This is a genomic window from Rhodoferax aquaticus, assembly GCF_006974105.1.
Lineage (GTDB): Bacteria > Pseudomonadota > Gammaproteobacteria > Burkholderiales > Burkholderiaceae_C > Allorhodoferax > Allorhodoferax aquaticus_A.
This window is the reverse complement of record NZ_CP036282.1, coordinates 735,766-850,378: the sequence shown is the minus strand read 5'-3', so window position 1 is coordinate 850,378 and position 114,613 is coordinate 735,766. Positions and strand designations below refer to the sequence as shown.

The window sequence follows — 114,613 nt, the reverse complement described above, 5'->3', positions numbered from 1 at the left end:
GCCAGTGCGCGGCCCAGATCCACCCGCTTTTGCAGGCCGTAGGGCAGCTGACCCACGGGGGTCTTGCGGTAAGCCTGAATTTCCAGGAAATCAATGATGCGTTCCACCGCCTCCCGGTGCTGAATTTCCTCGCGCTCGGCGGGGCCCCAGCGCAGGGCCTGCTTCAAGATGCCGCTCTTAATCTTCAGGTTGCGACCGGACATGATGTTGTCCAACACGCTCATGCCTTTGAAGAGCGCCAAGTTTTGGAAGGTGCGCGCCACACCCATCACCGCCACTTGGTGGCTGTTCATGTGCTTAAACGTTTGGCCGCGAAAGGTGATGGACCCGTCTTGCGGCGCATACACACCGTTGATGCAGTTCAGCATGGAGCTTTTACCCGCGCCGTTGGGCCCGATGATGGCGCGAATTTCGTGCTCGCGCACATCGAAGCTGATGTCGGTCAGCGCCTTCACGCCGCCGAACCGCAGGGAGATGTTTTTAACGTCAAGAATGACGTCGCCTATTTTCTTTTCGCTCATTAGATGACCTCCGTGCTCTGCACTGCGGCGCGAGCTTGCTTGGGGCGGCTCTGCGCGGCGCTCATGCTGCAGCCTTCACAGGGGCAAAGGTTTGGGTGTCTGCTATGCGCAGCGTGGCGCTGACGCTGCCGGTGCGTCCGTCTTCAAACTTCACCACGGTCTCGATGAACTGGCTGGTCTTGCCCTCGTACAGCGCGTCCACCAGCACCTGGTATTTGTCGGCAATAAAGCCGCGGCGGACTTTGTTGGTGCGGGTCAATTCACCGTCGTCGGCGTCCAGTTCTTTGTGCAACACCAAGAAGCGGCTGATCTGGCTGCCGGCCAGCAGGGCATCGGCGCTCAGGTCGGCGTTGACCTTCTCCACGCATTCCTTGATCAGCTCATACACCTGGGGCTTCTGGGCCAGATCGGTGTAGCCGGCATAAGGCAGATTGCGGCGCTCGGCCCAGTTGCCCACGGCATCAAAGTCGATGTTGATCAGCACACACACCTTCTCGCGGCCATCGCCATACGCCACGACTTCCTTGATGTGCTGGAAGAACTTGAGTTTGTTCTCCACGTACTTGGGAGCAAACATGGCGTCGTTGAACGCACCGCCTTTGAGGCGGCCCACGTCTTTGACGCGGTCGATGATCTTCAGGTGGCCGTGCGCATCTATAAAGCCTGCATCACTGGTGTGGTACCAGCCGTCAGCCGTTAGCACCTCGGCAGTGGCGGCGGGGTTTTTGTAGTACTCCTTGAGCAAGCCGGGCGACTTCACCAAAATTTCGCCGTTGTCCGCCACCTTGATCTCCACACCGGCGCATGGCACGCCCACGGTGTCGGCGCGGGCTTGGTTGTCGGGTTGCAAGCACACAAACACGGCGGTCTCGGTAGAGCCGTAGAGCTGCTTGAGGTTGATGCCAATGGAGCGGTAAAAGCTAAACAAATCCGGGCCAATGGCCTCACCGGCGGTATAGGCTACGCGCACCCGACTCAAGCCCAGCGTATTGCGCAGCGGACCGTAGACCAGCACATTGCCTAGGCCGTACAGCACGCGATCCCCCAAGGAGACAGGCAAGCCGTCTTGTAAGGCAGGCCCCACGCGTTGGGCCACGGCCATAAAGGCGTGGAACATCTTGCGTTTGAGCGCACCGGCATCTTCCATGCGAATCATCACGCTGGTGAGCAGGCCTTCGAACACGCGCGGCGGCGCAAAGTAATAGGTGGGGCCTATCTCTTTCAAATCGATGGTGACGGTGGAAGCGGATTCAGGGCAATTCACCACGTAACCGCAAGCCAGCCACTGCGCGTAGCTGAAAATATTTTGCCCAATCCATGCGGGTGGCAGGTAAGCCAACACCTCTTCCGCGTGGGTCAACTTGTCAAACTCAGCACCGGCCAGCGCCCGGTTCAGCAAAGAAAAGTGGGTGTGCACAACACCCTTGGGGTTGCCCGTGGTGCCTGACGTGAAGAACATAGCCCCTACGTCATTGGGGCGACCTACCGCGACCTCATCTTTCACCAAATCAGGGTGAATCTGGACACAGGCCTTGCCCGCAGCCAAGAGCTCATCCAATGCAGCCAAGCCGGGTACGTCGTAATTGCGCAAGCCCCTTGGATCGTCAAAATAAATGTGGGCAAGCTGTGGGCATTGCGCCCTAACTTCCAGCAACTTGTCCACTTGCTCTTGGTCTTCGGCAAAGGCAAAGCAGACGCCTGCGTTGTTGATAGGAAACACGCACTCCGGTGCTGCAGCATCTTGGTACAAAGGAATCGGCACCGCACCCAGGCTTTGCACTGCCAACATAGTGGCGTACAGACGTGGGCGATTGGCTCCCACCACCACCATATGGTCGTTGCGGCGCAAGCCTGCTTGGTGCAAACCTGCCGCCAATTGCTCCACCATCAGGGCCAGGTCAGCCCATGTCAAAGCTTGCCAAATGCCATACTCTTTCTCACGCATTGCAGTGGCCGTGGGCCTGGTGCGAGCGTGGTGCGCCAGCCATTGCGGAAAAGTCTTTTGCATTCCTATTCCTTGTCACCTGTCTCGTTGTAGGGCCCCTCTGCATGCAGCTGGGCCTTGGTATGGCTGCCATTATTAGCCCGGCATTTGACGTCGATCTGTCGTTTGGACGACAATTCAGGCCTTTCTTGTTAGGTGTTTTCCCTCCGCCCCTATCTATGACCACCGACTCCAGCCTGCACCAAAGGCGCCGCCCGCTGACCGACGGCGAGCTCAACGCGATTCCGTGGATTCACTTGCTACAAAGCCATGAACGAGAGCGCGCGGTGGACGATCTGCGCATTGCGCAAGCGGTGCCGGGGGAGTATTTGTGCCGCATGGGGCGGCCCGTGACTTACTGGTTTGGGGTGGTGGACGGCCTCTTGAAGATGAGCTCAGACAATGCAGAAGGCCAAACCATGACATTCACCGGCGTGCCACCGGGCGGCTGGTTTGGGGAGGGCACCGCCCTTAAGCGGGAGACCTACCGCTACAACATCCAGGCCCTGCGCAACAGCATGGTCGCCGGCTTGCATGTGGATACGTTTCACTGGCTGCTAGACCATTCGATTGGATTCAACCGCTTTGTGATGAACCAGCTCAATGAGCGGCTGGGCCAGTTCATCGCGGCCCGAGAAATAGACCGCCTCAACAACCCCGACATCCGCGTGGCCCGCAGCCTCGCGGCACTGTTCAACCCGGTGCTTTACCCAGGCGTTGGTGAAGTGCTGCGCATCACGCAGCAAGAGTTGGCGTACCTGGTGGGCTTGTCCCGGCAGCGGGTGAACGAGGCGCTCACTTCATTGGCTGCGCAGGGGGTAATTCGGGTGGAGTACGGCGGCCTGCGGGTTTTGGACATTGCCGCACTGCGCAACGAAGTCTTCAAGGCCAAATAAGCCTCTACCGCTCATTTAACAAGCACATTGCGCTATAAAAAATAGAGCACTCCTAGCTCAGCCAGCGGTCAGTCTTTGCTCCAGTAGGCGATCGCTTGGTCCACCGGGAGCACTTGACAGCCCGCCTGTAAAGCGGCGCGTACCGCCAAGTCCAGCAACTCTGGCGTACACCCCCATGGGCCGGGTTGCGCCTCCACCTCATGGGTGTAAAAAATGAGCCAGCCGCGCTCTTGGGCTGTGGTGCGCACCAAGTCTTGCAGCCGCTCGGTGCGCATGGTGTGGGCATACAGCTTCTCAGCCCACAGGCCATTCAAATCCGCCTGCCCCACTTGAACGCCGCCTCGGGTGATGCGCGAGGATTGAAACGTTAGCGATGCCAGGTGCTTGGAACCGAGGTCATAGGCCCCTAGTGGAAAAGAAAAATGGTCTGTTGCCCGGGGAAGGCCCAGGTCGTTGAAGTACTGTGCATTGCGTGCCAATACCTGCGCCATCTGGGAGCGGCTGAGCTGGTCGCACGGTTGGTGGGTAAAGGTATGGCACGCGATATGGTGGCCGCCGCGCGCTAGGCTTTGCACGTCGATGGCTGAGTGGCATAGACGCCCCATCTCCAGCTGGTCCGTCAAGCCCCCGGCAATGTACCAAGTGCCGGCACAGCCATGGCGCTCCAAAATCTCGCGCCCCTTTACACAGGCAGTGTGGGGCGCGTCATCAAAACTAAAACTAACCACCCCTGCGTGCTTATGCAAGGGGAGCATGCGGCGCATGGTGGCATCGGCCACCCACCTTTGACCTTGTCGCCAGCGTTTCAACACCAAGGCAGGAACCATCAGCGCCGCCCCCCCAAACCCACTCGCTGAGCGAGGTCCGGTAAGTTCTCAAAGGTGTACTCCACCCCCACCCGCAGTGTGTTCTGCAAAATGTCAGCCAACGCAGCACCACGTTCGGTGCGATCCGTGGAGCCATCCACGTACACACGCACATCCGGTGTCGCCGCATAGACCACGCCTAGGCCAAAGCGGTAACGTTTGAACTCTGGGCTGGCAGCCGCACTCGCTAGGGCGGTTTGGTTGTTTTGGCGCTCTTGGCTCAAGGACATCACCACCTGTGTTTTGGCGCTGGGCCTCCACTGCGCACCCCATTGCAGGCGGTTCACCCGGGTATACAGGGCCGCCGTGTCCGTGGTGTCGGTAGGTTGGTCTGACCAATCAAGGGTCCAATTCGTGAGCGGCGAAGGGGTGTAGCGCAGCTGGGCCTGTGTGGCCAACTCGGTGAAATTCTTGCCTACCAATCCATCGTAACGGCGCTCTATGGGGGCCATCCGCACGCTCACGCGGGTCAAGGGACTGTATTGCCACAAGGCGTCCAGATAGACCTCTTGTGCTCGGTACCCGGTGCCGCCATTGACGGCCTGTGTATCCGTGCGCTCAGGAAAACGTACCTCGGTCGACTGCACTCCAACGCCCACACTGCTTCCGGTGCCGGTGTCCATGCGTGCGCCCATGAGCCATGCATTGGACCGCGTGTTGGACCCGGTGTTGGCTGGGGTGTCGTAGCCCAGTTGCCCCGACCGCAGCTCCATAGGAAAACTAATCCAGGGTGTGATCTGCAGTGTGAGGCTGGCACTCGCATCTGTTTGGGTGAACACATCGCGGCGCGTACGACTGGCGTCCACCACATCGTAGGGTTGGCGCTTGTAGCTTTGGGACACGGCGCCGCGCCACGCGTCGGTCCAGCGCCATTCAAAGGCCCCGTTGTAAGCTTGTGGCGAACTGTTCAGGCCATCGAAGTGGCCATATCGGTTGTCCCCCGCCTGCGCATTCAATAACAAGCGGGTACCCGGTGAGTCCAAGGCCTGCACAATGGCCAAGCGCAACTCGGTCGCAGCCAAGTTATCTGAAGCATCGTCAGTCCCCACGCGCTCAGGGTTGGAGTCGTGGCTCCAAGAGGTGTCCATTTGCAGCACCAACTCGGTCATCCCCCATGCCCCACCTGGGATTGCGGCCAGCAAGGCGGCTATCGCAACCGTTGGCAACGGGGGCAACATCGATCGAACACAGGGGGTCACACGGGGTACCTCCAAGCAGCGCGACGCCCAGCGCGCACGCGCTGGCGACGAGGCTTAGCATCAGTCCCTGGCCGCGTACCACCATCCGCAGGTTTCGCCATAGCCATGCGTTGGCGCAAAAGGGTGGATGTCACGGTCACACTGGAGAGAACGAACAACAAAAACGGAAACTCCACACTGCGAAACAGAGAACTTTCTGAAAGGTTGGACACCAAGGTCGTCACCATAAGCGCCGAGAAAAGCGCTGCTGCGGGTCTGTCGTAGGCCATGAGCTTTGCCAAGCTGACGCTGTGGGACACCACCACCCCCGCAAACAGTACGAGACCGATGGCGCCAAGCTCGTTGAACATGTCTAGGTATCCGTTATGGGCCTGGTACGGAACCCAGGGCAAGGTGTCGAGCACCGGTTGCGATGCGCTGCCTGGACCCAGCCAGAACGCCCCATACCCCACCCCTTGCACCCAATGGCGATCGATCTCCAACATCAGGGGCGCCCAGATGTCGCTACGGCCTGTCAAGTCTGCACTTTTGCCAAACAAACTGGCAAATGGTGCCAGCAGTTCCGTGCGGCTTGGGTAGTGCCCTTCGACCACAAAAAAACCGTGGAGTAGCGCGACAAGCACCATCACCATGAGCACCACCACGCGCAACAACCACAGGCTGGAACCGACGTGCTGGCGGCGTAAGACAAAGAAAACGGTGGGACCTAGGACCGCAATCGTGAGACTCGTAGAGCTGGTCGACAGCAACACGCAAGCCGCGCTCAGAAACAAGCCGGCCCAGCGCACCCAGGGTGGTAGGGATTTGACGTGCCAGACAGACACCCACAACAGCACGGCCAAGGCCGCAATAGCACCAAATGTGTTCTTGTTAGACACCACGCCACGCCACGCATAGCCAAAATAAGCGTCAATACCGATGGACGGGAACGCAACCGCGGCAACGGCCGACGCAAGCTGTATGCCCGTGATAGCCGCCAGAGCCACCAATACGGTGTGGGTCCACGGTTTACCGTTTAACTGAACTGCCAAGCCCAACATTACCAACCCTAAAAGCTGAATCGTCTTCTTTAAGGTCACGGTGGGTGCCGGTGACCACAGCATGGTCATCGCGCAGTACAGCGCCATGGCCCACAAAAAAGGATTCACATGGCGCACATGTGCCCACGCCATGACGGGCGCGCGGGCTAACAGCAGCGCAGACAGAGCAAACACGCTACCCCATTGGAGTTGAAAACCCAAGGACCCGGTGTTGATATCGGTACTGTCAATATCGTAATTCCAGTTAAAACCGGACGGCAATAGACCAAACAGCACGGCGCACACGATGAGCAGCACAATGGCGTGCTGCTCCCACTGCATGCGGGGCACACCGACATACCGAGCAGGACTAGCTTGCATACTCTTGGAACTGCAAACGGCTCATGCCAGTCAGTTTGCCGAGCTGAGCCGCTGCGATGCGTAGCCATGCAAAAGACCGGGTCCGAGACACGGGGACAAAAACCAAAGCCAAGCCCGCGCTAAGCACCAACTGGGCCAAGGCGCGCCCCCCCAACTTGGCTCCGTGCATCCAAGCTTGCCCTCTAGGCAAACGGTACAGTTCAGCGCGTATCCAGGTCTGCCCAATGCGAAATGAACGGCGCAGAAGCCACTGCGCGTTGGCCCGCTCCACCGGAACCACTTCATGTACAGGTGCCTCATCGCACCACACAAACTTAGCGCCACGTGCCAAGAGGTCGCGAAACAACATGCTGTCTTCGCCTCCGGTGCGGCCAAACGCCGCGTCGAAAGGCCCGTGTACCTGGGAGAGGCTGCTGGCACGCACCAAGGCATTGCCCGTGCGCGCGTCTTGTTCGGTGATGCGGGTTCCAGTGGGCAAACGCCGACGCTCAAAGTAGCGCCCCTGCACAATCCACGGGGCGACCTCGGGCGGGTACACCGGCAAGACGGGCCCAAACACAGCGTCTGCTTGGTGGGCTTGGGCACATGCTAGCAACAAGCGCAACCAATGCTGTACAGGGACCTCGTCGTCATCCACAAATGCAATCCATTCCCCGGTTGCGGCTGCCACTGCTGCATTGCGAGCCAGAGCAATGTTTGGCACAGGCACGTGCCTAGCCAGCAGGCTGAAGCCTTGCGGCACCGTCCACGCGGCCACAACTTGGGCAGCTGTGTTGTGCGGGTCGTTGTCGACCACCACCACTTCAATCGCGGCAATCCCTTGACCCAACCCTTGCTGCCCCAACTGTGTCAACAATGCAGACAGCAACAGGGGCCTGCGGAAACTGCAGATGCATACACTGATTTTCATGCTGCGCTACCGACTTCAGCGGCAAGGTGACTGCGCTTGACCCTAGGGATTAGAAGCAGGTGGTTGGTGAGTAGCTCTAGCAATTCCACAGCAACCATGGCGGCCAGTGCCCCCCATACGCCATAGCGGGGAATGAGTACCCAGGAGAGCGCCAGCAGAACAACCAAACTTACAGCACCCTGCCAAAACAAGGCGCGAAATGCACCAAAGCTGGTCAACAAAATAGTGCCCATGCTGCGCGCAGCATTGATCGCAAAATACGCAGCCCACATCAACACCAAGCCCATGATGCCTTGGTATTTTTCACCCAAAAAGTGCGCAGACAACCACGGGAAAAACAGCCACATCGCCAAGATGTAGACAACAGCAAATGCCTCCATCGCAAGCAGCGACTTCAGCATGAATTGCCGCACGCCACGCCAATTGGACTGGGCTATCAGCTGCCCCATGGCGGGCTGGGCCAGCTTGGCCCAGGCCGTGCCAATCACCACAATGGGCGTCAGCACAAGCCTAGCGGCATTCATATCCGCCAAGGCGGCGACACCCACTAAGCCACCTGTCAAGTACAGGTAGCTGTTGTTGCCCATCCATCCCAGCAAGGCACCCACCACCGCCCAACGGCTGAGGGCCCACAAAGCTCTAGCGTCTGCCACAAAGGCCTGTCGAGAGGTGTTGGGCTCCAGCCTGCGCACCAAACCCACACTAGGCAGGGCGGCTGCCAAGGCGTTACTTAAGGCCATCACGAAGATGATTTCGGTCACTGTGACACGCTCCAGCCAGTAGAGCCCCACGCCACCCAATAAGGTGAGAACCACAAACACAAAGTCTACTGAGGCCACTTTCTCTGGCACACCTTCAATAAACAACGCAGTTCGACAGTACTCCCGCGCAGCCAGAGCCCATATCCACAAGGCAAAGGCCCCGGCTAAAAGGAAGGGGTTTTCGTGCAGATCGAGCACTTCATCCAAGATACCCATCGCAACACCAGCCACAACAGCCAAAACACCTGCAATCAGCCACTGGAGTCGCGCCACACGTGCCACCATTTGACGCCGAGCATGTTCGTCCAGTCGCATGGCCAAGGTGGTCAATGCAGTGCACACCAAGGCACCGAGCAAAGTGGTACTCAATAAGCCAGCACCCATGAGCTGTGAGTACAAGCCATAGGTTTCCTTGGCCGCAAACCGAATCAAGGCCACTCCAATGAGGAAGTTCAGGCCACTGAGCAGCAACTGGTCCACGACCGAAATTGCCGAATTCAAAGCAAAAGAGCGCTTAGGCTTCAAGCCGCACCTGTGGAGAAAAGCCCCGTAACGCGCCGCCACACACGGGCCAACACTGTTTCCTCGTGGGACCAAGGACTTTGCTGGGAAAAACGACTCTGTGGCTTGAGCACTTGGTTGAACACGACGCCAAGCACGTCGACCCGTGCTCCTTCTAAAGCCCTTTGAAACTCGCGCAACTCAGACACCAGGGTCTGGTCTTTGCGCGCGACCAGTATCGCGGCACCGGTTTGCCCTGCGATCGTTTGCGCATCCGCCCATTGAGAACCTGCAGGTGTGTCCACAATGATGACGGACACCTGATCTATCAAAGGGGCCAGCATCTGCCGAAACGCCGGAGCCGTCAGCATTTCCAAAGGATTGGGCGGCACCGGTCCAGAGCCCAAAATCCAAAACCCTGGCACCAGTTCTTCCATGGCACCCAGCTCACCGGGGCTGCGTCGTGCCAGCACCGTAGACAAGCCGGTTTGGTTTGGCAGTCCCAAAAGCCTATGCACGCAAGGTTCGCGCAGGTTGGCATCGATCAGCAAGGTCTTGATATTGAGCTGTGCGAAGGCAATGGCCAAGCTGGCGGCGGTGTAACTTTTACCCTCTCGCTTGGCCGGACTCAACACGGCAAGCACCAGTTTTTGGCTTTCATCCATTTCCACCAGCAGGTCGGAACGCAGTCGCTTGATGGCTTGCGCAGCATCGCTATCCGGTGCATGCACAATGGCTAGCGAAGGGCTGATTCGCGCGAGCAAGGCGGCAGAAGAAAATGCATCGTTGTTGAACTGGGTGTTCAGTAATTCGCGCACATCCCGCGAAGTCAACAAACCAAGGGCAATGGCTGCTTCACCAAACCGCATTTGCTTCTGGTTTTGCAAGGCCAATACCTGATCTACCTCTGCCCGGGTTAAGCGCTGAGAGGCAATGCACGCATCCCCCATGCGCGACTCGAGCACCAACGGCACGCCCCCCTTAGGTTCAATGGAAGGTAACGGAGGCATAGAAGACTGCGGGTCGAAGCTTGACATGGCTCTGGCTCAGAAGGCTTGTTCTGCATTGCGACCCAGCACAACAAATGCGGGGTCACGTGCGAGGTCATCAATATGGCGTACCCGGCGTCGGGCTACCTCGGTCAAAAAGACCAAGCCTAGACCTACGAGGAGACCCACAGGCACACTCAGCACTAAGTTCAACCTCAGGTTGGGTTTGCTGTGGGTAATGGGCGCACTGGCCCAACGCAGAACCGTCAAACTTGGTGTGTTGACAGTACTAGCGATCAAGAGTTCGTCGTACTTTTGGATCGCCGAGTTATAGATCTTTTGTACGCTATCGAGTTGACGTTGATACGACGCCAAAACATCCCTGTGCTTTTTCATCGAAAGCATGGACTGCTGTTGTGCGTTCACATCACCCGCGAGCGCACGGGCTTGTGAGTCATAGCGCTTACTCTCTTGCAAGAAAGCATCCAGCGCTAACTGCGCTTCCCGGTCTATGCGCTGGGACATGGTCTCTCGCTCAGCAAGAATGCTTTTAAACCGAGGGTGGTTTTTGCCATAGACGCCCCCCAGATCAGCGGCTTGGCGATCCAAGTCGGCAAGCCGCAAGCGCAAGTCAGGGATGCCACGCTGGGAAGCGATCTCAGGAATATCGGCCGCTTTAGCGCCTGCTTTCAACATGTTCAGCACCGCTTGGTTTTTTGACTGCGCATCGAGTCGCAAACTCTGCAATGCAGCTTGGCGCGTGGAAAGCTCGTTGAGTTGCCGGTTGCCTAAGTCCAAGCGCTCATCGGTCTCCAAAATCCCGTTTTTCTGCTGGTAATCAGTGATGGAGGCTTGGATTTTGTCCTGCTCCAAGCGCAATGTTTCAAGCTGCGCGCTGTACTGCTCTTGGCGTGACTTAGCGGGTGCCACACTGATGCGCTGAACCAAATCCATATACGCTTTGAGGCCGGCATTGAGCGCATCACGCGCTTGCTCAGGGTCATCCAAAGCGAGCTTCAACTCCACCACGCGGCTCGCCTTGCGAACGGCAACGTCCAAGCTCTTTTGCATGCTCACCAACAGCAAACTATGTGCCTTTGCCTCACCCTGGGCGGCAATGCGCTTTTTCATAGTCTCACCAGACAACATGCCCGTCGCACTGATCATTTGGCTCAGCACTTCTTCGCTTTGCATGATGTCTACTTGGGTTTGCAAGTAGGTTTCATCTTGCGCAGAGTTAAACAAGCGCCCCGTGAGCGGGTCAGAAGAGCGAAAGTCGATAAAGATTTCTGCGCTGGCAACATACGTTTTGGTCTGTGACAGTGACAAGACCAAGGTCGCCACAACGGCGATCACCACACACGTGAAAAGGGTGCGCTTTCGGGCCAGCAAGATTGCCAGCAACTGCGAAAAAGACAGCCCGCTGACTGGGAATTCTTGGTTCATTGCTTCTTGCTATGCATGTGCTGGCGATGCCTAAAACAAGCGCTCATTCACATAGACCACGTCGCCACCCACAATAGGACTGCTGAGATCAGGTACAAATTCTTGCGTTTTTTGTTCGCCATCCGTGCGGTGAACACGAATTCTGCGCATGGACCCGCGCTCCGTCACACCGCCACTGATGGCCAACGCCCGCATCAAGGTGAGCCCAGGCTCCATAGGGTAAGCGCCGGGCCTGCGCACCTCACCGTGCACATAAAACTGTTTCTGGACACCCACAAAAACCACATCGTCATTCTGAAGCTCTAGATCCGGGCCTAATTTGCCAAGGTCCACGATCTGATCCAAAGCGATCTGTATCTCCTGACGCGCACCCGATGGACTGGATGCGTTCGGTGCAACGCGACGTACTAAAACCGCTACGCGATCTGCGCGTGGCGTTAAGCCACCCGCTGTGGCCAATGCATCCCATACGGACAATTTTCCCGATAAGGCGAATCGTCCAGGGCGCTGAACCTCACCCAAGACCGAAACCATTTGACTGCGCACTTGACGCACTTGCACCGACACCTCGGGGCTGCGCAAATACTCGCCTTCCCGCAGGCGTTGGGCAACCAATTTTTCAATGGCGAAAGGCACCAGCCCACCCACTTTGAGTGTTCCGATCAATGGCAACGTCACTTGTTGGTTGTCGTTGACAGTGACTTCCGCCGACATATCCGGCTGGCCAAACACAGTAATCAACACTTGGTCACCGGCACCGACAGTGGAACTCGATAGCACGCCTTCAGCCGCAAGCAGGGACCCTTGTGGAACGGGGCTTGCGGGGGTCGCTGCAAGGTCAGCGGCCCAGGTCGTCACCAGTGGCAGCTGCACGACGCGCGGTGCAACGGGCACAGCACTCTGCGCCAGCGAGGCCACGGGCCACGCACAGAGCAGCATCCCGCACATGAGCGCGCATTTGAAAGCAAGCATGCACTTAGTCAAACTCAGAATCCTGCAAATGGGAAGCATTGCGTCATGGTGTTACCGTATCACAGGTACTGTAATGCAGGCAAACAGGCCCAGCTAGAAGACCCGCGTCGCTAGAATTCTTGTAAATGACTATTTTCCCTTACTTTCATGCGGTTTTCAGTCAACCACCGCGCATCGCTGGCCCTTGCACAAAAGCCTCCCAGCGCTCAGCGTCTCCATCTGTCTTCGTAGCTTGTACCTTGGCGCTGGCCTTTACCGGGGCAGCAGCTCAGGCGCTAGTACAGGGAGCTGATTTAGCCGCGCAACTTCGGCTAGACACAGAGAATCCCACTTTGTTGCTTAAGCAAGGCGTTGCCTTGGCCCAAGAGGGGCAGGTGCAGGCCGCTATTGTGATTTTTCAAGCGCTCAAGCAACGTTTCCCGCAGCAGCCCGCTCCCTACGCAAACCTTGCCGCCTTGTATGCCCAAACCGGGCAATTGGAGGAGGCGCGCCAAATGCTGCTCTTGGCCGACCGCTGGCAAAATGACCGCTTCCCGACCCAACTGGGCTTGGCGTCGCTCAATTTGGAGCTTGCCTTGCAGGCTTACGACACCGCGCTGGCACTCAGACCCCAGGATGACACCGTGCTGCGCAAGCGCAATGCGCTGAGCCGACTGCTGTCGCCCCAAGCTGGTGCGGGGACGGGAGCAACAGCACCAAGCGCGCCCAAGGAACAGACTCCAACCACGCTCAGCGTGGGCCCTGATGCCGCGCTGCCCACATCGGGCACGCCATCTGGCGCTGCACGCGATCGCTTAGTGCTGTCAGACGCCGCCCCCTTCTCCGCCAGCCCCAAGGGGCAGCTGAGCAAAGAAGACGCGGCCGCTCCGGCTTCGCCGCAATCGATTGATGTACGCAATGCCTTGGTGCAATGGGCGCAGGCATGGAGCCAGAAATCATTTCCTGGGTATGCAGCCCAATACAGCGAGACCTTCCGACCTAGCCGCGACATGGATGTAGTGCAATGGACTGCACGCAAGAAGGCGCTCATGGCACAAGCGAAGTACATCCAGGTCGATGTTCAAGTCGACTCCATCCGAATAGACCAAGGTGTCGCCACTGTTCGCTTGCAACAGCGCTACCAGTCTGACCAGTATTCAGACACAAGCAACAAAGAGATCCAACTGCGCCAAGAAAAAGGGCAATGGAAAATTACCCGTGAAATAGAACTGCGCTAAACCCTCACAGCGCAGGTGCAGGCAAGGCTTGTGCACACCTAGAATGCATAGCGTCACCTACCCCATTGCCCATGAACACTATCGCCAAGACCGACACCTCATTTCGGGTTGCCCCTTTGGTCATCATTTCGCCCGTGCGAGATGAAGCCAAACTGATTGAGAAAACCCTGCAGTCGGTCATTGCGCAGACCGTACGCCCCACAGAATGGGTCATCGTCGACGATGGCTCCAAAGACGACACAGCAGCCGTCGTCAAGCGCTATGCAGCCCAGTATCCATTCATCCGACTCGTGACTTTGCAAGACCGCGGATTTCGCAAATTGGGTGGCGGGGTCATCGTAGCCTTCAAGTTCGGCCTGTCGCAGGTCATCACAAAGGATTACGCGTTTGTGGCGAAGCTTGACGGCGACATGTCCTTCGGTCCAGAGTACCTGGCAACCATGTTTGCTGAGTTTGATGCAGACCCCAAGCTGGCTGCAGTGTCTGGCAAGGTGTTTCGCCCGGAAGGGGATGGATTTGTTGAAGAATGGACCATTGACGAACATGTGGCGGGGCAATTCAAGTTGTACCGGAGTACAGCGTTTAGTGCCATCGGCGGCTTTATTGAAGAGGTCCTGTGGGACGGCATTGACATACACACCGCTCGCATGCTGGGCTGGCACACCAAGAGCTTTGATGCACCCAATGCCCGCTTGATCCACCACAGGCTCATGGGGTCTTCGGACAAGAATGTTTACCGCGGCCGACTGCGCTTGGGACGCGGCATTTACTTCATGGGTTATCACCCCTTGTATGCATTGGCTTCGGCCGCCTTTCGCACGCGGGAAAAACCCTTGGTCATCGGTGGCATCCTGATCATGGTGGGGTACATCAAAGCCGCACTACAAGGTGTTCCGCGCTACGACAACCCTGCGTTCATCCGCTACTTACAGAATTGGCAGATGGCTGAGCTCAAAGCGCGAATGCGCAAAGTATTGCCTTGGTGAGGCTACTTATGCGGGTGCGCTGGACCCGCCTGAAGTGCGGCTCGCATTTTGATGACCTGCGGGTGTGCCTTCAGCACCGCTTTGGCATCACGCGCACTTGCCACGGCAGCAGCTAACCAAGCAGGGCGCGACACTGCGCCCTCGCCCAAAGCGACTAAATCGGTTTTAAATCGCATCTTGTAGTCTTGTGTTCCTCGCCCCAAGTCGATCAGTTCGATACCTTGACTTTGCGCCTGTTCAGCCAACTGCTTGAGAATCACAAGACCTGGCTGATAGTAGGCACAAGCAGCGTCATAAACAGGAAACCAATAGTGCAAGGTCGCATAGCTGCGCAGCCCCACATGGGCCGCGATCAGGCTGTCACCAGCATACAAAGTGCACATCGTTGCGCCAAAAGCATCATCGCCTAAGTCCACCGTACTCTCCATGAGCTTACGCACCCACGGAATCGCAAAGGCATCGGCCCCGTGGCCTTGCGTGCGCAGCCACTGGGCCGATTTGGTTTGCATGATCCATTGCAGAACGCGGGGAGTGGGTTCGCTGGCCTCAAAACGCAAGGGGCCTTTGTCACGCAGCAATCGCCGCTCGGACTGCCGGACCGTGCTTAAAACCCCAGGAGACTTGGTGTTCTGCGCCAGAGCTAGGCGCTGAACATAGGCATCCCATCCACCTTCTAAATTCATGACTGGGGACGCACTATGCACGCGAACATGGCGGGCAAAAGCCAGCTGAGACGTTGGCAAGTGGTTGAAATAGAAGTACGCTGCACCACACGCCTTAAGCAACTGGGCAAGGTCAATTGCAAGCGCTGGGTGTGCGATCAGCCCGTGGTAGTCATTGAGTCCAAACCCCACCGGCAAGATGCGCCCCCACGCTGATTGTTCAAACGGGAAAAAGCCCTGCACAGCACCTTGCGCCTCTAGCACGGCAACGCGCACGGGGTTGGGGCCACCCGCGCAGGCAATCCACTGGGTGAACTCAGGGCGGTAATACGGGCTGCGCAAGTGCGGATTCGCCTGCTGAATATCCGCCCATTGCGCCCAAAGACTCGGATCCAAATCATGCGCGGGAATGACAGTAATCTTCATGCAGCTACCTTTGAACCAAGCATGCGTGCAGCCCCAGCATAGAACCCGGCCACGGGTGGTTTCTATGGCCCAAGCACAGAACGTAGAAAGAAATAATGTCCGCCCAGCGTAAAAAGTCTTGAATTATCGGGCCACAAGTGCTGACCAACCGCCCAAATATTGCTTTTTCGCACGCGTGCTCAGCATAGAATGCCCGTCGACATTGTTATAAAACCACATGCCAAACAAGACGTCACCCACCGTAGAACTGTTTGGCCTCCATATCAACAAGACCACTTTTGATGAGTCGGTCGACCTCCTGTGCGAGCAAGTCACGCGACGCCCAGCCAAAGTCGTTGTCACCCCGAATGTCGACCATGTCGTCTCTCTGAATGACAACCCCGAGCTCCACGCGCTCTACAGCTCCGCCGACTTCACATTTGCAGATGGTATGCCCTTGGTTTGGGCAAGCCGCTTAATGGGTGACAGACTGCCCGAAAGGGTCACAGGCGCAGACCTGTTTGTGGCATTGTGCCAACGCAGCGAAGAGCGCAATTGGCGTGTCGCAGTGGTCGGCGGAAAGCCTGGCCAAGAAGCCAAATTGGCGGCTCGCTTTGCCTTGGTGTATCCCAACCTAAAGGTCAGTATTTATTCTCCGCCCATGGGGTTTGACTACCGCAACGCAGCTGCACAAGCCACCATCGACTGGGTGAACTCAGTGCATGCAGACATTGTGTTTGTGTGCTTGGGCTTTCCGCGTCAGTGCCTCTGGTCCCTCAACGGTCGCCACCAGTTTGATGCAGGCTTGGTACTTTGCGTGGGGGCGGCGATGGAGTTTGCACTCGGCCTCAAGAAGCGGGCACCTATTTGGATGCAGCGCGCCGGCCTAGAGTGGCTGAGCCGCCTGAACGCCGACCCGGTCACACTGTGGCGACGCTACTTGGTGCGTGACACCAAGTTCTTTCCGCTGGTGTGGCGCATGTGGCGCAACAAAGGCAAAAAAACAGCTGGTTCTGATTGAGAGCTGGCTGCAAAGCCATGCCCTAGGGCAATGCAGCCGGTTGGCTAAGGTACTGGGTTGCCAGCCGCTTGAACTGTCCGCCGTCGCTATCAATGGTCGTTTGACTGGTGTGGCCGGGGCTAAACACCACGCCGAAACCGCCTGCAGCCACCATCTGTGCGGCATGGGTCAAGAAGTACTGCGTTCGGTTATCCCTAAAAGGCGCAGCCTTACCGACCTGCTTCGTGCTAGGTTGCCCTTGCGGCGTTTGCCACCACAGCAGTGGCAGTTGAAGCCCCTCAAAGTAGCGCCGCGCCATCGCGAAATGCTCGTTGAAGTTGGGGCTCGTTAGGTTAGTCTCATCCCAGTAGTACGCCACCTTGCTGCGCCGGGTGCACAGCGCATTGTCTGCGGTGTACAGTGCCTCGAAGCATCCTGCGTCTCGGTCCAAGGTTTGCATCACCGCAAAGTCTGCAAAGCCAGCTCCAATGTGCCGCATGTATGCCAGCTCAGTGGACGCGAGGTCTGGAAACCCAGAGGGCGGGAAGCCCACCATGGCCTTTGGGGCTTGCGCCCTTGCCATTTGCAACAAACAACGCGCCATACCGGTCATGTCGCTGGGCAAATTGCCGCAGTCAGGATTGGACACGCCCACATGGACCAACAGCCGCGTGGGGTCCGCTTGCTTGCGCTGGGCATAGCCCCAGAAGTCGGGTTCAAAATTGACCAAGGCCGGCTTGTTGTACAGGCGCAGTTGCTGAAACAAAAGGCGCACGTTGTCCCAGTATTGGCGCATAAAGACGGGGTCACTCAAGCCGGACAAATCACCGTCACCACGCGTTGCCATTTGGTACAAGGTAAACATGGGTACCGCGCCCATCGCGTCTGCGTTCTTTGCCACTACCCCGATGTAAGCCCCGCGAGGCAGATTCCAGCTGACCCACGAGTCAGGCCCTACGCGGTTGATGTATTGGTCGTAAATGTCAGGTCTGAGGCCTTGGGCTTGGATAGACGCCAGCGGTGTGCTGCCTAAACCTACCAGCAAACGTTTGGGCTTGCCCATGGCCGCAACTAGTGCGCTAGCCCGAGCGTCGCGAGGCACTTGCGCATAAGGCCCGGCCAGCGGATGGGTCACGGGTGCGGCATCGGCGGCTATCACACCGACACATGTACAGGCAGCCACAAGCCCGATCAGCCAGTGGCCGAGGCGCGCGCGCCATCCAAAAAACAGGGCAAAGCTTGGCATTGGCAGGGCTTTCGTGAAGTTTGCAAAAGTGTAACCATGCCCCCAAACGCTGTGGGTAGAGGCACCACGCCGTGAAGGCATTTGCCGCGCAAAAATGGGCGCGCAGGCGTCTTGCGGAAAATTTAGGCATCAAAATAGGCAATAGCGCCCGTAAAATAGGCGCAGACAGCTACAAAATATATAGCAAATGACAGATCCCAAACCATTAGGCACGTTCCGGCGCGCAGCGCCGCCCCCCACCCGAACCGCCATACCTCAAGGCCAGTCAAACACCGCAGCCCATGGGGCAGGCGGCACGGTGCGGCTCAATAAACGCATGGCGGACCTCGGCATGGCGTCGCGCCGGGAGGCGGACGACTGGATCGCCAAGGGCTGGGTCAAAGTCAACGGCAAAGTGGCCGAAATGGGCATGCAGGTGCTGCCCGATGTGCGCATCGAGATCGACAAACAGGCCCAAGGCCAGCAGGCCAACCAGGTCACCATCCTGCTCAACAAGCCCCTGGGCATTGTGAGCGGCCAAGCCGAAGACGGGCATGAGCCCGCCATCAAGCTCATCCAGCCGCAAAACCGCTGGCGTGATGACAACGCACGCTTTTTCTTCCACGGCAGCCAACTCAAAAGCTTGGTGCCCGCCGGACGACTGGACATCGACTCCACAGGCCTTTTGGTCCTCACGCAAGATGGCCGCGTGGCGCGCCAGCTGATCGGCGAAGACTCGGTGATGGAGAAAGAGTACTTGGTCCGTGTGGCCTACACAGGCGTGGCCAACCCCGGTGCGGCCCACTCGCCTGCGGCTACCTACCCCGCACTGGCCGGGCGTGGCCGCGCGCAGCCCCAAGCGCCCCAGCAACTCATACGACTGGACGACGACGACCCAGTCACCAGCGATGTGCAAAGCGTTTTCCCGCCAGACAAGCTGCAACTGCTGCGCCACGGCCTGCGATTGGACGACCAGCCGCTCAAGGTGGCACGGGTGGAATGGCAAAACCCCGAGCAACTGCGCTTTGTCCTTACCGAAGGCAAAAAGCGCCAGATTCGCCGCATGTGCGAGCTAGTGGGTCTCAAAGTGGTGGGCTTGAAACGTGTGCGTGTGGGCAAGGTCATGCTGGGCAACCTGCCGGTGGGTCAGTGGCGCTACTTACAACCACACGAACGCTTCTAAACCATGAACAAGCCGCCTGCCAAACCACCCAAAGCACTGGGCCATATCCGCAGCGGCGACCTCAAAGCCCTGGCGCAACTGGCCACACAGGCCACGGTCAACATCAGCCATATGGTGGAGGGTGTGCACCAATCGGTATGGCGCACCTTGGGCGCACCATCCGGCACAACGCGCGCCCACGCCCGTGGCCTGACCGGCATGGTGTACCGCAGCGTGCGTGGCATCACAGAACTGGTCGCCAAGGGACTCGACCTGAGTTTGGGCAGATTGCAACCCGTGTTAGCCCCGTGGCTAGACGCTGCGCCAGAGTCGCAGCAGCGCGAAGCCGTGCTGGCAGCGCTCAATGGCGTGATGGGCGATCACTTGGTGGCTCGGGGCAATGCATTGGCAACCCCCATGGCCTTGCGCTGGAACGGACAGCGCTTGGACTGGGCCTCTCCGCCACTCGCTTCCCAAGTACAGGGCAAAGTACTGGTACTTGCACACGGCCTGTGCATGAACGACTTGCAGTGGCACAGCACAGCCAACGGCGTCACCCATGACCACGGCCAAGCCATTGCCCAGGCGCTGGGCTATACGCCCGTTTACCTGCGCTACAACACGGGCCTGCACACCTCAGAAAATGGCGCTGCGCTGCACGCGGCGCTCACTGAACTGGTGCAGCACTGGCCGGTGCCGGTGCAAGAGATCAGCATGGTCTTGCACAGCATGGGTGGACTGGTGGCCCGCAGCGCTGTGCACTTCGCAAGCAGCCAAGCGCTCAGCTGGACGCCCTATCTGAAGAAGATGGTGTTTTTGGGCACACCGCACCATGGCGCGCCGCTGGAGCGTGCTGGCAATTGGGTGGACCTGATCCTAGAAAAAGCCCCTTACGCCAAACCCTTTGCCAAGCTGGGGCAGTTGCGCAGCGCAGGCATCACCGATCTACGCCATGGCAACGTGCTCCGCGAAGACTGGGAGGGTATGAACCGCTTCCAGCACCGCCACGACCTGCGCCAAGGCCTGCCCTTGCCCCACGGGATTGCCTGCTATGCCATCGCCGGCACGCTAACCCAAGCCAAGAACCTGCGTGCAGGTACGTGGCGTGGGGACGGGTTGGTCCCCGTTGACAGTGCCCTGGGCCGACACAAAGATGTGCGTTTGGCACTGCAGTTTGCCAAGGATCGGCAATGGGTGAGTCACAGCACCAACCACATGCAGCTATTGAGCAGCAGCCACGTCACCTCAAAAATCCAAGAGTGGCTGACGGAGCCCTAAACCAATTCCGCAGGGTGTACCCGAAGTTGCGGGATCCTTGCGCCACTACTTCGCCCGAGGTGGCTCCTCATCGGGGTACACCATGGGCACCGTATCAGGAAAGTGCGATAACGCCACGTCATCGCCCGGGGACTCTGCCCCGCCCTCGACCACATCTTTCCAGCGCGCCCACGCGGTGTCGCTGTCGCTTTCTACCACCTCAGGTTGAGGTAGGGGGTCCAGCGCGGCGTCAAAGGTGCTTGGATACACTTCGCGCGGCCCCATAGCTGGGGGTGAATGGGGGGCTGTGGCAACGGCTTTAGGTGGCGGAGTTGGGGTTTTCATCGCCGTTCTCCCAAGATTGAAGTATTGGCGCAATGTATCTGATCTGGTCGCGCGCACCAAGCCCTTGAAACACAAAGCATCGCCCATAATTGAGGGTTGCCCGCGCCGCAAGGGCCCAAGCCTTGTGGCGCACATCGCTTTTTTGAGACTCAGAGACGGACTTATGACCAAGCAAACACTTTCCTTCCAAGCCGAAGTTGCCCAGCTCTTGCATCTGGTAACGCATTCCCTGTATTCCAACAAAGAAATTTTCTTGCGCGAGCTGATCTCCAATGCGTCTGACGCATGCGACAAGCTGCGCTTTGAAGCCATTAACAACAGCGGCCTGTACGAAGATGCGCCCAATTTGGAAGTGCGCGTGTCATTCGACAAGGACGCCAAAACGCTGACCATTACCGACAATGGCATCGGCATGAGCCAGCAAGAAGCCATTGACCACCTGGGCACCATTGCCAAGAGCGGTACCAAAGACTTTGTGTCCAAGCTCTCGGGCGACCAAAAATCTGACTCCCAACTCATTGGCCAGTTTGGCGTGGGCTTTTACTCCGGCTTTATCGTGGCCGACAAAATCACGGTGGAATCACGCCGTGCTGGCGCGACAGCCGCCGAAGGCGTGCGCTGGATCAGCGGTGGCGCAGGTGACTTTGAAGTGGAAACCATCACCCGTGCACAGCGCGGCACCAGCGTCATCTTGCACCTGCGTGAAGATGCCTTGGATTACACCAATGCCTGGAAGGTCAAAGGCATCATCGCCAAGTACTCGGACCACATCAGCCTGCCTGTGCTGATGGAAAAAGAAGAGTGGAAAGACGGCGAGCTGATCAACCCCAGCGACGAAAACGGCGGACGCCAACCTGGCGCCATGGTCAAGACCGGCGAGTGGGAGGCGGCCAACAAAGGCAATGCAATTTGGGCCCGCGCCAAAAAGGACATCACGGCCGACGAATACAACGAGTTCTACAAACAAATCAGCCACGACTTTGAAGCGCCGCTGGCCCACACGCACAACCGCGTGGAAGGCAGCACCGAGTACACCCAGCTGCTGTACATCCCCGGCAAGGCGCCTATGGACTTGTACAACCGCGAAAAGTCTGCGGGCGTCAAGCTGTATGTCAAACGTGTGTTCATCATGGACGACGCCGAAGCCCTGCTGCCCACCTACCTGCGCTTCGTGAAAGGCGTGGTCGACTCTGCAGATTTGCCATTGAACGTGTCCCGCGAGTTGCTGCAAGAAAGCCGCGACGTGAAAGCTATCCGCGAAGGCTGCACCAAGCGCGTCTTGGGCATGCTGGAAGACTTGGCCAAGAACGACAAACTGCCAGAAGCCAGCGCTGACGGCGTGACCGACGTGGTGTCTGAAGAAGACAAGGCGATGGTTGGCAAGTACAGCAAGTTCTACGCTGAGTTTGGTGCGGTACTCAAAGAAGGCTTGGGCGAAGACTTTGCCAACAAAGACCGCTTGGCCAAACTCTTGCGTTTTGCGAGCAGCACCACCGACACGGTGAGCGTGTCCCTGGCGGACTACAAAGCCCGCATGAAGGAAGGCCAAGAGTCCATTTACTACATCACCGCAGACACCTTGGCTGCCGCCAAAAACAGCCCGCAGCTGGAAGTGTTCAAGAAGAAGGGCATCGAAGTACTCTTGATGACAGACCGCGTGGACGAGTGGGCACTGAACTACCTGCACGACTTCGATGACACACCTTTGCAAAGCGTGGCCAAAGGCGCTGTGGACTTGGGCAAGCTGCAAGACGAGAGCGAGAAAAAGGCCGCAGAAGAAGCGGCTGAAGCCTTCAAACCTCTGCTTGCCAAGCTCAAAGAAGCACTCAAGGACAAGGCTGAAGACGTGCGCGTGACCACGCGCTTGGTCGACAGCCCCGCCTGCTTGGTGGTGCAAGACCACGGCATGAGCACCCAATTGGCGCGCATGCTCAAGCAAGCAGGCCAAACTGCCCCAGAAGTGAAGCCGGTGCTGGAAGTGAACGCTGACCACGCGTTGGTGAAGAAACTTGAGGGCTCCGTCCACTTCCACGACTTGGCGCACATCTTGTTTGACCAAGCCTTGCTGGCCGAAGGTGGCTTGCCTGCTGACCCAGCAGCATATGTGAAACGTGTGAACGCGCTGCTCGCCTAAACCTCAGACCACCCACCGAAAGGGAGCCTCGGCTCCCTTTTTTGTGGTCCCACGGCGCCCAGGCGCTCAACGATGGCATGCATTGTGCGTAGCTCAGCCCACCTTAGGGCAAGCTTAGTAAATGAATGGACTTGCAAACCGCCATCGAAACCGCAAGGAGCACCCGCTCTATCGCAATTTCTGATGAACTTACAAGTTTTGCAGATACGAGGGTTTTGCCGTAGGAATCGGTTTTTTTTCACACCATAGAATCACCAGTCTTTACCCCCCCCAAAGGACGTTTACATGTCAATGCCTTCCTTCACAAAAACTGCCTTAGTGGGCGCAATACTGATGGGCTTTGCCCTCGCTGCAAGCGCTGCCACCGTGCCTGCTGGCGTCAAACTGCACGACAAGCAGGAAATGACCCGCAACAACGGTTCTGAACCCGAAACGCTGGACCCAGCGTTGGCTGAAGGCGTCCCCGCCAACAACATCATTCGCGATCTGTTTGAAGGTCTGACAGCAACCAATGGCGCTGGCACCACCGTTCCTGGTGTGGCTGAGAGCTGGAAACAAACCAACGACACCACTTGGGTCTTCACATTGCGTAAAAACGCAAAATGGTCCAACGGCGATGCAGTCACTGCAGAAGACTTCATCTACGGCATCCGTCGTTTTGTGGACCCTAAGACTGCTTCGCAATACGCATCCACCTACGGCATTTTCATTGCTAACGGCAAAGAAGTAGTCGAGGGCAAAGTGCCCCCTACCGAATTGGGCATCAAAGCGCTCGACAAATACACCCTAGAAATCAAAACACCCTACCCAGTGAGCTTCATCCCCGAACTGATGAGCAATCTTCAGTTGGGCCCCGTGCACAAGGCCACCATTGAGAAGTTCGGTAAAGAATGGACCAAGCCTGGCAACATCGTGGGCAACGGCGCATTCACACTGGCCGACTGGCAAGTCAACAGCAAAATCGTATTGGCCAAGAGCGCGCAATACTGGGACGCCAAAAACGTTCAGCTGACCAAGTTCACCTACTTGCCTGTGGAAGACGGCAACAACGACGTCAAACTGTTTGAGTCTGGCGAAAATGATTTCGTTTACCAATTGCCCCCAGGCACCTACGAAAAGTACAAAGCGCAGTACCCCAAAGAAATCCACAACTCGCCCATGTTGGGACTGCGCTACTACTCCTACCAAACGACAGACCCTTTGCTCAAAGACGTTCGCGTACGTAAAGCCTTGTCCATGGTCATTGACCGCAACATCTTGGCGGAGAAAGTCACGGCTGACGGTCAAGTACCCGCCTACAGCGTGATTGTTGGCGGCACCAAGGGCGCTAACGTGACCACCTACGACTGGGCTTCATGGCCCATGGACAAGCGTGTAGCAGAAGCCAAAAAACTGTTGGCTGACGCAGGCGTGGCCGCAGGTACCAAAGTGAAGTTCTCCTACAACACCAGCGAATACCACAAGAAAATGGCTATTTTTGCTGCGTCTGAATGGAAGACCAAGCTGGGTCTGGACACTGAAATGGAAGCCATGGAGTTCAAGGTTTTGATCAAGAACCGCAACGACAAGAACTTCCAAATCGCGCGCAATGGCTGGATCGCTGACTACAACGATGCGACATCCTTTATTGCATTGGTGCAGTGCAATAACGACCAAAACAACCACAACTATTGCAACCCCAAGGCAGAAGCTTTGGTAGAGCAAGGCAACAAGACCAAAGACCCCGCCAAGCGCGCAGAGTTGTTGACGCAAGCCGTCAAGATCAACATGGAAGACTACCCCATTCTTCCTTTGCTGCAATACACCGTGCCACGTCTGATCAAGTCCTACGTCGGCGGCTACACCGCCACCAACAGCATGGACCGTTACCGCGGCAAAGAGTTCTACATCATCAAGCACTAAGTTACAGCGCTTTTCAACCACCGGGGCCTACAGGGGCCCCGGTGGCGTTTGGACTCTACGAAGTGCCATAAGCACTGCCGTTGACATACCTTGGAAATCCTCCCATGTGGAACTATTCTTTTCGCCGCTTGCTGGCAACCCTACCCACATTGCTAGCCGTGATCACGGTGTGCTATCTCTTGCTACACCTCACGCCTGGTGGCCCCTTTGACTCAGAACGCAAGGTTTCTGCCGTGGTGCTGGCCAATTTGCAAGCCAAATACCATTTAGACCAACCCTTGTGGAAGCAGTACCTCTACTACTTGAACGACCTCTTGCATGGTGACTTGGGTGCGTCGTTCCGCTACGAAGACTGGACCGTGAACCAGTTGGTCAGCAAGGCCCTGCCCATCTCTGCCCTGATTGGCGGTGGGTCTATCGTCATTGCGCTGATCATCGGCGTCTTCTTAGGCATCGTGGCGGCACTGCGGCAAAACAGCAAGATCGACTATTTGGTGATGCTCATGGGGAACTTAGGCCATGCCTTGCCCACCTTTGTGATTGGCCCCATCCTGGTGCTGATTTTTGCCATCTGGCTGAAATGGTTCCCAGCGGGTGGTTGGGACAACTTTGCGCCGCGCTACATCGTCTTGCCCATGGCGCTCTTGGTATTTCTGAATGTGGCCACCATCGGCCGTGTTATGCGCGGCAGCATGATCGAAGTGCTGCACAGCAACTTCATTCGCACCGCGCGGGCCAAAGGCCTGCCCATGCGTACCATCATCACGCGCCACGCCTTGAAGCCTGCGCTGCTGCCCGTGGTGTCTTTGATTGGCCCCATGGCTATCAGCTCCATCACCACCGCCATCATTACGGAGTCCATTTTTTCCATCCCCGGGCTTGGCAAGCTCATCAGCAATGGTGCTGCCAATCGCGACTACACCTTGGTGTTGGGACTTGTTGTCTTGGTGACAGTTGTGACTGTTTTGTTCAATCTGTTGGTGGACTTGGCCTACGCCCTGCTGGACCCCAATATCCGCTACTAAAAAGGCCCACATGATTTTGAATAACAAAAACGATGCGCTGGTGAGCACCCTGTCACAGGCGCTAGAAGTTGATGTCCAAAGCCGCAGCCCTTGGGCCTCCGCCTTGAATCGCTATATGCGCAACAAAGCCGCCGTGGTCAGCACTGGACTGCTCCTGCTCATCGTGGCCCTGTGCGTCTTCGGCCCCATGCTGCTGCCCAACGCCTACGACTCTACCGACTGGAACGCGATGAGCCAGTCGCCCACGTGGCAGGGTTGGCACTTGTTTGGCACCGATGAATCAGGTCGCGATCTCTTGGTGCGCACCTTGATTGGCGGGCGCGTCTCGCTCATGGTCGGCATCTTGGGTACCTTGGCCTCGGTGAGCTTGGGCATTGCCTGGGGGGCAACGGCTGGGTTTATTGGTGGCAAGGTCGATGCCTTTATGATGCGTATCGTGGACATGATGTATGCCGTGCCTTACATCTTGATCGCCATTTTGTTGGTCACCTTGATCGGCCGTGCCTTCTACCTGGTGGTGCTGGTGATCACCGTGTTTTCGTGGATGGACACCGCGCGCGTGGTGCGTGGGCAAACCCTCACCCTGCGTTCGCGTGAATTTGTCGAGGCGGCCCGCGCCATTGGCGTGCCAACCCGCCGCATCATTGCGCAGCATATCGTCCCCAACCTCTTGGGCGTTGTGGTGGTGTACACCACGATCACCATCCCTGGCGTGATCATGACCGAATCCGCGCTATCGTTCTTGGGTCTTGGCATTCAAGAACCTATGACCAGTTGGGGCGTCCTCATCAATGACGGTACCAAAGTGATGGAAGTTTCGCCGTGGATCTTGCTGTTCCCTGCGGCCATGCTGTCACTCACGCTGTATTGCTTCAACTACATTGGGGACGGCTTGCGCGACGCGCTCGACCCCAAGGACCGCTAAGGAGAGCACCCATGCGTGTACTCGACATCAAAAATTTAGGCGTCCAATTCAAAACCCAAGACGGTTTGGTCTATGCCGTCAATGGCATGAACTTTTCATTGGACAAAGGGCAGACTCTGGGCATCGTGGGCGAAAGCGGCTCGGGCAAAAGCCAAAGCGTGCTGGCCATGATGGGCTTGCTGGCCAAAAACGGCCAGGCCTCGGGCGAGGTGCTCTACAAAGGCAACAACTTGCTCACCATGCCGGCCAAGGAGCTCAACGCCATTCGCGGCAACCGCGTGGCGATGATCTTCCAAGACCCCATGACCTCACTCAACCCCTACCTCACGGTAGAGCGGCAAATGACGGAAGTGCTGCAGTTCCACAAAGGCATGGACCGCAAGGCAGCGCGCGCCAGGTCCATTCAAATGCTGGACGCCGTCAAGATTCCTGAGGCAGCCCGCCGCATTGGCATGTACCCGCATGAGTTCTCAGGCGGCATGCGCCAACGCGTGATGATTGCGATGGCCTTGCTGTGCGAGCCTGAAGTCCTCATTGCCGACGAGCCCACCACGGCCTTGGACGTGACGGTGCAGGCGCAAATTCTGACCTTGCTGCGTGAGCTGCAGCGCGACTTTGGCACCGCCATTGTCATGATTACCCACGACCTGGGCGTGGTGGCCGGTCTGTGCGATCAGGTGATGGTGCTGTACGGTGGCCGCGTGATGGAGCAGGGCAACGCCCAGCACATCTTCCACCATGCCAGCCACCCCTATACCCTAGGACTCTTGCGCGCCATACCGCGCATGGACCGTGACGATGCGTCCCTGCTGGCGATCCCCGGCGCACCACCGAATATGGCCAAGCTGCCCAAAGGATGTCCGTTTAGCGAACGCTGCCAGTTTGCGGACGACACCTGTGCGCAAACCATGCCGCTCTTGAGTCTGTTGCCTGGCTCTACCAACACACTGCGCGCTTGCCACAAGAGCGTTGCCATTGTGCAAGAAGGCTTCCACAAGGAGCACGCCCATGTCTGATACACGCCAACCCATTCTGTCTGTACGCGACCTCAAGGTCCAATTCAACATCAAGTCCGACAGCGCATGGCCTTGGAGCCCCAGCCGTAGCTTGAAGGCTGTCAACGGTGTGTCCTTTGACCTCTATGCGGGTGAAACGCTGGGCGTGGTCGGTGAGTCTGGCTGCGGAAAGTCCACCTTGGCGCGCGCCTTGCTGAACCTCAACCCTGCCAGCTCTGGCAGCGTGGTGTGGCAAGGGCAAGAAATGACCACAGCCTCGCCGGCCCAGTGGTTGTCGGTGCGCAAAGACATCCAAATGATCTTCCAAGATCCCTTGGCTTGTCTAAACCCCCGCATGACGGTGGCGCAAATCATTGCAGAGCCCTTGCGTACCCACCACCCCGAACTCAGCAGTGATGCAGTGATGCTCAAGGTCCGCGCCATGATGGCACGCGTGGGCCTAACCGCCCAGCAAATCAACCGCTACCCGCATGAGTTCTCCGGTGGGCAATGCCAACGTATCGGTATTGCGCGCGCCTTGATCTTGGAGCCCAAGCTCATTGTGTGTGACGAGCCGGTGTCCGCGCTGGACGTGTCCATTCAAGCGCAGATCATCAACCTGCTCAAGGCCTTGCAAAAGGAAATGGGCTTGGCGCTCATCTTTATTGCGCATGACCTGGCCGTGGTGCGCCACATCAGCCACCGCATCATGGTGATGTACCTGGGGCGTGCGATGGAGCTTGCGCCCAAACAGGCGCTGTACAGTGACCCACGCCACCCCTACACACAGGCCTTGCTCTCCGCGATCCCCATTCCTGACCCGGATTTGGAGCGCAACAAAGTCATACAACTCTTGCAGGGTGACTTGCCCTCCCCTATGAGCCCGCCGTCGGGTTGTGTGTTCCGCACACGGTGCCCTAAGGCGCACGCACAGTGCACCAGTGAGGTCCCGCAACTTAAGAGCAGCGGTGTGGCAACGTTGGCGGCCTGCCACAGCGCATAAGTGGCATAGAGGGCGTAGCTAGTTTTCTGGCAAAGGGCTGCGACAATCACGCTTTTGTGTTGTCTCAACCTCATCTGTTTGCCATGAAATCTTTGCTCCGCCTCTCGCTCGTTTCTCTGGCTTTGGTCGCCCCTACGCTAAGCTGGTCGCAAGCCACCAACGCCGCACCCGTCAATGCATCCGAAGCTGCCGCCAAGGAAGAAGGTGCCGTAGTCACTGAGTCAGGCTTGGTCATTCGCATGCTCAAAGAAGGCACCGGTGCCAGCCCCAAAGCCAGTGACCGGGTATCAGTCCATTACAGGGGCAAACTGGTGAACGGCTCCGAGTTCGACAGTTCCTACTCGCGCGGCGCACCGTCTGACTTTCCGCTAGGTGGCGTCATACCTTGCTGGACAGAAGGCCTGCAGCGCATGAAAGTCGGTGGTAAAGCCAAGCTGACCTGCCCCGCCAAACTGGCCTACGGCCAGCGCGGTATCAACGGCGTGATTCCCCCCTTTGCCACCCTCATTTTTGAGGTGGAGTTGGTCGCCATCAAAGGCAAATAGCGCAAGAGCGCTGGGCCTTGGGTCTTTGGACCTACAGGCTGGGGGCGTGCGGTAGGTGCGCTTGCAGCCAAGGCAAGGCTTGTTCTGTGGTTTCAAACGATTGCCACGGAATCTGAAAGTCCCGGTAGATCTTTTCAAAATGGGGGCACATCAGCAAGCGCCCCTCAACGGCAGGCCCCGCCACCCACGCAATTGCCGATGGGGGAGTGACTTTGGCAAAGTGCTCGACCAGATCTTCTTGGTAAGCCTGCAAGGCGTCTGGCGACATCAGCATGCTGCCATGAAACACCACCAGGGCGACGCGGGGTTTGTGAAAGCCCCACTGCACCTCTCCCACGGTGCGCGTGCGCCCCAAGGCCCGCACCGTCTCAACGTTGAAGGGGCCATAGGCGTTGAGCATGACCACGCCATGGGCCTGCTCAAACTCAAAGTGGCCGTGCTGCGCAAAGCTACCTTTGGCATGTTCCTTCGTCGAATGGCGCATGGCCTCTGTGGTCTCCTGGTTGCTTAAATGGAAGAGTGGCATTGGACCACTGATCTGCTGAGCGCCTATGTTACCGCCCTGAAATCCCCGTGCGCTTTGAGGCCAAGCCCTTGCGCTCTGGCCGCTTAGCGGCTCACACCACCAAGGGCAGCTCTTGCATAGCCTCCATTTGCTCCTCCAGCATCTGCACCTGCCCCTGCCAGTAGTCGCTAGACCCAAACCACGGAAAGTTGATGGGAAAGGTTGGGTCATGCCAGCGGCGCGCCAGCCAGGCACTGTAATGAATCAAGCGCAGCGTGCGCAAAGGCTCAATCAGTGGCAGCTCACGCCGGTCAAATTCGCGGAACTGTTCATAGCCGTCCACCAGAGCGCCCAGTTGGCGGGTGCGTTGCTGGCGGTCGCCGCTGGTCAGCATCCACAGGTCCTGCACGGCTGGCCCCATGCGGGCGTCGTCCAGGTCCACAAAATGCGGGCCAGGGCCGCTGGCGGCAGGCACGTCCAAAGGCGTCCACAAAATATTGCCGGGGTGGCAGTCCCCGTGCAGGCGCAAGAGGCGTATAGGATCTGCACCCATGCTATCGGAGCCATTTTGGTCACTTGCGCCCGTCAAGCATGCGTGGCCAGCTATTATTTCAATAGCGGCTTCCGAGGCTTTCTCCCATTGCGATTGCACATCCAGCGGCACCATGTCGTGGCTCAAGAGCCATTCGCGCGGCTCGATGGCAAAGGTCTGCACATTCAGCGCAGGCCGCTGGGCAAACGGGGCACGTTCGCCCACGCTGTGGATGCGCGCCAAAAAGCGGCCCACCCACTCCAGCACATCGCCATCGTCTAGCTCAGGCGCGCGGCCGCCACGGCGCGGGCTCACGCTGAACATAAAGTTGCCAAAGCGGTGCAGCGTGCTGCCACCCAGCACCATGGGGCCTACCACTGGAATTTCGGCCGCCATCAGCTCAGCGGCAAAGGCATGCTCTTCTAAGATTTGCGCCTCGCTCCAGCGCTCGGGGCGGTAAAACTTGGCCACCACGGCTTGGCCGTCTTCCAAGTGCAGCTGGTACACCCGGTTTTCGTACGAACTCAAGGCCTGCTGGCGGCCATCGCCATACAGGCCCACGCTGGCCAGCGCGTCCATCACCGCGTCGGGCGTGAGCGTTTCAAACACATGCACACCCTGGGGTGCGGCTTCAAAAGGGGAAAGTGGAACCATGGTGACATTGTCGCCCTTAAACCCGTAAGACCCCTCTTGTCGAGCGCGCCCGCTTGCCCTAAGCTAAGTTCAGTTAAGAAAGCTATATGGCTTTCACCATCCTTTTGACTGAGGGCTCTCCCATGAACGCACCGCTTGCCGCTGACTTGCTCACCCCCTTTGGGGAAGACCATGGCCCCCATCTGAGTGGGGTTTATGCCCCCGTGGGCCATGAGCGTGAACTGCATGACCTGCCGCTGCTGCACGGCAGCATTCCGAAGGACCTGAATGGCGTGTACTTGCGCGCTGGCCCCAACGCCCGCTTTGAGCCCCACGGCCGCTACCACCCTTTTGATGGCGATGGCATGGTGCATGCCGCGCACTTTGCGCAAGGGCGCCTGACCTACCGCAACCGCTGGGTGCAGACCGACGGCTGGCAAGAAGAAAACTTGGCGCAAACCAGCACGCATTACGGCATTCGCGAAACGCTCAAAGGCCGCAGCGACAAGCGCCTCAAAGACACGGCCAACACCGACATGGTGGGCCACGCAGGCAAGGCCCTAGCCCTGTGGTACATGGCGGGCGACGCCTACGAGCTAGACCCCGTGAGCCTACAAACGCTGGGCAAGTCCCAGGGCATCCTAGCCACAGGCGGCAAGGTGTCAGCCCACGCCAAGGTAGACGAAATCACCGAAGAACTCATGTTTTTCGACTACGGCCTGGAAGCCCCCTATATGCACTACGGCGTGCTGGGTGCCGATGGCAAGCTCAAGCACCACATCCCTATTGACCTGCCCGGCCCGCGCTTGCCGCACGACATGGCCATTACCGAGCACTACACCGTGCTGCACGACCTGCCCTTGTTCCATGACGCCGAGGCCCTGGCCTTGGGCCGCCACAAAATCCGTTTTTACCCCGACATGCCAGCACGTTTTGGCGTGATCCCACGCCTAGGGGCGCGCGACAGCATTCGCTGGTTCAACTTCAGCCCCTGCTATGTCTACCATGTGGTCAATGCGTGGGAAGACGGCGACTGGGTCGAGATGGTGGGCTGCCGCTATATGCCAGCACTCGATGCGCAAGGCCAGATCGACCCGCAGCGCACCGCGCGCGATGTGGCCGAGTTGGTGATGCACGCGCGGCTGTGGAGCTGGCGCATGAACTTGGTTACCGGCGCCTGCGAAGAGCGCGCCTTGGACACCGCGCACAACGTGGAATTCCCCAGCTTCAACGCGCACCTCACCGGGCGCAAAACCCGCTACGGCTATTTTGTGAACCACTCCGAGGTCAACACCTTGCAATGGGCAGGCATTCGCAAAATGGACTTGCATAGCGGCGCAACACTGGGCAACTGGGCGGACGACCCCGACCACAGCTGGTACTCCGAGCCGTGGTTTGCGCAGGCTGACCAACCCCAAAGCGAAGACCACGGCTATGTAATCGCGTTTCAGTGGAACACCGCACTGCAGCGCCAAACCCTGGACATTTTTGACGCCCGCGACATCAACCGTGGCCCGGTCGCCCAAGTGGCCCTGCCGACCCGCGTGCCCGTGGGCTTTCATGGCTGCTGGATCTCGCAAGAGCGCTTGGCGCGCGGGCCTGCGGCATGAGCACGGGCGTGCACATTCTGGGGGGCTACCAAACCGACTTTGCACGCGTCTGGTCGCGCGAAGGCAAAGACCTGTCTGACATGGTGGCAGAAGCCACCTCCGGCGTGCTCCAGCACTGCCAGCTAGAGGCCAGCGCGATTGGCAGCATCCATGTGGGCAATGCCTTTGGCGAAGCCCAGCGCAGGCAAGGGCACTTGGGGGCCATGGTGGCGCAGGTGGTGCCCAGCCTGTGGGGCGTGCCCGCCATGCGGCATGAGGGGGCGTGCGCCTCGTCGTCGCTGGCTATTCTGAGCGCCATGGCCGAGATCGAAGCGGGCCGCTACGACTGCGTGCTGGTGCTCGGCGTTGAAGAATTCAAAAACCTGCCCGGCGACGTGGCCTCGCAAAACCAAAACGCCGCCTCCTGGCAAGGCCATGAAGACATTGACTGCACCTTTATGTGGCCCGCAGCCTTTGGCTTGGTGGCCCAAGAGTACGAGCGCCGCTACGGGCTAGACCGGCGCTATCTCAACCGCATTGCCGAGATCAACTACGCCCACGCCAAACACAACCCCTTGGCCCAAACCCGTGGCTGGAGCTTCAAGCCCTTGGCCTTTACCGACGACGACACCGCCAACCCCGTGATTGAGCCCGGCACCCGTCGCCAAGACTGCGGCCAAATTACCGACGGTGCCTGTGCCGTGGTATTGGCCAGCACCGCCTATGCGCAGGCGCACGCCCGGGCGCGCCATCTGCGCATGCAGCAGCTGCCCCGCATTGCGGGCTGGGGCCACCGCAATGCGGGCCTGCGCCTCAAAGACAAGCTAGAACGCAGTGCGGGCGCGCCCTATGTGTTTCCGCATGTGCGCCAAACCATTGAAGACGCGTGGGCGCGCGCGGGCGTGGGCGGCATCGCCGCCATGGATGGCGTAGAAACCCACGACTGCTTCACCACCACCGAGTACATGGCCATAGACCACCTGGGCCTCACACCGCCGGGGCAAAGCTGGCAAGCCATTGACAGCGGCGCCATTGAGGCCGGTGGCAGCTGCCCCATCAACCGCAGCGGCGGCTTGATTGGCTGCGGCCACCCTGTAGGCGCCACGGGGGCGCGCATGCTGTGGGACGCCGCACGCCAGGTGAGTGGCACGGCGGGCGACTGCCAAATTGAAGGCGCCCAGCGCCTACAAACGCTCAACATCGGCGGCTCATGCGCCACCGTAGTGAGCTTTGTGGTGGAATCCGCAGCCCTTTGATGCAGCCCTGTAATGCACCGCAGCCATGAACCACTTTCCCCTGATCATTGACGCCATCCGCACCCCGCGCGGGCGGGGCAATGCCAAAGGCGCGTTGGCGCAGATCACGCCCGCAGCCCTCTTGGCCCAGCACATGCAAGCCTTGCTGGCGCGCACACCCATCGACAGCGCGCGCATCCAAGACACCTTCATAGGCTGCGTGAACCAAACCGGCGAGCAAGGCAGCAACATCGGCAAGCTGGCCGCCGTGCTTGCAGGCTGGAGCGACACCGTGCCCGCCCTCACCCTCAACCGTTTTTGCACCTCGGGCCTGAGTGCCGTGCAACTAGGCGCGCAGCAGGTGCTGGCCCACGAAGGTTTTGCCGTGGCAGGCGGGGTAGAAATGATGTCGCGCGTGCCCCTGGGTGCTGACCAAGGGCCCTTGGTGGGCGACCTGCGCCTGCAACAGCGCGCGCGGGTGGTACCCATAGGCATTGCCGCTGACACCGTGGCCACGCTGGAAGGCTTTAGCCGTGAGGCCTGCGACGACTACGCTCTGGCCTCCCAGCAGCGTGCTCTTGCGGCGCGTGCGCAAGGCTGGCTGAGTTCAGTTGTGCCGGTGCAGCCCGAAGTGCCGGGGCCCGATGCAGCCCCCGTACTCAGTGTGGACGAGACGCCGCGCGAGTCCACCACCGCAGCATCTTTGGCCCGCATGCCCGCCGCGTTTGCAGCCATGGGTGCCGAGCAAGGCTGGGACGCCCTGATGTGCAGCGCCTATGGCTTAGCGCAGGTGGACCATGTGCACCACGCGGGCAACGCCCCCGCCACCGCAGACGGCGCTTCGCTGGTGCTGCTGGGCAGCTTGCAAGCCGTGGCCCGCCACCGGCTCAAAGTGCGCGCTCGCATTGTGGCCAACGCCATCACCAGCGTAGACCACACCTTGGCCTTGACGGGCGCGGTGAACGCAACCCGCATGGCCTTAAGCAGAGCGCAACTCAGCGTGGCCGACATCGACCTGTTTGAAGTCAATGAATCGTTTGCCGCGCTCATGCTGCATTACATGAAGCACCTGGGCATCTCCCACGCCCAGCTCAATGTGAACGGCGGCGCCATCGCCTTGGGCCATGCCATGGGCTCCACCGGCAGCGCGCTCTTGGGCACCCTGCTGGACGAGCTTGAGCGGCGCGACCTGCGCCGGGGTGTGGTGGCCGTGTGTGGCGCCACAGGCGTGGCCGCCGCCATGGTGATTGAACGCCTGCGCTAGCCCGGGGCATAGCACTTCACCCTGATGACACCCAAGCCGCAGCCTGACCTGCCCTTAACCCGCGACGCGCTAGCCAGCAGCACCTTGGCCCACGGCTTGGGGGCGCTGGGTGACCGCTGGACCGTGGGCGTGCTCTTGGGGGCCTTTATCGGCATGCACAAGTTTGAAGACTGGCACCTGCGTTTAGGCATCCCCCGCTCCACGCTCAGCGCGCGCCTCAAAAGCCTGAGTGCCATGGGCCTCTTGCGCCAGCGCCCTTACCAGCAACGCCCTGAGCGCATGGGCTACCACCTCACGCGCGCAGGCCTGCAGCTCTACCCGCAAGTGCTCATGGTCTGGGAGTGGGAGCGCCGCTGGGGCACGCGTGAGGTGGCGCTGCCCACCGCCCTCACCCACACCCGCTGCGGCCACAACTTCACCCCCACCCTGGCCTGCGGCCACTGCGGCGAGGCCACCGGCATGGCCGATTTGGACTTCACGTTGGCGCCTAACGCGGTGCTGCTGGCCCAGTCGCAAGCGGCCAGCCCGGCGCGGGCCACCCGCTTGCAAGACAAAGAGACCCAAGCCATGGGCCTAGGCCTGCGCGTAGACCGCTGGACGCTGCTCATCATTGCGGCGGTGGTGCTGGGCTGCCACTACTACGACCAACTGAGCGCAGTCTTGGGCATTGCCAGCAGCGTGTTGGCGCGCCGCCTGCAAGGCATGGTGCAGTCGGGCCTCTTGCACGCTGCGCCCGATGTGGCGGACGCCAGACGCACCTTTTACCGCCTCACCCCCGCCAGCCACGACCTGTTTGGCTACATCGTGTGTGTGTCGCACTGGGCCGGTGCGCACCTGGGGCAGGCCAGCTCAATCATGCCCCGGCGCAAGACCTGCGGCCACGCCTTTGCGCCGCAGGTGCTGTGCAGCCATTGCCATGAGGTGCTCACGCCGCATGCGGTGAGTTTTGAGGCAACTTCAATGTGAAAAACGGCTGTTGCGCGCATGGAACAAGCGCATATAGCTACTTAATCCATAGCAAAAGCCACAAATGCCACGCGAGTGTGGCCTACGCACCAGGCGCTTACTTGGCCTCCAGCACCTGGGGAATGAGCCGGTGGTAGAAGCGGATCGCGTCGGCGTAGTTCTTAACGCTCAAGCGCTCGTTGGTGCCGTGAAAACGCGTGAGATCCTCACTGTTGGCGCGAATGGGCGAGAACTTGAAAATGTGGTCACTGATGCCGCCAAAGTGGATGGAGTCGGTGCCCGCCACCATCAGCCCTGGCGCCACCACCGCGTCGGGAAACACCTCACGGATGGTTTGGTTCAACATGGTGTACTGGCGTGACGCGGTGGGGGCCACCTTGTACAGGCTGGCAGGCTTGGCGTCTTCTAACGCATACAACTCATACTGGCCTTCAGGCGCCATGACCTTGGAGCGCATGTGGTTCATCACGTTCTCAGGTGTGTCCCCGGGCAGTATGCGAAAGTTCACCGTGCCCTCGGCCCGGCCGGGCAGCACATTGTCTTTGTTGCCCGCATTCACAATGGTGAGCGCGGTGGTGGTGCGCAGCATGGCATTGGTGCTGCCGGCACCCTCCAACTGCTTTTGCACCACCGGGCCAAAGAGCCACAGGTTAGACAGCGCCACCCGAGAAAAGCCGCTCATCTCGGGGGCCAGCGTGTCAAACATTTCAAAGGCCACGCCTTGCAAGCCCGCTGGCAGCTGCTCGTCATCCAGCCGCTTCAAAGAGGCCGACAACATGGCAATGGCGCTGGTCCCTTTAGGCGGCGGCATGGACGAATGCCCGGGCGTGCCCGAGATTTTCAAAACCACAGACAAATAGCCTTTCTCCGCCACGCCCACCAGGGCCGTGGGCTGGCGCACACCGGGCACCACACCGTCCAGCACCAAGAGGCCTTCGTCAATTACAAAGTCCAGCTGCACACCGCGTTGCTTCAAGAGCGCCGCCACCTTGGCTGCGCCACGCACCCCGCCCACCTCTTCATCAGCGCCAAACGCCAAGTACACGGTGCGGGGCGGCTTATAGCCACTGGCCACCAGCATTTCGACAGCTTCCAGCTGGCTCATCAGGTTGCCCTTGTCGTCCCACGCGCCACGGCCCCACACAAATCCGTCTTTGATGGCACCCGAGTAGGGCGGCTCTTGCCAATCCCCCTCGGTGCCGGGGGCCACCGGCACCACGTCTTGGTGGGCCAGCAGCAAAATGGGTTTGGCCTTGGGGTCTGCGCCCTCCCAGGTGTAGAGCAGGCTCAGGTCGCCCACCACTTCGCGTTTGAGCACCGCATGGGCTTTGGGAAATTTGGCCTGTAGCAAGGCATGGAATGCCAAAAACTGGTCCGCATTGGCCTTGGCGTCTTCGCGGGACGACACAGTTTTGAAGCGCACCGCCTCGGCCAGGCGCTCGGCCACGGCTTTTTCGTCCACCGGCACCGGTGCCAGTGCCGGTACCTGCAGCTGGCGCGAGCCCTTGCGCACGGTATTAATGCCAACCGCGGCCACCAAGGCCAGCAACAGGGCCAGTAGCGCCCACAGAATTTTCTTGACCACCTTGTTCTCCTCGTTATGTGATGGGGGCAGCGCGCCCTGCGTGCAAGCACATCCATCTTCTGTTGAACCGGCCATGGTATGCCGCGTGAAAACCCTTGTCCAATGCATAATTTGCGCACACTTCATCGCTTTTCTCGATCAATGTCCGCCACCATCGCGCAGCTGCGCCACTTCATTGCCTTGGCCGAAAGCGGCTCATTCACGCGCGGCGCAGATGCCACACGGCGCTCCCAAGCCGCGTTCAGCCGCAGCATTGCCGAGCTGGAAGCAAAACTGGGGGTGGCACTCATAGAACGTGTGGGGCATAGCAACACCCTCACCCCCATAGGGCGCACGGTGCTGGAACACGCCCGCCAAGTGGTGGCGCAGACCGATGAGCTGGCACAAGTGGTGCAGCACCATGTGAGTGGGGACGCAGGCCAAGTGCGCCTGGGCTTGGGGCCAACCCCTGCCGCGCTGCTCTCGCAAACATTGCTGCGCTTTGCGGCCCACTACCGCGGTGGCATGCGCATTCGGCTCGCCAGCGGCAGTGCGGAGCACCACTTGCACGCCCTGCGGGCCCGGCAACTTGACGCGGTGGTGGTGGACTTGCGCTCCGTACCCCACGCCAGCGGCGACTTGGTTGTGCAAAAACTCTGCGAGCTGCCCACCGGCGTGCTGTGCCGCCCTAGCCACCCGCTGTGCGCCTTGCCAGAGGTCACGCTGGCAGACTTGCGCCCCTACCCGCTGGCCAGCACCGGCGTGAGTGCCAGCGTGGCGCGCCAAGCCGTAGAGCGCTTTGGGGCCTTGGCCCACCCAGACAGCCTGATCACCTTGGGCTGTGAAGACGTGCGCGATCTGCTGCACATTGCGTGCGAAAGCGATGCGGTGTACGTGGGCATCGTGAGCCCTGCCGCCAGCTTGCTGCGCAGCGGTGTCTTGGTGGCACTGCCGTTTGCACTGCAAGGGCTGGAGTCCCACCTTGCGTGGGTGCAACGCGCGGTGCGTGCGCCCAACCCGGTGCTGGAGTCCCTACAAGCACTGGTGTTGCAAACGCTGACGCAACTCCCCCCCACGCCACCCTAAGCAGCGCACAATGCCTGCACCCATGAAAACCAAATACTTTGCGCAGCTGGTTGCGTTGTCGGCCCTGTGGGGCGCGTCTTTTCTGTTCATCCGCATCGCAAGCCCTGTGTTCGGCCCCAATGTGTTGGCGCTGTTGCGTGTGAGCCTGGCTACGGTCACCCTGGCCGTTTTGATGCGCGTGATGCGCCAACCCTGGAACTGGCAACACTGGCGCACGCTGGCCACCATTGGCGCGCTGTCGGTCACCCTGCCCTTTGTCTTGTTTGCGTGGGCGGGCTTGCAAATACCCGCAGGCTACAGCGCGCTGCTGAACTCCACCGCCGTCATCTTTGGCATGTTTGCCTCGGCCCGCATGGGCGAAGACACCATCACCACGCGCAAGGTGCTGGGCTGTGTGTGCGGCTTTGCAGGCGTGGCCTTTATCGTCAGTCTGGGGCCGGTGCAACTGACACCGCAGGTGGCGCTGGCGGTGCTGGCCTGCGTGGTGGCTTCGGCTTGCTATGGGTTTTCTGCCCCCATCACCAAACAAGCCGTGGGCCACATGCAGCCCCTGCAAATTGCAGCAGGCTTGCATGTTTTGGCGCTGCCCATGCTGATACCTGGCGCCGTCTACAGCCTGCCACAGGCGCATTTCAGCCTGCCCGCGCTGCTGGCCGTAATGGTCATGGGCGTGGCCACCTCGGGCCTGGCGTACTGGGCGCATTTGCGCATCTTGCGCCACGTGACCCCCGTGGCCGCCATGAGCCCCATCTTCATGGTGCCGGTGTTTGGCGTGCTGTGGGGCCACCTCTTTTTAGGCGAAGAACTGGGCGGCGGAGTGTTGGTAGGAGGCAGCTTAATCTTGTTGGCCAGCGCGCTCATCACAGGCTTTAACCCGCTGCGCAGCTGGCCCAAGGCAACCAACGCGGGCAGCTGAAGCACCGGTGTTGCCCGAGAGCCTGCTTGCTACAAAAAGAGAAGCTACTCACGCTTATAGGACGGGCGCTAAAGCTTTATTTAGCGCAGAAGGTGTCGCGCAACGGCATGAAAGGCTGGCTTTAGGTACGAGATCGCAATTGGCCACCCCAGCGCGTTGCCACGCAAACAGAGCAATACGCCACCGCTTGCGGGCAAAGCGCCCCACCGCAGCCGTAAACCCCTCGCTCCAAACTTACAATCCCCTGTAGTTCGCCGCTACCTCAAGCGGTTCAGTCCAACGTGGTTTATCTTCCGAAAGGGGCAATCGTGGTTTCTTCCTGCTTTGCCTCCCGGCAGATAAACGCTAATCGTTAAGCGTCGTAGGAAACAATCATGCCCATCGGCAAATCAATTCGCGTCTTCCTGGCTGATTCAACAGTCTCCGGTATCCGATACGCGGAACTAGTCAACTGGACCGGTCAAGCCGTTGCCTGCCCAAGAAGCCGCCTCACTGAACTCACTTCTTGGCCAGAGGCATCAAAGCCCGGCGTCTACCTTCTCTTCGAGGCTCGCCTGGGTGACTCGAAGCCGTTGGCCTATATCGGTGAATCCGAGAACGTGACGGAGCGCCTGACGACGCATGACCGGTTGAAGGAGTTCTGGAATGAAGTGGTCATCTTCACGAGCAAGGACGAAAACCTCACGAAGGCACATGTCAAGTTTCTTGAAGCTACTCTTGTCGGACTGACGCGTCGCGCTGACCGATACGAACTCGAGAATGGCAACACGCCTCCCGAGTCAAGCCTACCGCGCGCAGACCGCGATGCGATGGCGGAGTTCACTGAGAACATTCGAATGGTCCTCGGCACGCTCGGATACCCCATCCTAGAGCCACTACTGAAAGCAACTATTCCGGTTGCCCAGCCTTCTGGCTCTACACCGCAAGAACTTGCGAGGAAGTCATCTGCCATTGATCTGACCTTCAAGGTCAACAACCTCCTGGCGCACGGCACGCTTACCGATGAAGGCTTTGTCTTGAAGAAGGGGTCGCAAGTATCCAAGTTCAACACAGACAGCGCTGCACAGAGGGTGGTAAAGGTCAAGGAGCAGCTTGTCGCGGATGGGCGCTTGGTCGCTCAAGACGACCATCTGGTTCTGCAGGAAGACTTCCTGCTGAGTTCATCAAGCTACGCGGCAGTCATGGTTGCGGGAACCTCCCGCAGTGGCCCACAGAGCTGGATCAGCAGTGATGGAAGAACACTGAAGTCCATCGAAGATGCCGCCGTCAACGACGCCTAACCCCTCGCTCAAGCGGAGCGCCAACGTTAAATCTCACGCAAGCTGGTCCAGCTCGGTACCCCTGAAATATCTCAAACATGCTATATTTTCAGCGGGAAATGGGAGATCAAATATCACGATGAGAAGTTGCAGGCTGATGTGCTGGCGTTACCGCCGGGAATTTTGGCCAGATACTTTCATTGCACCGACCGCATGGTGGAGTTTGGTCCTGATTTAGGAATGCCTCACACGCGGGCAATGAGCATGGGGCTCTTCGAGTTGCGTTTGAAATCCCGTGAGGGTATTGGACGGGTGTTTTATTGCACCTTGGTGGATCGCAAGATCGTCATGCTCCATCAATGTGTGAAGAAGACCGATAAGACACCTCCCAAAGAATTGGCACTTGCGCGTAAGCGAATGAAGGAGTGGAAAAATGTTGACGCATAAACAACTTCGTACTAAGGCACTGGCTAATGCTGAGGTAAAGGCGGAATACGAACAACTGGCCGACGAGTTTTCTCTTTTGGATGAGTTCTTGAAGGCGCGGGCTGCGCAAGGCCTGACCCAGGCGCAGGTGGCAGAAAAGATCGGCACTACGCAGTCTGCAGTTGCACGCATGGAGTCGGGTAGTGGCAAGCATTCTCCTTCTCTGGCGACGCTGACCAAGTATGCGGATGCCCTGGGGTGCAAGCTGGAGGTTCGGTTGGTTCGCAGGCTTCAGCCAGCGAACAACTTAACGGATCGTCCAAGCCCGGCAACGCCCAAGCGCGTTGCGGCTTGACTTCGACGTTAGGCCTGCCCATCATGACTAGTCTGCGCTTCGATCACATTGTTGTTGCCGGAAACGTAAACCACAATGCACAAGCACTGAGGGCGGCAGGTTTGGTCGTCGAGGATGGCGGCAGGCACGAAGCTGGTCTCACTCACAATCTACTAGCTGCGCTCGATAACTCCAGCTACGTGGAACTGATCGACTTCTCCCGGGCATGGCTTCGACCTTCGCTGCGTCTTCTCTCGCACACGCCTTTCTGGCGCTCCGTGCTGTCAAGTCGCCCCCTGTACGAAGCGGTCTTCCTCGATGCGCTAACGTTGCGCGGCGGACCCATAACATACGCGTATACGGTTGACGATCTCGAAAGCTTCGTTTCAAGCGCTGCCTCGCGCGGCCTTGTGCTCGCGAACCCAGTGCGCATGAGCCGCCTTCGGCCGGACGGCGTCCGAATCGAGTGGTCGCTGGCAATCAGCCCGCATCTTGATCTGCCATTCTTCCTACAAGACCACACTGCTGGGCACACACGATTGCCCGAGACGCGCCCGAAGGCGCCAGAGTCGGTTCGCGTGCTTCAGGTTGCCGTGTCTAGTGTTAAGAAAACTACCGAACGCTACGTGGCCCTGTTTGACACGGCTCCCTCCGTTGGATCCGAAGGCACATCCAAGTTTCAGATCGGCGGGATTTGCGTTGAGATTGTCCAAGGCAAGACAGGCGCGACACCCTCCATAGACTGCGAGCTTTGTTCCGGTCGCCTTCTGTCAGCACTCTTGGAATAGCAAACCGATCCACCGAAACCACCTATGAAGCGTCCCAAACTGAATGGCGAGAAATGGCCTAACGAGTTGCTCGTCGCGGACACACAGCAGCAGGTTGCCACTTCGCAGCGCTTGCTGCGTGCCGGACAGCGCCAACGTTAAGCCGCAAAACTGCTGAATCAATCTATCCTCACAAGGGGAAAAACGATGTCTAGGGTCATACGTACCTGCCTCTGGTTCCGTGACGGTCGCGGTCGTGAGGCCGCAGAGTTTTACTGCGCTCTGACTCCAGGAAGCCAGATCGAGGCGACATACGAGATCGGCGGAGAAGATGGCGCTTCATGGCTCATCGACTTCACACTGGGCGGGGTGCCGTACCAGATTCTCGATGCCGGACCGATGTTCACCCTAACCGAAGCAGTGTCGATTTCGGTTGAGACGGACGATCAGGCAGAGACCGATCGGCTTTGGGCAGCGCTAACCACGAACGGTGGCGAGGAAAGCCACTGCGGCTGGCTCAAGGATCGCTACGGGGTGTCGTGGCAGGTTTTCCCGAGGCGGCTGACAGAATTGACTTTGAGGGCCGAGAAGAATGTGTCTGCCAAGGCGATTGCGGCGATGAAGAAGCAAAAGAAGATCGACATTGCCGAAATCGAAGCGGCTGTTCGTGGATAGAAGTTCACCGCGTTAGCTTGACCCGGCATTCGAGCGACGCTGCGCAAAAGTCCGCCCACCCTAAGCAACGTTAAACCAGCCTGTAGCGCCCATCCAACAAGCGCAAGCAGCTACACAAAATATAGCAAACCTCACACCAACCCAAGGGTTGGGCCAAGGCTTCTACTTCACCTCGTCGGGCATTGGCTTGGGCTGGGTTAGCACCTCCACCTGTTGCTTGACTTGGTTTTGAATCTGCTGGCTTTGCTGGGCTGCTGTGGCCTTGGGGTCTACCGTGATGGTCGCAGTGGGCGTTGACAACAGTGGTTGCGGCACGCGGTTGGCAGTTAACTGCTGCTTGAAGAGCAAGCCCACCAGTGCCAGTGTGACAAGTACGCCAATCAACCCGAGAAGTGAACGCATATCAGGTCCTTCGCTGAAAATGGTTGGGACACCCTCTATCCATTGCGGGTGCCGGCGGGAACTCAGAGAACGGCCATGAGCGGCTGCAACACGCTGGCGCCCAGCTTGCGCGAGCGTTCGCCACTCCAACCCGCCGCCAAGTCTGGCAATTTGGCGTTGTCTTTAAACGGCATCTCGATGGTGAACGCCAAACAGTTGAAGTGCTGGGCAATCCAGTTGGTGGCCAGGGTGGGGTTGCCCTCGCCCGGGCCCTTGCGGCCGTAGTTGAATTCGTCTTGAAAGTCGGGGCACGAGGCCATCCAGCTGGACTTGAAAGCATTTTCCAGATCCGCCACATGCGGGGTGTAGCCGGGGTTGCCTTCTGAGCCCACTACAAAGTTGTAGGGCAGGCCTTCGTCGCCATGCACGTCTAGGCACAGGTCTACGCCGGTGGCCTTCATTTTTTGGCGCACCACCAAGACTTCGGGCGAGCGCTCTGCCGTGGGTTCCGCCCATTCGCGGTTGAGGTTGGCGCCCACTGCATTGGTGCGCAGGTTGCCACGCACCGCGCCGTCGGGGTTCATATTGGGCACCACGTAAAACACGCATTTGTTAAGCAGCTCGCGGCTTACCGAGTCGTCTTGGTCAACCAGTCGCTCTAAAAAGCCTTCGGTAAACCACTCGGCCATGGTTTCGCCAGGGTGCTGGCGTGCAATGACCCACACTTTTTTCTTTTGCGCCATGGGGGTGGCACTGTGGCTGTCGGTGATGCGCAGCAGGGTCATGTCGCGCCCTTCTACCGTGCTGCCCAAGCGCTCCATGCTCACCAAGGGTGACAAGGCGGCAGAGCTGAGCAAGTCCAAATGCTGCTCATGGGAATAGGGCTCAAAGTAGGCAAAGTAGACGCATTGGCTGTCGGGGGTCATGCGCGCGGTCATGACCTTGCCGTCAAACTGGGTGTCGATACGGAACCAGTGCTGGCGGTCTTGGCTGGCTACTACGCGGTAGCCCTCCCAGCCTTTGGGGTAGGCACAAGCACCCGCGTTCATAAACTTCATGATGATGGGCAAGCCTGCCGCACCGTGCAGCGCAAAGTGGAACCACTGGGCAAACTCAGCGGCATTGTCTTTGCGGATGTTGAGCTGGATGTTGCGGTGGTCCGTCAGGCTGAGCACCTCAATGGCGCCGGAATCAAACTGGGAAGAGATGTGAAGTTGAACGCTGGGGCTGGTGTGTTTCAAAGCGGCTCCTGTTCATGAAATTGGCGGGATTGTAGGGGCTGCTCCTTAAGTTTGCAGCCACTGTGCCGATAGTAGGCCACCGCGCAAGTTTTCAGGGAGTTTTCATATGAATATTGCCAACACCCCCGCCGTACAAGCCGCCACCGCAGCAGCACAGAGCGACACGGCCGACCAGGTGAACATCATGGTGCTCAAAAAAGCGCTAGACACCCAAGCCGTGGCCGCTTTGGGGCTGATCCAAGCCCTGCCCCAACCGCCCTTGGCCACCCAAGGCAGCGTGGGCACCAAGGTCAACACTTTCGTTTAGAAGGTTTTGGCTGCCGGGCAGCACCAGGACTTAGCCTTTGTGGGGCGCAAAGTGGTCGAAGGCTTTGACGCCTTGCGCCACCGGCTGGCCAGCGCTGTCCACCACGCGCAAACCTGGCGCTGCCTCGATTTGGCCTATGCAATGCACGGGCGTGCCGCTGGCCAACGCTGCAGCCTGCACCGCAGCACAGTTGGCGGGCGAGGCGGTGAACACCAGCTCGTAGTCGTCTCCTCCGGCCAGCACGCTTTGCAAATGCAGTTCGGGGCTGATGAACGAGGCATTTTTAGAGGCAAATTGGCCTGTTGCGCCCGTGGATACTGCGCAAGCAGCTAGCAATTGCATAGCATCCTGCGCGCGCAGCGTGGCGCCTACGCCAGACTGCTTCAAGATATGGCCCAAGTCGCCCACCAAGCCGTCGCTCACATCGGCCGCTGCCGTGGCAATGCCCCGCAGGGCTTGGCCCAAGGCCACGCGCGGGGTGGGTTGCTCTAGGCGCTGGCGCGCTTTGGCAAAGGTGGCGTCGTCTAGCGTCACATGGCCCAGTAGCACTTGCAGGGCCACATGGGCGTCGCCCACCGTGCCGCTTACATACACATCGTCACCCACCTGAGCGCCGCTGCGCAACAAGGCTTGGCCGGGCGGCACTTCGCCAAACACGGTGATGCAAATATTCAAAGGGCCTTGGGTGGTGTCACCGCCAATGAGGGCGCAGCCGTGTTGGTCGGCCAAGGCAAACATGCCTTCGGCAAACGCCTTTAACCACGCTGCATCGGCCTGTGGCAGGGCCAGCGCCAAGGTAAACGCTAGGGGGCGCGCGCCGCAAGCGGCCAAGTCGCTGAGGTTCACGGCCAAGGCTTTGTGGCCCAAGCTGCGGGGGTCTACGTCTGCAAAGAAGTGGCGGCCCTGCACCAGCATGTCGCTTGATATCGCCAAGCGCATGCCTGGCGTGGGGGCCAAGAGCGCGCAGTCGTCGCCTATGCCCAACTCCACCCCCGGCCCTAAGGGGTGCTGGGGGCGCGTGAAAAACTGGGCAATCAGCTCAAACTCACCCATGGCAGGGCTTAGTGCAGGGTGCGCTTGCCGCCGGGGCCGTCGGAGTCCACATCGCTGAGGGCATCCAATACAAACATGGGGATGTCGGCGTCAAACTTTTCGCCGTCTTCGGCCACACAGAAAAAGCTGCCGTGCATGGTGCCCGTGGGGGTGCGCAGGCGGGTGCCGCTGGTGTATTCAAAGGCTTGGCCGGGCTTAAGCAAGGGCTGCTGGCCCACCACGCCCAGGCCTTTGACCTTTTCGGTCAGGCCGTTGGAGTCATTCACATTCCAGGTGCGAGAGATCAGCTGTGCCGTGACCTCCCCCACATTGGTAATGGTGATGGTGTAGGCAAACACATACATGCCGTCATGCGGAGAAGATTGATCGGGAAGGTACTGGGGTTGCACTTCCACCAAAAATTGGTACTTGGACATAGCCCAATGCTACCTGCGAAAATGCGGGCATTGCCAACCTAACTGGAATGCCCCTGCGCATCACGCCCCCATGACCTTTCGCATTGCCCCCTCCATCCTGTCTGCCGACTTCGCCCGCTTGGGTGAAGAGGTCAAAAACGTGATCGCCGCTGGCTCCGACTGGATTCACTTTGACGTGATGGACAACCACTATGTGCCCAACCTGACCTTTGGGCCCATGATTTGCAGCGCCTTGAAGCCCCACGCCAAAACCGCTGCGGGCGTGGCTGTGCCAATTGATGTGCACTTGATGATCTCCCCCGTAGACGCACTGGCGGCCAGCTTTGCCGAAGCGGGTGCGGACTACATCAGCTTCCACCCAGACGCATCGGGCCATGTGCACCGCAGCATCCAAGCCATCAAGTCCAAGGGCGTGAAGGCGGGCTTGGTGTTCAACCCCGCAGAGCCGCTGGATGTGCTGGACTGGGTGATTGAGGACATTGACCTCGTGCTCATCATGAGCGTGAACCCCGGCTTTGGCGGCCAGAGCTTTATTGACTCGGCCCTGCGCAAGATTGAAGACGTGCGCCGCCGTATTGATGCCAGCGGCAAAGACATCCGCTTGGAGGTGGACGGCGGCATCAAGACCGACAACATCCGCCGCGTGGCCGACGCCGGAGCTGACACCTTTGTGGCGGGTAGCGCCATTTTTGGCAAGCCCGACTACAAGGGTGTGATTGACGCCATGCGCGTCGCATTGGCTGCATAAAACAAATAAAAAAACGCAGCACCTATGGGATGGTTCAGCCGGCTCTTTAGCCGCGGGCAAGAAAACGTACCAACCAAGGCACGCGCGCCCTCAGGCGTTGCCGCTGGCCATGACGCACCGCCTGCGGCGGCTACCGCGACCAAGAGTGGTGCTCCACCCCAGGATGCAGCGGTTTTTTTGCCATGGTTAACTGCCACGCAGGCCTTGGTAGACACCGCACTCAGCCCTAAGGAGCAGGCGCTTTTGGCGACGCTGAACGCACTGCTGCGGCAGCCTAGCCTGCCCGAGGCCTTGCTGCCGCGCGCCGCCCAGCTCATACCGAGGTTAGTCGCACTCATGCGTGAGCACGAACTACCGGTGTTTATGGTGGCCAAGAAAATCAGCCGCGACCCAGTGCTCATGGCCGAAGTGCTGCACTTGGCTAACAGCCCAAACTACAGGGCGGGCGAGCCCATTGATCGGTTGGAAGACGCCATTGCCCAAATAGGACACAACGGGCTGAACTGCTGTATTGCCAAAGTGCTGTTCAAGCCGATTGTGCGAGACAGTGCATCGCTGCTCACTGCGGGGCTAGCCCAACGACTGTGGGACCGGGCAGATCAACTGGCCGAACGCGGAGCCTCACTCGCCCAGCACCAACACCAACGGACTTTAGATGGCTACTTGGTAGGCTTGCTCAGCACCACGGGTTGGAATGTGGCGCTGGCTGCTTGGCGCAAAGCGGGGCTTGCCTTGCCGCTTGCGCCCAGCAAGGCGTTTGCCAGCGCTGCAGACGCTGCGACCCTGCGCCTCTTTGGCCATGCCGCCAAAGCCTGGGACATCACCGAGGGGTTTATGGCCTTTAGCCAAGACCTCTACGCCCACGGCCTGCAACAAACCCACCACCCGCTGGCCACCGTGTTGCGCCAAGCGCGACACGCTACGGAGACGGGCGTGCATTAGCCACTCCACGCAAGGTGCCCCAAGGCACTGCATCTGGCCGTCGCAATATCCCCACACTGGCCCGAGGCTTCACCCAAACGACACCGTCGGACCACAAGGCATTGGCTATGATGTGGCCCCGAAAACCTACAAGAGCGCCGTTAAGCGCCAAGGCCAAATCCGTTTCACACAAAACCGATGGACAGGGAGACAAGCAGTGACAAGCATTCAACCAGCAACCTTGCACGAACAGTTGCTGACATCCACATTGCAAGAGGTGTTTGGCGACATCGACGCCGAATCCCTTGCCCGCATACGCCCGCGCATGACCACCGTTCACCTCCCCGGTGGCGAAGTGCTGATGCAGCAAGGCGACCCTTCCGACAGCATTTACCTGGTGCTCTCTGGTCGACTGCGCGCGTCCATCTGCGATGCAGAAGGGCATATGGAATCGGTGGGTGAAATTGGGCGGGGCGAGCCCATTGGTGAGATGGGGGTTATCAGCCAAGCGCCACGCGGCGCCACCATTACGGCGCTGCGCGACTGTGTGTTGCTGCGCTTGGCAGCCGAAGACTTTACCGAGCTACTGCAAACCTGGCCCAACGTGGCGCTGCCCTTAGCCCGCAAGCTCATGGAGCGACTCTCGCGCAGCAACCGCAAGCGTTCGCAGCAACGCCACATGGTCAATGTGTGTGTGCTCCCGCTGCATGCCGACCTCGACATTCAAGCTTTGGGCGGCACTTTGCGTGACTCCATCGCCCAGCAATTGGCGCGCTCGCAGTACACCAGCCAAGCCGACCTATACCCCATTGCCCTCATTAACCGTGACGCGGTCAACCAAGCGCTGGGCGCCGGTGCTGCGGACACCGAGTTGTCACAAGACCGCCAATACCATCAGCTTCTGGCTTGGCTCGACGAACAAGAGCTGCGCCACACCATGCAAGTCTTGGTTGCAGACCAAGACGACACGCCGTGGACCCGGCTTTGCTTGCGCCATGCGGACTTGATTCTGCTGGTAGCCAACGCCCAGGGCGACTGCCAGCTCAGCGATGTGGAAGCCCAACACCTGACGCGCGAAAGCCCTGCTGTGGCTGTCACCCGCAGCCTCTTGCTGTTGCACCCTGCGGATACACGAACGCCGACCCACACCAAGCGCTGGCTAACAGCGCGACCTCACATTCCGGTAGAAGGGTTTTCGCACTTCCATGTGCGCCATGGCAATGCGGCAGATTGGGGACGTTTGGCCCGCATCGTTGCCGGCCAAGCGACTGGTTTGGTGCTAGCAGGCGGTGGCGCCAGAGGGTTTTCGCAGCTAGGGGTTATGCAGGCCTTGGAGGAGCACGGCATTGAGTGGGACATGGCTGGAGGCACCAGCATTGGCTCGGTGATGGCAGCCTATGCCGCCATGGACTTGGATGCCACCCACACGACAAAATTGGCGGCCAAAGCTTTCTCAGTGAACCCCACGGGAGACTTCAATTGGCTGCCCATCATGTCCATCATTCGGGGCAATAGGCTTGCCAACGTCATCCGTGACGCGGTGGTCAATGCATTGGGACACCCCATTGGCATCGAAGACCTGTGGAAGCCCTACTTCTGCGTGGCGTCTAACTACTCGAAAGCCCAAGCGCAAACCCTGCGCATGGGAGATTTGGCAACGTCCATTACCGCCAGCGTCTCTATACCGGCGGCCTTGCCCCCAGTGCTATCCCAAGGCGACTTACTCACCGATGGCGGCACCTTCAACAACTTTCCGGTGGACATCATGCGGGCCTCTGGTGCTGCAAGGGTCATTGGTGTGGACATGAGCCGCGACCGCTACCGCCCACTGGCGCTGGAGGCCATGCCGTCCAGCGTGGAGCTGTTTGTAGACCGCTTCTTTAGACCGCGCTCGCGCCGCAAATACAAAGGCCTACCCAGTCTTGCGGCCATTGTGTTTAACGTGGCGGCCATGTCGAGCCAATCCCACGAGAAACGCATGCGCAAAGAGCTAGACCTCGGCTTCACGCCCGATGTGTCCCGCGTGGGCATGTTGGAGTGGGGATCGTTTCACAAGGTGGTCAACATTGGCTTGGAGCATGCGCGCGAGAAGCTCGGCAGTGATCCCCGCGTCTTTCAGCCAGAGTGGTTCAACTCGCAGATATCAGCTTCGCGTTTGTGAGTGCGTAGGTGCGCTAGGGCGTGCCACGCGATCACTGCACGGGTGCGTTTAGATTCAGCCCGGCAAGCGACTCGTCTTCGTCGACCAAGTACCGATCCGTAAAAACCCCTAGCCCAGTAAAGGCTAGGGGCTCTTCAGTGGCTGACGTATCAGCGTGCTTTGGCTGCGTGCTTGACGGCGTCGGCCACATCTTTCACGCCTTGCTTGGCATCGCCAATGGCTTTCTCGGCATTGCCTACGGCTTGCTTTTGCAGGCCCTTGAGTTGCATCTCTTTGTTGTCCAAGGCTTTACCGGCCGCTTGCTGGGCTTTGCCGGTCAGGTCTTTCACGGAACCCTTGAATTGGTCTTTGTTCATAGTCGCTTTCTTGGTGGGTGGAGGGAGTGGTGTGGGCTTTGGCCACACCAGAGTCATGCTAGGCAATCGGGGCGCAGGCGTCGGTTCGCAGCGCCACATTGCAGCGCTCTAAAAACGCATGCGTGCACCGAGCCTGACCGTGCTCACCCGGTCTGAGCTGCCACCCGCAAACTTCATCAACGTTTCGTCATACAACAGTACAGCCGACCACTGCGGGTTGATGAGCAACTCCGTACCGATGCCGTAGGACCAGTCAAAGCCACTCTCGCTGCCCTGCGTCACACCGGACAAGGGTTGCGCGGACACGTCCGTATGGCCGTAGGTGGTGCCTATCTTGCCCAGCAGGTTGAACGACTGGTTGAGCGGTAACTTGCCTATGAGGCTCAAGTTAATGCCCTCGGCCTTGGTGGTGCCACCCCCGCGCGACACCTGGCCGAAGTTGGTATAGCCCAGCTCCAAGCCCACGTCAGGGCTCAGGTAGTAGTTGCCAAAGGCCACGCTGTAGGCGGTGTTGCGGTCTTCGCGGGAGTACAGGCCGTTGCCGCCACTGATGCGTGAAAAGTCCGACGGCCCACCGGTCAAGCCCACATAGCCGTGGCCTACGGGTTCGTTGCTTCGGGATTGGTTTTGGGCGAAAGCGGTGGGCGCGCAACACACAAGCGTGGCAGCCAGCAAGCCGCTGGCCGCATGCGCCAAGCGCGAGGTTCGGATGGAAGTCAAAGTCATAGGGAGTTCCCTTGGAAAACGTCAATGAAAGCTAGGCAAACTTCACTATGCAGACAGGGGCTTCCCGACTCGGTGCGCTGCAGCGCATTGCGCACAGTTCTTCTGACGCAGCAGCTCTTGCGGCAAGGGCAAGGCTTTAGACTGCTAGCCATTTCAACCCCACACCTACACACCCAACCCCCTTATGTTGACCCCTAGCTATTTGCAAGCCGCCTTGGTAGATTTAGACGGCACCTTGGTAGACACCATGGACGACTTTGTTGCCGTGCTGCGCTGCATGTTGGCCGAATTGCCAGCCCCCTACTGTGACTTCGCGGTAGAGCGTGCCACCGTGGAGCCGCTGGTCGGCAAGGGCACAGAAAACTTGGTAAAAAGCTTGCTGGCGCTCGTGGATACTGCGCAAGCAGCTATCCATAGTGAAGCAGCTCGCGCAGACGGCACGCTCACCGCGCAGGCATTGGAGAGTTACTACCGCCACTACCAGCGCATCAACGGGAGCTTGGCGCAGGTCTACCCCGGCGTGCTGCAGGGCTTGGAGGCCATGCGGGCGCGCGGCATGCGCCTGGCCTGCGTGACCAACAAGCCCACGGGCTTTGCCAAAGACTTGCTGGCCATCAAAGGGCTGGATGGTTTTTTCGAAATCACCATTGGCGGTGACGCCGTGGCCCGCAAAAAGCCCGACCCCATGGCACTGCTGATGGCGTGCGAGGCCTTGGGCACTGTGCCCACCCACACCCTGATGGTGGGCGACAGCAGCAACGACGCCCAAGCCGCCCGCGCAGCGGGCTGCCCCGTGCTCTTGGTGAGCTATGGCTATAACCACGGCCACGCCATTACCACGGTAGACGCCGACGCTTACACCGACAGCTTGGCCGAGATTCCCTGGGACCGGTGGCCCGCCGAGCTTGCGGCATAAACCCACGCACCACAGCTTTAAACCTTCGAAGAGACAAGGACACACCATGAAGATTTGCATCGTTGGCGCGGGCGCCATTGGCGGCATGTTGGGCACCCGCTTGGCATTGCACGGAACCACTCAGGTGAGCGCTCTGGCGCGCGGCGACACACTCCAAGCCTTGCGCAGCCACGGCTGGCGCATGGGCACCGCACAAGGCTTGCTGCAATGCGCGGCCACTGCCAGCGATTCAGCGGCGGACTTGGGCGTGCAAGACTTGGTCATCATCACGGTCAAAGGCCAAGCCTTGGCAGCCTTGGCGCCCCAGCTAGCACCGCTACTGGGCCCCAACACCTTGGTGATGCCCGCCATGAATGGTGTGCCGTGGTGGTTCTGCCAGCACCTGCCCGCCTTTGCCGATGCCCCGCTACAAAGCCTGGACCCTGACAACACCATTGGCCAGGCCATTGCCCTAGAGCGCGTGGTGGGTTGTGTGGTGCATGCCAGCGCCGCCACGTCGGAGCCGGGTTGGGTACAGCACCGCATGGGGCAAGGCCTGATCGTGGGGCTTGCCACCGGCGGCCAAGACCCGCGCGTGCAAGCCATTGCCGATGTGCTGGCGCAAGCAGGCTTTGATGTGACCCACAGCGGCCACATCCGCCAAGACATTTGGTACAAGCTGTGGGGCAACCTCACCATGAACCCCATCTCGGCCATGACAGGTGCAAGCGCTGACCTGATTTTGGGCGACCCCTTGGTACGTAGCTTTTGCGCAGACGCCATGTTGGAAGCCTCGGCCATCGGCACCCTGCTGGGCTGCCCCATTGATCAAAGCCCGGAAGACCGCCAGCAAATCACCGCCAAGCTGGGGGCCTTCAAAACCTCGATGCTGCAAGACGCTGAAGCAGGGCGCAGCTTGGAGCTGGACGCCATCGTCACGGCAGTGCAAGAAATTGGAACCCGGCTGGCCGTGCCTACGCCCAATATCAATGCCCTCTTGGGCCTGACCCGCTTGTTTGCGCGGGTGCACGGCCTGTACCCGAAGGAAAGTTAGCAGAGATTGTCCATGAGGGTTTGGATGGATGGCGGAAGCAGTGGCGAGGCAGTTTGGTTCCGACTGAGGCACCCATAGCTGGTGCTATGGGTAACGAAGAGGGGCCAAAATGACCACCATTGCGCCGTCAGCCGCCAAACAGCACCGAAGGTGCGCCTCATGGACAGTCTCGGCTTAGCAGAGCAGCTGTTTGCGCGCCCGGTGCAGGCGCACAAACAGGCTGGACTCGGTGATCTGCAGGCGCGCACACACGTCTTCGGACGACTCGTCTTCAATCACGCGGAACTCCATCACATCACGCAGGCCAGGTGCTAGGGTGTTGATGCGCTGCATGGTGTTTTGCAGCAGTTGGCGCTGCTCAGCCACTTCATGGGGGCCGGGGTTGGGGCACTGCAGCTGCCACACGTCACTGTCTTCGCCCTCTTCTTCCAGGCTGTCGTAGCGGGCACGCTGGCGAATCAGATCGACAATTTTGTTTTTCAAAATGGCCGTGAGCCAGCTGCGCAAGGCGCTGCGGCCCGCAAAGCTGCTGCGCCCCTGCATCACCGCTTCAAACACGTCATGCACCACGTCCTCAGCCAAGCTGGGGTCTTGCAACTTGCGTTGGGCAAAGCGCACCAGATAGTCCCGGTGGGGCATGAGATCCATCCAGTCCAAGGGCGCGGCTGGTGCGGCGCAGGCCGAGGTGTCTGCGTCCGCGTCTGGCACAAAGCCCGCCATCAAGGCTTGGATGTGGCTGGCATCAAACGCTGCGGTGGTGGAGAAAGCAAAAGTGTTCATGGTGGTCGTGGGCTTGAAGTGTTCCGTGGCTCTACTGTCGCGGCCCCGCCTCACGCCTTGCTCTCGAAATATCACAGCCAGATAACATTTGTAAGGTTTTGCCGTGATCTGCGACCTAAGTTGCATTAAGGTACCCCCATGAAAAGAATCCTCGTTGCTGAAGACCAGGCCGATATCCGGGCCCTGTTGACGCTCAATCTGCAAGGCGCGGGTTATGCGGTCACAGAAGTGGCCGATGGCGTGGCCGCCTTGGCCCAAGAAACCAGCCAAGCGCATGACCTGCTCATTCTGGATTTGATGATGCCGGGCATGGATGGGCTAGAGGTCTGCAAAAGCCTGCGCGCCAAAGGCAATAGCACCCCCATCCTGATGCTCACGGCCAAGTCCACCGAACTGGACCGCGTGCTGGGCCTGGAGCTGGGCGCTGACGACTACCTCACCAAACCGTTTTCGCTGGCCGAATTGCTGGCGCGCGTCAAAGCCTTGCTGCGCCGCGCTGAGCTGCTGCGCAATGCCCAGCAGGCCCACCCAGCACCCGCCCAAACCCTGCGCAATGGCAGCCTGGAGATTTGGATGGCCAAGCGCCAGGTGCAGCTGCGCCAAGCCAACCTGGACCTGACCGCATTGGAATTTGACTTGCTCTTGTACTTTGCGCAGCACCCCGGCCATGTGTTCTCGCGTGCCCAGTTGCTCAATGCCGTGTGGGGCTACACGCATGACGGCTATGAACACACGGTAACCACCCACATCAACCGGCTGCGGGCCAAGATGGAGGCAGACCCTTTGCGCCCCGAGTTCATCCTGACCGTGCGCGGCGCGGGCTACAAAATGCGTGAGGCTCCACGCTGATTCACCCTATGTCAATTCGCTTCAAGATTGCGCTCACGATCTTCCTCACCGGCTTGCTCACCGCCGTTGGGGTCGTATCCACGGTGTTGATGGCCTTTGAACGCTTTGAACACGAAGCCACCTACTACCGCGCCAGCGCATTCTTGGAGCGTGTCGTGGCCAAACACCCCGATATGTTTGACATGCAAGAGCGTTTTCCCGACGAGTTTGCGGACTTCTTTCGCAGTTTGGTGTTGTTTGAGCCAGACTCGCAGCTCTATCTATTGGACAGCGCAGGCACCGTCATCGTGTCCACCGGTGAAGCCAAGCTGCCCAAGGGCTTCCAAGTGGCGCTCAAACCGGTGATGGAATCCAGCGGCCCAGAGCCCATGCCCTACGTACTGGGAGACGACCCCGAACGCATGGATGCGAGCGCGGTGATTGCAGCGCGCGCCGTGCAACGCAATGTGATTCTCAAAAACCCCGAGAGTGATGGCTACTTGTACCTGGTGTGCCATAAGCGGGTGCTCCCGCAAGGCGGGTTTGCGGTTTTCCAAAGCAGCTTTGCGAAACCCACGCTGTGGTTGCTATGTATCGTGGTTGCGGTGAGCACACTGTGCGCCGCATGGGTGACGGCCGCCGTGACACGCCCGCTGGCCAGGCTCACCGAGGCCATGGGCAATGTGTCGCGCCAAGGCCTGCAGGAATTTGCGGCCGGGCAATCAGCCCCGCAGTCCGAACTGCTAGACGCCATGCCCCGCGCGGGCACTGACGAAATTGGCCAACTCAGCAAAGGGCTGCGCGCCATGCTCGACACCCTGCGCACCCAATGGGCCGCGCTGCGCCGCTTGGACCACTTTCGCCGCGAAGGCGTGAGCAACCTGTCGCATGACTTGCGCTCTCCATTAACGGCCACGGTGGCGTGCTTGGAAACCCTGGAGAACCGTTGGGCGGGTGACGATGCGCGCACGGAAGACCGCCGCTTGGTCGAGGTTGCGCTGCGCAACACCCACAACGCGGCGCGCTTGGTGCAGTCCTTGGGCGACTTGGCCCAGCTGGATGAGCCCCAGTTTGCGCTGCGCACCGAGCTCATGGATGTCAATGAGCTGCTGGACGACTTGGTGCTGCGTTTTACAGAACGGGCGGAGCGCCTAGGGGTGCGCATGCAAGCCAGTGCTGCTGCAGATGCCATGCTTTTGGTGGCCGTAGATGTGGAGCTGTTGGAGCGCGCGGTGGCCAACTTGGTCGACAACGCCCTGAAGTTTTGCCCGTCCGGTGGCTGCATTCGCTTGGGCGCCGTGGCCCACGGCGCGCAGGTGTGGGTGCAGGTTCAAGACGACGGCCCCGGCATTCCGAGCGAAGACTTGCCCCACCTGTTTGACCGCTTCTACCAGAGCCGCCACAGCGTGGCCCCCGCCACGGGCGAAGGCGGCAAGGGCTTAGGCTTGGCCATCGTCAAGCGCATTGTGGAGTTGCATGGTGGCGAGGTGATGGTGCACAAGGTGGTGCCCACCGGCACCTGTGTGACCTTGGCACTGCCCAGCCCATCGGTTGCGCCTGCCCAAACCTGACAGCGGCCACGCTGCCCGCTTGACCTGCGAGAATAGGGCGCTCTGCAGCCGCACCCCACCCTGACCATTGCCACACGGCCCCCCCCATGAACAGACCACTCTGGCTACTCGCCCTTTGCCAAGGGCTTTTTCTCACCAACAACGTCACCTTCATTGCCATCAACGGCTTGGTCGGCCTGAGCATGGCGCCACTGGGCTGGATGGCCACCTTGCCCGTCATGGGCTATGTGGTGGGTGGCGCACTGTCCACTTCCTTGGTGGCCAAGACGCAGCAGAGGTTTGGGCGCAAACGCTCGTTCCAACTCGGTTTGCTGGTGGCGCTGGGCTCCGCTCTGCTGTGCGCGTATGCGGCTGTGCACAAGGACTTTTGGTTGCTGTGCTTTGCCACGGTGGTGGCGGGCTACTACAACGCCAATGCCAACCTCTACCGCTTTGCAGCCGCGGAACTATCTGCTCCGGCCGCGCGCGAAAAAGCCGTCTCACTGGTCATGGCAGGTGGTCTGATGGGCGCGGTGCTGGGCCCCAATTTGGCGGCGCAGACCAAGTCGCTCACCCAAGTGCCTTTTGCGGGCGCCTACCTGGCTTTGGCTGTGGTGGCACTGATTGCGCTGGCAGTGATGGCCTTGATTGACTTTCCGCCACCACCTGCCAAGCAAGACCATAGCGAGGGTCGCCCACTCAGTGCCATCATGCGCCAGCCTACCTTTATCGTGGCGGCAGCCACAGGGGCTTTGGGTTTTGGCGTCATGAACTTGCTCATGGCGGCCACGCCCATTGCGATGCAACAGTGCGGCTTGCCCTTTGGTGATGCCGCCTTGGTGCTGGAGTGGCATGTGATTGGCATGTTTGCCCCCGGGTTTTTCACCGGCCATTTGATTAAGCGCTTTGGCACACTGCCCATCATGGGAGTGGGCGTGGCCTTGTACGCCGGCTGCATTGCGGTTGCGCTCTCGGGTGTCGATTTGCACCAATTTCTAATCGCCTTGTTTTTGCTGGGCGTGGGCTGGAACTTCTTGTTCACCGGCAGCACCACCCTCTCGCTGGAGACTTACACGCCACAGGAGAAAGACCGCGCGCAAGGCGCACTGAACTTCTTCGTGTTTGCGGTGCTGGCAGCCAGCTCCTTGGCTTCGGGCATCTTGGTCACGACCAGCGGTTGGACGTGGCTGAACTACGGCTCCGTCGCCCCGGTCGCGCTGGTGGCAGCGTCCCTGCTGTGGCTGGCTTATCTACGCAAGAAGCTAGCTAGTCAGCGCATATGAAGCCAAGGCACGCCTCCATGTCCGAATGGATATGGCCAGCTGCGGTGCCAGCAAACCGTGGCTGGGTGAACGTATGGCTTGCCTCCATCACTCTGTCTGAATATCTATCTGCTATCTGATGATGCACTTGGTAGATGAGTGCGTGTTTTGAACACCCACTCCCCCAACCCCTCGCCCCGTCGGCGAGGGGAGCCTTGAACTGCCGATTTTGCTAATGGCCGCCGGATACGTGGCTACAGGGGATGCGCTGCCGACCTTGTGTTTTGCCACGGCGCCTGGGGGGCGGTTGTAGATTCTGCGTCTATATTGGGTGCGCCAGCGCTGGCAGCTTCGCCTGCCAGTGGGGTTGTGCACATACCTCCGAGGCCCTACAACCGCATGCACTGGCCGTGGTGTGCCAACCCGTTGGCGACGGTTCTTTGGTAGCACTGCATCCGGAGCGAAACCATCCCATCGGCAGTTCAGGACTCCCCTCGCCGACGGGGCGAGGGGTTGGGGGAGTGGGTGTCCCAAACCAAGCAATAGCCATCCTCCAAGCCACAACGCCAAGTGCAAGCAAGGCGCTAAACCGCACGCCACTGCATGTGCTGCGCCACACATCCTTCAAACCCCTCGATGTGGTTGTTGGCCGCCGGATACGTGGCTACAGGGGATGCGCTGCCGACCTTGTGTTTTGCCACGGCGCGTGGGGGCGGTTGTAGATTCTGCGTCTATGTTGGGTGCGCCTACGCTGGCAGCTTTGCCTGCCAGTGGGGGTGTGCACATCCCTCCGAGGCCCTACAACCGCATGCACTGGCCGTGGTGTGCCAACCCGTTGGCGACGGTTCTTTGGTAGCACTGCATCCGGAGCGAAACCATCCCATCGGCAGTTCAGGACTCCCCTCGCCGACGGAGCGAGGGGTTGGGGGAGTGGGTGTCCCAAACCTAGCAATCACCACCATCCAAGCCACAACGCCAATTGCAAGCAAGGATCTAAACCGCACGCCACTGCAGTTGCTGCGCCACACATCCTTCAAACCCCTCGATGTGGTTGTTGGCCGCCGGATACGTGGCTACAGGGGATGCGCTGCCGACCTTGTGTTTTGCCACGGCGCGTGGGGGACGGTTGTAGATTCTGCGTCTATGTAGGGTGCGCCTACGCTGGCAGCTTTGCCTGCCAGTGGGGGTGTGCACATCCCTCCGAGGCCCTACAACCGCATGCACTGGCCGTGGTGTGCCAACCCGTTGGCGACGGTTCTTTGGTAGCACAGCGTCCGGAGCAAAACCATCCCATCGGCAGTTCAGGACTCCCCTCGCCGACGGGGCGAGGGGTTGGGGGAGTGGGTGTCCAAAACCAACAAATCACCACCCTCCAAGCCGCAACGCCAATTGCAAGCAAGGAGCTAAACCGCACGCCACTGCAGTTGCTGCGCCACAAATCCTTCAAACCCCGCGAGCAGGCCACTGACATCGCACCCTTCCACTTGGGCCAAGGCGGCACAGGTGGCTTCTAGGGTGGAGAGTTGGTCGGGCAGGTGCGCTTTGCGAATTCGGTAAGCGCTGGGAGGCAGCTGCTGCAAGGGCAGGCGGGGCAGTGTGTGCAACAAGGGGTTGGTGAACAGCATTTTGCGGCTCTTGCGCCAGGTGCCGTCGAGCACCACCAAGCGCATACGCTCGGGTTGGCTGAGTGCCTGCGCGGGCAATGCCGGGGGAACCGGCAGACCGAGGGCACCGTGGTCTGGAGTTTCGGGGTAGAGCAGCACGGTGGTTGGGGGGCCGCTGGCAGCGGACTCTGCGCTCCGCGCGGAGGCATGCACATCTGGCCACGGTGCAAACAAATAATGCTGCAAATCCTCTGCAGCAAAGGTCTCTCCCACCACCAAGCGGCTGCGTGGCAGGCCCAGGTGCAAGAGGCGCGCGGTGCCTTTGGCGTTCAGAACTTCCAAGGGGTGCTGCAAGATGAGCACTTGCACGCGGTGGGGCGTAGGGCGCACCCACTGGCAGATGCAGGCGGTGCTGGCGCGCAGACACCGCGTGCAACGTGGGCGCTGGGCCGTGGGCTCTGAAGGCCCGTCCAACGGGCGCAAATCGCTATGCATTCAATAGCTGCTTGCGCTTTATGGATGCGCGCTGCAGGCCTTTTTCTCTCAAACTATGCAGCGCGGGTGTGCTTTTCCACATTGGCCACGGCCAAGGCAGTCATGTTCACCACGCGGCGCACAGTCGCCGAAGGGGTGAGCACATGCACAGAGGCTGCGGCACCCAGCAAGATGGGGCCGACCGTGACGCCGTGGCCACTCACCACCTTGAGCACGTTGAACAAGATGTTGGCTGCGTCCAGATTGGGGCAAATCAGAATATTGGCCTCACCCGTGAGTTTGCTGTCCATCAATGCGGCTTGGCGCATGCCTTCGTTCAAGGCAGCGTCGCCATGCAGCTCGCCGTCGCACTCAATGCCGGGTTCCATCTCGCTGAAGATTTCGTGGGCCAAGCGCATCTTGACCGCAGACTTACGCTGCGAGGTGCCGTACATGGAATGCGACAAGAAGGCGATCTTGGGTGGCAAGCCAAAGCGGCTCACTTCGTCAGCCGCCATTTGGGCGATGTTGGCCAGTTGCTGTGCGTCTGGGTCTTCGTTGACAAAGGTGTCGGCAATGAACAGGGTGCGCTCGTCCATCATCAAGGCGTTGAGCGCTGCCAAGGTGGTGGCGCCTTTTTTCACACCGATCACATCGCGGATGTGGCCCAAGTGCACATCAAAGCGCCCAACCAGCCCGCACAGCATGGCATCGGCATCGCCCAACTTGACCATGAGGGATGCGATGGTGGTGTTAGAGCGGCGCACTGCCGCCTTGGCCGTCTCGATCGACACGCCTTTGCGCCCCATGAGGCGGTGGTAGGTTTCCCAGTACTGGCGAAAGCGCGCGTCTTCGGCTGGGTTCACACACTCCACGTCCACACCTAGGCGAATGCGCAAGCCCGCTTTCAAAATGCGTGCTTCGATGACCGAGGGGCGGCCAATCAAAATGGGGTGGGCCAAGCCTTCGTCTACCGCCACTTGCGCGGCGCGTAGCACACGCTCGTCTTCGCCTTCGGCATAGGCCACGCGCTTGGCGTTGGCGGCCACGGCCTTGGCAGCCGTAAACACGGGGCGCATGAACATGCCGGTTTGGTACACAAAGCGCGACAGGTGCTGGCGGTAGGCTTCCAAGTCTTTGATGGGGCGCGTGGCCACGCCAGACTCTTCAGCCGCCTTGGCCACAGCCGGGGCAATGCGCAAAATCAAGCGCGAGTCAAACGGCGTGGGGATGAGGTAGTCCGAGCCAAACACCAGCTCTTTGCCCGCGTAGGCAGTGGCCACCTCTTCGCTGATGTCGGCCTTGGCCAGGTCGGCAATTTGGCGCACACAGGCCAGCTTCATCGCCTCGGTGATTTTGGTTGCGCCACAGTCCAGCGCGCCACGGAAGATGTAGGGGAAGCACAGGACGTTGTTGACCTGGTTGGGGTAGTCCGAGCGGCCGGTGGCAATGATGCAATCGGGGCGCACCGCTTTGGCCAGCTCGGGGCGAATCTCTGGCTCGGGGTTGGCCAAGGCCAAGATGATGGGCTTAACGGCCATGGTCATCACCATGTCTTGGGTGAGCACGCCAGCGGCTGAGCAGCCCAAGAACACATCGGCTCCGTTCACCACATCGGCCAAGGTGCGCAACTCTGTCGTTTGGGCAAACCGTGCTTTGGAGGCATCAAAGCCCCCCGCGCGGCCCTCGTAGATCACGCCCTTGGAGTCGCACACATACACGTTCTCACGGCGCACGCCCAAGCCCACCATCACATCCAAACACGCAAGCGCCGCAGCACCTGCGCCCGACACGGCGATCTTGACGTCTTCAATGCGCTTGCCCACCAGTTCCAAACCATTGAGCAGGGCAGCGCTGGAGATGATGGCAGTGCCATGTTGGTCGTCATGGAACACCGGGATGTTCATGCGCTCGCGCAGCTTTTGTTCGATGTAGAAGCACTCCGGCGCTTTGATGTCTTCCAGGTTCACGCCGCCCAGGGTGGGCTCCATGGCGGCAATCATGTCCACCAGTTTGTCGGGGTCGCGCTCGGCCAGTTCGATGTCAAACACATCAATGCCCGCGAACTTCTTGAACAAACAGCCCTTACCCTCCATCACCGGCTTGGCCGCCAGGGGCCCAATGTCGCCCAGGCCCAGCACCGCGGTGCCGTTGGTGATGACGCCCACCAGATTGCCGCGCGAGGTGTATTCAGCCGCCAAGGACGGATCAGCCTCAATGTCCAAACAGGGGTAAGCCACGCCCGGCGAGTAGGCCAAGCTCAGGTCGCGCTGGTTAGACAGGGGCTTGGTGGGGGTTACCGAAATCTTGCCGCGTGTGGGCAGGCGGTGGTATTCGCGGGCGGCGTCGCGCAGTGCGCTTTCAGCGGGGGAAATGTCTTGGGCCATGGGTGCTCCTCGTAGTTTTTTTGGCTGCGTCAAGAATAAAGCATCGCGGCAGGGGGCTTACGGGCAAGCCATGCCAACATGGCATTGCCCTATGCCACCCGCTGGCCTCGGGTGACAGGCCTGCCCTTAGGCCAACAAGTCGACCAGGGAGCGCGCAATCACCTTGGTGGCGCGGCGCAGGTCTTCCAACACAATGCGCTCGTCGGCACGCTTGGCGTGCGACTCCAACACCGTGCGGGGGCCGGCGCCATAAATCACGCCGGGGATGCCTGCCTCGCAAAACAGACGCACATCGGTGTACAACGGCGTCCCCAGCGCTGGAATGTCTTCGCCAAACACGGCTTTGCCGTGCTTTTGGATGGCATCGACCAAAGGCTTGTTGCCAGGCAGCGGCTGCATGGCGTTGGCCAACAAGATGCGCTTGATATCGACGGTGACACCGGGAATCTTGGCAGCCGCCGCTTCAATCACCTGGCGCAGTGTGGCTTCTACCTGCACTGGGTTCTCTTCAGGAATCATGCGGCGGTCTAGCTTCAGCGTCACACGCCCGGGAATCACGTTGGTGTTGGTGCCGCCTTCAATCATGCCGACGTTCAGGTAGGGGTGGGTAATGCCCTCCACGCCAGACAGCACATGTTTGTAGAGCTGGTTTTGTGCATAGAGCGCGTTCAGAACATGGGTGGCCCCTTGCAAGGCATCCACGCCTGAGTCGGGAATGGCCGCGTGGGCCATCTTGCCGTGCACCGTCACTTCCATCTGCAAGCATCCGTTGTGCGCGGTCACCACTTGGTAGCTAAAGCCGGCGGCCACCATGAGGTCGGGGTGGATGACCTTGTTCTTGAGCAGCCACGCAGGCCCGAGCTCGCCGCCAAATTCTTCGTCATAGGTAAACAGCAACTCCACGCTACCGGCTTTGGGTTGGGCTACCGCTTCTAGGGCCCGAACCGCGAAGGTGTAGGTCGCAAAGTCGCACTTGCTCACGGCTGCTGCGCGTCCGTACAGCTTGCCTTGTTCGATTTCGCCGCCGTAAGGGTTCTTGGTCCACCCCTCGCCCGGCGGCACTACGTCACCGTGGGCATTGAGCAACACAGTTTTGCCCGCACCGTACTTGCGGCGCACCACCAAGTTGGTGATGCTTTGCAGGCCTGCGGCCAATACGTCTGCCTCTGGCACTGCATGCTTCTCGGCCACCATGCCCATGCCTTCGAGCAAGACGGCGGTGCGCTCCGCGTGCGGTGCATTGTTGCCTGGAGGCGTATCGGTGGGCACGCGCACCAGCTCTTGCAAAAACTCCACTTGCTCGTCAAAGTGGGCGTCAATCCATTGGTCTATGTGTTCGTAAGTGGTCATGCGTGTGGTCTCTGAAATGTTGGGTGTGTTGTGGATAAAGAGGGGGCCATTCGGCTCAGTGCACGGCGGCCAGTTGGTCCAGCAGCAGCGCAAATGCGTCTACCGATAGCTGCATGTCGTTGCTGGTGGTGCTCTCCAGCGGGTTGTGGCTGATGCCCGAGTTTTGGCCACGCACGAACAGCATGGCTTGGGGCATGATTTCATGCAGCTTCATGGCGTCATGGCCCGCGCCGCTGGGCATGGGCGTGCTGGGCAAGCCCAAAGTTTCGACGGCACGCGCCCACTGTGCTTGCAAGGCCGGGTCACTGGGGGCGGCAGCGGCGCGCATGGTTTCTTCTAAGCCAAAGCCCAAGCGACGGCGCTCGCAAATTTCCGCCAGCTTGGCGCGAATGTCAGCCGCACAGGCGTCACGCACTGCATTGGTGGTGGCACGCACATCGAGGCTGAAATTGCAGCGCCCAGGCACCACGTTGATGGAGCCACTAGGCACTTCCAACATGCCAACCGTAGCCACCAAGTCTGGCTCACTGCGGGCACGCTGCTCGGCGTACAAAATCAACTCGGCCACGCCCGCAGCGGCGTCGCGGCGGCGGGCCATGGGGGTGGTACCTGCGTGGCTGGCCATGCCCGTGATGGCCCCCAGGTAGCGCACGCTGCCATTGATGGAGCTGACCACGCCCAAGGGAATGTCCAGCTCGTTGAGCACAGGCCCTTGCTCAATGTGAACTTCGACAAAGCCCAGGTACTTGGCCGCATCGCGCTTTAACTTGGCGATGTCGTCTACGCACAAGCCCGCGTGTTGCATGGCGTCGCGCATGGCAATACCGTCGGCATCTTTTTGGTCTAACCACTGGGCGTCAAACTGGCCGGTGAGTGCGCTGGAGCCCAAAAACACCGCTTTGTAGCGCTGGCCCTCTTCTTCCGAAAAGCCCACCACCTCAATGCCATACGGCAAGCGACGCCCTTGGCGCGACAAAGCCTGCACGCACGCCATGGGCACCAAGATGCCGAGACGGCCGTCGTACTTGCCACCGTTGCGCACGGTGTCGTAGTGGCTGCCCGTGAGCAAGCGTTTGGCGCTGCGGTCGGTGCCATGGTAGAGGCCCACCAAGTTGCCCACAGCGTCGATTTCCACCTCATCAAAACCGCAATCTGTGCGCATCCAGTGCGAGAGGCGCTGGGCAGCGGCGCGGTGCGCATCGGTGAGGTAGGTCACGGTGAGTTCACCCCGCTCGGCAAAGCCTGGGTCGCTGTGGGTGGCCAAACGTTCGGCCCAATCCCAGACCAAATTGCCTTGCTCAGGCGTCACGCCAAACTTGTCGTCCAGCCTGATCTCGGCAATGCGGTGGATGTTGCGCACGCACTCTGCCACTTCAAAGTCCACGGGGTTGCCCAAGCGGCGCTCAAACGTGGCCATGATCTCGGCCTTGCCCAAGCCCACACCACGCGGGCCGCGCACCGCCAAGATGAAGGGGAACTTGAACTTGGCGTTGTAGTCCGCATTGAGTTGCTGAATCTTGGCAAATTCTTCAGGCGTGCACTGGGTCAGGCCCGCCTTGCTTTGCTCGTTGGTGGACTCCGCAGTCAGCGTATTGCTCACCATGGCTTTGCCCGCCAACTCCGGGTGGGCGCGGATCAAAGCGAGTTGGGGGTCCAAGCCCGCCGTGCGCACCACGTCCACCAGCGCCAGCTTGAGCTGCGCCAAGGACTTGAAGGGCCGCTGCGCCAGGGCGGCTTGTGCAATCCATGGGGAGTGTTCGTACAAGCCGTCCAAAAGTTGCGTGGCCTGAGCCACGCTTGCAGCGTTAAGTTGGTCTAGGGTGAGGGGCATGGTGGGGCTTTCTGGGGCACAGGTGCTGGCCGTGTTTACGACAGCGCCATAGAAATATCGTTGCGCGGCACGGCGCGGTCAAAGGTGAGGCTGGCCTCGACTTTTTGCAAATGCTCGTCCATCAAGCGCACCGCCAAGGCTTCGTCTTTGGCGGCCAGCGCTTTCACGATGTCGGCGTGGTCTTCGTTGGAGTGCTCGGCACCGCTGGTGGTTTGGTACATCAGCGCAATCAGCGAGCAGCGCGATACCAGTTCTTCAATGGTTTGCGCCAGCACTTCGTTGCCCAAGAGTTCGGCCATGTGCACGTGGAAGTCACCCAAGAGCTCGGTGCGGCCTGGCACGTCTTCACGGTCTACAGCCGTCTTTTCCATGGCCACATGGGCTTTGAGCGCTTTGATTTTGGCGGGCGTGACCTCGCGCACAAAGGTGCGTGTCATCTCGGCCTCCAGCATGCGGCGCACCATAAACACTTGGCGGGCTTCGACCACCGAAGGCGTGGCCACAAAGGCACCACGCGCGGGCTCCATACGGATCAAGCGGTTTTGCGCGAGCTGAAACAGCGCTTGGCGCACCAGCGTGCGCGACACACCAAAATGCGCTGCCACCTTTTGTTCCGACAACTTGGTGCCGGGGTTCAGGCGGTGCTCCACAATGGCCTTGGTCAGGGTGCTGACAATGACGCTGGTGGTTGAGACAGCAGGTTTAGATTCCATGACAAGATAATAGCCGAGAATAAAAAAATTGTATACACTTTCTGTCCGCAATCCAGTGATTGCGCAATTCACCCAACTTCATAAGGACAGGCCATGGGATTGAGCACACACGTACTAGACACCATGCATGGATCACCCGCTGCGGGCATGCATGTGGCGCTGTACACCACCGACGGCGACCAGGCCACCTTGGTCAAGCAATTTAACTTGAACCACGACGGGCGCAACCCCGATGGTTTGCTGTTTGACAACGCCAGTCTCAAAGCCGGCACCTACCGTTTGGTGTTTGGCGTGGCCGAATATTTCAAGGCGCGTGGCGTGGCCCTGCCCGAGCCCAACTTCTTGAACAAAGTCAGCCTCGACTTTGGTGTGGCCCACCCCGATCAGCACTACCACGTGCCCTTGCTCGTGAGCCCTTGGAGCTACTCCACGTACCGGGGTTCGTAGGCAACGAAGGACCACATCGAGGGTAGATGGAGTCAAAACAGGCCCTAGCGCCCGCCGCTATTGCGCAGCTAGCTACCAAAAGCGCAGCAACATAAATGCAAAACTACGGGTAAAACCGTGTGAGAAGGCATTGCGCTTGGGATACATTCCGATGTATCTCCACTCTGTGAGCGCGATTGTTTATGCACCTTTTGCCCACGCCCCGTACCACCGCCTCTATGCCCCTGCGCAGCGCCTTTACGGTACTGGCCATTGCGGCGGCAACCCAGCTCGCGGGCTGCTCCATCTGGCCCCAAGCACTCACCTTCACCGCACAACCCAAGCCCCCCAAAACAGCGCCCGCCGATGAAGCGCCAAGCCCCACAGCCAGCCCCACCGCCAGCCCTACTCCGGCATCAGACGCTACGGCTGCAGCGGTAGCGCCCCGTGCGGAGCCACAGCCGGTCTACCAGCCTGTACCGCCCACCGTGTCGGCCATGCCAGCGCCCGAACCCATGGCCACCGCTGCCGCAGCCCCCGCAAAAGCGGCACCGGCGGCAAAAGCCGACCACCGCATAGGTCCCACCAAGGCACCCGCCCCCAACAAAGTGCCAGTGACAGGTTTGGTACCCGGCTTTTATGTGAACGCAGGCCTGTACGCCGTGGCCAGCAATGGACAAAACGCTTACAAAAAATTGGAGGATGCGGGCATGCCGGTGTTTGCTGAGAGCATTCAGGGCAAGAAAGGCGCGCTCACGCGGGTTCGCGTGGGCCCGTACCTCACCCGCGCTGAGGCCACCGTAGCGGCCAATAGCATCCTGGGCATGAAGTTAGACGCCGCAGTGTTTAAGCACCCCAAATAGCCATGGGTGCGCCGCTGGCTACTCGGTAATGCGCAGCTGGTCGTAAATCACCACGTTCGCACTGCCCGCATTGTTTTGCAGCGTAATGCGCTTGATACTGGCTTGGCCGATCTCGCCCCGGCTTAAGCGCACCTCGGTCCACGCATTGGCCGCCAGGGCTACCACTTTGGCGGGCGAGCTGACACCGCTGTCACTGCTCTGCGTGTACACATTGATAGACATAGCCTTGGCACTGTAAGCCCACAACGCAAGACCCGCGTTGGGACTGCTTAAGGCAATGGCATTGGCGGCGCGCAGGGATACGCCACCCCAGGGCTTGTAGGCCGCCCGCAGCGCGTAGCTTCCTTCTTTCTTGGGGCTTGTGGTCTTGTAATTGCTGGTGACGTCCCAACTCCAGTCGCTCCAACTGGCTGCCAAGGCATCGCCATACACCACGGTTTCACGCACGGTGGGCGGTGGCACAGGGGCGGGGACCATCAATCGGCTCAAGAGCAAGAGGTAAGCAGACTGGTAGTAAATGGCGGGTTCGCTGATTTCCCAGGCCTTGTCTGCCGAGGTGTTCCAGTCCACATAGGCTTTTTGCGGCGGCTGGTTGCGGATGTCCGAGCGGGGGCCGCTGTAGTTTTTGTTGGGCCCGCCAACGAGGTAGCCCGGCGCTGGGCCGTACTGCGAGGTCTTGGCGTCATCCCATGCGGTGCCGTCGGCATAGGCTTGGTGGTAGATCTGGCGCACCGAGTTTTCTGCACCGGATGCGCCCATATTGCTGAGCATCACCAGCCCCAAGGGGTTGGCACCATGCAACCAGTGCAAATGTTGCTCGGCCAAGCGAACGTATTGGCTCGATTGGTCCGGGTTGATGCCAAAGCTCACGTTGTTGAGGTTGCCGCTGCCCACGTTGGCGCGGCGCGCGTTATGCCCCCAGCCAAATTCGGGGTCGGCCACATACGCTTGGTAGAGATCAGTGCTCGCCGTTTGTTCAGCCAAAGAAAATACCTGCGAATTCTTCTTGGCTGCCAGCAAGTCGGCCTTGGTCGCGGCCGTAGCGCTGGGTAACTTGGCGTAGCGCAATAGCGCAGTTTCCGTCACCTGCGTGTACGGGCCCCACCAGCCATCACTCAATGGCTGCACGCTACGGTAGTTGGCATCTACAAAAGCGCTGTATTCCGGTTTGCCCGTGGCTTCAAACAAATAAGCAGCGGCCACCACCGCGCTGGCGCGCTGGTCTTGCGCACTGCGGTCTGCGTTGCCGGACTTGATGTCGTTGTTGTCGCAGCTGCTTTGAAAGCTCGTAAAGCTTCGGGTGGTGACCTTGGCACGGGCCCACGCGGCCTCCGCACGGGTCAGCAGGTTTACAGCATAGGCGCCTTGCGACGGCAAGGCCTTATAGGTGCTGTGCGCCGCAGCGAACATGGCCGCACCGGACAAGGTGGACGACGTGCACTCCCCCACGTAGTAGCGTGGCCGCGTGTCTTGGCTCACCGGCGCTACATCCCCACTGTAGGTGTCCAAGCCCACCTTCAAAAACAAACCGTTGGTGCCCGTGGCGTCTTGCATGCGCTGCAAAAAGTCCAGCTCCCAGCGCACTTCATCCAAGAGATCGGGAACACCATTGCCGGACTCGGGAATGTTCCAGTCGTCTTTGAAGGCGCTTGGGCTCAAGCGGTAAGCTTCCAAGAGCTGCAAAACGGCAGCCTCGGCAAAGGTGGTGTACTTGTTGGTGTCGCCAGCATCCATCCAGCCACCGCGGAGGTCGCGGGCGGTGCTTGCATCACCCTTGCTCAGGTGGTTGCGGGCGTAGCGGTCTTGGTTGGCGCCGTTGTAGGCAGCCGCGTCGGCCCAAGCAACTTCGGCATAGGGCACTTGCTTGGCGAAGTTCGCACGTTGGTAGAAAAACATGCGCCCGGCTTGCTTGAGCACCTTGTCATACACCTGGTTGCCCACTTCGAACGGGTGCGAGCCCACTTGGTTCAAGGTGTCGAACACATAGTAGGTGCCGGGAGTGGTCAGCGCGCTAAAGTCAAACCACCAGCCTTGGTCGCCTGACTGGGTATGCACTGCGCCGCCATTCCAAACACTCAAGGTGCCACTGAGTACCACGGCGTTATCAGCCCAACGGCGCACTTGGAATTGTTGCGCACCGCTCCCCGGCAAGTAGGGCGTGCCTGCATTGCTCCCCCGCACGGGGTTGGCGACCACCGCCACTTTCTTGCTACTGGCCAAATAGCCAAACTGGTCGACCTTGATGTGGGGAGTCGTCAGTGCCGGTGCTGCTTGCGCCAGAAGGCTTAACACGCCCAACAGAGCGCCAGTAGCTTTGATGGACAGAGCGCGAATGTGGTACGAGGGCATAACAACTCCTGAACTTGCTGCAAGCCAACAAGTATAGGTACAAGTGGTGTCCAAACACCCCGCCCCTACCTCCATGTCACCGACTCACACGGAGCGCACTGAGAGCGTCGTGAGGGCAGGCTACACCGTGGCCACGCGTATGAGGTTGGTGCTTCCCGCCGTGCCAAAAGGCATGCCCGCAATGATGACGATGGACTGCCCCGCCACCGCAAAGCGTTCACGCTGCGCGATGGCACAAGCGACTGCTTCCATTTGCGTGGCGTCGTGCACATCTTCCATGTGCACCGAATGCACACCCCACACCAAGGCCAGGCGCCGCGCTGTGGGCAGGCTGGGTGTGAGGCTCAAAATGGGCGCGACAGGCCGCTCCCGCGCAGCACGCAGACTGCTGTTGCCACCGCTGGTAAAGCACACCACGGCCGGAACCTGCAACAAGGCCACGGTACTGCGCATGGCGCAACACACTGCGTCTGCCACGCTAGCACCCAATTGCGCGCGGCTGTGCGACGCATCAATTTGCAAACGGTATTGCGGATCGGCTTCTACCTGCTCGATCACGCGGTGCATGATGTCCACGGCTTCTACCGGGTACTTGCCCGAAGCGGACTCTGCGGACAGCATGACTGCGTCAGCGCCGTCGTAAATCGCAGTGGCCACGTCGGAAGCTTCGGCCCGGGTAGGCACGGGGCTGTCGACCATGGACTCCAACATTTGGGTGGCCACGATCACGGGCTTACCGAGCTTGCGGCAGGTGCGCACGATACGCTTTTGAATGGCGGGCACGCGCTCGGCGGGTAGCTCCACGCCTAAGTCGCCACGCGCCACCATCACAGCGTCGGACAGCGCCACGATGTCGTCGAGCCGGTCAATGGCCGAGGGTTTTTCTAACTTAGAGACAATGCCCGCGCGCCCCTGGATGAGCGCGCGCGCTTCCTCCACATCTTCGGGCCGCTGCACAAACGACAGGGCCACCCAGTCCACGCCTAGCTCCAGCGCAAAGTCCAAGTCACGCCGGTCTTTTTCCGTAAGCGCGGTAATAGGCAGCAGCACACCGGGCACGTTCACGCCTTTGCGTTCTGATAATTTGCCGCCCACCACTACGCGTGTTTCGCAGTAGGTGGCGTCACAGTTGGTCACCAGCAGGCGCAGACGGCCATCGTCGAGCAGGAGCTCCGCCCCAGGCTGCAGTGCTTTGAAGATTTCAGGGTGGGGCATCTGCACCCGCTGCGCGGTGCCCGGCGCACGGTCCAAGTCCAGGCGAAACGCCTGCCCCACGTCCAACTGCACCGGCCCATTGGCAAACGTACCCACGCGCAGCTTGGGGCCTTGCAAGTCGGCCAAGATGGCAATGGGCCGCCCCGTTTCTTGCTCCAAGGCGCGCAAGGTCTCAAAGCGGGCGCGATGGTCCTCGGGCTTGCCATGGCTGAAGTTCAGCCGAAACACATCGACGCCTGCCATGAACAAACGCCGAATCATGGCGGGGTCCGTGCTAGCGGGCCCCAAGGTGGCAACAATTTTGGCGTTACGGGTTCTGCGCATGGTGGGGAGCTTTCTTAGGTTGGTGCTTGGCCAATTTCAAAGTTGGAAAGTTTTTCCAATGCCCTCACCATACCTGAATGGTCCCAAGCCGCGCCGCCATGCGAGATACAGGCGCTAAAGAGTTGTTGTGCATGCGAGGTTGCTGGCAGGGCCAGGCCCAATTGCTTGGCGGCGCCCAGCGCCAAGTTCAAGTCTTTTTGGTGCAAGGCAATGCGAAAGCCGGGCTCCACCGTGCGGCGAATCATGCGCTCGCCCAGCACATCCAAGATGCGCGAGGTTGCCAAGCCGCCCATCAGCGCATTGCGCACTTTGGCGGGGTCTGCGCCCGCACGGGCAGCAAACAGCAGACCTTCAGCCACCGCATTGATGGTGAGTGCCACCACAATTTGGTTGGCCACTTTGCAGGTCTGGCCGTCCCCCGTGCCGCCCACCAAGGTGATGTTTTTGCCCATGCACTCAAACACCGGCTTGGCCCGCTCAAACGCAGCGGCTTTGCCTCCCACCATGATGGACAAGGTGGCGTTCTTGGCCCCCACATCGCCACCCGACACCGGCGCATCTAAATAATCGCAAGCCAGCGCTTCAATGCGTTGGGCAAACACTTTGGTCTCTACGGGCGAGATAGACGACATGTCAATCACCAGCTTGCCCGCCGACAAGCCTTTGGCCACGCCTTTCTCGCCAAACAAAACGTCAGCCACATCGGGCGTATCAGGCACCATGGTGATGATGATGTCAGCGCGCTCGGCCACACCTTTGGCATCTAGGCATTTGGTGGCACTGCCTGCGGCAATGGCCTGCGGCATCTTGCCGTGGGTGTAGACAAACAACTGGTGCCCGGCCTTGAGCAAATGCCCGGCCATGGGCGTGCCCATAACGCCCAAGCCAATGAATCCAATTTTGAGTGCGTGTGTGCTCATGAAATGTTCCTATCGTTGTTATGCGGTGGCGGGCTCTGTGCTGCGGGCGCTGATGGCATGGCACCAGCCTAGGCCAGCCAGCGTGGTCGTTGCCGGCTTGTACTCACAGCCCACCCAGCCTGTGTAGCCAAGGCGGTCTAAGTGGGCGAACAGGTAGCGGTAGTTCAGCTCCCCGGTGCCCGGTTCGTTGCGGCCTGGGTTGTCGGCAATTTGCACATGGCCTATGCGTGGCAAATGCTTGCTCAAGGTGGCGGCGATCTCCCCTTCCATGCGCTGGGCGTGGTACACGTCGTACTGCACAAAGGCGTTGTCTGCGCCCACTGCATCCAGCAAGTCCAAAGCCTGTGCGGTACGGCTGAGGTAGAAGCCGGGGATGTCATAGGTGTTGATAGGCTCTATCAGCAAGCGCAGCCCTGCCGTCTTGAGCTCTTTGGCGGCATAGCGCAGGTTGTCCACCACGGTGCTGCGCAAGACCTCAGGTGCAACGCCCGCAGGCGCTTTGCCTACCAAGCAGTTGAGTTGTTTGACGCCCAGCGCTTGGGCATAGCGAATCGCGGTTTCCACGCCTTGGCGGAACTCGGCCACGCGCTCGGGGTGGCAGGCAATGCCGCGCTCGCCTGCGTCCCAGTCGCCCGCTGGCAGGTTGTGCAAGACCAGCTCCAGGCCGTTGGCATCCAGGCGGCTGCGAATGTCTTGCGCGCTGTAGGCATAGGGAAACAAAAACTCTACGGCATCAAAACCTGCCTGCGCAGCGGCGTCAAAGCGGTCTAGAAACGGCAGCTCGGTGAACAGCATGGTGAGGTTGGCTGCAAATTGGGGCATGGTGGTCTTTCTCTGTGTTGGGTTAAGTCTTTGGAAGTGAGAGGGCTCAGTCCAGCATGGCCAGGGCAGTGGGTACGTCGGCCGCGCCTTGGGCCAACTCTTCAAACTCGACCACGTTGTCAATCTCGGTGCCCATCGCGATATTGGTCACGCGCTCCAAGATCACCTCAATCACCACCGGCACGCGGAACTCGTCCATCCACGCGCGGGCTTGGCTAATGGCGGGGGCAATTTCTTCTTGCTTGTGCACGCGGATCGCTTTGCAACCCAAGCCCTCCACCACTTTGATGTGGTCCACGCCGTAGCCGTTGGCGGTGACATCGCCTTCGTTGGAGTTGATGTTGTCAAAGCCCAGCTGCACGCAATAGTCCATGGAGAAGCCGCGCTGGGACTGGCGAATCAGGCCGAGGTAGCTGTTGTTCACCACCATGTGGATATAAGGGATGTGGAACTGCGCGCCCACGGCCAGCTCTTCAATCATGAATTGGAAGTCGTAGTCACCCGAGAGCGCCACCACCTTGCGTGTGGGGTCCGCCACGCACACGCCCAAGGCCGCCGGAATGGTCCAGCCCAAGGGGCCTGCCTGCCCGCAGTTGATCCAGTGGCGGGGCTTGTACACATGCAAAAACTGCGCGCCTGCAATTTGGCTCAGGCCAATGGTGGAGACATAGGTGGTGTCTGCATCAAACGCGTTGTTCATGCACTGGTACACGCGCTGGGGCTTCATGGGCACCGTGTTGAAGTTGGTCTTGCGCAAGAACTCGGTGGAAGCCTTGCGCGCCTGGCACTCCGCCACCCAGCCAGACCAGTCACGCAGCTTGCCTGCCAGCTTCCATTCCTGGGCCAGGGCGACGAACTGCTGCAGCGCTGCTTTGGCATCCGAAACAATGCCGTAGTCAGGCGCAAACACGCGGCCAATCTGCGTGGGCTCAATGTCCACATGGATGAACTTACGGCCCTTGCAATACACCTCGGGGGAGCCCGTGTGGCGGTTGGCCCAGCGGTTGCCAATGCCCAGCACAAAGTCGCTGGCCAGCAGGTTGGCGTTGCCATAGCGGTGGCTGGTTTGCAGCCCACACATGCCCGCCATGAGCGGGTGGTTGTCGGGAATCGTGCCCCAGCCCATGAGCGTGGGGATCACCGGGATACCCACTATTTCTGCAAACTGCTGCAAGAGCGCCGAGGCGTCTGCATTGATGACGCCACCGCCCGACACAATGAGCGGGCGTTCGGCCGCGTTGAGCATCTCCAGCGCTTTTTCGATTTGCTTGCGACTGGCTGTGGGCTTGTAGACCGCCATGGGTTCGTAGGTGTCGATGTCAAACTCAATTTCGGTTTGCATCACATCAAACGGAAGGTCAATCAGCACAGGGCCGGGGCGTCCCGAGCGCATCAAGTGAAACGCCTGCTGAAACACGCGCGGCACTTGCGCCGGCTCTAGCACCGTGGTGGCCCACTTAGTCACCGGCTTGGCAATGGACGCAATGTCCACCGCTTGGAAGTCTTCTTTGTGCAAGCGCGCCCGTGGCGCTTGGCCAGTGATGCACAGAATGGGGATGGAGTCCGCCTGCGCAGAGTACAAGCCGGTAATCATGTCGGTGCCAGCGGGCCCCGAGGTACCAATGCACACCCCGATATTGCCCGCCCGTGCGCGGGTATAGCCCTCGGCCATATGCGATGCACCCTCCACATGGCGAGCCAACACATGGCCAATGGTTTGGCGCTCGCGCAGCTGGGCATACAGCGGGTTAATGGCAGCGCCTGGCACACCAAAGGCCTGGGTGATGCCCTCTTTCTCCATGACCAACACGGCGGCCATTGCGGCCTTCATTTTTGCCATTGCGTTCTCCTGTAGTAGTTGGGCGCAATCATCTGAGTGCGGTGGGCTTATGTGAATGGCAGTCAGGGGATAAGTGCTATTCCGTTATGGAATACCCCCCACGCTGTGGTCTACAGTGCAAAGCATGGACCGCATCACCAGCCTTCAACTGTTTATCCGCGTGGTAGAGACCGGCAGCTTCAGCAAAGCGGCCTTGGAGCTGGACATTGCCCAACCCACGGCCACCAAAACCGTGGCCGCCATGGAGCAGCGCTTGGGCGCACGCTTGCTCCACCGCTCGACCCGCGGCGTCAGCCCCACAGAGGTAGGCGCGCTGTACTACGAAAAATGCAAGGTCATTGCCCGAGAGATCGACGAGGCTGACAACCTGGCCACACTGGTGCAAAGCCAAGTGGGGGGCACGCTGCGCATCAGCACCTCGGTGGGCTTTGGCAGGCGCGTGATGGTGCCTTTGGTGCTGGGCTATATGCACACCCACCCCGAGGTGCAGATAGACCTGAGCTTTGACGACCGCTATGTGAACCTGGTAGAGCAAGGCGTGGACTTGGCCATTCGCATGGGCCGCTTGGCCGACTCCACACTGGGCGCACGCTACCTGGGCACCAACCCCTGGGTCATGGTGGGTGCCCCCCATTACCTTGAGAAACACCCTGCCCCTCTCAAACCTGCCGAGCTAAGCCAACATGCCTGCTTGGTTTACAGCAGCGTACAAGGCGACGAGCGCTGGAACCTCACCAGCCCACAGGGCCAAACGCACTCGGTGCTGGTGAAAGGCCCGCTGCGCGCCAACAACCTCTCTGCCATTTTGTCGGCGGCCACCGACGGCATGGGCCTGGCAGTTTTGCCCTGGTACGTGGCGCTGGAATCCGTCAAAGCGGGCTTGGTCGTGCCTGTCTTAAGCGACTACCAACTCCCCAGCCAAGAGATGCACGCCGTGTACCCATCGCCCAAACTGGTGCCGTCTAAAGTGACCCACTTCATCCGCTACTTGCAAGCGGAGTTGGATGGGGCTTGGTGGGAGGTTTTGCGGTGAGCGTGCAACCATTTACACTATAAAAATGATAGCTTCTTGCGCTCATTCCATGGGCGCAACAGGCACATTTATTCCTAAAAAGACAAAAGCCGCATGAAGCGGCTATTGTGCAGAGAGTGACGCTGCTTTAGTCGTGCGCAGTCGCCTCGCTGACTGGTGCAGGTGCCACGCTGACCATGCCTGCAATGGTTTGCGCAATCCCCGTGAGCGATGGATTGTTCAAGCCTGCGTCTTTCATGATGGCGTCGACGATAGGCTTGGCCACCTGGTACTGAAGGGCGGAATTCACCACTTGCTCTGGCAAGGTTCCACCGCCTTGGCCACCCTCACCACTGCCGGAGCCACCTCCGTTGCAGCCCATGGGCATGCCGTTGACTTGGAACAGGCGAATGGAGTCAATCTTCTCCAAGGGCTTAGACGCGCTGTCAATGATCTGCGGCAAGGCGTTGATCAACTGCATGCGCACCGCCAAGTCAATCTGGGCGGCGCCCAAGCGGTTCTTAGCTTCGTTGATCGCTGCAATACCTTCCGCCTCGGCCAAGGACGCGGCCATGCGCGCATCGGCCTCTACCTTGATGGCAGCCGCGCGGTTTTCTGCAGCCTCGCGGTCGGCTTGGGCTGCCACTTTCACACCAATGGCTTGCTGCTCAGCCACCTTGGTGGCGTCAATCAGCTGGATGGACTTGTTGCGCTCTGCAATGGCGATTTCGCGGGCGGTGTTGACCAGCTCTTCCGACTTCACGGCTTCTGACAAGGCGGTGTTGGCGGTGGCATCTGCCTCCGACTGCTCCTGGGATTTGCGCGCAATGGCAATGGCAGCGTCTTGGTTGGCCAGCTCTACCGCTTGGCGCTGCTCCGCTTGTTTGATTTTGGTTTCACGCTCGGCTTCGATTTGCTTTTTCTGGATGACCAAGTTCTTGTCGATCTCGGCGCTGTTCACTGTGCGATCCGCTTCAATGCGCTTCTCTTTCACCAGGCGCTCGGCATTGATGCGCACCTCTTCCGCCTCGCGGTGACGCTCAGCCTCAATCTTGGCAATCTCGGCCACTTGGTCGGCCTTGGCATTGGAGATCTGCTGCTGTTGGGTGAGGGTTGCAAACTCTTGCTGCTTGGTGATGTCCAGCTTTTGGCGTTCCGCTTCCAGGTTTTTGGTGCGCACCTGTACTTCGGTGTCTTGCTCAATGTCGTTGCGCTGTTTGCGGCGTGCCTCGGTTTCTTCGGTCAAGCGCGTCAGGCCTTCGGCGTCAAACGCGTTGTTGGGGTTGAAGAAGTTCTTGGCGGTTTGGTCCATGTTGGTGAGTGAGACCGACTCCAGCTCCAGACCATTCTTCTCCAAGTCTTCGGCCACCGCGTTTTGTACCGCTTGCACAAAGTCGCGCCGCTTGTCCTGCAGCTCTTGCATGCTCATGGTGGCTGCCGTGGCGCGCAAGGCATCGACAAACTTGTCTTCCACCAAGAGCTTGAGTTCGTCCGGGGCCATGGTCTTACGCCCCAAGGTTTGGGCTGCGGTGCTCACCGACTCGGCCAACTGTTTGACCCGCACAAAAAATGCGGCTGCAACATCCACCCGCATGCGGTCCAGTGTGATCAAACTGTGCTCGTCCTTGCGAGAGACTTCCAGCTTGAGCGTATTCATGTTGACGGGAATCGTCTCGTGAAAGATGGGCAACACAATGGCGCCGCCGTCCATGATGACTTTTTGCCCACCAAGCCCGGTGCGGACAAAGGCGGTTTCTTTGGTGGCGCGGTGGTAGAGGCGCGCGAACACAATGCCCACCACCACCAGCGCGATGAGAACAATGCCAGCTGGCACCGCGGTATTGATCAACAAATCAAAATTCATAGCTCTCTCTGTTTCTCTCGTTAAAGTAATTGGGGATGAGGGTTGGCAATACAGGTAAAGCCGCGCCCTATTTTTCGCACCAACACGATGTCGGTGCCTTCATCAAAGGTTTGCCCTTCTACATCAGGCTCCACCATGACGTAGTGCACATGGCCGTGCACATCGCGCACCTTGGCTTCGGCCGCCAGTCCCTGGCGGGCAATACCACGTGCCACCACGCCCGCGCGGCCAATCAAGGTGGTTTCACTAACCGCTGTGGTTTCGTCGCGCGGCGCATACTGCGCAGCCAAGCCGCCTACACCGCGCACGGTGGACAAGCCGGCAAACACCGCCGGTATGGCGGCCAGCCATGGCGGCAAGGTGGCGTATAGAAGACTCACGCTGGTGGCCTGAACGAGATAGCCCGCCACGGCAAAGCCCGCCAAAAACAGGATCAGTAACACAAGTACGGGTACGCGCCCCCAATGCAGCCAGCCCAATACGCCATCGGCACCGTCTGGCACATCGGGGAGTAGATGGTCGATCCATATTGAAGGACTGGTGGCGAACAACAAGCCAACGCCCTCTAGCACACCAAGGCCCACCATGGTCGCCAATGCGGCGGAAAAAGGCCAAGTGTCGGGGGCGGTCAAGATGCTCATGGGTTCTCCTGTTGCGCGGCTTTCAGAGCAGCCAAGCGCTCATTGATTTTGCTGTCCCGCACGATATCACCGAGTTCTTTCAAGTGGGTGGCCTGTGCCAAGGTAGCGCCGCGGGCCAAGCCCGCGACGCCGGTTTGGCGCGTCAGTGTTCGATCAAACGCCTCTTCGGCCGCTTGGACGCGCGACTGGGTATGCACGGACTTGGCGGCACTTGGTGCATTCGCCGTGCGGGCTTGCAAGCGCGAAGCTTCAAACTCTTGAATGGCCCGTTGCATCTCACGGCGCTTGCCCATCAAGGCCTCCAAGAAGGCGGACAACTCTTTTTCGTCGCCTCCGAGCTGCACCAAGCTGCCCTCCAACACGGGCAGCTGCGCTTCAATGTCTAACTGCCGGGCTAGGGCGGACTTGGCAAGGTCATCGCGTGCGGCGGCAATCGCCGTGCCAATAGCCTCGGCCAGTGCGGCATGCTCTTGGTTCAAACGCACGTGTTGTTGCTGGGTCAGATGGCGATTGGCCACGGTTACGCCTAGCTCGGTACGCACATCGCTGCTGACCTGCTCAAGTTCGCGCGTGGCTTGTTCCAGCATGGCAACGGGGTTGGCATCTTCCCACCTGTCCAACAAATTGTGGGCGCTGGCCGCAATGACTTTGGCGACACGGCTTCTCAGACTTTGACTCATGGTTCCTCCTGGCTTGGGTTTATTTACTTGGGGCGGGAATGAGCTTGGCAAGCTCTAGCAGTCGCTCCGCGTTTTGCTCGATCACTTGAGGATCGTAGGCGGCGGCTTTGACAGTCACTGCTTGGCGCAGCAGCGTCTCGGCCAGCTGCATGGTGCGTTTCACCAAAGTTGACTCCAAGCGCTTGGCATCGGCCAACGTGCGTGGATGCGCAGAGTGCAGTCCTGCCATCAGCGCAGGCAGATGCTCCATCAGGGCGGCCAAGACCTCGGAGTGCTGGCCCGTGCTTTGCTCTAGCGTTGCAATGTGGTCGCGTGTGCCGCGCCCCCAATCACGGTACATGGCAAGCGCTCCGAGGTAGTCGCCATCGCCGTCATGCATGCGCTTGAGATGCGTCACAGCAAAGCGCATCTTGTCGCTGACGGTAGTGGCACCGTCCACTTGCAGCGCTGCCAGCCACGCATACAGGTCATCTGGCAATCGTCCTGAAACAGGGACCATAGAGCACTCCTTGAATGTATTTGAATTCAATTGTATTCAAATACATTCGCGGGTCAAGGACCCAAACAAATTCGGCGCATTTTTAGGTCATTGCGATGCCACGAGAACCGATACCGCCCAGCAGCGAAAGCGCCGTTCGATGTGGCGGTAGCTCGCAATGGCTCAATACTTGTCCTTATTCGACTTGAAAACCATAGCAAGAAAGCATATAAACCGTTTATACCGTTAAGCGCTCAATAATCTGCCTTTGCACGCTGATGCCAGCGATCACGTTTTGGATGGGGGACGACCTTGACTCACTTGTTGAACTTGTTGGCGGCTATTGCGCTGTTGGTGTGGGGCACTCACCTTGTGCGCACTGGAATACTGCGGGTATTTGGCGCCAACTTGCGGATGATCTTGCGCAAGAGCACCAGTAATCGGTTTGCGGCTTTTTTGTCTGGCATTGGGGTGACGGCGCTTGTTCAGTCCAGCACGGCCACCGCCCTGATCGTGTCTTCGTTTGTTGGGCAGTCTTTCATTTCAATGACAGCTGCTTTAGCCGTCATGTTGGGTGCGGATGTTGGAACCAGTCTGATGGCGGTCGTGTTCTCTCGCGATCTCTCGTGGCTGTCCCCTTTGTTTATCTTCGTGGGGGTGGTGCTTTTCATCGCGCGCCAAAGCTCTACTGCGGGGCGGGTCGGGCGGGTGCTCATTGGCTTGGGTCTCATGCTTTTGGCACTGCAGTTGGTGCGCGAGTCCACGGCTGTGCTGGTGCAATCGCCGATAGTCAAGACGATGCTGGGATCCTTGGGCAGCGACTTGCTGTTGGAGATCACCATTGGTGCGGTGCTGGCCATCGTGAGCTATTCCAGCTTGGCTGTGGTACTGCTGACGGCCACCTTGGCGCACTCTGGCATTGTGCCTATAGAGGTCGCCCTTGGCTTGGTTCTAGGGGCCAACTTGGGCAGCGGTTGCTTGGCCGTGCTCACCACCATGTCTTCGAACACCGAGACTCGCCAAGTTCCTATGGGCAACTTGCTGTTCAAGATCATCGGCATTTGCCTCCTTGCACCTTTTGCAAGTCAGTGGCAAGCCCATGCGGCCCCAGCCATCAACGATGTCGCAATGGCCGTCGTCACCTTCCACCTGGCATTCAACGTGATGGTGGCGGTGTTGCTGATTGGCTTTACGCACATCGTTGCGAAATGGGTGGAGTACCTGCTACCCAAGCCAGAAAAGTCGCGCGTCACGGGGCGTCCCAACCATTTGGACCCCACAGCCTTGGCAACGCCGGCCTTGGCAATTTCTTGTGCCGTGCGCGAGGCCATGCACCAAGCGGATACGGTTGAGATCATGCTAATGGGGTTGCTCAAAGTGATTCACCATGGGGACTTGAACCTTGCCAAAGAGTTGCGCCATATGGATGACACGATTGACGAGATTTACTCGTCCATCAAGTACTACCTGACCCAGATCCCACGCGAGGCGCTGGGAGCCAACGAGGCCCAACGCTGGGCTGACATTCTGAGTTTCACCATCAACATGGAGCAGATTGGCGACATTTTGGAGCGCGTGATACAAGATGTGGAAGACAAAAAGATCAAGCCGGGCCGCGATTTTTCCGAAGCTGGTTTGGCCGAGATTTGCGAATTGCATAGCCGTTTGGTACGCAACCTGCGTTTGGGCATGAGCGTGTTTTTGAGCAAAGACGAACACGAGGCACAACACCTACTCATTGCCAAGGCCAACTTCAATGTCCTGGAGCGCGAATACGCAGCGACCCACTTAACCCGCCTCAGCGCCAATACGGTCCAAAGCATTGAAACCAGCTCGCTGCATCTGGACTTGATTAGCGACCTCAAGCGCATCAACTCCCACATTTGCTCGGTCGCGTATTCCGCGCTCACCGTTGCGCAAAGTGGAAAGATGCACACCGCCTAGCTCTGCCAAGAAGCGCCGCCCTACGGGGCAAATTTCGTAAGCAATGGTAAGCGCCGCAGGCGCGGTCTTGCCACGCAACAGGAGGGGTTTTATACTCGAAGGCTCGCCTTAAATCAGGCAAAAAAATTTGTCAATACATGAAAACCATTAATTTCAGCCTTCTTCGGGGCTTTTTACTGGCGCCAATGGTCATTGCCGCCGCAAGCTCAAGCTTTGCGGGTGCAACGCTAGACCGTATCAAGCAAACCGGTGTCATCAACATCGGGTTTCGCGAATCTGGCCTGCCCTTTTCCTACAAAAACTCTGAGACTGGCGCACCGCTTGGCTATGGCATCGAGGTATGTGCGGCTTTGGCAGATGCCATTAAGCAAGAAATCAGACTCAAAGCTGTAGAGTTGAAGTATGTACCAGTGGCAGGTGCGGCCCGCATTGCAGCGGTGGCCGAGGGCAAAATTGACCTCGAGTGCGCCAACACCACCAACACCAAAGCACGCCGAGAGCAAGTTGCTTTTGCCATGCCCTACTACTATGCAGCGGCGCGTTTGTTAGTGAAGGATGGCTCTGGCATTGGCAAGATTGAGGATTTAGCAGGCAAAACACTGGTGGTGACCAAGGGATCCACCGGCTCTTTGATTGCCGAAGCCCGCCGAGGCAAAGGCCTAGCCACAATGAAAGTGGTCGTAGTAGAAACCTCTGCCGAAGGGGCTGCAGCGGTTGACGGCGGCACTGCTGATGCATTTATGACCGATGACATCTTGCTGCACGGCTTCAAAGCGCAAGCCAAGAACCCGATGGCGGTGGTGGGCCCGAGCATGTCGGTAGAACCATTGGCGGTGATGTACAGCAAAACTGACCCTGAGCTGGAAACGCTGATCACCAAAGAAATGATGCACATGTACACCAGTGGCAAGATGAAGACCATCTACAAAAAATGGTTTCAGTCCTCCCTGCCACAGCGCAACTACAACCTCAACGTGTCACCCAACGCACTGCTTTCCGACATGTTTAGCCGCCCTAGTGGCTTTATCGTGGACTGGGTCATGCTTTAACTGATACCTGCGCGTGGCGGGCAGGCCTTCAGATCAACCTGAGGTGCTGGCTTTGCGGTGCACATAGCGGTATCCTTGTTGCCTCACTCCATTGCCCTGTGGCGATGGAGGTTCTCTACAAGGTACCCGTGTGAAAGTATTAGTCGTTGAAGACGACGCAGCCATTCGCCACAACTTGGTGTTTTTGCTGCGCATTGAAGGCTTCGAAGCCTTAGAAGCAGATAACGGTGAAGCAGGCCTTGCCTTGGCACGGACGCACTTGCCCGACTTGGTCCTGTGCGACGTGATGATGCCGCAGCTCGATGGCTACGGCATGCTCACAAAATTGCGCGCTGATCCGCTCACAGCGGCTATCCCCCTGATTTTTTTGACGGCGCGCACCGAGCGCTCTGACCAGCGCAAGGGCATGAACCTGGGCGCTGATGACTACTTGGGCAAACCGTTTTCGCGTGAAGAAGTACTAGAAGCGGTCAATGCCCGTTTGCAACGGCGCCATGATGTCGCCAGAGCCGAAGCCGCTGAACAAGCAGACGCTCAAGCCAGGCACGACACCGTAGTGCTGAAAAGTGCGTCCATCAGCACACCCCTAGACATCAAGGGCTACCGCCTAATCCGCAAGATTGGCGGCGGCGGCATGTCTGAGGTGTATCTTGCAGAGCGTGAGTCCGATCGACTGGAGGTTGCACTCAAACTGCTGGACACACGCACCCAGCAAGACAACAGCATGCTGCATCGCTTCATCCAAGAACATGAGCTATTGGAGCGCATTGACCACCCCAATGTCGCTCGCATTTACGACCACGGCTTTACCGATGAGCATGCGTTCATCACGATGAAATACTTCCCGAGTGGCGACATCAAGCGACGCATTGCCAAAGGGCTCAGCCCGGCAGAAGCCCTGAGCATCACGGTACAAGCCGCCTTGGCGCTAGAGCAAATTCATGCCTTGGGCATCGTGCACCGGGACGTCAAACCAGAAAACTTGATGCTGCGCGCCAATGGCAGCGTCGCTCTGATCGACTTTGGTGTGGCCAAGCACACCAGCCACAACCTAGGTCAAACGCTGCATGGTGAGATTGTCGGCTCGCCGTTTTACCTGAGCCCTGAGCAAGCGGCCGGCAAGGCGGTAAGCCCCGCCAGTGACCTGTATGCCTTGGGAGTCATCTTCTTTGAGATGTTGACAGGCAAGCGCCCTTTTGTGGCCCAAACCATGGAGGCCATGCTGTCACACCACTTGTTTTCGCCAGCGCCTTTGCTGGAGCCCCGCTTCTCTGCGTACCAAGACTTGCTGAACCTGTTGCTCAAAAAAGAGCCCAGTCACCGCTTTGACAGTGCGCGCTCCGTCGTGGAGTTCATCACCCGGCATTGGCCGCACACCGTACAGGTACTTCCCAAGCGATAGACAGCAACTGGCATAGGAGCGCTTGAGCTGGCGCACCTTCAGCCGTCAAGCAGCCAAAAGTGCGTCTATGGCGTTGGCAGGCAAGGGTTTGGAGAACAAGTAGCCTTGGTATTGCTCAATCCCCCGGTGCTTCACCCAGTCCAACTGGGCTTGCGACTCCACGCCCTCCGCCACCACGGCCATGCCCAATGTGCGGCACATCGCCACGATCAGGTCTGCAATGGGCCGCTCTTCATCGCTACTTTGGATGAACGACTTGTCGATTTTGAGCACATCAATGTGGTAGCGCTGCAAGTAAGCCAAGTTGGAGTACCCCGTTCCAAAATCATCCAAGGCTATTGAAATACCAAGATCTGAAATACCTTGCAACACCCGAGACGAAAGGCCATCGCGCCCGAGCAACATGGACTCAGTAATTTCCACGCCAATATTCGACGCATCACAGCCGTGGGCCAGCAACACAGACTGCATGCTGGACACCACCAGCGGACAATCAAACTGGCGGGGTGACAAGTTGATGTGCACCTTCAAGGTGTGGCCTTGGCGCTGCCACGCGGTTTGCTGTTGAACCGCGGCCTCAAACACAAGCTTCCCCAAGTCCAAGATCATGCCCGTGCTTTCGCACACAGCAATAAAGCGATCAGGAGCTAAAAGTCCGTGCAGGGGGTGGCGCCAGCGCACCAATGCTTCCACCGCCTGAACTCGCCCACATTCGGTAGACACCATGGGCTGGTAGTGCACCTCAAACTCATTGCGCTCAAACGCATGCCGCAAATCGGTCTCCAAAGCGGTGCGGGCACTGACGGCAGCGCCCAGATCCTCATGGTAGTAGGCCAAATCATTGCGGCCGCGTTGTTTGCCGCTGTACATCGCCAGATCGGCTTTGCGCAACAGGGTTTCGAGATCGGTGCCGTCGCGGGGGAAAATGCTGACCCCCATGGTGGGCGTGACACGCACCTCGGTGCCCAGCAGCACGGTAGGCTCCCCCACATGGCTCAGCACCCTGGCGCGCAGGCGCTCTACTTCCTGCACGATATCGTCCGCAGCGGCCAGAATCAGGAATTCATCGCCCCCCAAGCGGGCCACCAAATCGGTACTGCTGGTCGCGTTTTTCAAGCGCCTAGCCACTTCAACCAAGAGGGCATCTCCAGCGGCGTGGCCCAGGGTGTCATTGACGTCTTTGAAGTTATCGAGGTCAATGAAGATCAAGGCCGCTTCACAGCCCACTTGCCGCACGGTTTCTACCGCTGCGGCAAAACACTCCATCACATGCGCCCGGTTGGGCAAGCCTGTCAGGCCATCGTGCAAGGCTAGAAAGTTGGCCCGCGCTTCCGTGCGTTTCAGGGCACTCACATCCGCCTCGCTCACCAACATGGCATCCTCACCCGTCACAGCATCTTTGCAACGGCGGGCTGAAAGCTCATGCCACTGCTCGCCCTGTGAAGTCTGAACGGCCAAAGTGAACGTGGCCAAAGAATCAGACTGCAAGGCCGCCATGAGTCGTGTGTAGCCCAGGGGCTCCACCATGCGCTCGGCCAAGGTCTGGCCCCCAAATTTTGCGGATGATCGCGCCGCCGGGTTACGGTACAGAGGCTCACCGGCCATGCTGTACAAGGTAATCATCACGGGGGTGTGCAGCAAGGCCTCCACCGACCGCAAGGACTCTGGCGTTTCATTGCCAGATGGTTTGCCATGACACAGCATGCCCATGCGTCCGTCGGTCAGGCGCACGCCACTCAAGCGCATATGCAAAGACACCGGCACACCCGCGGGGTACAAGGTCCATTGCTCATTGAAGACTGCCTCTTGCGTCACAAAGTCATGGTGATACTGCGCCAAGCGCGTGGCGACCGACTCCGACATGTCAACGCCCATATCGCGCTCACACAGCTCTTGCAGAGACTTTGCACGCCACACCTCTAAGGCTGCAGGATTGGCCCAATGCACCCGCTGCAACTCCACATCAAATACCCATACCGGCTGGTTGATATGTTCCAGCATGCCAAAACGCAGCACGCGCGCCTGCATATCTGGCGTGGCGACACTGTGGTCCAAAGGCTGTTCAAGAAGATGCATATGACGCTCAAAACACGCAAGCCACAAGGAAACGCTTTACGGGGCAGGAAGAGAGTGCCCCTAAGGGCTGCCATTGTGCAGCACATTGCCAACACCCCTGCCTGGCTTGCATGTTTCAGGTGTTTGCTGCCTGCGTATTGCGCACGCTGTGCATCAACCCGCCCTGTGTGATGTGTGGTGCGCAGTTCGCCAGCTGAATCGGGGCTACCCGCCTGCTGTATGCAGCAGGTCGCCCCCATGAAAAAAGCGCATACCGCTACAGTCTTTGTAGCAGTGCGCGCTTTTTCTACTGGCCTTGCAAGCGTTTATTGCAAGGCGTTTGTGTGGGGCAGGAGTGCTTACGCCTTGAGCTTGAGCAAATGCACCATGACCCGTGCGGTGGTCAGGTCAAAGTCAATAAAGCTATTGAGATCGGCGCCGCTGAGCCATGACGCGTCCCACTTGTTTTGCTTTAGCGTGGACTTCCAGCCGTCATTGGCGGCGGCACGGCGCACGGCTTCTACCATTTCGTCGCGACGGGCCGCAGCCACGCCAGCGCCTGTAAACACACCGCGCCAGTTGGCCATTTCCACCTGTACGCCTTGGTCCCGGATAGAAGGAATGCCGAACATCGATTTTCTGGAAGAGACCCCAATCGCCCGCAATTGGCCGCCCGCCAGTTGGGCACTGAACTCGCTAAAGCCAGAAATACCCACCATCGCCTTGCCCGACAGCACGGCGGACACCACTTCAGTGCCCCCCGCAAACGGCAGGTAGTTCAGCTCTTCGGGGTTGGCCCCCACGGCGCGCGCCAACACGCCCGCGAACATATGGTCTACGCCACCGGCAGAGCCGCCAGCAATCGGTACGTTCTTCAAACCCGCCTTCATTTGGGCGGCCAGGTCGGCAATGGTTTTGATAGGGGAATTGCCTGCCACCACCAGCACCTCGTAGTCACTGGTCAAACGCGCCAGGCCGTGGATGCTGCTCATGTCTACGGCAGGTTTTTGCAGCGCGACTGCACCCACCATCACAACACCCCCCATCAGCAGGGTGTTGGGATCGTTGTTGTATTTTTCTGCGTAATAGGCCAGGCCAAGCGTGCCGCCTTTGCCGCCCTTGTTTTCATACTCCACCTCGTCCACCACGCCCGAGGACACCATGGCAGTGCCCAAGGCGCGGCCGGTTTGGTCCCAGCCACCGCCAACATTGGCCGGAATCACAATGCGCAACTTAGAAGCGAGCTTCGGAGCGGGTTTGGCTTTGTTGGCAGCACTTTGGCTCCAAGCAGGCAGTGCGCTGCTCAGCACCGAGGCGGCAACTGCGCCTAAGACATGGCGACGTTGGGGTTGTTTCATGGGATTCTCCAGGGAAAGGTCAGGCACGGTGGATGGCTGGCTGCAGCGCTCGGGCCTCGCTCAGCATGCACCGGAATACGTAAAAACCCTAAGCCTACACCGTTCACTTGCACCAACAGAGGGCAAGAAGCCCTAAACCACCCGATTCAGTCCTGTTTTACAAACCGTTGCACATTCAAGCCTTGGGCATGGTGGCGCAAGTGGTCTTCCATAAAGGTACTGATGAAGTAGTAGCCATGGTCATAGCCTGCATGGCGGCGCAAGGTGAGCGGCTGTCCCACCTTGGCACAGGCAGCCTCCAACAGATGAGGGTGCAACTGTTCTTCCAAGAATTTGTCGGCCAAGCCTTGGTCCACCAAAATGCCACCCGGGTAGGGTGCGCTGGTTTGGGCCGCCATGAGCGCACTGGCGTCGTGTGCGCTCCACAGGCTTTCGTCTTGGCCAAAGTAGCCCGTGAACGCTTTCTTGCCCCATGGGCATTGGCTAGGCGCACAGATGGGGGCCAAGGCAGACAGGGTTTTGAACACCCCAGGGTGACGCTGTGCCAAAGTGAGCGCCCCGTGGCCGCCCATGGAATGCCCAGAAATGCCCATGCGCGCGGCGTCCACCGGCAAGTCTTGTGCAATGTGCGGCAACAGCTCATGGACCAGGTAGCTCTCCATGCACCAGTGACCACTCCATGGGCTTTGCGTGGCATCTAGGTAAAAACCTGCACCCACGCCGAAGTCCCAGTGGTCTGCCTCGCCCACCAAGCCTGCGCCACGCGGGCTGGTGTCCGGGGTGATCAATGCCAAGCCCAACGCAGCGGCCACCCGCTGCGCCCCTGCTTTAAAGGCAAAGGTTTCTTCCGTGCAGGTCAACCCCGCCAAAAAGACGACTGCAGGTACCGGGCCCTGGGCCGCGCTGGGCGGCAGAAAAACGCCAAACCGCATGGGCAAGCCGATTTCAGATGAGAAGTGTTTGTAAAAGCGCTGCACGCCGCCAAAACAGGCATGCTCGCTCAGCAATTCAAATTGGGTAGTTTGCATAAGTTTGCTATCAAATCAGAAGCTGTCTGCGCATATTCCACGGGCGCAAAGTGCTATTTTCTCAATAAATGACAACGCCGCGAATCGACTCACCGCGCTTCATCAGGTCGAAGCCCTTGTTGATGTCTTCCAGAGGCATGGTGTGGGTGATCAGGCTGTCGATGTTGATCTTGCCTTCCATGTACCAGTCCACGATCTTGGGCACATCGGTGCGGCCGCGTGCGCCGCCAAAGGCCGAACCTTCCCACTTGCGGCCGGTGACCAGCTGGAAGGGGCGGGTTGAAATTTCTGCTCCGGCTTCGGCCACGCCAATGATGATGCTGCGGCCCCAGCCCTTGTGCGTGCACTCCAGCGCTTGGCGCATGACCTTGGTGTTGCCGATGCACTCGAAGCTGTAGTCCGCGCCGCCATCGGTGAGCTGCACAATCGCGTCCACGATGTTGCCGCCAGCAGCTTCAATGTCCTTGGGGTTCAGGAAGTGGGTCATGCCAAAGCTGCGGGCCATGGCTTCGCGCGCGGGGTTCAAGTCCACACCGATGATTTTGTCCGCACCCACCATCTTCAAGCCCTGGATCACGTTCAGGCCGATGCCGCCCAAGCCGAACACCACCGCATTCGCGCCGGCTTCCACTTTGGCGGTAAAGATCACCGCGCCTATGCCGGTGGTCACACCGCAGCCGATGTAGCAAACCTTGTCAAAGGGTGCGTCATTCCGGATCTTGGCCAGGCTGATTTCAGGTGCCACGGTGTAGTTGCTAAACGTCGATGTGCCCATGTAGTGAAAGATGGGGTCGCCATTCAGGCTGAAGCGGCTGGTGGCATCGGGCATCAGGCCTTTGCCCTGGGTGCCGCGAATCAATTGGCACAGATTGGTTTTGCGGGACAGGCAAAACTTGCACTGGCGGCACTCGGGGGTGTAGAGCGGAATGACGTGGTCACCCTTTTTGAGGCTGGTCACGCCCGGCCCCACTTCCACCACAATGCCGGCGCCTTCGTGGCCCAGAATGGCGGGGAAAATGCCTTCAGGGTCGGCACCACTCAGGGTGTAGTAGTCGGTGTGGCAGATGCCGGTAGCCTTGATTTCGACGAGCACTTCGCCGAACTTGGGGCCTTGCAGATCCACGGTTTCAATGGTGAGGGGCTGGCCTGCTTTCCAGGCGACGGCGGCACGTGTTTGCATGGGTGTCTCGGTAGTGGGGCAATGGGCACACTATAAGCGCCACCCAACGAGACCCGCTGAGTGGCTGGCGCTACATCCCCTTAAACAAGCCCGCAAAGCTGCGGCTCACCTCCAGAGTCTCCGTGCTGCCCCGCACGCTGACCCGTTGGCGGCCTCGGTGGTCACGGCTCACGCCGGCAATGGCCCGCGTGTTGACCAAGGTGCTGCGGTGGATTTGCCAGAACTTTTGCAGGTCGACCGTGGCCAAGAGCTCTTTGATGGGGGTGCGAATCAAGGCTTGCTGGGTGGCGGTTTGCACGCGCGTGTACTTGTCATCCGAGATAAAAAACAGCACGTCGTCCACATCAATCATCTGGATGCTGCTGCCCACGCTGGCTTGAATCCACTGCAAAGGCGCAGGTGCTGGCTTGGTGAGTTGTTGGCTCAGTTGCTGCAGCAAACGCTGCATATGCGGTGTGTGCAAGGGCAAGGTGCTGTCCGCAGCATTGGCGTCAGACTCAGAATGGCGTTGCTGCAAGCGCGCCTGCAAACGGTCCATGGTCAGGGCCAAGCGCTCGCGCTCGGCAGGTTTGAGCACATAGTCCACCACGCCCTGCTCAAACGCTGCCACCGCGTACTGGTCGTAGGCGGTCACGAACACAATCTCGCAGCCCGGCCATTGCCCTTGTGCCCCTGCTTCATCCCACGTGGGCAACTGAGCGATGGCTTGCGCAGCCTCTATGCCAGACATCAGCGGCATGCGAATGTCCAAAAACACCACATCCGGCTGGTGCTGCTGCGTCAGCTCCACCGCTTCGCGCCCATTGCGGGCTTGCGCAACGATCTGAAGGTGCGGGGCCACTTCTTGCAAGCGTTGGCACAGCTGCTCCCGCATCAGCCGCTCGTCATCGGCCACGATCACCCGCCAAGTACTCATGCTTGCGGCCCCTGTGCTGCAGTCTCGCTCACCGTGGGTGTGAACGCTAAACGCCCAATCGCATACGCTAGCAATGCGGAAAGCATGCACGCAATGCGCCATACCCATGCGGTCCATTTAGCCAATTGCTTCATCAGATTCCCCTTTACGTGAACGCAGTACTCAGCCTTGGCGCACTTGGTACGGCACGCAAATCGTGACACAGGCACCACCACCCGTGGGCTCGGTGATGCGCAGCTCGGCTTGCTTGCCGTACAGTAACTGCAAGCGCTCGCGGATATTGGCCAAACCTACGCCAGTCCCAGGGGTCGCCGCAGCGGCAAAGCCCAAGCCCGTGTCAGTGACCGCCACCCGCAATTGGCCGTTGCTCACCTCGGCAGAAATGCGCAGCAAGCCGCCTTCAGCCTTGGGCTCCAAGCCATGGCGAATCGCGTTCTCCACCAGGCTTTGCAACATCATGGGTGGAAACATGGCGGAGTGAAGGCCTTCGGGCACGTTTACTTCGGTTTGCAAACGATCGTCCATGCGCATGCGCAAAATTTCCAAATAAGGCAAGACCACCGCCAGCTCACGGCCCAGGTCGCGCTCGGCTTGTGCATTGGCCTCGCGCAGCGTGGGCATGGCTTCGCGCAAAAACTGGATCAGGCTGCGCTGCATGCGCGCAGCGCGGGGTGCATCGGTTTCTATCAGGTGCTCAATACTGGCCAGGGTGTTGAACAAAAAATGGGGCTCTACCTGCGCTTGCATGGCCGCCAGTCGGGCTTCTGTGACTTGGCGCTTGAGGGACTCGGTTTCGGCCACCTCGGTCGCCGCAGCGGCTGCAGCTTCGGCTTGAATGCGCCCTTTGTACGTGATCTTGACGATGATGGAGGCCACCACCAACAGCCACGCAAGATTGAGCAAGGCGTCCCCCACACTTGCGCCCTTTCGCGTACGCATCTCAAAGTTTTCCAAGGCATTGGCACCCAAGCGCTCCATGGCGGGGCTTGCCGGAGCGGTGATGCGCACCCCTGCTTCATCAATGGCCACCTGCGTGCCGTTGGCTGCACCGGCCCTCTTTTGCACTTGCACGCCGTTGTCACCAATCACAATCTCGACGTTCTCTTTGTCTGTCGACGCTGGCGCTGTGCCTGCGGTGCTTTGCGCAGGCTCTGCCGAGAGCGTGACGCCTTTGGACACGTTGGCCGTATGGCTTGCGTCCGCCCCCCAACGCCAGCTGAACGGGGGCAACTCTTGGAGTAGGTTCACCAAGACAAGCACCAACACGGACAGCACAAAAAAGCGCAGCCAACTAAGACCCACGAGCCAACTGGCATAAGCATGAAAACCCCGCAACAGCGCTTGCTTGGTGCGCCCTGCGCGCGGCTCCACTGGGGATGGGTCGTGGGAATATGAAGAAGAATGGGACATGACATTTCCTAAGTGAAGGTGCACTGCAGCCCTTGTGCAAGTCTGACACCGTAGCGGCACTTTAGGGGGTGCCCCAGCCTGTGGCGAGCGCTATGCGACAGCCTGCATTTTGCCTAGGACGAACTGCAAAGGTGCAGATTCAACGGCCCCCATCCAGCCCCATGCGGGGGTGGGTTGACCCGCGCTAGGCGTTAGGCTGTTAAGCCGTTAGTATTGCCCGCAGTGCAGCTCTGAACGCGTTTTGATATGGGCCTTTTGGCACGTTTGCTCCCCACCCCCGTCACGCGCTGGCTTCTGGCCGCGCTGGGCGGCGCGCACGACGACCGCTTTGCCCGCGTCTTCCACGCCAGCCCGGACTGGATTGTCATCACGCGTTTGAGCGACAGCATGGTCTTGGACGCAAACCATGGCTTTGAACAGATCAGTGGCTACCAAGCGTCTGAAGCCATAGGCAAGCCCATTGCAGACCTCAATATCTGGCACATCCCCGAGCAACGGGCCCGCATCGTGGCCGAACTGATGCAGCACGGTACCGTGAGAAATGCACTGGCCGTAGCACGGCGACGCGATGGCCAGCTGCGCGACTTCATGCTGAGTGCGACTCTATGGAGCATGGATGGCACAGCCCCCTCGCATGCCGTTTGGATTGCACGCGATGTCACCGAAGTCAATGCAGCGGCTGCCGCCTTGAAGGAGAGTGAAGCGCGCTTCATTGGCCTCTTTGACCATGCGCCACTGCCCATGTGCTACGCCGTAAGCAGTGTGGGCTTTACCGGCACACAGTGGAATCAAGCGTGGTTTGATAGCTTTGGCTTTGACCCCAAGTCCGACCAAGGCAAATCCGGCTTAGAACTCAATATCTGGGTCAACCCTGAAGACCGGCGCAGAGTCTTAGAGATTGCCCAACTCAACCGCACCCACGGCGACATCGACGCCATGATGCGTCGCAAAGACGGCACGCAACGCCTCTTCACGGTGTCAACCCGCGTGTTTGCTGAACCCGACAAGACACTGCTGGTCTCCATCTACATCGACATCACCGAGCAACGGTCTACCCAGTTGCAGATTGAGGCCTTGAACTCCCAGTTAGAGGCCCGCGTCACCTTGCGTACCGCCCAGCTACAAACTGCCAACCGCGAGCTGTCCGACACATTGGGTTCTTTGCAGTTGGCCAAAGACCAGTTGGTGCAATCCGAGAAGCTAGCCGCACTGGGCTCCCTGGTGGCAGGGGTTGCCCATGAGCTCAACACCCCCATTGGCAATGGGCTCACCGTGGCGAGTTCACTCGAATTCCGGGCCCAAGAGTTCGCTCAGCTCGTGGAAACGGGCCTGCGACGCTCTGACTTGCACAAGTTTGTCGAAGACACCCGTCTGGCCGCCGAAATTGTGGCCCGCAATTTGGAGCGGGCGGGGCAGTTGGTCACCAGCTTCAAGCAAGTGGCGGTGGACCAAACCAGCGCACAAGCGCGCTTGTTTTCGCTGCACGCCGTGGCGTCTGAAATTTTGCTCACGCTCAGTGCGGTCATTCGCAAGTCTGGGGTGCAAGTCACGGTAGACATTCCATCGAGCATCATGATGCGCAGCTACCCAGGCCCGCTGGGTCAGGTGCTCACCAACCTGATCAACAACGCGCTGCTGCATGCGTTCACGGCGGGTGAACCCGGCAGCATGTCACTGGTGGCCAGCGTCAATGACAAAGACATGGTCACGCTGCGGGTGAGCGATACCGGCAAAGGCATAGCGCCCGACAACCTGAACCGCATTTTTGAGCCCTTTTTCACGACCAAGCTGGGGCAAGGTGGCTCCGGTTTGGGCTTGCACATCGTGCACAACATTGTGGGGGGTGCGTTAGGCGGTCAGATCGCCGTTGCCAGCACGCAAGGGCTGGGCACCACCTTCACCCTCACCCTGCCGCTGGTCGCGCCCGGTGTTGAGGGTGAGGTGCAGCTGCCCGCCTAGGCTGACGCTTCAAACACAGGCCAACGCGCGCTGATGCGCTCGCCGTCAAACACCGCAATCGCGCCAAATTGCAAGAACACGGCCTCGCTTTGGCGCGGCCTGAACATCACCCAGTCATCAGGCTGCAGACTTACGGTCTTGGAGGCCACCATCACTTGCTGGTTGCTCGACGCGCCATACAAACTACTGGCCTGCACACCCGGTGGCGACACCGCTTGGGCCAACCAATGGCCGCCGTGGATGGCAAAGGCTTGGGACTGGTTGCGGTCCCACCATGCGGCTGCATCGCTGATCGCTTCCACCCCCACGGGCAAACGAAAAGCCCCCATGGCTTTGAGCACAGGCGTGGCAATAAACGATGCCGCCTGCAACTCTGCCGTGGACGGCTTCTCGAAGTCCAGTGGTTTGACGGTGGCAGACCCTACGGACACCTCATTGGCCGCATGCGTACTGTCATGCAAATGGTAGGTAAGCGAGCCACCGGTGTTAAACGTGAGTCCTGCGCTGGGCCAGGCGGCCCCCAAATGGGTACGTGCAGCCGCCACCCGCGCGGCATAGGCTGCCTGGGCATGGTCCATGGCTTTGCGGCGCAGGCCCGGCAAGTCCGGGATGGCGGCCACATGCGCGTCGTAACCCATCATGCCGCTGAACTGCAAGCCGGGGTGGGACTGAATCACTTTGAGCACGTCTACCAGCGCTGGGTCTGACTCCAGGCCGCCACGGTGCAAGCCCACGTCGATCTCTAGGTTCAGGCGCAGAGGCAAGTTCATGGCCTGGGCCAGTTCTTTGTACTGTGCAGCACGCGCGGGGGTGTCTATCAACCATTGCACCTGGCGCGCCGCGTTAAAGCTGGTGCCTGCTGTTTTTTCCAGCACCCACTTGGCCGCTGAAACCGGAAAGGGCTTGCCCAGCAATACGTCCGCCTGCGGCATGGCCTGCGCGATGCTGAGCAACTGGGGCGCGTTAAAGACCATCACCTTGTGGGTCATCCACGCGGTCAAGGCTTCTTTCACCAGTTCTAGGCTGGGCAATGACTTCACCACCACCCGCAGCGCGAGACCGGGGCTGACGGTACTGGCCACCTTAGTCAAATTGGCGCGAAAGCGCTGGCTGTCTACCACCAGGGTTGGCATGGCGGGCCCCGCCTGCATAGCGCGTTGGAGTTTGGCAAAGTACGCGTCATGCGTGCCGCCTTCATCCGATGGGCGCAACACCAGCCCCGCACCAGCGACCACTGCAGTGCTTGTTGCCAACCAGTGTCTACGTGTCCAACTAGGCATTGCGTGTTTCTCCCAAAAGTTTTGCCATGTAGGGCGTCAACATGCGCCCTTGTGGGTCTAAGGCTTTGCGCACTTGCGCAAAATCTTTCCAGCGCGGATAGGCGGCTGCCAGCTCGGTGGCGCTACGGTCATGCAACTTCCCCCAGTGCGGACGCCCGCCATGGCGGCGGTAGATCGGGCCCAAGGTGCTAAGCAGGTAGTCGTAAGGTTCGCCTTGCAGCGCATGGGCCGCAATGGAGCAGCTGTCGCGCTGGTAGAAGGGACTGAGCCAAGCGTCATCCCCCTTGGTGAAGCGAAACTCAATGGGGAAGAACACATCGTTGCGCTGCTCTAGCGCGGCCAGTATTTCTTTCAAACAGGCCACCCCGTTTTGCTGCGGCACATGGCATTCGGTTTCATTGAAGCGCGTGGGGCGCTGGGTAGACAAGAGCCGCCAAGACACATCGGTAGCTTCTTCCACCTGGTTCTTGTCGATTGCCTGCTGCGCCGCCCAGCGCCGCAGCGACGGCCAACGGCCTAACCAGTCGCGCAGTTTTTTCAAGTCTTGCAGCACATCTTCATCACCCGCAGGGGGATGGTTCACGGTGCCCAGCGGTGCCTCATCGTGGGTGATGGCGGCACCAAAACCCGTGAAAGGCAGCAAATACATTTCGAACTGCCGGTGTTTTTTGGCCAGCGCAGGCGCTTGTTCCAGCAAGGCTTCCGTGGTGTCTAACCACACTTTGCGGGCCAGGTGGTAGCGTGGTCGCACACGCATCTCGACCTCAGTCACCACGCCCAGAGTGCCCACCGACACTTGGGCCGCCGCAAAGATGTCGGGCTCTTGGGTGCGCGAGCACTGCACCACGCGTCCTGTAGGCGTGACCAAGGTAAGGCTGAGCAAGTCACTGTGCAAAGCGCCAAACTGAGCCCCGGTGCCGTGCGTGCCGGTGGCCATGGCACCGGCCAAGGTTTGGGAGTCAATGTCTGGCAGGTTATGCAGACCCAAGCCCTTGGCATCTAGCAGGCGCGACACCTGTTGCAAGCGCGTACCGGCGCCCAATACCGCGCTGTTGGCAGTCACAGAGCGCAAGCCACTGAGCCTATCCAAAGACAGCAGCGTGCCCCCCGTGGGCACCACGGCGGAGAACGAATGCCCTGCCCCCACACAGCGTATGGGCCCAGGGCTGGTGCGCAGCAAGCTAGCCACCTCGCCCACATCGGCAGGCACCTTCCAGCCTTGGGGTTGGCATTGCTCAATGCCACTCCAGTTGCGCCAACGTGGCGCTTCACCGGTGTTGCTGGCGTTGGATTCGGTTGCCGCGGGTTGGCTCGCCACCAGTCCGCGTGCAGAGATGGCCAAGCCCCCCGCCACCACACCGCGCAAATAGTCGCGCCGACTTGTCATGATGCACCTCCCGCACTGCGCATAAAGTCAATCAACTGGGCCAAGTCTTCCGTGCTGCAGTCAGGGCACAAGCCCATGGGTGGCATGGCGTTGAGCCCTTGGCGTGCGTTCTGAATCAGCACCTCACGCCCCTTGCCCATGCGCTGTGCCCAGGCCGCCTGGTCGCCCGTGCGCGGTGCGCCACTGGCCGCGTCGACATGGCAACCCATACACGCACGCTCATACATCTGGGACAAGCGGGCGTCGCTAGGGTGTAAAGCCTCCACCTCGCTTGCACTCATGGCAGCAGGCTTGTTTGCATCACATGCGGCAAGACTGGTGGCCAGTAGCAGGCAGCCGCTCACGGCCCTCACACTGGTAAGCCCTCGACGCCATGTATGCGTCTTGTTTGGCGTGGCCTTGCGCACTTGGCCACGATACGAATGGATAGTTGACACGGATCAGCCTTTATCTTGGATAATTTGCTAGTCATCACTAGCTTATTGAGATAAGGCCTACGAGAAAATGCGTAATAACCCCTACGCTTGTACTGACTTGGACCGCCCCTATGCCCCGCAGCGAGACACCGCCCATGCCTAGCGCCCTTTTGGCCGACGCCAACGTGGCCACCTTGAACACCAAGGCGCAGCCACGCCAAAAGCGGGCCCAAGAAACCTACGAACTCATCTTGGGGGCGACCGCACAGTTGCTGGCAGAGGTGGGAATTGAGCGGCTGTCCACCAACTTGGTGTGTGAACGCGCAGGCATCTCCCCGCCCGCGCTGTACCGCTACTTCCCCAACAAGTACGCGCTACTGGGTGCCTTAGGCACGCGGCTCATGCAAGAACAAAACGCATTGGTTGAGGTGTGGGCCACGCCCGCCACCCTGGTGCTGGACGAGGCGGGCCTGAAAGCCAGCATCTATGCCTTGTATGCACAAACGCTTGACTTAACGCGCGCCATGCCCGAGGGCCTGTGGGTCACCCGGGCGTTGCGCGCAGTGCCTACGCTAGCCCCCATTCGCATCGCCTCGCACGCCCATGTCGCGGGCTTGATCGTGCACGCGTTCATGTCTGCCCATCCACACGCGCAAATCAACCGGGTTCGAACCCTGGCCCGCTTGTCCGTAGAAATGGTTTATGCGGCCCTCGAGATGCTGTTTGACGACCCTAGCCAAGATGAGCACGCCACCGGCGAGGCCTTGGCGGAAATGCTGGCGCGGCAGGTAGTTTTGGTACGCCAAACTAGGTCAGCGTAGTCAGGGTGCTATTGCGCAGGGTTGGTCTTAGTCGCCTTTAGCTCTTGCGCTAGGTCATCCCACAAGCGGGTGTCGGCCAATGGCGTATCGGCAGGCAGGGTTGGATTGGGGATTCGAAAGAGCCGCCGCCCCGAGAGGTTGAGATCGGCCAGCATCGCGCGCTTGAACCCTTGGTAGCGACGATCGAACTCACCGCTTTGGCGCAGCTTTTCAAGTCCCTCGGCAACCCGCTGGGCCAGCCGCTCCCCCTGTGGCGTGCGCGAGAAAAAAAAGTATCGGGGCAATGGGTAATGCAGCATCAGCGACTTTTCAACCACCATCTCCGGGTACTTGGGCTGATGCTCCCGCTGTTCTTTCCCAATCTCATTCACACCCCGAGAAAACAGCTCAAAACGGCCTACCGCCAGCATTTTGAAAAGAGACTCGTAGCTGCTACCGGTCTCCACCGTAAGCCCGGCATTGCGCAGAATTTCGGCATCGACCCATGCAACGCCCTGGCCAATCCGGTAAGGCTTCAGGTCATCCAAAGTGCGCACCGCGTTCAGCGCCTCTTGGGTGTTTTGTTGGATCAAAAACAGGCGATAGCCCGTTAATCCTTTGTCCAAGGGGATACGCACTGGCAGGAGCACACGCTCACGCTCCGCGCTAGTGGTACGCACCAAAAGCGTAATTTCGGTGGAGTTAGAAAGCAGGATTTGAGACCGGTCTGCATTCATGAGCACCGGGCTGATCGCCAAGGTATACGGCCCCCACTTGCCAGACGTAACTTTGAGGGCAGCCTCCAGCAACTCCCAGTAGTAGACCAGACGCTGGTCCGACCCGCCCTCGGGTGGCGGGTAGACATAGCGCATGGGTTCAGCAGCGCCGGCACTGGCGCTGAACAACACAAAGACCAGCCGAACCCACCATTGCCGTGTTCGCAAACCTTGCTCCTTAGCTGTGACTTCAGGGGCACACGCCATGGCCAGAATGGGCTGCCCATGGACCATGTGTGTGCAGGAACCCGCACTATGCCACGGCCATGTCTCAGCAAGCTTACAAACCGCGCGAATGCCGCACGGCCACCCTGGGGCTTACAACCGCCCCTTACGCTGGACCGTGTATGAGCCCCCAGGCCAGGACTGCTGCGGTTCCCCACATCATCAGCGCCACCAAGCCATCCAGGGCCCGCCAAATGGCAGGGCTGTTGAGGCGCTGGCCCAACCAAAAGACACTGACCCCCAGCAGCGCAAACCATACTGCTGAGCCGGTTGCAGCCCCTGCGCCAAATGCGGCATGGCCAGGCTGCCCCCACGCGAGAGAGGCAGACCCAATCAGCACCGCTGTATCCAGCCAGGCGTGGGGGTTCAGCCAGGCAAAGGCCAAGGCTGCCAATGTGGCCTGCGCACGGCTCATTGCGCCAACACTTGCGCCTAAATTCAGTGCATTGACAGTCGCCTGGCCCGCCCAAAACCGCATGAAGGCTTGGCGACCATACACCACCAAGAACACAATGCCGCCCAACACCAACCCAGTTTTCAGCACCGGTGACAAGCCCCCTAGCTGGGCGAGGCCAAACACGCCGATGGCAATGAGCAGAACATCAGACACCACACACACGGCCACGGTCAGCAGCACGTGCTGCCCCTGCAAGCCCATGCGAATAACGTGTGCGTTTTGGGCGCCGAGAGCCATGATGAGAGACAAACTCAAGGCAAAGCCCGCGTTGAACGCAGGGGCCATGGGCATCAGTACAGACAAATTAGACATGGGATGAAAGCAGCAAGTGACTCAGAACTTTGAAACACGGTGACTATGCGCGAAATTCCAAGGATTGAGAAATCATTTAAATATAACTAGACTTCGTTGAATATTTTTAAACCCACGCCCATGCTAGATACCAAACAGTTGCTGGCCTTTGCCGCCGTGCTGGAGCACGGACAGTTCGGTGCCGCAGCCGCACAGCTCAACCTCACTCTGGGGGCGGTTTCCTTGCGCATCAAAGCGCTGGAGACACACTACGGTCAACGCTTATTGGTGCGCGGAAAAACGGTGCGCGCAACCGCAGCGGGCCAACGCCTGCTTGCGCATGTCCATCAGCTCCGCATGATGGAGGCGGACCTGCGCAACGGCGATGTCCCCCAAGCCGACACATCACCCCAATGGCACCGCATTGCTGTGGCGGTCAACGGCGACTCCTTGTCCAGTTGGTTCCTGCCCGGCATTGCCAATGCTTTGGCCCAGCACCATATCGTGCTCGACGTGGTCATTGATGACCAAGAACACACCCATGAAGCTTTGACAAGTGGCGACGTGGCCGCCTGCATCAGCACCCAGTCACAGGCCATGCGTGGCTGCCTGGCAGAGCCTCTAGGGGTGATGCGTTACCGCTGCGTAGGCGCACCTAGCCTGGTAGCGCAATGCCACAACGCCAAGGGTGCCTTGGTACCCCACCAGTTGCTGCGCACACCAGCGGTCATCTTCAACCGCAAAGATGGCCTGCAAGATGCGTTTTTGGCGCAGCACCTCGGGCTGCATTCCCCCCAATACCCTCGCCACTTTGTACCTGCGGTCGATGCGTTTGAGAGCGCCTTGGCCCACGGCATGGGCTGGGGCATGGTGTCTGATTTGCACTTGCAAGCCCGGGCCAACGCACTGCCCCTGCAAGAACTGCTGCCCGGCAGCGCGGTGGACGTGGCCTTGTACTGGCACCACTGGGTGCGCGAGCCAAGTCTGACCCAAGGTCTGACGGCTGCCGTCAAACTGGCGGCCAAAGCCCTGTTGAGACCCACGCAGTGAAGCGATTTTCTACGCCCATTTAGGGAAATGTCACTCGCAGCTGAGTGTCGCCCGTGGGCAAACGATCAAACACCAAGGCCGTGCGGAACGCATCAATCGACTTGGTACGCACCTGGGCGCTTGCGGGCTTAGCCAGCACCCGCATCGGTGCGTGCTTGCTGGGCAATGTGACGAACACGGTGAGCCCATCCACTGACCTGGGGCTGTTGTTTTTCAGATGGATTTGCAGCCCGCTTACGGTCCAATGCTGATCGACCTGCACAGCCTCTCGCTGGCGCCACCAGCGTGCAATCTCGTCTCCCCGCGCAACCCAAAGACGGTCGCGATAACTTGCCACCTTGCGCACATAGTCGCCCATCGTGCGCAGCATCAAACCGCCTTCTACATAGTTTTGCGAGTGCACCGACAAAAGACCCAGAGAACCACTGCGTACGGTGAGGTCCAAGTCGTAGTTCAGAATGGTTTGAACCTGCGCAGGGGTGAGCTTCATATCCATAAAACTCACATCATCTAACTGGGTGCGCGGCAAAACAACCAAGGCTTGGTCTGGCGGAACACCGGGCTCTGAGACGGAAAAAAACGGCAGCCGATCTTCATGCGCGCTTTCGTCGGCCGCGTGGTGCAAGAGGCCATGTTTGCGCAGCAACATCTCTGTGGTTTTGTCATACGACTCCGTCGGTGCGCGAAAGCCTGTGGCTTCTTTGGCACGTTCGCCTAGGATCTCTTGCATCTGCTGCTTCATAAAGCGTATGCGCAGTTCCTGCTCGGCCGAGGGGTCTCCCCTGAACCCGAAATGCACGTCCGCATGGTATGCAATCTCATGTCCGCGGTTGATGAGGTCACGCACCACCTCTGGGACACGCACAGCCTCAGAGGTCAGGCTGTAGAACGTGCCTTTGAATCCCTCGCTTTCCAAGTGCGCAGCAAAACTTGGCGCGGAGAAAAACTTGTCCTCCGTGTCCATTTCAATCAGGTGCGATGCCACATACCCTTGCGGCCAGGCCGCTTTGTAGGCTTGTGGTTGCCGCCGCAACCACGCCAAGGTAGCGTCGAACACCAACATGGCATCTTTGCCATAAAACCACGCACTGTCGGGCACAGAAAAATACGCAACCCGGGTCTTGCCTGTTTCGTCAAAGGCCATCACGCTATGCGGCTCTGTTTGCATATTGCGTGACCAATCCATCACCACAGCGGCTTCATTGGGAGAGCTAATGCGCAGCAAAGTATCTTTACCCGTGACGATGGGCATGCGCCTGGCTGCGGGTACAGGCCAAGTCACCGGCCCATCGCCAAAAGGCATAAAGAAAGTGTCGTCACTCATGGGGAAAAAGCCATGGCTACGAACCCGAAACGTGCTGTGCAGAAAATCAAATCCTACGAACTGCCCCGCTTTGTCTCGGGTCCCCACCAAGCCGCTACCTAAAAGACTACCCCCTTGTGCAGCAAACTTGGTGATGGCCGCCCGCTCAGCATCGTCTAGCGCGACCGCTGTAGGCAAGATCAAAACGCCGTCTCCCAACCCAGCGATGAGTTCCTCCCGACTGACATGCCGGGCATGTTCACCATACCGTTGCAAATAGGGGAGCCAGCGTTTGATCGCACGCTCATAGGACACACGCTGTGAGGCCATGTACTGGTCCGTGGTGGGGCTCATGTAGAAATAAATCAAGCCACCGTCTGGTTCAGCATCTTGTGCACCGGCGATAGCCCCCACGCAGCACAGCCCGGCCAGTAACAATGGGCGCAGCCACCCCCGTACCCCGACGCCCCACGATATACGCCGCATGTGCAGACTAAAAGTGTTCATGCTCAGTCGATTGCTCAAAAGACAGTATCCATTGGTAGGTGCCTGACTGCGGTGCTCGCAAAATCAGTGCAGACCGCATCGCGTCCACTGCCATCACTGCCGGCGGCGGCTCATCGCTAGCAACAGGCTGCAACCTGACCCGGCTGTTGCGTTGCGGGAGCGTCACCCAGATGGCTAGCGGCTCCTGGGTATTGACGGTATCGGTCACCGTGGCGGTCAACAAAAAGCCCTGGGGATGCGGCACGAGCTTGACCGCGACTTCTGCCCGGTTACGCCACCACTGCGCCACTTGGCTAGCAGATGCGATCCACGCGCGGTCCTGAAGCGCAGCCATGGTGTCCAACAGGCGCTTGCGCTGCTTCGACACCAGCAGGGGTTGTGCAGGGATGCGCACTAGCGACAGCCCCCCCATGCGCACCGACACATCAAGCCCTCCCAAAAAGTCTTCCATGCCGGCCTCGGCTCTGTCCTCGGGACCTTGCATCGTACGTGGTAAAGCAACCAAGGGTGTCGTCCAGTTGTCCGGCCAACCTACCAGGGTGGGGAGACGACTTTCAGTTGCGTCCATGCCAGCGATGTAGTTGTCAAACCGACGATCTTTGAGAAGTTGCTGGGTAATTGCGTCATACGCATCTAGGGGGGCGGCAAAGCTCGCCCTGCGCGGCATAGGAATGCCAGCTTGAGAGAGCAGCCCCTGCATGGCATCCATGCGCTGCGCTTGCTGCGGAACTGTCTGCCCGGTAAAAGGCTCAAAACTGTCGCCCAGGTAACCCACTTCATGGCCTAAGGCTTGTATTTTTTTGATGGTGGGCACCGCCTTATCCGCATTGCCACCATGCACATAAAACGTTGCCCGGCCTCCCATTTCACGCACTGCCTTGGCTAGGCGCAGCTCTCCCTCGGACATCTGTTCAGCAGCCTGTACCGCCAACAAAAATCCGCTTTGGTAGGGGTAGGGCCATGCCCCCAGATACACCCGCGGCTGCCTCAGCAGCCAAGCAAAGATGTCCCCAGTTAAGGCCCTTAACAGCTTGGTATCAGAGCGCAACCAGGTTTGCTCTGGGTAGCCCAGGGTGACCGTGCGCGAATACTTGCCCGAAGGCATGCGGCGCTCGTTGTAGCTGATCAGCCCAGACGGTTTGCGCGCATCGTAGCTACGCGCCCAGCTCATGACCTGCGCTGCCTCTTGCTTGCCCACAAGACGCAATGGCAACTGCTTGGGCACACGCTCCATCCACACCCGGGTGCCTGCGGCCAAGGTATGCGAAATGGGGTCGTCACCATGCACCATCATGAAAGTGTCGTCCACTTCATCTTGGGTAGTACCAACCACCTCCACGTCCAGTACGTCACGCATGAACCCATAACCCAAATCTGCACCGGTTTCACTCTGGGTACCTGTGAGCCAAGTCGAAAGCACCGAGCCCCCACGGTTACGCCACTGAAGGATGGCTGCTTTCTCAGTCTCGCTCAACACCACGGCGGAAGGCAGTATCAACAACGCAGTGGGGACTAATCGCGCAAGATCGCTGGCATTTGCCAGACGTACGTAGGGCAACTCACTGGCACGCAGGTAGTTTTCCCAAATTCGGGTGCCCGTAGTAGGGTCTGCGCCCAGCTTCATCAGATGCGCCTGCGACCGGGTAGAGGCAAACAATCCGATACGTGCCGTCGAAAAGGCCTCTGGTTCTAGCGTATCCGTTGGCGTTTTGCTAAGGCGTCGCAAAGGCACACTGGGGGTTGCCCGTATGGGCTGCACGCCCGGCAAGGGGGCATTGACTTCAGCCCGGTTCAGGCTTTCTTCGTGTGCCAACTGTGCGAGTTGTCCAGTCGAACCGCAGCCAGACAAGACCAGGGACAACAACATGCCAGCCGCTACTGCGTTCACTTGACGCAGCGGTGACTGAATGCGCAAGCCTAGCGCGAGGCTTGCGAACGCTAGCCCAAGGCCTAAGCAGCTACGAAAAAAAATGCCCCCCAGTACCAAGCCTCTGCCCCCTTATTTTCCTTTTAGAGCCTATGCCGCCACACCAAATGTAGCATGGCGAAAACACGGGGGCAGTGGCTAAACAACAAGCGGCGCGAGCGGCCGCGTCTGAGGTCCCTAGTGCATGCTTGCCAACAAAGCCGCGTTGCCACCCGCCGCAGTCGTGTTCACCGTGATGGTTTGCTCGGCGCAGAAACGGTACAGATAGTGCGGACCGCCAGCTTTGGGGCCGGTGCCGCTGAGGCCTTCGCCGCCAAAAGGCTGCACGCCCACCACGGCGCCGATTTGGTTGCGGTTGATGTACACATTGCCCACATGCGCCGCGCGGGCCAGCGCTTGGGCGCGGGAGTCAATGCGGGTTTGGATGCCAATGGTCAAGCCGTAGCCCAGGGCGTTGATCTGGGCAATCACGTCGGCCGGGTCACCATTCCAGCGCACGATGTGCAGCACGGGGCCAAAGATTTCGTTGCGCATATCGGCAATGCTGCCCACTTCAAATGCGTGGGGCGCAATCAGATTTGCTATACCTTTGCTAGCTGATTGCGCAGTATCTGCGGGCGCAACCAGCACTTTTGCCTCTGATTTCAGGCGTTGAATGTGTCCGTTAATGCCTTGGTAGGCTTCGGCGTCGATCACAGGACCCACGTCGGTGGCCAGCAACGCGGGGTCACCCGCCACCAGCTCCTGGGCGGCACCTTGGATCATGGCGATCACGTGGTCGGCAATCTCGCTGTGCACGCACAGCAAGCGCAAGGCGGAGCAGCGCTGGCCCGCGCTGCGGAAGGCGCTTTGCACCACGGCATCGCTCACTTGCTCAGGCAAGGCGGTGCTATCGACCACCATGGCGTTGATGCCACCGGTTTCGGCAATCAGGGGCACGATGGGACCGTCTTTGGCGGCGAGTGCGCGGTTGATGATCTTGGCCACTTGGGTAGAGCCGGTGAACACCACGCCGGCCACGCCAGGTGCTGCCACCAAGGCTGCGCCCACGGTCTCGCCGGGGCCATGCAGTAGCTGCAACGCACCTTCGGGCACACCGGCGGCATGGAACAGTTTGACGGCTTCTGCCGCCACGGCGGGCGTCTGCTCCGCAGGCTTGGCCAGCACGGTATTGCCGGTGACCAAAGCTGCGGCCACTTGGCCTGCAAAAATAGCCAGGGGGAAATTCCACGGGCTGATGCACACCCAGGGGCCGCGCGCAATCAGGCGCAGCTCGTTGCTCTCGCCGGTGGGGCCGGGCATGGCGACGGGCGCCATGATGCGCTGCGCCTCGTTGGCGTAGTAGCGCAAAAAGTCCACCGCCTCACGCACCTCGCTCACCGCGTCGCCCCAGGTCTTGAAAGCTTCTTTCACCAAGAGTGCGCAGAAGTACGGGAGTTGCGCTTCCATCGCGTCTGCGGTTGCCCGCAAGGCAGCAGCGCGTTGCTCCACAGGCGTTTTGCTCCACATTTGATAGCTACTTGCGCTTGCTGCAAGGGCGGCAGCGGCATTTTTGGCATCAAACTCCGCAACGGGCGGCACTGGGGTGCTTTGGTAGGCGGCCAGCAGGGGGGCACGCATGGTGGCCACGGTCAGGTCTAAGCCAGCGCTGTTTTTGCGCTCGCTACCAAACAGCTCCAGCGGCAGGGGCAGCGATGGATCAGGCTCCAAGCGCAGCGGCGAAATGAGCAGTTCTTCCATGCCCACCGACTCATCGGCCAACTGGTGCACAAAGCTGGAGTTCGCTCCGTTTTCCAACAGGCGACGCACCAAGTAGGCCAGCAGGTCTTTGTGCGCGCCGACGGGGGCGTACACGCGGCAGGCGATCAGCGGGTTTTTCAGTACTTCGCGGTACACGCCCTCGCCCATGCCGTGCAGGCGCTGCAACTCGAAACGTGGCCCCCACGCTCCACCGCTTTGCGGGTCGCTGCCCCCCGAGGGGGTGTTCGCGCCTTGGGACGGCCCGGCGACGCTCAAACCGGGCCGCGATGCCATTTGCAAAATGGCGGCAATAGTGGCGGCGTTGTGCGTAGCAAACTGCGGGTAGATGGCGTCAGGCGCTGCCAAGAGCGCGTGGGCGCAGGCGAGGTAAGACACATCGGTGTGGTGCTTGTGGGTGAATACCGGGTAATGCGGCAGGCCCTGCTCTTGGGCACGCTTGATTTCGGCATCCCAGTAAGCGCCTTTGACCAAGCGGCACATGAAGCGAATGCTGTATTTGCGGGCGAGGCTGGTGATGTGTTCGATCAGCTCCAGCGCGCGGGTTTGGTAGGCCTGCATGGCCAAGCCAAAACCTGTCCAGCGTGGGTAGTGCTGGGCCACCAGCGCAGCCAGCGCTTCAAACACTTCAAGCGACAACTCCAAACGGTCCACCTCTTCCGCATCAATCGTGAGGTTGATGTTGGCCTTGGCTGCTTGCTCGCACAAGCCCCACACCCGTGGCACCAACTCTGCCAAAACGCGTTCTAGGTGGGCATCTTCGTAGCGGGGGTGGAGTGCGCTGAGCTTGATGGAAATGCCGTCGTTCACTTCGCAAGCGCCGGTGGCGTTGGCTTGGGTGGCGATGGCTTTGATGGCTTCTTGGTAGCTGGCCAAATAGCGCAGTGCGTCCGCATCGGTGCGGGCCCCTTCGCCCAGCATGTCGTAGCTAAAGCGCAGTTGTTTGATCTTCTTGCGCGCCGACACGGCTTCGCCCATGGCTTCGCCAATGGTTTGGCCCAGCACAAACTGACGCCCCAGCAGCTGCACGGCACGCAAAGTAGCGGCCACCACCGAGCGTGCGCCCAGCTTGGCAAAGATGCCGCTGCTGCCTTCGCCATCGGGCAAGAAATGCTTGCTCATGGCAATGGCCGTGCTAGAGAGGCGCGCCAGCGTTTTGTCTCCCGCCGCATCAAAATCGGCACGCCCCAATTGGTCGGCTGTGAGCGCAATCGCGGTTTCTGCGTCAGGCACACGCAGCAAGGCTTCGGCCAAGCGCATCAAGGCCAAGCCTTCGGCGCTGGAAATGGGGTACTCCTTGAGCAAGCTTTCCATGGCCCAGAACGGGGGCGGGTTTTGGCGCACCGCTTGCACCCAAGGTGCTGCCACTTTGGCAGCTGCTGCCCAGTCCAGTGCAGCCTGCAAGGCCCCGAGCCTCAGGGAGACCGTGGCGGCTTCAGGGCGGTAGGGATTGGGCAAACGCATGAAAAATCTCCGGTTATTTTGGCAAGACCTGCATCATTATGAAAATCAACGCAAATAACTCACTATATTTTTCAAAAATAACAGTGAATTATTCGATTTCCAAACACCCCAAAGCCCTGCGCCCTAGCGATCCAAGCCTTCCCAATGCGCCCTAGTTAAACGTGGTGCTGGGCGCGTAGGTGCTGGGGCTGCGCTTGAGCAGGGCCAGAAAGTCAGCGCCTTTGTCGATGCTGGGCATGCCCGGCTTGATGAAGTCACGCAGCGCATAGACCCGGATGCTGTTTTGCGCAATCTCCAAGCCGTTTTGGGGCGCCGTCGCCATGATGGCTTTGAGCTTGTCCGTCAAGGGCTCTAGCTGCGCAAAGGCGGTAATGATCCAAAAGTCCATGCCTTCGCGCATCATCACGTCGGTAGAGCGGCACGCGGTTTGCAGGCAGGTCAGCACTTCCCCCAGCTTTTCGGCGGCGTCCCCGGCGCCATAGGACATGCGGCGAACGTCCTCAGGATTCAGCGCAATGTGGACCAATGCAGACTGCAACACGTTGTCGTGCCTGCGCTCCACGTGGAGCAGCCATTCCAAATGAAAGAGCGCCCGCTCTTTGGCGTACAAATCATCCAGCACCATGGAGAACCTCTTTTCAAGTCAGACCATACACAAAAGACCGGAGATCAGCACCTATGGCAAGAGTTTAAGGCGCACGCAGCGCTTTGCACAAGCGCTTAGGCCCAACACTAAGGGCCTGGCACGGCGCTCTGGGTCGCATCGAGTGCTTTCGCAAAGAACGCCAACACGGCCTCTTGGTACACGCTGCCATAGCGCGGGCTCAGGGCCTCGATATGGCCCGCACCGTCGATGGTGAGCAATTGCTTGGGCTCGCGGGCTTTGGCCAGCAAACGCTGTGCATGGCTGTACGGGATGACGGCGTCTGCCGTTCCGTGCAGCAAGAGCAATGGGATGGGCGCGATGCGCTCTATGAAGTTGGCTGCGCTGTAGCGGTCATCCATCAGCGCCCCGGCACCAGACACCTTGTCGCTGGCAATGGCGGAGTAGCTATAAAACGTGGCATCGATCACCATGGCCTTGACCCCTGCACGGTTGCCACTGCCCACCGCCGCGATGGCATTGGTGCCGCCCAAGCTTTGCCCCAGCACCAGTAGCCGATTCGGATCCATGTCTTTGCGATTGCGCACGTAATTGAGCGCGGCGTTGGAGTCATCAAACACGCCTTGCAGATCCGGCTCGCCTTGCGAGGCGCCATAGCCCCGGTAGTCAAACACCAGCAGGTTGTACCCCTTGGCGGGCAGCCAGGCCACGTAGTTCCAATGGGCGGACATGTTTTGCGCGTTGCCGTGCAAGTGCACGACCGTCCCTTTGGCCTCCCGCGGGGAAGCCACACCGATCGCCGGAATAAACCACGCAGCCAGTTTGGTGCCATCGGGGCTGACGATCACGAGGTCTTCGTACTTCAGCCCTTGTTGGCCTGGCGTGCTGTACAGCACATCGTCGGGCTGAAAAAAGACACTTTGCAGATTGCAAGCGGAGAGCAGCGCAGCACACAGCGCCCCATATACGATTCGCGCCCAGCGTGAGCGCGTCATCACAGCAAAGGCAGATGGGTGGTGCACTTCACCTCTTCCATCACCGCGTAGGTGCGGGTTTCGCGCACGCCGGGCAATTGCCACAACACCGTGCCCGCAAACTCGCGGTAGGCCGTCATGTCGGCCATGCGGGTTTTGAGCAGGTAGTCAAAGCCCCCTGCCACCATGTGGCACTCCATGATTTCACTGCGCACCTGGACCGCAGCCTTGAAGGCCTCAAACACATTGGGCGTGGTTTTGTCGAGCAGCACTTCGACAAACACCATCATGCCCGCGCCCAGTTTCAAAGGATTGAGCCGCGCCTCGTAGCCAAGGATGTAGCCTTCTTTGCTCAGGCGCTGCACGCGGGCCAGCACCGCGGTGGGCGATAGCGTGACTGCTTCGGCCAATTTCAAGTTGGAGATACGGCCATCGTCTTGCAAACATTGCAATATTTTGAGGTCGATGCGGTCCAAATCGTGCAGGGTGTGGGGCATGGGGCTTGCCAAGAAAGTGGGGGCCTAGCTCAGGCGGTAGGTTTCGAGGTGGATGCTGGTCTCGGTGCTGCTAATGCCGCGTATCAGGCGTATGCGCTCCAGGATTTGCGATAACTCCGACAGGTTCGCCGCGCGCAGCTCGGCCAACAAATCCCAGCGGCCGTTGGTGTCGTGCAAGGTTGCAACCCCCGGCTCGCCTAGCAAACTGGCGATCACAGAGCGGGTCTCGTTGCCCTCTACGGCCACACTCATCCAGGCACTGATTTCGGTAGGCTGCGCATCGGGGCGCAGTCGCACGGTGTAGCCCACGATGGTGCCTGCATCCTCAAGTTTGGTGATGCGGTTGGTGACCGTGCCTCTGGATACGCCCAGCTTTTGGGCCAAGGTTGCCACGCTAGTTCGGGCGTCTTTGCGCAACAAAGACAGCAGCTGTTGGTCGGTAGCATCCATGGTCATTCTGTCATTGTGGCATTTATTGCTGTCGAAATGGCAGTTTTTTACCAAAAAGAAGGCAAAGCTGTCGATTTACATTGGCATGCGCAATGGCGACACTTGTTCCAATCCTTAGGAGACAAGACCATGACACAGATCCAAAACCTAAAAACCCAGTTCCTCAGCGTAGAAGACGTGGCCCGTTTGGTGGGTGAAATAGGCATCGCCAGCACCTTGCAGCGCATGGCCAACTACATTGAGCAAGACTACATTCGCTGGCAAGACTTTGACAAGTGTGCCCGCGTCGCGGCGCACTCGCCCGAAGGCGTGATTGAACTCATGCCCATTGCCGACGCCAAGACCTATACCTTTAAATACGTCAACGGCCACCCCAAGAACACCGCCGCAGGCTTGCCCACGGTCATGGCGTTTGGCGTGCTGGCCGATGTAGACACCGGCGCACCGCTCTTGTTGAGCGAGCTCACCCTCACCACCGCACTGCGCACGGCGGCCATGTCGGCGGTCGCAGCCCGCGTGCTGGCACGCCCCAACAGCAAGAGCATGGCCCTGATTGGCAACGGCGCACAAAGCGAGTTCCAAGCCTTGGCATTCCATTACTTGCTGGGCATTGAAGAACTGCGCCTGTACGACACTGACCCAGCAGCCACCGCCAAGCTGGTGGCCAACTTGGCCCATACCAAGTTGCGCATCACGGTGGCCAGCAGCATTGCGCAGGCGGTCAAGGGTGCAGACATTGTGACCACCGTCACCGCGGACAAAACCAATGCCACCATCCTGAGCGCAGACATGCTGGAGCCCGGCATGCACATCAACGGTGTCGGCGGCGACTGCCCCGGCAAAACCGAGTTGCACCCTGATGTGTTGCGCGCCTCCACCGTGTTTGTGCAATACGAACCCCAAACCCGCATTGAAGGCGATTTGCAGCACTTGCCTGCTGACTTTGCGGTGACCGAGCTCTGGCAAGTGCTGGCACTCAAAGCCAAGGGCCGCACCAGCGCCCAAGAAATCACCCTGTTTGACTCGGTAGGCTTTGCGCTGGAAGACTTCTCCGCCCTGCGCTTCTTGCATGAGGCCGCGCAGGCCCAGGGTGTGGGCCAAACGATTTCTTTGGTGCCACAGTTGGCCAACCCGAAAGATCTGTTCAGCGCACTGCGCCCAGCGGCTCCCCTTAGTGCGTCCCAAGTGCTAGCGCAACAGGCCGTCCAAGCGTTAGCATTGGCGACATGACATCACACCCAAGCTCCCACCGCGCCGCAGGCGGCGTTAGTCTCATTGGCGTGCCTACCGACGTAGGCGCAGGCTCCTTGGGCGCCCGCATGGGCCCTGAGGCCTTGCGCGTAGCGGGCATTGCCCAAGCCATTGCACAGTTTGGCCTAGACGTGAAAGATTGCGGCAACCTGAGCGGCCCGGCCAACCCGGGGCAGCCTGCCGTCAATGGCTTTAGGCACCTGCCTGAAGTGGTGCAGTGGAACCAAACCTTGCATGACGCCATGTACGCCGAACTCAGCGCCGGGCGCTTGCCCATCATGCTGGGGGGCGACCACTGCTTAGGCATTGGCTCCATCAGCGCAGTGGCGCGCCACTGCCGCGACACCGGCAAAAAGCTGCGCGTGCTGTGGTTTGATGCCCATGCCGACTTCAACACCGCCACACTCACCCCCAGCGGCAACATCCATGGCATGCCGGTGGCCTGCTTGTGCGGCCACGGCCCCCAAGAGCTCATCGAAATTGGTGGCCATGTGCCCGCCATCAAGCCCAAAGACATTCGCCAAATTGGCATTCGCAGCGTGGACGAAGGCGAAAAGCGTTTGGTGCACGACATGGGCATTGAAGTCTTTGACATGCGCTACATCGACGAAATGGGTATGCGCCATGCCATGGAGTTAGCCCTGGCATTGATCGACAGCAACACCCATTTGCATGTGAGCTTGGATGTGGACTTTTTGGACCCCACCATCGCCCCCGGCGTGGGTACCACCGTGCGCGGCGGCCCCACCTACCGCGAAGCCCAGCTGTGCATGGAGATGATTGCCGACACAGGCCGCTTGGCTTCGCTCGACGTGGTGGAACTCAACCCCGCCTTGGACGAGCGCAACCGCACCGCGGAACTGGCCGTGGACCTGATTGAAAGCCTGTTTGGCAAAAGCACCTTGATGCGCAAGGCCTGAGCGCCAAAGCCCCGCTAAGATGCCAAGGCCCGCAGCACCCGCTGTGGGCCTTTTTTCTTTGCTGCAAATTTATGACGAGTCCATTGGTTCAGATCAGCCCCGATACCCACGATGTGTTGCTGGATCTGCTCTACGCCACCGACAACAATGTGGCCGGCCAGGCCATTTACGCCCGCCCTCTGTGCCTGCTGCACCACGAAGCCGAAGTCTGCCTGCGCAGCGCGGTGCGTCTGGCCGCCGCGCACGGCTTGCGCCTCAAAATATTCGATGCCTTTCGCCCGCACGAGGCCCAGGTCATGCTGTGGGAAACCGCCCCTGACCGCGCTTACGTGGCAGACCCCAGCATTGGTTCCAACCACACCCGGGGTACCGCCATCGACCTCACCTTGGTGGACGCCACCGGGCAAGAGCTAGACATGGGCACCGCGTTTGATGACATGAGCGCGCTGTCCCACCACTTTTGCGACCGCGTGTCAGCCACTGCGCAGGCCAACCGCACGCTGCTGCTCACCCTCATGGAGGATGCTGGGTTTGAGCACATTGCCCATGAATGGTGGCACTACGCCCTGCCCAAGGCCGAGCACCATGCGCTGATACCCAGCCACTATTTGGCCCACCTGAACCCCATGCACCAGGGCTAAGCCGGGCTTACATGCGCCAAATGCGCGGATAGGTCGCAGGCAAGTCCCACAGCGCAGGCCGCCATGTGGCCCACACCTGCTTCAAGAGCTGCATGGCGGGCTCGACCTGGGGTGCCAGCACGCGCAACACCAGCACCCTGGGGTTCACAGCGGTCACCCCCACCCGTGACTGCAGCGCATGGCCCTCAAACACTGCACGCGCAGTGTCTAAGGCCAACTCACGGCGTTGGCGAGTCAGCGCTTTGCCGGCCACAAAAAAGAGCGTGCCCATGCAGTGCATGCCGTCCAAGCCCACAGGGCTGTTGAGCAAACGCGTGTCGCTTGCATCCAAAATGCCGCGCTCTAACCACACGCCAGGCACCTCCATGTGTTGGCGGTAGCGCCCCAACACATAGGGCTGCTGCGCGTGGGGCAGGCCCAGTGCGGTGACATCCCACCCCATGAGCTCGGCGTCGGGCGCCAAGTCCATGGTCAAACGGTTTTCGGCCTCGCACCCGCTGTACAAAATGGCCTCTGTAGGCAACCACTCCAGGCGCGCACGGTCTTCTAAGCGAATGTGGGTGCGCTGCAGGGCCAGTGGCCCTTCGGAGCGGTAAAAGCGCGCAGCGCCCGGTGTGGTGATCAGCCCATGTGCGCCAGGGGCCACGCTGACCGCAATGTCCAAGGTGTCGCCTCCGACCAAGCCACCGGGCGGGTGCACCAACACGTTGTGGCACACACCATCGCCCTCCGGGTACAAGCTTTGCAGTACCCGCAGCGGCCCCTGGTGCAGGTGCCGCACCACGGTGCGGGCAGATTCATAGGTGTAGTCCAGCGAGAGTGAGGCGTGCCAAGTCATATGCCAATCGTAAACGCTGCCCCGGCGAAGGCAGTCCGCCTGAGCAGCTAAAGCCTGCGTCCTAAATGGCCACCATCTGGCGCACCCCATCGGCCGCCATGTTCTTGCCCAAGCCGCTTGCGCGCACCGCGCCACGCTCCATCACCACGTAGTCGTCGGCCAAGTCTTGGGCAAAGTCGTAGTACTGCTCCACCAGCACAATCGCCATGGTGCCCCGGTCGGCCAGCATGCGGATCACGCGGCCAATGTCTTTGATGATGCTGGGCTGAATGCCCTCGGTAGGCTCGTCCAAGATAAGCAACTTAGGCCCAGCCGCCAAAGCGCGGGCAATCGCCAGCTGCTGCTGTTGCCCCCCCGACAAGTCGCCCCCGCGCCTGTGCAGCATCTGCTGCAGCACCGGGAACAGCTCAAACAATTCGGGCGGAATGGGCGTACCCGCTGGCTTGTAGGCCAGCCCCATGCGCAGGTTTTCTTCCACCGTGAGCCGCGCAAAGATTTCACGCCCTTGTGGCACAAAACCCATGCCCGCACGCGCGCGCTCGTACGGTGTGGCTTTGTGGATGGGCTTGCCGTCTAGCTCCATCGTGCCGGTTTTGATAGGCACCAAGCCCATGAGTGACTTCAGCAACGTGGTCTTGCCCACTCCGTTGCGCCCTAAGACGACGGTGACTTTGCCCAAGTGTGCTTGCACGCTCACATCGCGCAGGATGTGGGAGCCGCCGTAGTATTGGTTGATGTTTTTAACGTTCAGCATTTGTGTTCGCCTGCTTGGCTGGTGCCGGGGGTAGCCCGGCGGCTACTCACTTTCTTTTGCTTCGCCAAAAGAAAGTAAGCAAAGAAAAAGCGACCCTGCTGTCTGCGTCCCCTGCGCTGCGCTACGGGGAAACCTGCGGTGCGCGGGCCCAGTGGGGTCTGGCTAAACTCGCTGCGCTCAAACAACGCCAGCCCTGATCCACTGGTCCCTGTGCTCCTCGGCGCACACAGAAGGGTTTTCTGCAGCCGCACGCCATCGCTGCGCTCGGCGCGTCCGCACACTGCGC

Annotated in this window: 102 protein-coding genes (1 of these 102 cut by a window edge); 45 read left to right on the top strand and 57 right to left on the bottom strand. The window is 59.6% G+C overall.

Annotated elements, in window-relative coordinates; translation table 11 throughout:
* Positions 1–521: the 5' portion of an ABC transporter ATP-binding protein gene (locus EXZ61_RS04010; RefSeq protein ID WP_142809256.1), read on the bottom strand. Its footprint begins 265 nt before the window's first position; 521 of the gene's 786 nt are visible here — the first part of the coding sequence; its start codon is at positions 519–521; its stop codon lies off the left edge, out of view.
* 61 nt (positions 522–582) lie between these two features.
* A complete protein-coding gene (locus EXZ61_RS04005; RefSeq protein ID WP_142809254.1) occupies positions 583–2,529 on the bottom strand; it encodes an AMP-dependent synthetase/ligase in 1,947 nt (648 codons plus the stop codon).
* Between the two features lie 155 nt (positions 2,530–2,684).
* Here EXZ61_RS04005 and EXZ61_RS04000 point away from each other — a divergent pair, with 155 nt between their 5' ends.
* On the top strand, positions 2,685–3,401 hold the full coding sequence (locus EXZ61_RS04000; RefSeq protein WP_142814090.1) for a Crp/Fnr family transcriptional regulator: 717 nt from the start codon (positions 2,685–2,687) through the stop codon (positions 3,399–3,401).
* A gap of 68 nt (positions 3,402–3,469) precedes the next feature.
* Here EXZ61_RS04000 and EXZ61_RS03995 read toward each other — a convergent pair whose 3' ends face one another.
* Genes EXZ61_RS03995 through EXZ61_RS03960 form a run of 8 tightly spaced genes read right to left on the bottom strand, consistent with a single transcriptional unit; the run spans position 3,470 to position 12,445 of the window.
* Positions 3,470–4,228, bottom strand: coding sequence for a polysaccharide deacetylase family protein (locus EXZ61_RS03995; RefSeq protein WP_142809252.1), 759 nt, complete (start codon positions 4,226–4,228; stop codon positions 3,470–3,472).
* Positions 4,228–5,466, bottom strand: a complete 1,239-nt coding sequence (locus EXZ61_RS03990) for a hypothetical protein (protein ID WP_142809250.1) — start codon at positions 5,464–5,466, stop codon at positions 4,228–4,230. The genes EXZ61_RS03995 and EXZ61_RS03990 overlap by 1 nt, the downstream gene beginning before the upstream one ends.
* On the bottom strand, positions 5,463–6,866 hold the full coding sequence (locus EXZ61_RS03985; RefSeq protein WP_142809248.1) for an O-antigen ligase family protein: 1,404 nt from the start codon (positions 6,864–6,866) through the stop codon (positions 5,463–5,465). Before EXZ61_RS03985 ends, EXZ61_RS03990 begins: the two co-directional genes overlap by 4 nt.
* A complete protein-coding gene (locus EXZ61_RS03980; RefSeq protein ID WP_142809246.1) occupies positions 6,856–7,776 on the bottom strand; it encodes a glycosyltransferase family 2 protein in 921 nt (306 codons plus the stop codon). Before EXZ61_RS03980 ends, EXZ61_RS03985 begins: the two co-directional genes overlap by 11 nt.
* Complete coding sequence (locus EXZ61_RS03975; protein WP_142809245.1) at positions 7,773–9,038, bottom strand: lipopolysaccharide biosynthesis protein; 1,266 nt, start codon at positions 9,036–9,038, stop codon at positions 7,773–7,775. Before EXZ61_RS03975 ends, EXZ61_RS03980 begins: the two co-directional genes overlap by 4 nt.
* Positions 9,039–9,058: 20 nt before the next feature.
* Positions 9,059–10,075 carry a polysaccharide biosynthesis tyrosine autokinase gene (locus EXZ61_RS03970; protein WP_142809242.1) on the bottom strand — a complete coding sequence of 339 codons (1,017 nt, stop codon included), beginning with the start codon at positions 10,073–10,075 and terminating at the stop codon, positions 9,059–9,061.
* A 9-nt stretch (positions 10,076–10,084) separates the two neighbouring features.
* Positions 10,085–11,473, bottom strand: a complete 1,389-nt coding sequence (locus EXZ61_RS03965; RefSeq protein WP_142809240.1) for a Wzz/FepE/Etk N-terminal domain-containing protein — start codon at positions 11,471–11,473, stop codon at positions 10,085–10,087.
* A 30-nt stretch (positions 11,474–11,503) separates the two neighbouring features.
* Positions 11,504–12,445, bottom strand: a complete 942-nt coding sequence (locus EXZ61_RS03960) for an SLBB domain-containing protein (protein WP_237219081.1) — start codon at positions 12,443–12,445, stop codon at positions 11,504–11,506.
* 125 nt (positions 12,446–12,570) lie between these two features.
* Here EXZ61_RS03960 and EXZ61_RS03955 point away from each other — a divergent pair, with 125 nt between their 5' ends.
* Positions 12,571–13,662, top strand: coding sequence for a L,D-transpeptidase Cds6 family protein (locus EXZ61_RS03955; protein WP_142809238.1), 1,092 nt, complete (start codon positions 12,571–12,573; stop codon positions 13,660–13,662).
* Between the two features lie 71 nt (positions 13,663–13,733).
* A complete protein-coding gene (locus tag EXZ61_RS03950) occupies positions 13,734–14,648 on the top strand; it encodes a glycosyltransferase family 2 protein (protein WP_142809236.1) in 915 nt (304 codons plus the stop codon).
* Positions 14,649–14,650: 2 nt separating this feature from the next.
* On the opposite strand, the gene EXZ61_RS03945 is transcribed toward EXZ61_RS03950, so the two are convergent.
* The gene (locus EXZ61_RS03945; protein ID WP_142809234.1) at positions 14,651–15,736 is read right to left on the bottom strand and encodes a GNAT family N-acetyltransferase; all 1,086 of its coding nucleotides are present in this window, start codon (positions 15,734–15,736) and stop codon (positions 14,651–14,653) included.
* A gap of 217 nt (positions 15,737–15,953) precedes the next feature.
* On the opposite strand from EXZ61_RS03945, the gene EXZ61_RS03940 reads away from it, so the two are divergent.
* A complete protein-coding gene (locus EXZ61_RS03940) occupies positions 15,954–16,736 on the top strand; it encodes a WecB/TagA/CpsF family glycosyltransferase (RefSeq protein ID WP_142809232.1) in 783 nt (260 codons plus the stop codon).
* 22 nt (positions 16,737–16,758) lie between these two features.
* On the opposite strand, the gene EXZ61_RS03935 is transcribed toward EXZ61_RS03940, so the two are convergent.
* Positions 16,759–17,961: a hypothetical protein gene (locus EXZ61_RS03935; RefSeq protein ID WP_237219080.1), complete on the bottom strand. Its 1,203-nt coding sequence runs from the start codon at positions 17,959–17,961 to the stop codon at positions 16,759–16,761.
* A 187-nt stretch (positions 17,962–18,148) separates the two neighbouring features.
* Here EXZ61_RS03935 and EXZ61_RS03930 point away from each other — a divergent pair, with 187 nt between their 5' ends.
* Together EXZ61_RS03930 and EXZ61_RS03925 are read left to right on the top strand one after the other, a co-directional pair.
* A complete protein-coding gene (locus EXZ61_RS03930) occupies positions 18,149–19,123 on the top strand; it encodes a pseudouridine synthase (protein WP_142809230.1) in 975 nt (324 codons plus the stop codon).
* A gap of 3 nt (positions 19,124–19,126) precedes the next feature.
* Positions 19,127–20,380 carry a PGAP1-like alpha/beta domain-containing protein gene (locus tag EXZ61_RS03925; protein WP_142809228.1) on the top strand — a complete coding sequence of 418 codons (1,254 nt, stop codon included), beginning with the start codon at positions 19,127–19,129 and terminating at the stop codon, positions 20,378–20,380.
* 45 nt (positions 20,381–20,425) lie between these two features.
* Here the strand turns inward: EXZ61_RS03925 and EXZ61_RS03920 are convergent, their stop codons facing one another.
* Positions 20,426–20,704 carry a hypothetical protein gene (locus tag EXZ61_RS03920; protein WP_142809226.1) on the bottom strand — a complete coding sequence of 93 codons (279 nt, stop codon included), beginning with the start codon at positions 20,702–20,704 and terminating at the stop codon, positions 20,426–20,428.
* A gap of 163 nt (positions 20,705–20,867) precedes the next feature.
* On the opposite strand from EXZ61_RS03920, the gene htpG reads away from it, so the two are divergent.
* The 7 genes from htpG (at position 20,868) to EXZ61_RS03885 (ending at position 29,233) form a co-directional block, all read left to right on the top strand.
* A complete protein-coding gene (gene htpG / locus EXZ61_RS03915) occupies positions 20,868–22,838 on the top strand; it encodes a molecular chaperone HtpG (RefSeq protein ID WP_142809224.1) in 1,971 nt (656 codons plus the stop codon).
* A gap of 285 nt (positions 22,839–23,123) precedes the next feature.
* Positions 23,124–24,740, top strand: coding sequence for a peptide ABC transporter substrate-binding protein (locus EXZ61_RS03910; RefSeq protein WP_201799110.1), 1,617 nt, complete (start codon positions 23,124–23,126; stop codon positions 24,738–24,740).
* A 104-nt stretch (positions 24,741–24,844) separates the two neighbouring features.
* Complete coding sequence (oppB, locus tag EXZ61_RS03905; protein ID WP_142809222.1) at positions 24,845–25,765, top strand: oligopeptide ABC transporter permease OppB; 921 nt, start codon at positions 24,845–24,847, stop codon at positions 25,763–25,765.
* Between the two features lie 115 nt (positions 25,766–25,880).
* Entirely contained in the window at positions 25,881–26,690 is an 810-nt protein-coding gene (locus EXZ61_RS03900) for an ABC transporter permease (protein WP_237219219.1), read from the top strand.
* 11 nt (positions 26,691–26,701) lie between these two features.
* A complete protein-coding gene (locus tag EXZ61_RS03895; protein WP_142809219.1) occupies positions 26,702–27,706 on the top strand; it encodes an oligopeptide/dipeptide ABC transporter ATP-binding protein in 1,005 nt (334 codons plus the stop codon).
* A complete protein-coding gene (gene oppF / locus EXZ61_RS03890; protein ID WP_142809217.1) occupies positions 27,699–28,688 on the top strand; it encodes a murein tripeptide/oligopeptide ABC transporter ATP binding protein OppF in 990 nt (329 codons plus the stop codon). Before EXZ61_RS03895 ends, oppF begins: the two co-directional genes overlap by 8 nt.
* Before the next feature lie 83 nt (positions 28,689–28,771).
* Positions 28,772–29,233 carry an FKBP-type peptidyl-prolyl cis-trans isomerase gene (locus EXZ61_RS03885; protein ID WP_142809215.1) on the top strand — a complete coding sequence of 154 codons (462 nt, stop codon included), beginning with the start codon at positions 28,772–28,774 and terminating at the stop codon, positions 29,231–29,233.
* A 31-nt stretch (positions 29,234–29,264) separates the two neighbouring features.
* On the opposite strand, the gene EXZ61_RS03880 is transcribed toward EXZ61_RS03885, so the two are convergent.
* Entirely contained in the window at positions 29,265–29,717 is a 453-nt protein-coding gene (locus tag EXZ61_RS03880) for a hypothetical protein (RefSeq protein ID WP_142809213.1), read from the bottom strand.
* Positions 29,718–29,850: 133 nt separating this feature from the next.
* A complete protein-coding gene (locus tag EXZ61_RS03875) occupies positions 29,851–30,924 on the bottom strand; it encodes a serine/threonine protein kinase (RefSeq protein WP_142809211.1) in 1,074 nt (357 codons plus the stop codon).
* A gap of 86 nt (positions 30,925–31,010) precedes the next feature.
* Between EXZ61_RS03875 and EXZ61_RS03870 the strand changes: the two genes are divergently transcribed.
* From EXZ61_RS03870 to EXZ61_RS03855, 4 genes are read left to right on the top strand one after another with little or no spacing between them, the layout of a single operon-like run.
* Positions 31,011–32,513: a carotenoid oxygenase family protein gene (locus tag EXZ61_RS03870; protein ID WP_201799109.1), complete on the top strand. Its 1,503-nt coding sequence runs from the start codon at positions 31,011–31,013 to the stop codon at positions 32,511–32,513.
* Positions 32,510–33,748, top strand: a complete 1,239-nt coding sequence (locus EXZ61_RS03865) for an acetyl-CoA acetyltransferase (protein ID WP_142809209.1) — start codon at positions 32,510–32,512, stop codon at positions 33,746–33,748. The genes EXZ61_RS03870 and EXZ61_RS03865 overlap by 4 nt, the downstream gene beginning before the upstream one ends.
* Positions 33,749–33,773: 25 nt before the next feature.
* A complete protein-coding gene (locus EXZ61_RS03860) occupies positions 33,774–34,991 on the top strand; it encodes an acetyl-CoA C-acyltransferase (protein ID WP_142809207.1) in 1,218 nt (405 codons plus the stop codon).
* A 24-nt stretch (positions 34,992–35,015) separates the two neighbouring features.
* On the top strand, positions 35,016–35,957 hold the full coding sequence (locus tag EXZ61_RS03855) for a winged helix-turn-helix transcriptional regulator (RefSeq protein WP_142809205.1): 942 nt from the start codon (positions 35,016–35,018) through the stop codon (positions 35,955–35,957).
* Positions 35,958–36,054: 97 nt separating this feature from the next.
* Here EXZ61_RS03855 and EXZ61_RS03850 read toward each other — a convergent pair whose 3' ends face one another.
* The gene (locus EXZ61_RS03850) at positions 36,055–37,542 is read right to left on the bottom strand and encodes a M20 family peptidase (protein WP_237219079.1); all 1,488 of its coding nucleotides are present in this window, start codon (positions 37,540–37,542) and stop codon (positions 36,055–36,057) included.
* Between the two features lie 141 nt (positions 37,543–37,683).
* Here EXZ61_RS03850 and EXZ61_RS03845 point away from each other — a divergent pair, with 141 nt between their 5' ends.
* From EXZ61_RS03845 to EXZ61_RS03815, 7 genes are all read left to right on the top strand, one after another.
* A complete protein-coding gene (locus tag EXZ61_RS03845; RefSeq protein ID WP_168224695.1) occupies positions 37,684–38,607 on the top strand; it encodes a LysR family transcriptional regulator in 924 nt (307 codons plus the stop codon).
* A gap of 22 nt (positions 38,608–38,629) precedes the next feature.
* Complete coding sequence (locus EXZ61_RS03840; protein WP_142809198.1) at positions 38,630–39,523, top strand: DMT family transporter; 894 nt, start codon at positions 38,630–38,632, stop codon at positions 39,521–39,523.
* A 374-nt stretch (positions 39,524–39,897) separates the two neighbouring features.
* Positions 39,898–40,803: a GIY-YIG nuclease family protein gene (locus EXZ61_RS03835; RefSeq protein ID WP_142809196.1), complete on the top strand. Its 906-nt coding sequence runs from the start codon at positions 39,898–39,900 to the stop codon at positions 40,801–40,803.
* Positions 40,804–40,941: 138 nt separating this feature from the next.
* The gene (locus tag EXZ61_RS03830) at positions 40,942–41,229 is read left to right on the top strand and encodes a type II toxin-antitoxin system RelE/ParE family toxin (protein WP_342590567.1); all 288 of its coding nucleotides are present in this window, start codon (positions 40,942–40,944) and stop codon (positions 41,227–41,229) included.
* Positions 41,216–41,563 (top strand): helix-turn-helix domain-containing protein, encoded by a 348-nt coding sequence (locus EXZ61_RS03825; protein ID WP_142809192.1) that lies wholly within the window; start codon positions 41,216–41,218, stop codon positions 41,561–41,563. Before EXZ61_RS03830 ends, EXZ61_RS03825 begins: the two co-directional genes overlap by 14 nt.
* Positions 41,564–41,586: 23 nt before the next feature.
* Entirely contained in the window at positions 41,587–42,330 is a 744-nt protein-coding gene (locus EXZ61_RS03820; protein ID WP_142809190.1) for a VOC family protein, read from the top strand.
* Positions 42,331–42,516: 186 nt separating this feature from the next.
* Entirely contained in the window at positions 42,517–42,984 is a 468-nt protein-coding gene (locus tag EXZ61_RS03815; protein ID WP_142809188.1) for a VOC family protein, read from the top strand.
* Positions 42,985–43,146: 162 nt separating this feature from the next.
* On the opposite strand, the gene EXZ61_RS03810 is transcribed toward EXZ61_RS03815, so the two are convergent.
* A complete protein-coding gene (locus EXZ61_RS03810; protein ID WP_142809186.1) occupies positions 43,147–43,386 on the bottom strand; it encodes a hypothetical protein in 240 nt (79 codons plus the stop codon).
* Positions 43,387–43,448: 62 nt separating this feature from the next.
* Entirely contained in the window at positions 43,449–44,606 is a 1,158-nt protein-coding gene (locus tag EXZ61_RS03805; RefSeq protein ID WP_142809184.1) for a M14 family metallopeptidase, read from the bottom strand.
* 106 nt (positions 44,607–44,712) lie between these two features.
* Between EXZ61_RS03805 and EXZ61_RS03800 the strand changes: the two genes are divergently transcribed.
* A complete protein-coding gene (locus EXZ61_RS03800; protein ID WP_142809182.1) occupies positions 44,713–44,913 on the top strand; it encodes a YjfB family protein in 201 nt (66 codons plus the stop codon).
* A 30-nt stretch (positions 44,914–44,943) separates the two neighbouring features.
* On the opposite strand, the gene thiL is transcribed toward EXZ61_RS03800, so the two are convergent.
* Complete coding sequence (gene thiL, locus EXZ61_RS03795) at positions 44,944–45,966, bottom strand: thiamine-phosphate kinase (RefSeq protein WP_142809180.1); 1,023 nt, start codon at positions 45,964–45,966, stop codon at positions 44,944–44,946.
* 8 nt (positions 45,967–45,974) lie between these two features.
* Positions 45,975–46,382: a Co2+/Mg2+ efflux protein ApaG gene (apaG, locus tag EXZ61_RS03790; RefSeq protein WP_142809178.1), complete on the bottom strand. Its 408-nt coding sequence runs from the start codon at positions 46,380–46,382 to the stop codon at positions 45,975–45,977.
* Positions 46,383–46,452: 70 nt separating this feature from the next.
* Between apaG and rpe the strand changes: the two genes are divergently transcribed.
* The 3 genes from rpe to EXZ61_RS03775 all read left to right on the top strand — a co-directional run bounded on the left by rpe (position 46,453) and on the right by EXZ61_RS03775 (position 50,212).
* Positions 46,453–47,130 (top strand): ribulose-phosphate 3-epimerase, encoded by a 678-nt coding sequence (rpe, locus tag EXZ61_RS03785; RefSeq protein ID WP_142809176.1) that lies wholly within the window; start codon positions 46,453–46,455, stop codon positions 47,128–47,130.
* Positions 47,131–47,154: 24 nt separating this feature from the next.
* Positions 47,155–48,072 carry an HDOD domain-containing protein gene (locus tag EXZ61_RS03780; protein ID WP_142809173.1) on the top strand — a complete coding sequence of 306 codons (918 nt, stop codon included), beginning with the start codon at positions 47,155–47,157 and terminating at the stop codon, positions 48,070–48,072.
* Between the two features lie 196 nt (positions 48,073–48,268).
* Positions 48,269–50,212 carry a patatin-like phospholipase family protein gene (locus EXZ61_RS03775; RefSeq protein ID WP_168224694.1) on the top strand — a complete coding sequence of 648 codons (1,944 nt, stop codon included), beginning with the start codon at positions 48,269–48,271 and terminating at the stop codon, positions 50,210–50,212.
* A 149-nt stretch (positions 50,213–50,361) separates the two neighbouring features.
* Here EXZ61_RS03775 and EXZ61_RS03770 read toward each other — a convergent pair whose 3' ends face one another.
* Complete coding sequence (locus EXZ61_RS03770) at positions 50,362–50,568, bottom strand: CsbD family protein (protein WP_142809169.1); 207 nt, start codon at positions 50,566–50,568, stop codon at positions 50,362–50,364.
* Positions 50,569–50,676: 108 nt separating this feature from the next.
* On the bottom strand, positions 50,677–51,294 hold the full coding sequence (locus EXZ61_RS03765; RefSeq protein ID WP_142809168.1) for an outer membrane beta-barrel protein: 618 nt from the start codon (positions 51,292–51,294) through the stop codon (positions 50,677–50,679).
* A gap of 184 nt (positions 51,295–51,478) precedes the next feature.
* On the opposite strand from EXZ61_RS03765, the gene gph reads away from it, so the two are divergent.
* A complete protein-coding gene (gene gph / locus EXZ61_RS03760; protein WP_142809165.1) occupies positions 51,479–52,210 on the top strand; it encodes a phosphoglycolate phosphatase in 732 nt (243 codons plus the stop codon).
* A 46-nt stretch (positions 52,211–52,256) separates the two neighbouring features.
* A complete protein-coding gene (locus EXZ61_RS03755; RefSeq protein WP_142809164.1) occupies positions 52,257–53,243 on the top strand; it encodes a 2-dehydropantoate 2-reductase in 987 nt (328 codons plus the stop codon).
* Positions 53,244–53,417: 174 nt separating this feature from the next.
* Here the strand turns inward: EXZ61_RS03755 and EXZ61_RS03750 are convergent, their stop codons facing one another.
* A complete protein-coding gene (locus tag EXZ61_RS03750; RefSeq protein ID WP_168224693.1) occupies positions 53,418–54,023 on the bottom strand; it encodes an RNA polymerase sigma factor in 606 nt (201 codons plus the stop codon).
* Positions 54,024–54,161: 138 nt separating this feature from the next.
* Here EXZ61_RS03750 and EXZ61_RS03745 point away from each other — a divergent pair, with 138 nt between their 5' ends.
* From EXZ61_RS03745 to EXZ61_RS03735, 3 genes are all read left to right on the top strand, one after another.
* The gene (locus EXZ61_RS03745) at positions 54,162–54,872 is read left to right on the top strand and encodes a response regulator transcription factor (protein ID WP_142809160.1); all 711 of its coding nucleotides are present in this window, start codon (positions 54,162–54,164) and stop codon (positions 54,870–54,872) included.
* An 8-nt stretch (positions 54,873–54,880) separates the two neighbouring features.
* Complete coding sequence (locus EXZ61_RS03740; protein ID WP_142809158.1) at positions 54,881–56,422, top strand: sensor histidine kinase; 1,542 nt, start codon at positions 54,881–54,883, stop codon at positions 56,420–56,422.
* Between the two features lie 86 nt (positions 56,423–56,508).
* The gene (locus EXZ61_RS03735; RefSeq protein WP_142809156.1) at positions 56,509–57,684 is read left to right on the top strand and encodes an MFS transporter; all 1,176 of its coding nucleotides are present in this window, start codon (positions 56,509–56,511) and stop codon (positions 57,682–57,684) included.
* 1,382 nt (positions 57,685–59,066) lie between these two features.
* Here the strand turns inward: EXZ61_RS03735 and EXZ61_RS03730 are convergent.
* The 5 genes from EXZ61_RS03730 to EXZ61_RS03710 all read right to left on the bottom strand — a co-directional run bounded on the left by EXZ61_RS03730 (position 59,067) and on the right by EXZ61_RS03710 (position 66,022).
* The gene (locus tag EXZ61_RS03730; protein ID WP_142809154.1) at positions 59,067–59,762 is read right to left on the bottom strand and encodes a tRNA-uridine aminocarboxypropyltransferase; all 696 of its coding nucleotides are present in this window, start codon (positions 59,760–59,762) and stop codon (positions 59,067–59,069) included.
* A gap of 53 nt (positions 59,763–59,815) precedes the next feature.
* Entirely contained in the window at positions 59,816–62,128 is a 2,313-nt protein-coding gene (locus tag EXZ61_RS03725) for an NADP-dependent malic enzyme (RefSeq protein WP_142809152.1), read from the bottom strand.
* A 126-nt stretch (positions 62,129–62,254) separates the two neighbouring features.
* Complete coding sequence (locus tag EXZ61_RS03720) at positions 62,255–63,478, bottom strand: M20 family metallopeptidase (RefSeq protein WP_142809150.1); 1,224 nt, start codon at positions 63,476–63,478, stop codon at positions 62,255–62,257.
* Between the two features lie 55 nt (positions 63,479–63,533).
* Positions 63,534–65,309: a 2-oxo-4-hydroxy-4-carboxy-5-ureidoimidazoline decarboxylase gene (gene uraD / locus EXZ61_RS03715; protein ID WP_142809148.1), complete on the bottom strand. Its 1,776-nt coding sequence runs from the start codon at positions 65,307–65,309 to the stop codon at positions 63,534–63,536.
* 35 nt (positions 65,310–65,344) lie between these two features.
* Positions 65,345–66,022, bottom strand: a complete 678-nt coding sequence (locus tag EXZ61_RS03710; RefSeq protein ID WP_142809146.1) for a GntR family transcriptional regulator — start codon at positions 66,020–66,022, stop codon at positions 65,345–65,347.
* Between the two features lie 93 nt (positions 66,023–66,115).
* On the opposite strand from EXZ61_RS03710, the gene uraH reads away from it, so the two are divergent.
* Positions 66,116–66,469 (top strand): hydroxyisourate hydrolase, encoded by a 354-nt coding sequence (gene uraH, locus EXZ61_RS03705; protein WP_142809144.1) that lies wholly within the window; start codon positions 66,116–66,118, stop codon positions 66,467–66,469.
* 182 nt (positions 66,470–66,651) lie between these two features.
* On the top strand, positions 66,652–67,311 hold the full coding sequence (locus EXZ61_RS22340) for an SPOR domain-containing protein (RefSeq protein WP_142809142.1): 660 nt from the start codon (positions 66,652–66,654) through the stop codon (positions 67,309–67,311).
* A gap of 18 nt (positions 67,312–67,329) precedes the next feature.
* Here the strand turns inward: EXZ61_RS22340 and EXZ61_RS03695 are convergent, their stop codons facing one another.
* The 5 genes from EXZ61_RS03695 to gcl all read right to left on the bottom strand — a co-directional run bounded on the left by EXZ61_RS03695 (position 67,330) and on the right by gcl (position 74,781).
* Positions 67,330–69,660, bottom strand: coding sequence for a glycoside hydrolase family 9 protein (locus EXZ61_RS03695; RefSeq protein ID WP_168224692.1), 2,331 nt, complete (start codon positions 69,658–69,660; stop codon positions 67,330–67,332).
* Between the two features lie 120 nt (positions 69,661–69,780).
* Entirely contained in the window at positions 69,781–71,199 is a 1,419-nt protein-coding gene (gene pyk, locus EXZ61_RS03690) for a pyruvate kinase (protein ID WP_142809139.1), read from the bottom strand.
* 14 nt (positions 71,200–71,213) lie between these two features.
* On the bottom strand, positions 71,214–72,119 hold the full coding sequence (locus EXZ61_RS03685) for a 2-hydroxy-3-oxopropionate reductase (protein WP_142809137.1): 906 nt from the start codon (positions 72,117–72,119) through the stop codon (positions 71,214–71,216).
* 18 nt (positions 72,120–72,137) lie between these two features.
* Positions 72,138–72,941, bottom strand: coding sequence for a hydroxypyruvate isomerase (gene hyi / locus EXZ61_RS03680; RefSeq protein WP_142809135.1), 804 nt, complete (start codon positions 72,939–72,941; stop codon positions 72,138–72,140).
* Positions 72,942–72,987: 46 nt separating this feature from the next.
* Positions 72,988–74,781, bottom strand: a complete 1,794-nt coding sequence (gene gcl, locus EXZ61_RS03675; protein WP_142809133.1) for a glyoxylate carboligase — start codon at positions 74,779–74,781, stop codon at positions 72,988–72,990.
* Between the two features lie 124 nt (positions 74,782–74,905).
* Between gcl and EXZ61_RS03670 the strand changes: the two genes are divergently transcribed.
* Positions 74,906–75,814 (top strand): LysR family transcriptional regulator, encoded by a 909-nt coding sequence (locus tag EXZ61_RS03670; RefSeq protein ID WP_142809131.1) that lies wholly within the window; start codon positions 74,906–74,908, stop codon positions 75,812–75,814.
* Positions 75,815–75,941: 127 nt separating this feature from the next.
* On the opposite strand, the gene EXZ61_RS03665 is transcribed toward EXZ61_RS03670, so the two are convergent.
* The 4 genes from EXZ61_RS03665 to EXZ61_RS22055 are packed head-to-tail and all read right to left on the bottom strand — an operon-like array spanning position 75,942 to position 79,477.
* Entirely contained in the window at positions 75,942–77,657 is a 1,716-nt protein-coding gene (locus EXZ61_RS03665; protein ID WP_142809129.1) for a flotillin family protein, read from the bottom strand.
* Positions 77,658–77,677: 20 nt separating this feature from the next.
* Positions 77,678–78,298 carry a YqiJ family protein gene (locus tag EXZ61_RS03660; protein WP_142809127.1) on the bottom strand — a complete coding sequence of 207 codons (621 nt, stop codon included), beginning with the start codon at positions 78,296–78,298 and terminating at the stop codon, positions 77,678–77,680.
* Positions 78,295–78,978 carry a PspA/IM30 family protein gene (locus EXZ61_RS03655; RefSeq protein WP_142809125.1) on the bottom strand — a complete coding sequence of 228 codons (684 nt, stop codon included), beginning with the start codon at positions 78,976–78,978 and terminating at the stop codon, positions 78,295–78,297. The genes EXZ61_RS03660 and EXZ61_RS03655 overlap by 4 nt, the downstream gene beginning before the upstream one ends.
* 19 nt (positions 78,979–78,997) lie before the next feature.
* A complete protein-coding gene (locus EXZ61_RS22055) occupies positions 78,998–79,477 on the bottom strand; it encodes a hypothetical protein (RefSeq protein ID WP_237219078.1) in 480 nt (159 codons plus the stop codon).
* A 291-nt stretch (positions 79,478–79,768) separates the two neighbouring features.
* Between EXZ61_RS22055 and EXZ61_RS03645 the strand changes: the two genes are divergently transcribed.
* The 3 genes from EXZ61_RS03645 to EXZ61_RS03635 all read left to right on the top strand — a co-directional run bounded on the left by EXZ61_RS03645 (position 79,769) and on the right by EXZ61_RS03635 (position 83,851).
* Entirely contained in the window at positions 79,769–81,400 is a 1,632-nt protein-coding gene (locus EXZ61_RS03645) for a Na/Pi cotransporter family protein (protein ID WP_142809122.1), read from the top strand.
* Between the two features lie 137 nt (positions 81,401–81,537).
* Positions 81,538–82,449 carry an amino acid ABC transporter substrate-binding protein gene (locus tag EXZ61_RS03640; protein ID WP_142809120.1) on the top strand — a complete coding sequence of 304 codons (912 nt, stop codon included), beginning with the start codon at positions 81,538–81,540 and terminating at the stop codon, positions 82,447–82,449.
* Between the two features lie 130 nt (positions 82,450–82,579).
* On the top strand, positions 82,580–83,851 hold the full coding sequence (locus EXZ61_RS03635; protein WP_168224691.1) for a protein kinase domain-containing protein: 1,272 nt from the start codon (positions 82,580–82,582) through the stop codon (positions 83,849–83,851).
* Between the two features lie 45 nt (positions 83,852–83,896).
* Here the strand turns inward: EXZ61_RS03635 and EXZ61_RS03630 are convergent, their stop codons facing one another.
* From EXZ61_RS03630 to EXZ61_RS03605, 6 genes are all read right to left on the bottom strand, one after another.
* Positions 83,897–85,927, bottom strand: coding sequence for a putative bifunctional diguanylate cyclase/phosphodiesterase (locus EXZ61_RS03630; protein WP_237219077.1), 2,031 nt, complete (start codon positions 85,925–85,927; stop codon positions 83,897–83,899).
* 338 nt (positions 85,928–86,265) lie between these two features.
* Entirely contained in the window at positions 86,266–87,264 is a 999-nt protein-coding gene (locus EXZ61_RS03625) for a Bug family tripartite tricarboxylate transporter substrate binding protein (RefSeq protein WP_142809115.1), read from the bottom strand.
* A gap of 146 nt (positions 87,265–87,410) precedes the next feature.
* Positions 87,411–88,292, bottom strand: a complete 882-nt coding sequence (fghA, locus tag EXZ61_RS03620) for an S-formylglutathione hydrolase (RefSeq protein ID WP_142809113.1) — start codon at positions 88,290–88,292, stop codon at positions 87,411–87,413.
* A gap of 61 nt (positions 88,293–88,353) precedes the next feature.
* The gene (locus tag EXZ61_RS03615) at positions 88,354–89,472 is read right to left on the bottom strand and encodes an S-(hydroxymethyl)glutathione dehydrogenase/class III alcohol dehydrogenase (RefSeq protein ID WP_142809111.1); all 1,119 of its coding nucleotides are present in this window, start codon (positions 89,470–89,472) and stop codon (positions 88,354–88,356) included.
* A gap of 70 nt (positions 89,473–89,542) precedes the next feature.
* The gene (locus EXZ61_RS03610) at positions 89,543–90,388 is read right to left on the bottom strand and encodes a LytR/AlgR family response regulator transcription factor (protein ID WP_142809108.1); all 846 of its coding nucleotides are present in this window, start codon (positions 90,386–90,388) and stop codon (positions 89,543–89,545) included.
* Positions 90,389–90,550: 162 nt separating this feature from the next.
* The gene (locus tag EXZ61_RS03605) at positions 90,551–91,798 is read right to left on the bottom strand and encodes a sensor histidine kinase (RefSeq protein ID WP_142809106.1); all 1,248 of its coding nucleotides are present in this window, start codon (positions 91,796–91,798) and stop codon (positions 90,551–90,553) included.
* A 255-nt stretch (positions 91,799–92,053) separates the two neighbouring features.
* On the opposite strand from EXZ61_RS03605, the gene EXZ61_RS03600 reads away from it, so the two are divergent.
* Complete coding sequence (locus EXZ61_RS03600) at positions 92,054–93,757, top strand: PAS domain-containing sensor histidine kinase (protein WP_168224690.1); 1,704 nt, start codon at positions 92,054–92,056, stop codon at positions 93,755–93,757.
* Here EXZ61_RS03600 and EXZ61_RS03595 read toward each other — a convergent pair.
* The 3 genes from EXZ61_RS03595 to EXZ61_RS03585 are packed head-to-tail and all read right to left on the bottom strand — an operon-like array spanning position 93,754 to position 96,861.
* Positions 93,754–95,037 carry an alanine racemase gene (locus EXZ61_RS03595; protein WP_201799108.1) on the bottom strand — a complete coding sequence of 428 codons (1,284 nt, stop codon included), beginning with the start codon at positions 95,035–95,037 and terminating at the stop codon, positions 93,754–93,756. The genes EXZ61_RS03600 and EXZ61_RS03595 overlap by 4 nt on opposite strands.
* Positions 95,030–96,424: a D-arabinono-1,4-lactone oxidase gene (locus tag EXZ61_RS03590; RefSeq protein WP_142809102.1), complete on the bottom strand. Its 1,395-nt coding sequence runs from the start codon at positions 96,422–96,424 to the stop codon at positions 95,030–95,032. The genes EXZ61_RS03595 and EXZ61_RS03590 overlap by 8 nt, the downstream gene beginning before the upstream one ends.
* Positions 96,421–96,861 (bottom strand): c-type cytochrome, encoded by a 441-nt coding sequence (locus EXZ61_RS03585; protein ID WP_142809100.1) that lies wholly within the window; start codon positions 96,859–96,861, stop codon positions 96,421–96,423. The genes EXZ61_RS03590 and EXZ61_RS03585 overlap by 4 nt, the downstream gene beginning before the upstream one ends.
* A gap of 110 nt (positions 96,862–96,971) precedes the next feature.
* Here EXZ61_RS03585 and EXZ61_RS03580 point away from each other — a divergent pair, with 110 nt between their 5' ends.
* Complete coding sequence (locus EXZ61_RS03580) at positions 96,972–97,661, top strand: TetR/AcrR family transcriptional regulator (protein ID WP_142809098.1); 690 nt, start codon at positions 96,972–96,974, stop codon at positions 97,659–97,661.
* 8 nt (positions 97,662–97,669) lie between these two features.
* On the opposite strand, the gene EXZ61_RS03575 is transcribed toward EXZ61_RS03580, so the two are convergent.
* A complete protein-coding gene (locus tag EXZ61_RS03575) occupies positions 97,670–98,584 on the bottom strand; it encodes a type 2 periplasmic-binding domain-containing protein (RefSeq protein ID WP_142809096.1) in 915 nt (304 codons plus the stop codon).
* Positions 98,585–98,747: 163 nt separating this feature from the next.
* Complete coding sequence (locus EXZ61_RS03570) at positions 98,748–99,410, bottom strand: LysE/ArgO family amino acid transporter (RefSeq protein WP_237219076.1); 663 nt, start codon at positions 99,408–99,410, stop codon at positions 98,748–98,750.
* Between the two features lie 120 nt (positions 99,411–99,530).
* Here EXZ61_RS03570 and argP point away from each other — a divergent pair, with 120 nt between their 5' ends.
* Positions 99,531–100,439, top strand: a complete 909-nt coding sequence (gene argP / locus EXZ61_RS03565) for an HTH-type transcriptional regulator ArgP (RefSeq protein ID WP_142809094.1) — start codon at positions 99,531–99,533, stop codon at positions 100,437–100,439.
* A gap of 19 nt (positions 100,440–100,458) precedes the next feature.
* Here the strand turns inward: argP and EXZ61_RS03560 are convergent, their stop codons facing one another.
* The 7 genes from EXZ61_RS03560 to EXZ61_RS03530 all read right to left on the bottom strand — a co-directional run bounded on the left by EXZ61_RS03560 (position 100,459) and on the right by EXZ61_RS03530 (position 109,923).
* Positions 100,459–102,249, bottom strand: a complete 1,791-nt coding sequence (locus tag EXZ61_RS03560) for a polysaccharide deacetylase family protein (RefSeq protein ID WP_142809092.1) — start codon at positions 102,247–102,249, stop codon at positions 100,459–100,461.
* Positions 102,236–104,116: a polysaccharide deacetylase family protein gene (locus EXZ61_RS03555; RefSeq protein ID WP_142809090.1), complete on the bottom strand. Its 1,881-nt coding sequence runs from the start codon at positions 104,114–104,116 to the stop codon at positions 102,236–102,238. Before EXZ61_RS03555 ends, EXZ61_RS03560 begins: the two co-directional genes overlap by 14 nt.
* Positions 104,117–104,353: 237 nt before the next feature.
* Positions 104,354–107,398 carry an L-glutamate gamma-semialdehyde dehydrogenase gene (locus EXZ61_RS03550; RefSeq protein WP_142809088.1) on the bottom strand — a complete coding sequence of 1,015 codons (3,045 nt, stop codon included), beginning with the start codon at positions 107,396–107,398 and terminating at the stop codon, positions 104,354–104,356.
* A gap of 151 nt (positions 107,399–107,549) precedes the next feature.
* Positions 107,550–108,023 carry a hypothetical protein gene (locus EXZ61_RS03545; protein ID WP_142809085.1) on the bottom strand — a complete coding sequence of 158 codons (474 nt, stop codon included), beginning with the start codon at positions 108,021–108,023 and terminating at the stop codon, positions 107,550–107,552.
* Between the two features lie 107 nt (positions 108,024–108,130).
* Entirely contained in the window at positions 108,131–109,024 is an 894-nt protein-coding gene (locus EXZ61_RS03540; protein WP_237219075.1) for an alpha/beta hydrolase, read from the bottom strand.
* Positions 108,997–109,473 (bottom strand): Lrp/AsnC ligand binding domain-containing protein, encoded by a 477-nt coding sequence (locus EXZ61_RS03535; protein ID WP_142809083.1) that lies wholly within the window; start codon positions 109,471–109,473, stop codon positions 108,997–108,999. Before EXZ61_RS03535 ends, EXZ61_RS03540 begins: the two co-directional genes overlap by 28 nt.
* A 24-nt stretch (positions 109,474–109,497) precedes the next feature.
* Entirely contained in the window at positions 109,498–109,923 is a 426-nt protein-coding gene (locus tag EXZ61_RS03530) for an Lrp/AsnC family transcriptional regulator (protein ID WP_142809081.1), read from the bottom strand.
* Positions 109,924–110,052: 129 nt separating this feature from the next.
* Here EXZ61_RS03530 and EXZ61_RS03525 point away from each other — a divergent pair, with 129 nt between their 5' ends.
* From EXZ61_RS03525 to ddpX, 3 genes are all read left to right on the top strand, one after another.
* The gene (locus tag EXZ61_RS03525; protein WP_142809079.1) at positions 110,053–111,153 is read left to right on the top strand and encodes an ornithine cyclodeaminase; all 1,101 of its coding nucleotides are present in this window, start codon (positions 110,053–110,055) and stop codon (positions 111,151–111,153) included.
* A complete protein-coding gene (gene rocF, locus EXZ61_RS03520; RefSeq protein ID WP_142809077.1) occupies positions 111,150–112,094 on the top strand; it encodes an arginase in 945 nt (314 codons plus the stop codon). The genes EXZ61_RS03525 and rocF overlap by 4 nt, the downstream gene beginning before the upstream one ends.
* Positions 112,095–112,165: 71 nt before the next feature.
* Positions 112,166–112,735 (top strand): D-alanyl-D-alanine dipeptidase, encoded by a 570-nt coding sequence (ddpX, locus tag EXZ61_RS03515; protein ID WP_142809075.1) that lies wholly within the window; start codon positions 112,166–112,168, stop codon positions 112,733–112,735.
* A 7-nt stretch (positions 112,736–112,742) separates the two neighbouring features.
* On the opposite strand, the gene EXZ61_RS03510 is transcribed toward ddpX, so the two are convergent.
* Positions 112,743–113,573: an urease accessory protein UreD gene (locus tag EXZ61_RS03510; RefSeq protein ID WP_142809073.1), complete on the bottom strand. Its 831-nt coding sequence runs from the start codon at positions 113,571–113,573 to the stop codon at positions 112,743–112,745.
* 61 nt (positions 113,574–113,634) lie between these two features.
* A complete protein-coding gene (gene urtE / locus EXZ61_RS03505; protein WP_142809070.1) occupies positions 113,635–114,327 on the bottom strand; it encodes an urea ABC transporter ATP-binding subunit UrtE in 693 nt (230 codons plus the stop codon).
* Positions 114,328–114,613: the final 286 nt, after the last annotated feature.

Bases quoted from the DNA above. Each gene is read 5' to 3' on its own strand.
- EXZ61_RS04005 (WP_142809254.1), bottom strand. From the start codon at position 2,529: ATGCAAAAGACTTTTCCGCAATGGCTGGCGCACCACGCTCGCACCAGG.
- EXZ61_RS04000 (WP_142814090.1), top strand. From the start codon at position 2,685: ATGACCACCGACTCCAGCCTGCACCAAAGGCGCCGCCCGCTGACCGAC.
- EXZ61_RS03995 (WP_142809252.1), bottom strand. From the start codon at position 4,228: ATGGTTCCTGCCTTGGTGTTGAAACGCTGGCGACAAGGTCAAAGGTGG.
- EXZ61_RS03985 (WP_142809248.1), bottom strand. From the start codon at position 6,866: ATGCAAGCTAGTCCTGCTCGGTATGTCGGTGTGCCCCGCATGCAGTGG.
- EXZ61_RS03980 (WP_142809246.1), bottom strand. From the start codon at position 7,776: ATGAAAATCAGTGTATGCATCTGCAGTTTCCGCAGGCCCCTGTTGCTG.
- EXZ61_RS03970 (WP_142809242.1), bottom strand. From the start codon at position 10,075: ATGTCAAGCTTCGACCCGCAGTCTTCTATGCCTCCGTTACCTTCCATT.
- EXZ61_RS03965 (WP_142809240.1), bottom strand. From the start codon at position 11,473: ATGAACCAAGAATTCCCAGTCAGCGGGCTGTCTTTTTCGCAGTTGCTG.
- EXZ61_RS03960 (WP_237219081.1), bottom strand. From the start codon at position 12,445: ATGCTTGCTTTCAAATGCGCGCTCATGTGCGGGATGCTGCTCTGTGCG.
- EXZ61_RS03955 (WP_142809238.1), top strand. From the start codon at position 12,571: ATGACTATTTTCCCTTACTTTCATGCGGTTTTCAGTCAACCACCGCGC.
- EXZ61_RS03950 (WP_142809236.1), top strand. From the start codon at position 13,734: ATGAACACTATCGCCAAGACCGACACCTCATTTCGGGTTGCCCCTTTG.
- EXZ61_RS03945 (WP_142809234.1), bottom strand. From the start codon at position 15,736: ATGAAGATTACTGTCATTCCCGCGCATGATTTGGATCCGAGTCTTTGG.
- EXZ61_RS03940 (WP_142809232.1), top strand. From the start codon at position 15,954: ATGCCAAACAAGACGTCACCCACCGTAGAACTGTTTGGCCTCCATATC.
- EXZ61_RS03935 (WP_237219080.1), bottom strand. From the start codon at position 17,961: ATGCCAAGCTTTGCCCTGTTTTTTGGATGGCGCGCGCGCCTCGGCCAC.
- EXZ61_RS03930 (WP_142809230.1), top strand. From the start codon at position 18,149: ATGACAGATCCCAAACCATTAGGCACGTTCCGGCGCGCAGCGCCGCCC.
- EXZ61_RS03925 (WP_142809228.1), top strand. From the start codon at position 19,127: ATGAACAAGCCGCCTGCCAAACCACCCAAAGCACTGGGCCATATCCGC.
- EXZ61_RS03920 (WP_142809226.1), bottom strand. From the start codon at position 20,704: ATGAAAACCCCAACTCCGCCACCTAAAGCCGTTGCCACAGCCCCCCAT.
- htpG (WP_142809224.1), top strand. From the start codon at position 20,868: ATGACCAAGCAAACACTTTCCTTCCAAGCCGAAGTTGCCCAGCTCTTG.
- EXZ61_RS03910 (WP_201799110.1), top strand. From the start codon at position 23,124: ATGTCAATGCCTTCCTTCACAAAAACTGCCTTAGTGGGCGCAATACTG.
- oppB (WP_142809222.1), top strand. From the start codon at position 24,845: ATGTGGAACTATTCTTTTCGCCGCTTGCTGGCAACCCTACCCACATTG.
- EXZ61_RS03900 (WP_237219219.1), top strand. From the start codon at position 25,881: ATGCGCAACAAAGCCGCCGTGGTCAGCACTGGACTGCTCCTGCTCATC.
- EXZ61_RS03895 (WP_142809219.1), top strand. From the start codon at position 26,702: ATGCGTGTACTCGACATCAAAAATTTAGGCGTCCAATTCAAAACCCAA.
- oppF (WP_142809217.1), top strand. From the start codon at position 27,699: ATGTCTGATACACGCCAACCCATTCTGTCTGTACGCGACCTCAAGGTC.
- EXZ61_RS03885 (WP_142809215.1), top strand. From the start codon at position 28,772: ATGAAATCTTTGCTCCGCCTCTCGCTCGTTTCTCTGGCTTTGGTCGCC.
- EXZ61_RS03880 (WP_142809213.1), bottom strand. From the start codon at position 29,717: ATGCGCCATTCGACGAAGGAACATGCCAAAGGTAGCTTTGCGCAGCAC.
- EXZ61_RS03875 (WP_142809211.1), bottom strand. From the start codon at position 30,924: ATGGTTCCACTTTCCCCTTTTGAAGCCGCACCCCAGGGTGTGCATGTG.
- EXZ61_RS03870 (WP_201799109.1), top strand. From the start codon at position 31,011: ATGGCTTTCACCATCCTTTTGACTGAGGGCTCTCCCATGAACGCACCG.
- EXZ61_RS03865 (WP_142809209.1), top strand. From the start codon at position 32,510: ATGAGCACGGGCGTGCACATTCTGGGGGGCTACCAAACCGACTTTGCA.
- EXZ61_RS03860 (WP_142809207.1), top strand. From the start codon at position 33,774: ATGAACCACTTTCCCCTGATCATTGACGCCATCCGCACCCCGCGCGGG.
- EXZ61_RS03855 (WP_142809205.1), top strand. From the start codon at position 35,016: ATGACACCCAAGCCGCAGCCTGACCTGCCCTTAACCCGCGACGCGCTA.
- EXZ61_RS03845 (WP_168224695.1), top strand. From the start codon at position 37,684: ATGTCCGCCACCATCGCGCAGCTGCGCCACTTCATTGCCTTGGCCGAA.
- EXZ61_RS03840 (WP_142809198.1), top strand. From the start codon at position 38,630: ATGAAAACCAAATACTTTGCGCAGCTGGTTGCGTTGTCGGCCCTGTGG.
- EXZ61_RS03835 (WP_142809196.1), top strand. From the start codon at position 39,898: ATGCCCATCGGCAAATCAATTCGCGTCTTCCTGGCTGATTCAACAGTC.
- EXZ61_RS03825 (WP_142809192.1), top strand. From the start codon at position 41,216: ATGTTGACGCATAAACAACTTCGTACTAAGGCACTGGCTAATGCTGAG.
- EXZ61_RS03820 (WP_142809190.1), top strand. From the start codon at position 41,587: ATGACTAGTCTGCGCTTCGATCACATTGTTGTTGCCGGAAACGTAAAC.
- EXZ61_RS03815 (WP_142809188.1), top strand. From the start codon at position 42,517: ATGTCTAGGGTCATACGTACCTGCCTCTGGTTCCGTGACGGTCGCGGT.
- EXZ61_RS03810 (WP_142809186.1), bottom strand. From the start codon at position 43,386: ATGCGTTCACTTCTCGGGTTGATTGGCGTACTTGTCACACTGGCACTG.
- EXZ61_RS03800 (WP_142809182.1), top strand. From the start codon at position 44,713: ATGAATATTGCCAACACCCCCGCCGTACAAGCCGCCACCGCAGCAGCA.
- thiL (WP_142809180.1), bottom strand. From the start codon at position 45,966: ATGGGTGAGTTTGAGCTGATTGCCCAGTTTTTCACGCGCCCCCAGCAC.
- apaG (WP_142809178.1), bottom strand. From the start codon at position 46,382: ATGTCCAAGTACCAATTTTTGGTGGAAGTGCAACCCCAGTACCTTCCC.
- rpe (WP_142809176.1), top strand. From the start codon at position 46,453: ATGACCTTTCGCATTGCCCCCTCCATCCTGTCTGCCGACTTCGCCCGC.
- EXZ61_RS03780 (WP_142809173.1), top strand. From the start codon at position 47,155: ATGGGATGGTTCAGCCGGCTCTTTAGCCGCGGGCAAGAAAACGTACCA.
- EXZ61_RS03770 (WP_142809169.1), bottom strand. From the start codon at position 50,568: ATGAACAAAGACCAATTCAAGGGTTCCGTGAAAGACCTGACCGGCAAA.
- EXZ61_RS03765 (WP_142809168.1), bottom strand. From the start codon at position 51,294: ATGACTTTGACTTCCATCCGAACCTCGCGCTTGGCGCATGCGGCCAGC.
- gph (WP_142809165.1), top strand. From the start codon at position 51,479: ATGTTGACCCCTAGCTATTTGCAAGCCGCCTTGGTAGATTTAGACGGC.
- EXZ61_RS03755 (WP_142809164.1), top strand. From the start codon at position 52,257: ATGAAGATTTGCATCGTTGGCGCGGGCGCCATTGGCGGCATGTTGGGC.
- EXZ61_RS03750 (WP_168224693.1), bottom strand. From the start codon at position 54,023: ATGAACACTTTTGCTTTCTCCACCACCGCAGCGTTTGATGCCAGCCAC.
- EXZ61_RS03745 (WP_142809160.1), top strand. From the start codon at position 54,162: ATGAAAAGAATCCTCGTTGCTGAAGACCAGGCCGATATCCGGGCCCTG.
- EXZ61_RS03740 (WP_142809158.1), top strand. From the start codon at position 54,881: ATGTCAATTCGCTTCAAGATTGCGCTCACGATCTTCCTCACCGGCTTG.
- EXZ61_RS03735 (WP_142809156.1), top strand. From the start codon at position 56,509: ATGAACAGACCACTCTGGCTACTCGCCCTTTGCCAAGGGCTTTTTCTC.
- EXZ61_RS03730 (WP_142809154.1), bottom strand. From the start codon at position 59,762: ATGCATAGCGATTTGCGCCCGTTGGACGGGCCTTCAGAGCCCACGGCC.
- EXZ61_RS03725 (WP_142809152.1), bottom strand. From the start codon at position 62,128: ATGGCCCAAGACATTTCCCCCGCTGAAAGCGCACTGCGCGACGCCGCC.
- EXZ61_RS03720 (WP_142809150.1), bottom strand. From the start codon at position 63,478: ATGACCACTTACGAACACATAGACCAATGGATTGACGCCCACTTTGAC.
- uraD (WP_142809148.1), bottom strand. From the start codon at position 65,309: ATGCCCCTCACCCTAGACCAACTTAACGCTGCAAGCGTGGCTCAGGCC.
- EXZ61_RS03710 (WP_142809146.1), bottom strand. From the start codon at position 66,022: ATGGAATCTAAACCTGCTGTCTCAACCACCAGCGTCATTGTCAGCACC.
- uraH (WP_142809144.1), top strand. From the start codon at position 66,116: ATGGGATTGAGCACACACGTACTAGACACCATGCATGGATCACCCGCT.
- EXZ61_RS22340 (WP_142809142.1), top strand. From the start codon at position 66,652: ATGCACCTTTTGCCCACGCCCCGTACCACCGCCTCTATGCCCCTGCGC.
- EXZ61_RS03695 (WP_168224692.1), bottom strand. From the start codon at position 69,660: ATGCCCTCGTACCACATTCGCGCTCTGTCCATCAAAGCTACTGGCGCT.
- pyk (WP_142809139.1), bottom strand. From the start codon at position 71,199: ATGCGCAGAACCCGTAACGCCAAAATTGTTGCCACCTTGGGGCCCGCT.
- EXZ61_RS03685 (WP_142809137.1), bottom strand. From the start codon at position 72,119: ATGAGCACACACGCACTCAAAATTGGATTCATTGGCTTGGGCGTTATG.
- hyi (WP_142809135.1), bottom strand. From the start codon at position 72,941: ATGCCCCAATTTGCAGCCAACCTCACCATGCTGTTCACCGAGCTGCCG.
- gcl (WP_142809133.1), bottom strand. From the start codon at position 74,781: ATGGCAAAAATGAAGGCCGCAATGGCCGCCGTGTTGGTCATGGAGAAA.
- EXZ61_RS03670 (WP_142809131.1), top strand. From the start codon at position 74,906: ATGGACCGCATCACCAGCCTTCAACTGTTTATCCGCGTGGTAGAGACC.
- EXZ61_RS03665 (WP_142809129.1), bottom strand. From the start codon at position 77,657: ATGAATTTTGATTTGTTGATCAATACCGCGGTGCCAGCTGGCATTGTT.
- EXZ61_RS03660 (WP_142809127.1), bottom strand. From the start codon at position 78,298: ATGAGCATCTTGACCGCCCCCGACACTTGGCCTTTTTCCGCCGCATTG.
- EXZ61_RS03655 (WP_142809125.1), bottom strand. From the start codon at position 78,978: ATGAGTCAAAGTCTGAGAAGCCGTGTCGCCAAAGTCATTGCGGCCAGC.
- EXZ61_RS22055 (WP_237219078.1), bottom strand. From the start codon at position 79,477: ATGGTCCCTGTTTCAGGACGATTGCCAGATGACCTGTATGCGTGGCTG.
- EXZ61_RS03640 (WP_142809120.1), top strand. From the start codon at position 81,538: ATGAAAACCATTAATTTCAGCCTTCTTCGGGGCTTTTTACTGGCGCCA.
- EXZ61_RS03630 (WP_237219077.1), bottom strand. From the start codon at position 85,927: ATGCATCTTCTTGAACAGCCTTTGGACCACAGTGTCGCCACGCCAGAT.
- EXZ61_RS03625 (WP_142809115.1), bottom strand. From the start codon at position 87,264: ATGAAACAACCCCAACGTCGCCATGTCTTAGGCGCAGTTGCCGCCTCG.
- fghA (WP_142809113.1), bottom strand. From the start codon at position 88,292: ATGCAAACTACCCAATTTGAATTGCTGAGCGAGCATGCCTGTTTTGGC.
- EXZ61_RS03615 (WP_142809111.1), bottom strand. From the start codon at position 89,472: ATGCAAACACGTGCCGCCGTCGCCTGGAAAGCAGGCCAGCCCCTCACC.
- EXZ61_RS03610 (WP_142809108.1), bottom strand. From the start codon at position 90,388: ATGAGTACTTGGCGGGTGATCGTGGCCGATGACGAGCGGCTGATGCGG.
- EXZ61_RS03605 (WP_142809106.1), bottom strand. From the start codon at position 91,798: ATGTCCCATTCTTCTTCATATTCCCACGACCCATCCCCAGTGGAGCCG.
- EXZ61_RS03595 (WP_201799108.1), bottom strand. From the start codon at position 95,037: ATGCCTAGTTGGACACGTAGACACTGGTTGGCAACAAGCACTGCAGTG.
- EXZ61_RS03590 (WP_142809102.1), bottom strand. From the start codon at position 96,424: ATGACAAGTCGGCGCGACTATTTGCGCGGTGTGGTGGCGGGGGGCTTG.
- EXZ61_RS03580 (WP_142809098.1), top strand. From the start codon at position 96,972: ATGCCCCGCAGCGAGACACCGCCCATGCCTAGCGCCCTTTTGGCCGAC.
- EXZ61_RS03570 (WP_237219076.1), bottom strand. From the start codon at position 99,410: ATGTCTAATTTGTCTGTACTGATGCCCATGGCCCCTGCGTTCAACGCG.
- argP (WP_142809094.1), top strand. From the start codon at position 99,531: ATGCTAGATACCAAACAGTTGCTGGCCTTTGCCGCCGTGCTGGAGCAC.
- EXZ61_RS03560 (WP_142809092.1), bottom strand. From the start codon at position 102,249: ATGAACACTTTTAGTCTGCACATGCGGCGTATATCGTGGGGCGTCGGG.
- EXZ61_RS03555 (WP_142809090.1), bottom strand. From the start codon at position 104,116: ATGTTGTTGTCCCTGGTCTTGTCTGGCTGCGGTTCGACTGGACAACTC.
- EXZ61_RS03550 (WP_142809088.1), bottom strand. From the start codon at position 107,398: ATGCGTTTGCCCAATCCCTACCGCCCTGAAGCCGCCACGGTCTCCCTG.
- EXZ61_RS03545 (WP_142809085.1), bottom strand. From the start codon at position 108,023: ATGGTGCTGGATGATTTGTACGCCAAAGAGCGGGCGCTCTTTCATTTG.
- EXZ61_RS03535 (WP_142809083.1), bottom strand. From the start codon at position 109,473: ATGCCCCACACCCTGCACGATTTGGACCGCATCGACCTCAAAATATTG.
- EXZ61_RS03530 (WP_142809081.1), bottom strand. From the start codon at position 109,923: ATGGATGCTACCGACCAACAGCTGCTGTCTTTGTTGCGCAAAGACGCC.
- EXZ61_RS03525 (WP_142809079.1), top strand. From the start codon at position 110,053: ATGACACAGATCCAAAACCTAAAAACCCAGTTCCTCAGCGTAGAAGAC.
- rocF (WP_142809077.1), top strand. From the start codon at position 111,150: ATGACATCACACCCAAGCTCCCACCGCGCCGCAGGCGGCGTTAGTCTC.
- ddpX (WP_142809075.1), top strand. From the start codon at position 112,166: ATGACGAGTCCATTGGTTCAGATCAGCCCCGATACCCACGATGTGTTG.
- EXZ61_RS03510 (WP_142809073.1), bottom strand. From the start codon at position 113,573: ATGACTTGGCACGCCTCACTCTCGCTGGACTACACCTATGAATCTGCC.
- urtE (WP_142809070.1), bottom strand. From the start codon at position 114,327: ATGCTGAACGTTAAAAACATCAACCAATACTACGGCGGCTCCCACATC.